Raw genomic sequence first — 113,201 nt, forward strand, 5'->3', positions numbered from 1 at the left:
CAATCTAAACCGGGTGTTCGCCAGGTGCCGAGCACCGAAGGCCAGTGGAAGTTATTAAACCTGCTTAAAGAGCAGCTTGACGCCATGGGGCTGGTCAACGTCACGTTAAGCGAGAAAGGCACTGTGATGGGAACGCTGCCGGCGAATGTCCCGGGTGACATTCCGGCGATTGGCTTTATCTCCCATGTCGACACCTCTCCGGATTTTAGCGGTAAACATGTGAACCCGCAGATTGTTGAAAACTACCGCGGCGGCGACATTGCGCTGGGCATAGGCGATGAAGTGCTCTCGCCCGTCATGTTCCCGGTGCTGCACCAGCTGCTGGGCCAGACGCTGATCACCACCGACGGAAAAACGCTGCTGGGGGCGGATGATAAAGCGGGGATCGCAGAAATCATGACGGCGCTGGCGGTGCTGAAGGGCAAAGATATCCCGCACGGCGATATCCGCGTGGCCTTTACGCCGGATGAAGAGGTCGGCAAGGGCGCGAAGCACTTCGACGTTGACGCCTTTAACGCGCAGTGGGCCTACACCGTTGACGGTGGCGGCGTCGGTGAGCTGGAGTATGAAAACTTCAACGCTGCCTCAGTGACGATCAAAATTGTCGGCAACAACGTTCACCCCGGTTCGGCGAAAGGCGTCATGGTGAATGCGCTGTCGCTGGCGTCGCGAATTCATGCGGAAGTCCCGGCGGAAGAGAGCCCCGAACAGACCGAGGGGTATGAAGGGTTCTATCACCTGACCAGCATCAAAGGCACCGTGGACAGCGCGCAGATGCACTACATCATCCGCGATTTCGACCGTAAAGCCTTTGAGGCGCGCAAGCGTAAGATGATGGAGATCGCCAGGAAGGTGGGCAAGGGCCTGCATCCTGACTGCTATATTGAGCTCATCATCGAAGACAGCTATTACAATATGCGCGAGAAGGTGATGGCGCATCCGCATATTCTCGATATCGCCCAGCAGGCGATGCGCGACTGCGATATTGAACCGCAGCTGAAGCCGATTCGCGGCGGCACCGACGGTTCTCAGCTGTCATTCATGGGGCTACCGTGCCCGAACCTGTTTACCGGTGGCTATAACTACCATGGCAAACATGAGTTTGTGACGCTGGAAGGGATGGAAAAGGCGGTGCAGGTGATTGTGCGGATCGCGGAGTTGACCGCGAAACGCTAAAAAAACGCCCGGTGGCGCTACGCTTACCGGGCCTACGATCCGAATGTAGGCCGGGTAAGGCGAAGCCGCCACCCGGCATTGAGGCAAGGAGTGCCCATGTCAAACTACCGTCGCCATTACGTCCCCGGTGGAACCGGGTTCTTCACCGTCAACCTGCAAAATCGTCAGAGCGATTTGCTTACCCGTCATATCGATAGCCTGCGTTCCGCCGTCTCAACGGTTAAGCGTGCGAAGCCCTTCACCATCAACGCGTGGGTTATTCTGCCTGAACACATGCACTGTATCTGGACCCTACCGGAAGGAGACAGTGATTTTTCTGCTCGCTGGCGGGATATCAAAAAGACGTTCAGCCGCAACGTCGACATGCGCCATATCTGGCAGCCACGATTCTGGGAACACACTATCCGAAACGAAGAGGACTACCGACGGCATGTGGATTACATTTACGTCAATCCGCTGAAGCACGGCTTTGTGGGTAAAGTCAGCGACTGGCCGTTTTCAACGTTTCATCGGGACGTGGCTGAAGGGTTGTATCCGGTGGATTGGGCAGGAGAGATCGAGGATTTTGCGGCGGGTGAGCGTCGATAAAAACGCCCGGTGGCGCTACGCTTACCGGGCCTACGATCCGAATGTAGGCCGGGTAAGGCGAAGCCGCCACCCGGCAAATATCACGACTCAGTCCTCAAAGAACCAGTACCCGCTGTTGACCAGTGCGGCCAGCATCGCGAGGAAGGATGGGTCTTCCAGCGCATCGCCAAAGGTATCGGCAGTCAGCACCAGATGGCTGGCAATCGCTTCCAGCGCCGGACGGTGTGGAGAGTCCAGCTTCTCGCCGTTGACGAACACGTCCTCACCAATACGCAGCACGCGTAGTCCGCCCAGGCGCGTCAGCTTGTCGCCCTGCTGAAGCGCATCATAAATCTCGTCAGCCTGATAAGGCGGCTCCGGTGGTGCAACGTCCAGCTCGTGGCGGGACTGGCTGATAAACTCGCCAAACCACTGTTTGAAGTGCTCCGGCTCGTTAATCAGATCCAGCATCATGCCGCGCAGCTTATCCAGCTCTGCGGGCAGGATATCGGCCGGATGCTCGCGTGCAGGCACATTAGGGTCGCTGTAACGATAGCTGCCCAGCTCGCGCTGCAGAACATAGTCGGCAAATCCGCTGATCATCTCGCGGCCGCTTGGCGCGCGGAACCCGACGGAGTAGTTGAGGGAGTTCTCCAGGGAGTAGCCTTCGTGAGGGAATCCCGGTGGAATGTAGAGAATGTCACCCGGCTCCAGCTCTTCGTCGATAATCCCGTCAAACGGGTCAACCTGAAGCAGGTCCGGATGCGGGCAGTGCTGCTTCATGGGGACTTTTTCGCCCACGCGCCAGCGGCGGCGACCCGTACCCTGAATAATAAACACGTCGTACTGGTCCAGATGCGGACCGACGCCACCGCCAGGAACGGAGAAGGAGATCATCAGATCGTCCATGCGCCAGTCGGGCAGGGCGCGGAACGGACGCATTAAGGCGGCCGTTGGCTCGTGCCAGTGGTTGACCGCCTGCACCAGCAGCGACCAGTTGTTTTCACCGAGGTGATCGTAGCTTTCGAAAGGACCGTGGCTAACCTGCCATTTCCCGTCCTGGTGGCTGACCAGACGGCTGTCGACTTCGTTTTCCATGGCCAGACCGGCCAGCTCGTCAGGCGAGATGGGGTCGACAAAATTGCTGAACCCGCGCTTCAGAACGACCGGGCGTTTTTGCCAGTAACGTTCAATAAACTCGGGCCAGTTAAGCGTTAAGTGATAATCCATATTTTTTTATTCCGCAGGCTCTTACTGACTCGGATTATAACGGAAGCTCAGCCCCCCGGCTGCGAGATCCTCGCATTTTTCACATAACGGGTTAACTATCGTTCGATGTGGGCTGCTGGCGACCAAAAATGACCTCCATTCGCGCGCCGCCCAGCAAACTTTCACTGGTTTCGATTTTCCCGTCGTACTGATCGACAATCTCACGCGCGACGGCTAATCCAACGCCCTGGCCAGGACGTAGCGTATCGGCGCGTTGGCCGCGATCGAACACCACATCACGTTTATTGCGCGGGATCCCCGGGCCATCATCCTCAACGATGATATGCAGTTCGTTATCCGTCTGCCGCGCCGACACTTCCACGAACTCCAGACAGTATTTGCAGGCGTTATCCAGCAGGTTACCCATCACTTCCATGAAGTCATTTTTTTCACCCACAAAGCTTATCTCTGGCGAGATATCGAGGCTAATGTTCACCCCTTTACGCTGATACACCTTGTTGAGGGCAGACGTGAGGTTATCCAGAAGCGGGGCGACCGGATGCAGCTCGCGGCTCAGCAGCGCGCTGCCGGAACGCATGCTGGCGCGGTGGAGGTAATAGCCAATTTGCTGGGAAATACGGCTGATCTGCTCCAGCATCACCGGCTCGGCATCGTCAACGCTCAGCTTCGAACTGCGCATGGAACGCAGGGTGCTTTGCATGACCGCGAGCGGGGTTTTCAGGCTGTGGGTCAGGTCGGTAAGCGTCGTACGGTATTTATCATAGCGTTCGCGTTCACTTTTCAGCAGGCGGTTGAGGTTTCGCACCAGGCTGGTGAGCTCGCGGGTGGTTTCCGGATTAAGCTTTTCGCGATGATGTTCTTCCAGCTCGCGAACCTCTTTCGCCAGTGATTCAATAGGGCGCAAGCTCCACCACGCCGCCACCCACAGCAGCGGGATCACCAGCAGCAGATTTGCCGCCAGAACGTAGATGAACCAGCTCCAGACCATATAAGAACGCTTCAGCTCGACCGGAATGGTGTCGATCACCACGATGGTCAACTGCGGCATGTTTAGCGTCGCCGGATAGAGGTTAATTGCGACGGAGTGCGTCATCTCCGTTTCGGCATCGTCGGCGCGGATCTCGTTCAGCTTTTGCTGCAGGGAGCGATCTTCACGGATCAGCGAGCTGGTGGTGTTGAGATCGGCTTCAATTTCATGAAACCCGTTGGTTTTAAGCCAGTCCGGACGAATGCTTTTGACCAGCCACGGAATGTCCCGCTGTGCCCACAGTAGCTTCCCCTTTTCGTCATAAATCAGGGCCAGCGTGGGGCTCTGCTGATTGAGGTTTTCCGGCATTTCGACGGTGATTTTATTGTCTTCCCACTTCGCCAGGGTATAAAACAGATTGCTTTCGCCACGCAGCAGGCGAAAGGTGGTTTTATCAAAGCTGACGCTGTAGCCCACCAGGGCGACCATGCCGTAGGAGAGCGACAGCACCAGCACGACGGCTGCCGTTGCCAGTAAAAAGCGCACCCGCAGCGAGAGGGGCAAAATATGGCGCAAGATCCGTCTCATTTAGCGTAATTCGAACAGGTAGCCCTGACCACGGACGGTGGTAATCACATCCTGTGGATATTGCGCCTGAATTTTCTTACGTAAACGTCCCATCAGCACGTCAATGGTATGGCTCTCACGCAGTTCAGCATCAGGATAGAGCTGTAGCATTAAGGAGTCTTTGCTCACGACCTTGCCGTTGTTACGGATCAGCGTCTCCATGATGGTGTATTCGAAAGCGGTGAGCTTGATCACTTCATCATTGATGGATAATTCCCGGCGGGAGAGATCGACCTGGAAAGGCGGGATGGAGATAACCTGAGACGCCAGCCCGCTGTTGCGACGAAGCAGCGCCTGCATGCGGGCCGCCACCTCTTCAATATGGAACGGCTTGGTGACGTAATCATCCGCACCCGCGCTGAGCACTTCGACCTTATCCTGCCAGCCTTCACGGGCGGTCAGCACCAGAACCGGCAGAGAAACATCGTGGCTGCGCCAGCGACGAATCAACGACAGACCGTCTTCATCAGGCAACCCTAAATCGACAATGGCGATATCCGGCAGGTGTTCATTGAGATAATAATCGGCTTCTTTTGCATCTTCAGCATCGTCCACCTGATGTCCCATCTCCTGAAGCTGAACCTTCAGGTGATGACGTAGCAATGCGTTATCCTCAACAACCAGTACGCGCATCATCTTTTCTCCCAGAATAAATAGTATGAATAGTTTAACGCTGATTATGTTGCTGTGGGGATAAACATTGAGTAAACCGGGGAAAAGCAACCCCCTTTCCGGGCGGAAAGGGGGGAGAGGAGATTACTTCAGCTCGTCAACCATGGTGATGGCGCGGCCAATGTAGTTCGCCGGAGTCATCGCCTTCAGGCGGGTTTTCTCTTCTTCCGGCAGCGCCAGGCCGTCGATGAACTGCTTCATACCTTCGGCGTCAACGCGTTTGCCGCGGGTCAGCTCTTTCAGTTTTTCGTACGGTTTTTCGATGCCATAACGACGCATCACGGTCTGAATCGGCTCCGCCAGCACTTCCCAGTTGTGATCCAGTTCGTCCAGCAGACGATCGCGGTTCACTTCCAGCTTGCTCACGCCTTTCAGGGTGGACTGGTACGCAATCAGCGCGTAGCCGATGCCCACGCCCAGGTTACGCAGCACGGTGGAGTCGGTCAGGTCGCGCTGCCAGCGGGATACCGGCAGTTTGCTTGCCATATGCTGCAGCACGGCATTCGCCAGACCCAGGTTGCCTTCGGAGTTTTCGAAGTCGATCGGGTTCACTTTGTGCGGCATGGTGGAAGAGCCGATTTCACCCGCGATGGTTTTCTGTTTGAAGTGGTTCAGGGCGATGTAGCCCCACACGTCACGATCGAAGTCGATCAGGATGGTGTTGAAGCGCGCGATGCAGTCAAACAGTTCGGCGATATAGTCGTGCGGCTCAATCTGGGTAGTGTACGGGTTCCACTGAATGCCCAGAGAGGTCACGAACTCTTCGCTGAACTGGTGCCAGTCCACTTCCGGATACGCGGCGATGTGGGCGTTATAGTTACCGACCGCGCCGTTGATTTTGCCCAGAATTTCAACCTGTTCCAGTTGACGATACTGGCGCTCCATACGGTACGCGACGTTCGCCATCTCTTTACCCATCGTGGATGGGGTGGCTGGCTGGCCGTGGGTACGGGAGAGCAGCGGAATGTCGCGGTATTCCACGGACAGCGCTTTCACCGCGTCGATGATTTTACGCCAGTAAGGCAGCACCACCTCTTTGCGCGCGGTAGAAAGCATCAGGGCGTGCGACAGGTTGTTGATGTCTTCAGACGTACAGGCGAAGTGGATGAACTCAGACACGGCGTGCAGCGCAGGAACGCTTTCCACTTTCTCCTTCAGGAAGTACTCGACCGCCTTCACGTCGTGGTTGGTGGTGCGCTCAATGGTTTTAATGCGCGCGGCATCTTCTTCATTGAAGTCGGCAACGATTTTATCAAGGTAATCGTTTGCCTTTTCATCAAAAGCAGGAACTTCCTTGATTGCTGCCTGGGCGGCCAGCTTTTGCAGCCAGCGTACTTCAACCTGAACACGGAACTTCAGCAAACCATATTCGCTGAAGATCCCGCGCAGCGCGCTGACTTTATCGCCGTAGCGTCCATCGACAGGGGATACGGCGGTCAGTGAGGATAATTCCATAATTCGCAACTCCGGGAGGTTAACAATGAGCAAGAATTTGTTTTGCCTGAGTGGTCAGGCGATTACGAGAAAACATTAGCTGCAGGCGGCCACCGCCAACCTGGTGCCACAGCACGGCAGCGCGGATCCCAGCCAGCAGGGACGCGCGCACTTTTGCCTGTACCTGCGGACTTTGCAGCACGGCAGGGGAGCCGGTGACCTGTATACGCGGTCCCAGCGGGCTGATGACGTCAACATAAATGCCGGCCATGGCGCTCAGCAGCGTGTCGGACTGCAGGTCAAAATGATCGAGCTGACGCTGTAGCCCGGCAATGCGATCGCCCAGGGTATTAAGCGCGCCTTTTGCTGCGCTCAGCTTACGCTCCAGCACCATCAGGCTCAACGTGTAGCGGGTCAGCTCTGCGTTTAACCCCTGACGGCTGCTGGCGTTGAGCACGCCAAGCAGGGTTTCAAGACCGAGACGAAGATTGGTTTCACTGCCACCGAACACGCCCAGGGTTGAACCGGGGTTGAGGTCGATAACGCTGTTGAGTGAAACGTGCAGGGCGTCAGCGTCGCAATGACCCTGATGCGCCAGCTGTTGCACCAGACGGGCTGACTGGCAAATTCCCGCCAGCGCCAGGGTGATGTCATAGTAGTTCTTCGCCACACGGTCTCCTTTATGTGTGCAATCGCTGTTAAACAGCGGGCAGCGGCAGGCGCTGTTCAATGATCCCGCCGCCCAGGCAGATTTCGCCGCTGTAGAAGACAGCAGACTGGCCTGGGGTGACGGCGGCGACCGGCTCGTCGAAGCGCACGTCAATGCGATCGTCATCGAGCGCGGTAACGGTGCAAGGAATATCGGTCTGACGGTAGCGTGTTTTCACCGTGCAGCGCAGCGTGCCTTTTAGCGGCTCACGATCGACCCAGTGCAGCTGCTGCGCGATCAGGCCAACGGACATCAGACGCGGATGGTCGTGACCCTGAGCAACAACCAAAATATTGTTTTCGACATCTTTGTCGACCACGTACCACGGATCTTCGCTACCTTCTTTCGTCCCGCCGATACCCAGGCCTTTACGCTGGCCTAAGGTGTGGTACATCAGCCCCTGATGCTGGCCAATCTCTTCCCCGTCGACGGTGACAATTTTACCCGGCTGTGCGGGCAGGTAACGTCCGAGGAAATCGCGGAATTTGCGCTCGCCGATGAAGCAGATGCCGGTAGAGTCTTTTTTCTTCGCGGTGATCAGGTCCAGCTCTTCGGCGATTTTACGCACCTGCGGCTTTTCCAGCTCGCCGACAGGGAACAGGCTCTGGGCGATTTGCTCGTGGCTCAGCGTATAGAGGAAGTAGCTTTGATCTTTGTTGCCGTCCAGACCGCGCAGCAGCTGGCTTTTGCCATTCACGTCAGCGCGACGCACGTAGTGACCGGTCGCAATGTAGTCTGCGCCCAGATCTTCCGCGGCGAATTCCAGGAAGGCTTTAAATTTGATCTCTTTGTTGCACAGAATATCCGGGTTCGGCGTGCGGCCCGCTTTGTACTCTTCGAGGAACAGTTCAAACACGTTGTCCCAGTATTCTGCGGCAAAGTTAACGGTGTGCAGTTCAATGCCGAGCTTATCGCACACGGCCTGCGCATCGGCGAGATCCGCTGCGGCAGTGCAGTATTCCTCGCCATCATCTTCCTCCCAGTTCTTCATGAACAGGCCCTCCACCTTATAGCCCTGTTGCTGTAACAGGTAGGCGGAAACGGAGGAATCGACACCGCCGGACATGCCGACGATCACTTTTTTCTGGCTATTATCTGACATGGAATACTCACGACATTGAACTTCAAGGCGGCGTATTCTATCACGCCCCCCCACCATTGGCACCCTCTGTAAACGGCCAGTTAAATGCGCCGATGACATCCAGCGGCAGGCGTGCGCCTGACTGCCAGCAGCGAATGCTTTCCGCAACCAGGGGCGAGCGCAGGTTTCGCGCGTTCAGGATCTCGTCGGCGGTGACCCACAGACAGCGGTCGATATCGTCATCCTGCGGCTCAGTGGCGCACGTTTCGCTAAGCTCAACGGCAAATAAAAAACGCAGGAAAGGGGTGCTATCGGGTGCAATCCACTGGTGCATACGGATGAAGTGCTGGGGTTCAGCGTGAATGCCGGTCTCTTCCCACAGCTCGCGTCTTGCGGCCTGAAGAAGGGTCTCATTAGCTTCAAGGTGCCCGGCTGGCTGGTTCCACAGCGCTTTGCCGTTAATGCTCTCTTCGACAACCAGGAATTTACCCCGGGCGTGGACCACGCAGGCAACCGTGACATGAGGTTTAAACATAGTGACTCCTTAAAAGGTAACGTCTCGCCATTCACCGTTTGCCAGCGTTTCCAGGGTGTAGTTACCCATAGCGTAGCGAATCAGACGCAGGGTAGGGAAGCCGACGTGCGCGGTCATCCGCCGAACCTGACGGTTGCGGCCTTCATAAAGGGTGATTTTGAGCCAGCTGGTCGGAATGGATTTGCGTTCGCGGATCGGCGGATTGCGCGGCCACAGCCACTCCGGTTCATTCACGCGTTCAATACCTGCCGGCAGGGTGGGACCGTCGTTCAGCGTGACGCCTTTGCGTAATTTATCCAGCGTTTCTTCGTCCGGCTCGCCTTCGACCTGGACGAAGTAAATTTTGCCGGTGCGTTTTCCCGGCTGCGTGAGCTTCGCCTGCAGCGCGCCGTCGTTGGTCAAGACCAGCAGGCCTTCGCTGTCCCGGTCCAGACGCCCGGCCGCGTAGACCCCCTGAACAGGGATGTAGTCCTTTAGCGTGCTGCGTCCGGCTTCGTCGGTGAACTGCGGCAAAACATCGTAAGGTTTATTGAACAGAATCACCCGCTTTGGCTGGGTTTCTTGCGGTCGTCTGGCGGCTTGTCGCGAGCTGAATCGCTCAACCCGGTGTTTTGTAAAAGAAGTTTTCTTCATGGTATTTTCAGGCGTTATCAATTGCCGCATTATAGCCTAATAACGAAGACCTTTCATGGCGTCGGACAATCAGGTACTATCGAAGGGCTCATTACAATTTATTAACATAAGATCAGTAACAACCAGAAGCGCTCGAAGGAGAGGTTAATGGAAAGCAAAGTAGTTGTTCCGGCGGAAGGTAAAAAGATCACCCTGCAAAACGGCAAGATTAACGTTCCTCACAATCCGATTATTCCGTTCATCGAAGGCGACGGTATCGGTGTAGACGTTACCCCGGCAATGCTGAAAGTGGTTGATGCCGCTGTTGAGAAAGCCTACAAAGGCGAGCGTAAAATTTCCTGGATGGAAATTTACACCGGTGAGAAATCGACGCAAGTTTATGGCCAGGACGTCTGGCTGCCAGCAGAAACGCTGGACCTGATCCGCGACTACCGCGTTGCTATTAAAGGCCCCCTGACCACCCCAGTCGGCGGCGGTATCCGTTCCCTGAACGTGGCACTGCGTCAGGAGCTGGACCTGTACGTCTGTCTGCGTCCGGTTCGTTACTATCAGGGCACCCCAAGCCCGGTTAAGCACCCGGAACTGACCGACATGGTTATCTTCCGCGAAAACTCAGAAGACATCTACGCGGGTATCGAATGGAAAGCGGACTCTGCTGACGCAGAAAAAGTGATTAAATTCCTGCGCGAAGAGATGGGCGTGAAGAAAATTCGCTTCCCTGAGCATTGCGGTATCGGCATTAAGCCGTGCTCCGAAGAAGGGACCAAACGTCTGGTGCGCGCGGCCATCGAATATGCGATCACCAACGACCGTGACTCTGTGACCCTGGTTCACAAAGGCAACATCATGAAGTTCACCGAAGGCGCGTTCAAAGACTGGGGCTACCAGTTGGCGAAAGAAGAGTTCGGCGGTGAGCTGATCGACGGCGGCCCATGGCAGAAGATCAAAAACCCGAACACCGGCAAAGAGATCATCATTAAAGATGTGATCGCCGATGCGTTCCTGCAGCAGATCCTGCTGCGTCCTGCAGAATACGACGTGATTGCCTGTATGAACCTGAACGGTGACTACATCTCTGACGCCCTGGCAGCGCAGGTTGGCGGTATCGGTATCGCCCCTGGCGCGAACATCGGTGACGAGTGCGCCCTGTTCGAAGCAACCCACGGTACGGCACCTAAATACGCAGGTCAGGACAAAGTGAACCCAGGCTCTATCATCCTGTCCGCAGAGATGATGCTGCGTCATATGGAATGGTTCGAAGCCGCAGACCTGATCGTTAAAGGTATGGAAGGCGCGATCAACGCGAAAACCGTAACTTACGATTTCGAACGTCTGATGGAAGGCGCTAAGCTGTTGAAATGTTCAGAGTTTGGCGACGCGATTATCGCGAACATGTAATCCAGATTCTGGGTTAAACAAGAGCGGGGGCCTGAGGGTTCCCGTTTTTTTTGCTTCTGCCTGCGGGAGACAACTCGATGTTAGCCACTGTCCTTATCGCTGTCGTTGCACTCATCCATCTCTACATTCTTGTGCTGGAAATGTTCCTGTGGAATACCAAAACAGGGCACAAGGCTTTTAATCTGCGTCCTGATTTTGCGCGCGACACCCGCGTGCTGGCCGCGAATCAGGGGCTGTATAACGGTTTTCTGGCAGCCGGTCTGCTCTGGAGCCTCTGGCTCGGCGAAAAGGGGATTCAGGTAGCCATCTTCTTCCTGACCTGTGTACTGATCGCCGGACTTTTTGGCGCAGCCACCGCCAGCCGTAAAATTTTGTATGTGCAGGCCATACCCGCGCTCGCAGCGCTGCTTGCGTTACTCCTCTGAAGCAATGCTTTGGTTGAGATAACGCCTCCGATATACTCGTGACGTTACCTTTATTGACCTGAGACGAGACTGTTATGCACAACGACATCCCACTGAAATATTATGACATTGCCGACGAGTACGCGACGGAAGCCGCAGAGCAAGTCGCTGAGTCAGAGCGCGACGCGCTGGCACACTATTTCCAGCTGCTGCTCACCCGCTTAGCGAATAATGAGGAGATCAGCGAGGAAGCCCAGCAGGAGATGGCCACTGAAGCCGGGATCCGTGCGGGTCGCATTGATGATGTTGCGAACTTCCTCAATCAGTGGGGAAATGAATAGCCTGCCTTAGAAACCGTTATGCTGATGCTTTGCGATACAGCTCAGCATCACGCTATCGGACCACATGCATTTTTTCCGCAGAATAGGCGAAGTGGGTTTATCAATAAACAGCGCGAAAATAACGATCAGAAAGAACAGTACCACTGGAAAAAATAAGGATAATTTCACGTTTTTAACCAAAATAAGAGTGTGCTTCAGGGTAATCTACCGTCTGAATATGACGACTATATGTTTTGGCGGAAAAAATGGAAACGCCTGCGTGTAAAAAAACGTGCATGGCAGGCTTCTGATTACGGGGCGACGCCGGTGAGTCGCTTCGCCAGTTCGCTCCGGGTCAGTGCTTTTGAAAAATACCATCCCTGGATCAGGGCATCGGGATATCTGTCCGCAATAAAGCGATACTGAATTTCATTTTCCACGCCTTCGAAAACAAGGGTTTTATTCAACTTCGCAAGGGCATCGCTGAAGATAACAAAGATGTTTTGCTTATAATGCTCGCTGACGCCATCCACCAGCGATTTATCAATTTTAATTTCATCATATTCAAGCTGCGACAGCCGGGCCAGATTTGAATTTTGCACGCCAAAATCATCGATTGATATTTTTACGCCAAGCGACTTCAGTTCCTGACAGAACTCCTCGAGGATACCCGCCGCGGAAACGGCTTTCTCAGAAAGCTCGACCTTCATCAGGGAAAGGGGGAGGCGATTGGCTAAGCACTCGCGACGCAAAATGTTAATAAACTGTCCGTCTTCAATTTCTTTTCGCCCAACGTTGATTGAAACGATCAGCTGATGCTTAATCGCCAGCGGGGCAATTTCTGAAAGGGACTTCGCGATAATATTGCTGTAATATTTTTTATACAGACCGATTTTCTTAATTAATGGGATGAACAGCTCCGGCGAGACGTCTCCGTGCTTTTGATCGCGCCATCGCGACAGAACTTCGACACCCACGATTTTTTGATCGCGAATACGAATAATGGGCTGATAATTAACGCTGAAGGTATTCGTTATTACGGCTTTGATCAGCGTGCGTTCCAGCGAATAACGGTCTTCATAGAGACGGAAGATAAATAACGTTATCGCGACCCAGATAAAAAAGAGTATGGCCGCGAGAAACGTAAAGATAAACGGGGGGAGCGAGGCCAGTCCCGCATCGTGGTGTTTTACTATCACGCAGAGATCCCACAAGGCGCTGCACTGTGTAATGGTCAGGGTGAACAATGTCGCATGCAGCCAGCTCTGCGGCTGCAGCTCAGGGGCGGCTGAAAAAAAGATCCGGCCAAAGTCCTTCGTGGTGGCGCTCAGAGAATAGCTTGCGGTTACCGGGGTAAATTTATCGTAAGCATAGCGGGAGGTGAAGATAATAATATTATTATAAATGGCCGCATTGCCGGTGAAAAAGTCTTTTCTGGAAAACTGCGCCAGGAGAAAACCTCTCGGCGTTTTATGCAGTTCCGCAGGAAGTGGAACGGGCGTCGCGAGTTTACCCCAAAAAGCGGTACAGACAATTTTTCCCTTTTCGATAAAACCGATATCGCTGAAATAGAGGTTATTAAGCTTTATTTGCCTGTAGCTATCAAGGCTGGCTTTATCACATCCCTGTGTCGTTATGCTTTTGAGGCCCAGCGCCACGCTTTGGGACAGATCTTCTGAATAATGTAAAAGGGTTTGGGATATTTCAAGCTGTTTGGTTTTTTGCTGGCCGATGATAACCACGTTGACCGCATAAAGAGACAGGATGACCAGAAGCGTTGAAACGATCGCAACGGCAATGCGCTTTTTCATTTTCCAGTTATCCTGTCCGCTCCCTGATTTCACAAAGCTTAACACAGCCAGGGCAAGGCACAAGCCTGATAGTCACGTCGGGTGAGCAAATTTGGGCGGGTGAACTCATACGAAAGCATCAGTTTTTTAAGATAATTCTCAGCTAAGCTATTTTCATTGTGATAAGCAACGCCGGGTAAACCACGGGTTCTTCTTTCCGATCCTCCATGCTTGTTTATTCTATTAAGGAAAACATCGTGCGTAACGTGATGATCCCTGTTTTCAGTGCCTTGTTTCTTTTTCTGATCGGCATACTGATTATTAACTGGCAGTTATGGCAGATGACGAAAATGAATAACGTTCATACCGCCACGGTAAGCACCCAGAAAATAGAAAGCATTCTGTCGGAAGCCGTCAGTGCGGCCAGCACGGCGAAGCGCGTTGCGGAGCAGGGGTGTAGCAGCAGCGGACAGCTGGCGCTGGGGACAGAAGCCGCGCTAAAACCGCATCTGCGCGCCATCATGATCCAGCAGCAGGGGCAAATCATCTGTACATCCCTTCCCGGGAATGGCGTTTTGATTGTGCATCCGGAGACGTTACCTGAACAAAAATTAATGCTGCTACCCGGTAATCGACTGGTGAATGGCATCCCGGTGCTTGTCTTCCAGATGCCCATTGCGGGAGGGCGCGTCATCGTCAGCGTCAGTGATGCGCATTTGCAGGACGTCATCGCAAACGCATCAAACAGCGTTAACCTGGGGTTGGTTGTCGGCGACAGGATGTTTACGCGCAACGGTGAGGTGACCGGCTGGAAAGCGGCCTCGTGGGCGGGGTCACTGACGACCTCTTCGCACTTCCCCTTCAGTCTGGCCTGGCGACCGCCTGCCTTTTTTAGCCTGACGCGGCTACTGCAACAGGGATGGAGCCTGATTCTGCTGATTCTCGCGCTATCCGTGGCGGTGGGCATTTTGATCCGCCGCTACAAGGGGAAAAGCACCAGCTTTGAAGACGATTTGCGTAAGGCCATTTTGCAGGGAGAGATCGTGCCTTATTACCAGCCGATCGTGAACGGCGATACCGGCGGGTTATACGGTGTTGAAGTCCTGGCAAGGTGGAAGCATCCTAAGTCAGGCTTTATCCCGCCGGACGTCTTTATCCCGATAGCTGAACGTAGCGGGTTGATTATTCCACTGACCAAAGGCTTGATGGCGAAAGTGGTCACACAGCTTAAGCCGCTCCTGCCTAAGCTGCCGGACGGGTTCCATATCGGGGTGAACATCAGCGCCAGACACATCAATGCCCCTTCTTTCATCGGTGACTGCCGAATCTTCGGCAAGGGGTTTCAGGGTAAAGCCGTGAAGCTGGTGCTTGAGGTGACCGAACGTGAACCGTTGATCGATAATCCTCATCTGGTGGAAAACCTCAACGCGCTGCATAACGCCGGTTTTGTCATAGCACTGGATGATTTTGGTACAGGGTATTCCGGGCTGTCATGTCTCAATGCGCTTGCCATAGATTATATTAAAATTGATAAAAGCTTTGTTAACCGTGTATCAGAGGAGAAGGACTCAACGATCCTGCTGGACTGCGTTATTGACCTGGCGAAAAAACTTTCATTGCGGATCGTGGCCGAAGGCGTAGAAACGAAAGAGCAGCTGGAGTATCTCAACCGTAATGAGATTACCCTGCTGCAGGGTTATTATTTTGGTAAACCCGTCTCCTATATCGATTTTATTAAAGTCATTTTATCTAAGCCCAGGGAGACCGTGATGGTGTAAAACGCCGGGCGTTGCTGAGCGTCAGGAATAGCGCCGGTTACCAGTCGGTGAAAAACAAAATAAAGACGAGCTTCTGTTGTATGCTTAAGTGCAATTTATTTTCCTCTTATCCTGAGCTTTGTTACAGTGACAAGAGTTGTCAGCCAGGGATATCAGGCGTGATAAGGTGGAAAAGCTCGTGCATGTGAAAAATACTTTTTACACAACAACCATTACCGTCATCATTGTCTCGTTGATCATCTCGCTGGCGCTTGCTGTCCAAATTGCCACGTCCAGACAGCAGTCAATCCAGCAAATTAATACCAGCGTCGCTAACCTGAGCCATACCCTTGATGTCTATACCGAAGGGATCATGCGCCAGAGTGAAATGTTAATTACTACCGTTTCCGACATAATCGAAATTTATGGCATGACCCCGCAGCAGGCGACCAATATTCAGCACATGATCAATAATCAGGATAACCTTCTTACCCAGATTAATAATGTGGTTGTTTACAATGCTCAGGGCGATATCTTTACCGCGCTGCATGAAAGTTTTACGGGGCCACGCAAAGGCTCGGACAGAGAGTTTTTTATCTATCACAAAGAAAATAAAAATCAGGCGATTTTTATTGGGGAGCCGGTGGTAAGCAGAACCAATGGCAAATGGGTTATCACCATCAGCCGGCGCCTTGAAACCCAGACCGGGGCATTTAACGGTGTGGTGGTGGTGACGCTGGGTATCGAAAATTTTCTGGCGCTCTACGGGCAGATTAATATCGGTCACTCGGGCGTCATCGGCTTAACGACGCAATCAGGCGTGTTGCTGGTCCGGTATCCCTTTAAAAATACCTATATCGGCACGATTGTTTCTGATTCACCGCTCTTCAGGAAATATCTCAAGGTACAAAATACGGGGATAGCCAGCTCCATCTCACGGTTTGATAAAATCGAGCGCATTTATGCCTATGAGAAAAACAGACGCTACGGACTGGTCACCACCGTGGCGGTTAGCATTGATGAAGCTCTTGCCCCCTGGCGCAAGCAGGCGATTCAGCTGGCGGTACTCATTTTCGTGTTCACGGCGATACTCATCGTCGCGTCATACTTCCTCTATTCCGACCTGTCCCGTAAAACACGGGATAACAAAGCGCTGAAGATTATTGCCTCAGAAGATGCGTTGACCGGGCTGTACAATCGCCGCGTCTTTGATGAAAAAATTCTCTCGGACATCGCTCTGTGTGCCGCGCATGACGCCCCGATTTCGATACTGATCGTGGACGTGGACTACTTCAAAAAATACAACGATAACTACGGCCATCCGGAAGGGGATCGGTGTCTGGCTATGCTTGGAAACAGCCTCAGGGAGAGCCTTACCCGTGATAATCAGCTTGTGGCGCGATACGGCGGAGAGGAGTTTGCGCTGATATTGCCGGATACGGATATTCAGGAGGCGCTTCGTCTGGCCCAGACGATTATTCGCAATGTGTTCTCGCTGCAAATCGCCCATGCCTTTAGCCCCTTCGGCCGGGTGACGGTAAGCGTCGGGATTTCTTCCGCCCGTGCCGTCGACATCGCGGGCAGCCAGCAAAATATCATTATTGCCGCAGACCAGGCCCTCTATCAGGCGAAACGTGCGGGACGTAACCGGTACGCGTTTGTTGGGGTATGAGCTAAAAAAAAGCCCACTCAGGAGTGGGCAAAAAATACTGGAAGCAATGTGAGCAATGTCGTACTGAATACCTGAGTGTTTCTCTCAACTATTCAGTGTTGAGAAAGATAATCTTTCTCAATAAAAGATGCAACCCCACAGTTTATGTGGCCCATTCTTTTTGCTGATGAAAAATGACGCACTCTCTCACTGTGATGCTTATCACAAATTTCCTTTCTGGAATCCTGTGCTATTCTTTTTTGTGTCGTTGATTTAATGACAAAAACCATACAGAGAGGAAAGTTATGGGAATTTTATCCTGGATTATCTTTGGGCTTATTGCGGGTATTCTGGCGAAGTGGATCATGCCGGGCAAAGATGGCGGTGGGTTTATCGTCACCGTAATACTGGGTATTGTCGGCGCGGTAGTCGGCGGCTGGATCAGTACGCTGTTCGGTTTTGGCAAGGTCGATGGCTTTAACTTCGGCAGTTTCGCCGTCGCGGTGATCGGTGCGCTGGTTGTTCTGTTTATCTACAGAAAGATCAAAAGCTAAGTTCTGAAAGCGTTGAAAAAGGCTGCCGGATGGCGGCCTTTTTACGTATTGGGTTTACCACCAGCCAAGCTGCGTGCCGGCAAACGCTGCAATGGCAACGATCAGCATAATGACGGTTGTCTTCCGCATTTATGCCCCCGGCGCCGCGTAGCCGCCAACAAAAAACCACGCTAAAAAAACCACCGCCGTTATAAATATAACGACCGGGAAGAGGATCCCTATTCTCATACCATCACCTGTTTCGGTTTCTGTAACGCCGTAGAGTGTACGGGGTTAATCCATAGTGAGAAAGCGTGTTTTGCTTTTTCCTTTCTTATCCTGATACATCGCCACATCCGCAGCGCGTAATGCGCTGTCAGGATCGGTTGCGGCAGGGTCCACTTCGATCACGCCGAAGCTGGCGCCCGTATAAATAATATGAACGCTGCCGAGCCAGTATTCACTGGCGATGCAGGCGCTGAGGCGCGTTTTGAGCAGCGTAAGCTGCGCGTTATCCCCGTCCAGGTGGGGCTGGCTCAGCGACGCGACCAGAAATTCATCCCCGCCCAGACGACCGATAATATCGTCCTGCTGTTTCTCTTCGGTCAAACGCTTGCCCACTTCTATCAGGAACTGGTCGCCAGCCTCGTGGCCGTAACGATCGTTGATCAGCTTGAAATCATCCAGATCGATAAACGCGATGATGGCGTTACGCTTCAGGTGCCGGGCCAGAGAAAAGAGGGTGGTCAGATCTTCAAAAATGGCGCGACGGTTGGGTAAACCGGTAAGGGCATCCGTATAGGAGTGCGCGATGAGGGCCGCATTGGCTTCGCGAAGCTGGGTCACCAGCGACTCTTTCTGAATGGACTGGGCAATCAGCCCGGCGAAGAGCTTCAGCACCTGTTCAGCGCGCTCGCTCAGCGGCTTTCTGGCCGTGCTGGTGGCGCAGAGCGTTCCGTAAAGTGAACCATCCGCAAGATGGACAGGAATACTCATGTAGGTGGTAATGCCAAGTGCTTTCGCAGCTTCACACTCGGGCCAACGCTCGGGCACGTCATTGCTGAACATCGTGTCACTATCCAGCGCGCGTTTGCACAGCGTCTCATCCCATGGGACGCTCAGCCCCTCCGGGATCGTCATCTGTTTGCTGTTGCGGGCGTAGAGGATGTGCTGCAGCCGCGCCTCGATATCCACCTTCGTCAGGTAGGTCGACTCCATGTCGGTGACAATTTCCAGCATCTCCAGCAGCTGGCGAACGAGGCTTTCAAGGGATTGCTCGGTGGCAAGGGTTTCTGAAACGCGAGCGAGGATAAGGTCCGACATGACGTAGAATGACTCCCAGGCAGAAGACGTCTGCATCTGCATGTTATGCTGAGTTTTTAGGCTTCAGGCATAGTAAAACATGAATACAGAAAATTTAATATATGCAGGAAGCGGGGAGCAGGCGCGAAAAAAAGCCCCGTTGTTGAGACCGGGGCAAAGACATCTTGATTACGGAATGATGTTCTCTGGTCATATCGAGAACATGCCACACTATAATGCTGAAAAGTGCAGTTAAAATGGAGAAATCATGGAGAACGCGGCGATGACCCGTTACCCTTAGGGTGTAATGATGTCAAAAGGATCAATGAGATGAGATTTCTGCTTCTGACGCTGGCGCTTCCCCTGGCCGCCTGCACCGCAAAAACCACGCCACCCGATGCGCCGAAACCGCCGCACGTTATCGGTATGGCGAACCCGGCCTCCGTCTACTGCCTGGAGAAAGGTGGGGAACAGATCCCGGTTCAAAGCCCGCAGGGCGTTCGCACCGAGTGCAAATTACCGGGCGGGGAAGTGATCGATGAATGGACGCTCTATCGTCGCGATCATCCGCAACCCACCAGGTGACAGACGGATACCGCCTGCGATACACTTCTCTTTAGGATTAATCTTAGCCAGTATCTGGCGTTCGTTTCCGCGAGAGAAGTATGTTTCAGTTAAAACCGGGCAGCATGGCGATGATCGTGGGTGCCCGCACGGCGTCAGGCCGTCGCAATATTGGTAAATCTGTTGAGCTGTTTGGCCTTTGCCAGCCTGGCCTGCGCTTCGTTAACCCGGTCAACGGCGTGATGACGCAATTACCCACTACCGCAGATCGCGCACTTTGGCTGGTGACGGGTGATGTCTACGCCTTCGATAATCAGCACGGCTTTGCGTTTGTCCGCGCCGAACATCTGATGCCGCTCACCCCGGATGAAGCGCCGCAAATTCTGGATGAACTGACGATCGGCTGATCACAGATGGCGCAGCCAGTCGGCTAAGACCAGGGCGTGATTTTGCTCCGTGTTTTTGGCAGCAAAGAGCAGGGTGACGGTCTGCCTGCGCGCCAGCGTCGCCAGACGCGCGCCCTCGTAAGCCTGCTGCGCCAGCTCTTCCCGATAGGCCTGGCTGAAGGCGGTGAAATCAATCGTTTCGCTATGAAAGGCCTTGCGTAGTTCCGTTGAGGGCGCGAGCGCTTTACACCATTCGTCATACACAAGGTCCGTTTTCTTAACGCCGCGCGGCCACAGCCTGTCTACCAGTACCCGATAGCCGTCATCAGAGCCTGCCTGTTCGTAGACCCGTTTGCACTGAATCATGATTTCACCCTCCCAATTTAAGGTATTGTGATAATTGCAAAAGATCGGTAGTCTGAGGTTCCTTATGTTATCTGATAATACTCTGGCATAAGGAACCTTTCATGGAACACCTCCCGGTTAAAACGACGCTGCGCATTGCGCTGGTTGGCGATTACAATCCCAATGTTATTGCGCATCAGGCGATCCCGCTGGCCATTGACGACGCCGCCGCAGTGCTTGACCTCACCGCCGATTACGACTGGCTGGCCACGACGGAGCTGACAAGCTCTGAAGATCTGGTGGGCTACGATGCCATCTGGCTGGTTCCTGCCAGCCCCTACAAAAACACCGAGGCCGCTTTTATTGCCGCGCGCTACGCCCGTGAAAACAGCATCCCGTTCCTGGGCACCTGCGGCGGGTTCCAGCATGCGCTGATTGAGTATGCCCGAAACGTGCTGGGCTGGGCTGATGCGGCACACGCTGAGACGGATACCGAAGGCACCATGGTGATTGCGCCGCTGACCTGCTCGCTGGTGGAAAAAACCGATGCGATTGAACTGCGCAGGAATACACTGATTGCCAAAGCGTACGGCAAGCCGGAAATTGAAGAGGGATATCACTGTAACTATGGCGTGTCGCCAGCGTTTGCACAGGCGCTGGAAAACGGTGATATGCATGTGACGGGCTGGGACGATCAGGGTGAAATCCGTGCCGCGGAACTGGTCACGCACCCGTTCTTCGTGATCACCTTATTCCAGCACGAGCGTGCTGCACTGGAAGGACGTCCGGTCGTGCTGGTACAGGCGATGCTGCGCGCGGCGCGCGGGTAAAAAAGGCAGACCCAAGGGTCTGCCACACTGTTTAACGGGGCGCGATCTCCCGGTCTCGCCCGGCTAAGATGCCGCAGAGGGCCATAATCACGGCGGCCAGCGCGCAGCCCAAGAGCGGGATCCGCCAGTCTCCCGCGCTATCGTGAATTTTCCCCATTAGCGGAGGGCCGCAGGCGGCGAGTAGATAGCCAATCGACTGCGCCATGCCGGACAACGCCGCCGCCTGGTGTGCAGTGCTGGCGCGCAGACCGATAAACGTCAGGCCGAGGATCATCGTTGCCCCTGTGCCAAAGCCAAACACCAGCGTCCACATCACCGCCATGCCCGGCATAAACCATAATCCCGCCGCGCTTATCGCGCACATCAGCGCCACCGCGCCTGCGATCGCCCGCTGGTCTTTCAGACGGTGGAGGATCAGCGGAACGGCGAGTCCCGGCACGGCCGTGGCCAGCTGCAACAGACCGTGCACCGAGCCAGCCTGCGCTTCGCTGTAGCCGTGGCTCAGCAGTATTGCCGGCAGCCAGCCGATGATGACGTAGTAAATCAGCGAGTTTATCCCCAAAAAGAGCGTGACCTGCCAGGCGAGGGCCGAGCGCCAGATCGCGCGGTTATGCAGCGCGCCTGCGCCCGTTACCGTTGCGACGTGTTTCTGACGCCACTGCGGCAGCCAGAGCAGCAATGCGACCAGCGGAAACGCCATCAGCATCAGCAGCGCGCCATGCCAGCCCGCACTCCCCTGTGCAAGGGGAACGATCATCGCTGAGCCAAACGCCGCCGAGACGCCCATCGTCAGGGAATAGGCGCCGGTGAGCTTCGCCACCTGGCCCGGAAAATCACGCTTAATTAATCCGGGTAACAGCACGTTCCCGAGCGCAATACCGCAGCCGACGATCGCCGTTCCGGTGAAAAGCAAAGCGGCGGAGGGCAGCGAGCGAACGGCAATCCCGGCGCAAATCAGCAGCAGGGCAATAAACAGGCTGCGCTCCATGCCGATACGCCGGGCAACGCCTGCGGCGAGCGGCGAGACGAGGGCGAAAGCCAGCAGGGGCAGGGTGGTCAGCAGACCGGTTTGCGCCGTGCTTAAGCCATAATCAAGACGAATGGTATCAAGCAGCGGCGCTGCGCCGGTAAAGGTGACGCGAAGCGTAGTGGCAATCATCAGGATGCCTGCAATCAACAGCGCGCCGTGTTTTCCTGAGGTGCGAATAGCAGTAGTCATTATGTTCTCATACGTTCAAGCGAGCGCACACAATACCGATTTTCTCAGCGGTTGAAATCAGGCTAAAATGACAGTTTATCGCTAATATCGGACAAACTGATGATTGGTCTGGGACTGGAAGGCTACGATCCAGATAGCCAGCACGATGCGGCCGTCGCATTTCGCATTCAGGTGGTGGCGGAGGAACAGTATATTCCCCGGCATCATCACCGTAAGGGGCAGCTGATTCTGGCTCTCGGCGGCGCAATCACCTGTGAAGTGGAAAATGCGATGCTGATGGTGCCGCCTCAGTATGCCGTCTGGATCCCCGGCCAGATGCCGCACAGCAACAGGGCCACGCCGGGCGCGCAGCTCTGCTTTTTGTTTATTGAGCCGGGGGCCGTCAGCCTGCCCGAGCGCTGCTGTACCCTGAAAATCTCCCCTCTGGTGCGGGAGCTGATTTTATCGCTGGCGGAAAAATCACGTGAGCAGCTCTCTCTTGCGACCACGTCGCGCCTGGTGGACGTGCTGTTTGACGAGCTGCCGCTCCAGCGTCAGGAACATCTGCAGCTGCCCGTGTCGCCCCATCCCAAAATCAGGCTGATGAGCGAGAAGATGGCGGAAGAGCCCGCCGCCTGGCAGACGCTAACGCAGTGGGCGAGCCACTTCGCCATGAGCGAGCGCAATCTGGCGCGGCTGGTGGTGAAAGAGACCGGCTTAAGCTTTCGTCGCTGGCGCCACCAGCTGCAGCTGATTGTGGCGTTACAGCATTTAATAAGCGGGAAATCGGTGCAGCAGGTGGCCCAGTCACTGGGCTATGACTCGACCACCGCGTTTATCACCATGTTCAGGAAGGGGCTGGGCCAGACGCCAGCGCGTTATATGGCCAGCCTGACTACGACTTCCCAATAAACAGCGAGACAAGGCCAGCCGCAATCAGCGGGCCGACCGGTACGCCGCGAAAGAGCGCCACGCCCAGCACGGTACCCACCAGCAGACCCGCCACCAGCGAGGGCTGGCTGCTCATCAGCGTGACGCCGCGACCGCCCAGCCACGACACAAAAATCCCCACCGCGATCGCCACCAGCGATTTCCAGTTTACAAACGAGTGCAGCAGCGTTGAGGCGGGAAGGGTACCGCTGGCAATCGGCGCCATCACCCCAATGGTTAAGATGATAATCCCGATGGTGAGGCCTTGTTTTTCTATCCAAGGGAAAAAGGTATTTAACGGGGTCACGCGCACAATAATCAGCACCAGAATCGAGATGGCGACGGTAGTGTTATGGCTGATAAAGCCGAGCGCGGCGAGTGCCAGAAGAATGAGCAGAGTAGGGTCAAACATAGGGAATCCTTGCCAGAAAAATTGTTCTGTTTACTGTACGCGCAAACGCGGCAGAGAACAGTGTTAAAAAGATTTTGTCGTTGTCATAACCTTGTCATTTACGCGGATTAAAACGAAAGCAGATATCGCAAAAGGGGTCGCCATCATGAACGATCACATGTTTGTGGAAACGCTGATTATCTCCTCATCGTTTTTCGCTATTGCCGTTATTCTCGTTGCCTCCGTGCTGTTTCTGGAACGAAAAGGCTGACAGGGCGTCAGCCATCGCAGTTACGCTTTATGGAAGGTGACGAGCTCAGGACGGGCGATGCGCAGGTAATCCTGGGTATCCATAATCACGGATTTCTCCAGCAGGCCGGCGTTAAACGCGATTTCGTCAAAGCGCTCGAACAGCAGCGGGTCGGCAACCAGTGCCAGGTCAGGATGAAAGCTAAAGGGCGGGATAGCACCGAAAACGCAGGCGGTCAGGGCATCGACTTCGGCCGGGCTGGCGAGGGAAGCCTTTAGCCCGCCAAAATGGCTGGCAAGCTGGCTCAGGTCAGCCTGCAGGTCGGCGGCCAGAATCGCCAGAACGTGTTTTTTCACGCCGTTTCCCTTCACCTTGCAGACCAGGGCTTTGGCGCCTTGCCGCAGATCGGTTCCGCGAATTTCACTTACCGCTTCACATTTCCCGACCGCCTCGTGCTCCATGACGCGAAAACGCGCGCCCTGCTCGGTAAGTAAGGTAATGAGCTGCTGGTGGGTTCCTGTTCCAATAACGTCGTCAGTCATAACGATTTTCCCGGTGATAATCCAGTATGCAGCCTTCTACATTAGCACGGGATGAACAGGGTCGAAAGAAAACAGCCAGCGGGTTCGCTGGCTGTGGGTTTATGCGTTGCTGGTAGCAGACTGCTTGTGGAACAGCTCCCTGAACACCGGATAAATGTCATCCTGGTCACGGATATGCTGCATGGCGAAATTATCGAACATCGCCTGCAGATGCTCATACTCCCGCCACAGGGTCTGGTGCGCGCGACGGGTGATTTCGATATAGCTGTAGTAACGCACGACCGGCAGAATTTTCTTCGCCAGGATCTCGTGACACAGCGGCGAGTCGTCGGCCCAGTTATCGCCATCCGACGCCTGCGCGGCATAAATATTCCACTGCGCCGGGTCGTAGCGCTCTTTGACCACTTCATCCATCAGCTTCAGCGCGCTCGAGACGATGGTGCCCCCGGTCTCCTGCGAGTAGAAGAACTCATGTTCATCCACCTCCTTCGCCTGGGTGTGGTGGCGGATATAGACTACCTCCACGTTCTTATAGGTTCTGCTCAGGAACAAATAGAGCAGGATATAAAAACGCTTCGCCATATCTTTGGTGGCCTGATCCATCGAGCCGGACACGTCCATCAGACAGAACATCACCGCCTGGCTGGAGGGCTCAGGGCGTTTTTCGTAGTTCTTGTAGCGCAGGTCGAAGGTGTCGATAAACGGTACCCGTTCGATCTTCGCCCTCAGCTCTGCAATCTCTTTACGCAGGCGCTCCTCTTCCAGCAGTTGCGCCGGTTCCGTGTTTTCTACTACCTTGAGGCTGCTCTCCAGCTCGCGCAGTTCGCGACGTTTGCCTGCCGTCATGGCCGTGCGTCGCGCCAGCGAATTCTGCAACGAACGCACTACGCTGATGTTGGCGGGCACGCCGTTGGCGGTATAACCCGCGCGGTGGGTTTTATATTCATTAAGCTGACGATGCTGATTCTTTTTCAGATTCGGCAGCGCCAGGTCTTCGAACAGCAGGTCGAGATATTCATCTTTCGAAATCTGGAAGACAAATTCGTCCTGACCTTCACCGTCCTGGCTGGCCTGTCCCTGACCGCTTCCTGAACCACCACCGCCGCCCTGAGGGCGCTCAATTCTGTCGTTCTGAACGAAGTGGTCATTACCTGGGTGTACGCGATGGCGCAGGCCGCCTCGCCCCTGATGAAACATCGGTTCGCTGATGTCATCGGTGGGGATGGAGACAGACTCGCCGCTGTCGACGTCGGTCACCGAGCGTTTGTTGATGGCCTCGGAGATAGACTGTTTAATTTGCGCTTTATAACGACGCAAGAAGCGCTGGCGGTTCACCGTGCTCTTGTTTTTGCCGTTAAGACGCCGGTCAATAAACCAGGTCATATACCCCCCGTACTGCATTTGCCAACTTGCATTTTGTAGGCCCGGCAGGCGCTAACCGCCGCCGGGCACTTGTTTTAAGACGATTTACGCACGCGCAGGTACCATTCGCAGAGCAGGCGGACCTGTTTGCGGGTGTAGCCTTTTTCCATCATACGGTCGACAAAATCGTCGTGTTTTTTCTGTTCATCGGTTGAGGTTTTGGCGTTAAACGAGATCACCGGCAGCAGCTCTTCGGTATTGGAGAACATTTTCTTCTCAATGACCGTGCGCAGTTTCTCGTAGCTGGTCCAGTTCGGATTGCGCCCGTTGTTATGCGCTCTGGCGCGCAGGACGAAGTTCACAATCTCATTACGGAAGTCTTTCGGGTTACTGATCCCGGCAGGCTTCTCGATTTTTTCCAGCTCCGCGTTCAGGGATTCACGGTCAAACAACTGGCCGGTATCCGGGTCGCGGTACTCCTGATCCTGGATCCAGAAGTCAGCGTAGGTGACATAACGGTCGAAAATGTTCTGCCCGTATTCTGAATAGGATTCCAGGTAGGCCGTCTGGATCTCTTTGCCAATGAACTCGGCGTATTTCGGGATCAGGTAACCTTTCAGGAACTCAAGGTAGCGTTCAGCCTGCTCCTGCGGGAACTGTTCGCGTTCAATTTGCTGCTCCAGCACATAGAACAGATGAACCGGGTTGGCCGCCACTTCCGCATGGTCGAAGTTAAAGACGCGGGAGAGGATCTTAAACGCGAAGCGCGTGGACAGACCGTTCATCCCTTCATCAACCCCGGCGTAGTCGCGGTATTCCTGATACGATTTCGCTTTCGGATCGGTATCCTTCAGGCTCTCACCGTCATACACGCGCATTTTCGAGTAGATGCTGGAGTTTTCCGGCTCTTTCAGGCGCGAAAGGATGGAGAAGCGTGACAGCGTTTCCAGGGTGCCTGGTGCGCACGGCGCATGCACCAGCTCACTGTGGTTAAGCAGTTTCTCGTAAATTTTGATCTCTTCGGAGATCCGCAGGCAGTAAGGCACCTTGACGATGTACACGCGGTCAAGGAAGGCCTCATTGTTTTTGTTATTACGGAAAGTCACCCATTCAGATTCGTTCGAGTGGGCAAGAATGATCCCGTTAAACGGCAGGGCAGAGATACCTTCCGTCCCGTTGTAGTTTCCTTCCTGAGTCGCCGTCAGCAGCGGATGCAGCACCTTGATGGGCGCTTTAAACATCTCGACGAATTCCATAATCCCCTGGTTAGCCCGGCACAGTGCACCCGAGTAACCGTAGGCATCCGGGTCGTTTTGCGCGAAGTTTTCCAGCTTGCGGATGTCGACCTTACCGACCAGCGCCGAAATATCCTGGTTGTTCTCATCACCGGGTTCCGTTTTGGCGATGGCGATCTGTTCCAGGATCGACGGCCAGACTTTCACCACGCGGAATTTGGTGATGTCGCCACCAAATTCGTGCAGGCGTTTGGCCGCCCACGGCGACATGATGGTGCCGAGGTAGCGACGCGGGATGCCGTACTCTTTATCCAGAATCTGCGCATCTTCCTGCGGATTGAACAAGCACAGCGGATGGTCATTCACCGGGCTGCGCTCGCCGTTGGCGCTCAGCACATAGATAGGCACGCGCTGCATCAGCGACTTCAGGCGTTCCGCCAGCGAGGATTTACCGCCGCCCACGGGGCCGAGTAAATAGAGGATCTGTTTCTTCTCTTCCAGACCCTGAGCGGCATGCTTCAGGTAGGAGACAATCTGTTCGATGGCATCTTCCATACCATAGAACTCTTCAAACGCCGGGTATCGGGCGACCACCCGATTCGAAAAGAGACGGGAAAGCCGGGGTTCCAGGGCAGTGTCAACCATGTTTGGCTCACCAATAGCCATTAATAGCCGTTCTGCCGCATTGGCATAGGCACTGCGATCTTGCCGACAGATGGTAAGAAACTCCTGCAGTGTGAACTCTTCGTCCTTGGCAGCTTCATAGCGCTGGCGATAGTGATCGAATATATTCATGGCATGCCGTCCTTTCGTTTTTTAGCACAGGATAAGAGCCGTTCGTATGAGTAGTGGAGGCTCCCGGAAGAGAATCTCTCGCACCTCACTGCCAGAGCAGCAACCTGTGTGCCAGGTCAGACGCTAAGAACCGCAGGTGTTCAGGAAAACTCTTCTTAAATTAAAGCGTAGATGGCATTTGCAAAACTTGCATGCCCATAAAATCTACTTTCAATGACATATCAATAACTCATCCAAAAATTTCCACTCTGGTAATAAGGCAAAAGCACGTTTTTCATTCAGCGTTCATGTAAATGAAAGCAGGTTGTCATCTGATAAGTTAAAAATAATGGGTTAATCGGACTGATTAGCAGGCAAAAAATTTTGGGATGTACGGGAATGGCGGTTACACTTCACCCGCTGATTATTTGACTACAGGAAAGAATGGATTGTGACCAAACTCAAACTTCTGGCATTAGGCATCCTTGCCGCGACCGCAGTAAGCACCGCACAGGCGGAAAGTCAGTGGACGGTTGGCGCGGGTGTTGGCGTCATTAACAGCCCGTACAAACAGTATGACCGTGATGTTTACCCTGTTCCCGTTATCACCTATGAAGGGGATAACGTCTGGTTCCGTGGGCTCGGTGGCGGCTACTATCTGTGGAACGATACGGCCGATAAGCTCTCCATCATGGCTTACTATGATCCGACGCACTTCAAGCCGGGTGATAGCGACAGCCACGCGCTTCGCCAGCTCGACAAGCGTAAAAGCTCAATGATGGCTGGCCTCTCTTATGTGCATAACACCCAGTATGGCTTCCTGCGTACGGCCCTGGCAGGCGATACGCTGGATAACAGCAACGGTTTTATCTGGGACCTGGCGTGGTTGTACCGCTATACCAACGGTGCTTTGACTCTGACCCCGGGGATTGGTGTGCAGTACAACAGCGAGAACTACAACGACTACTATTATGGCGTCTCTAAAAACGAGTCCCGTCGTAGCGGTCTGAAGAGTTACAGCGCAGATGACGGCTGGGATCCGTACCTGGAGCTGACCGCGAGCTATAACTTCCTCGGCGACTGGAGCGTGTACGGTACTGGCCGTTATGAGCGTCTGAGCGATGAAGTGAAGGATAGCCCGATGGTCGACAAGTCCTGGGCAGGCATCTTCTCTGTCGGTGTGACCTACAAGTTCTGATTGTGCACTCATAGTGTGCAATTGATGCATTAAAACGGGGCGCATGCGCCCCGTTTGCTTTAGTGTGGTGCAGCGAGATTATCGCTTAACAATGCGGATCGTCTGCCCTAAACGAGATGGCTTTTCTTCACTCGCTTTCTGAGGGGTGGTTACGCAGGCGGTTTCCACGCAGACGAACGTTTTATAACCGTTGTCAGGCACGTCGGCCATGCTGACAGACAGCGCCGGACCCGGGTTCCAGCCCACCACGTTGCTATGGTGGTGATGTACCACCTCGATGCCGCGGTTCAGGGCACCGTCGTGGATCATGCTGCATGCTTCCGGATGCAGATAGACGCGGTCGGTACGGTCAGGAAACGCCTGAACGCCGTCACTCAGCTTCCCTTCTTTGGCGTTATCGACTTTGTCGATAAAGGTATCGCCAAGGCCGCTCACCTTCACTGCGCTGATGTCACCCACGTTGAAATAGGTGTGCAGGGCGGAGGTGGTTTCGAACTCGCCGTGGGCTTCCAGTTCGATTTCACAAGTTTTACCCAGCTTAAAGCGGGCGTACAGGGTGAAATCGTGCGGCCAGAGGGCACGAGTTTCATCGTTAGCCTGCAGCTCAAAGGTCAGCACGGCGCCGTTGTCGTCTTCGTTATGCGCTTTCAGGGTCCACTGCTGGTTACGGGCAAAACCGTGAGAAGGCAAACCCGGCTGTGCGGACGGGCCGAACCACGGCCAGCAGATCGGTACGCCGCCGCGAATCGCCGCCCCTTTTTTGAAAGAGGTCACATCGCTCAGCCACAATCCCTCTGCTTCACCTTCGGGTTTCCAGGAGAGCAGGTGGGCGCCGTTCAGCGCCACGGAGGCCTTAACGCGTGGATGGTCAACGACGATAACGTCAGCACCGTCAATCTGGCGGCGGGAGAGCACAGGGGTAAGTTGTTCGACTACCGGAAGTGCAAAAATTTTATTAATCATTAAGCAATCCTCTGTCTTATAAATAAAAAAGGCGACCGAAGTCGCCTTTTTGGATCAAACACTCATCTCAACTTATTTGGAGATGTGAGCGATCAGGTCCAGTACTTTGTTAGAGTAGCCGGTTTCGTTGTCGTACCAGGATACCAGTTTAACGAAGTTGTCGTTCAGTGCGATACCTGCTTTAGCATCAAACACGGAAGTGCACACTTCGCCGTTGAAATCGGTAGAAACAACGTCGTCTTCGGTGTAACCCAGAACGCCTTTCATTGGGCCTTCGGAAGCAGCTTTGATTGCTTTCTTAATTTCTTCATAAGAAGCAGCTTTTTCCAGACGAACGGTCAGGTCAACAACGGATACGTTAGGAGTTGGAACGCGGAACGCCATACCAGTCAGTTTGCCATTCAGTTCTGGCAGTACTTTACCTACAGCTTTAGCCGCACCGGTAGAGGATGGGATGATGTTCTGAGCCGCGCCACGGCCGCCGCGCCAGTCTTTGTGAGACGGGCCATCAACGGTTTTCTGAGTAGCGGTGGTTGCGTGAACGGTAGTCATCAGACCTTCGATGATGCCGAAGTTGTCGTTGATAACTTTAGCCAGCGGTGCCAGGCAGTTGGTGGTGCAGGATGCGTTAGACACGATATCCTGGCCAGCGTAAGTTTCGAAGTTTGCACCACGAACGAACATTGGGGTGTTGTCTTTGGAAGGACCAGTCAGAACAACTTTCTTCGCACCCGCAGTGATGTGTTTACGTGCAGTTTCGTCGGTCAGGAAGATACCGGTTGCTTCAGCAACAACGTCAACACCAATTTCGTTCCATTTCAGGTTAGCTGGGTCTTTCTCAGCAGTAACGCGGATGGTTTTGCCATTTACAACCAGGTGGCCGTCTTTCACTTCAACGGTGCCGTCGAAACGACCGTGAGTTGAGTCGTACTTCAGCATGTACGCCATGTATTCAGCGTCCAGGAGATCGTTGATACCAACGATTTCGATGTCAGAACGTTTCTGAGCAGCACGGAAAACAATACGGCCGATACGGCCAAAACCGTTGATACCTACTTTGATAGTCATATATTCCACCAGCTATTTGTTAGTGAATAAAAGGTTGCCTGTAAAATTACAAAAACCTTACGCAGCGTCAAGCGGAATCGTGTCAATCATTGCGACAAATCAATCCTGTGACTAACGTTTGTGCGACTGACTCGCCTCACTTTCCCTTTGAGCTTGCAACCACATGGGGGCTGCGCCCGGAATTTTAAAGTCCTCGCAGGATAAAAATGTGAATGTGATCACAATTGCCTGACCGCCTTTTCGCGACACATAAGTTTAGATCAAAAGTGCACGCAAGGGTGTTAATGTTTTGTTAGAATGCGGGGTAAAAGATGTCTGTTTCTACAGCGAGATGTAAGCATATGTCGAACCAACGTAACCCTGACGATTTGAAAAAAAACCTCACAGAAATGCAGTTTTACGTGACGCAGAACCACGGAACGGAACCCCCGTTCACCGGGCGTTTACTGCACAACAAGCGGGACGGTGTCTACCACTGCCTGGTCTGTGATGCCCCGCTGTTTAATTCACAAACGAAATTTGATTCGGGCTGCGGCTGGCCGAGCTTTTACGAGCCGGTGAGCGATGAGGCTATCCGCTATCTGACCGACTCGTCGCACGGTATGGTGCGCACCGAAATTCGCTGCGGCAACTGCGATGCGCACCTTGGCCACGTCTTCCCGGATGGCCCTCAGCCAACGGGCGAGCGTTTCTGCGTGAATTCAGCCTCAATGAGCTTCACTGACGACGAAAACGGCGACCAGATCAAGGGTTGAAAAAACGATTCAGCAAATTATTCCTTCGAAAGGGCGGGATTGTGAATATTGAAGACATGATTAGCGGGATGACGCCGGAAATTTATCAGCGTCTGGTCACCGCCGTAGAGCTGGGAAAATGGCCCGATGGCGTCGCGCTGACCCCGGAGCAGAAAGAGAACAGCCTGCAGCTGGTGATGCTGTGGCAGGCGCGCAACAACACCGACGCGCAGCACATGACGATCGACACCCGTGGCCAGATGGTGATGAAGAGCAAGCGTGAGCTGAAAGAGGACTTCGGTATCACGCCGAAGCCGATTGCGACTTTCAAATAAGGCTCTCCCTGTAGGCCGGGTAAGCGCTAGCGCCACCCGGCACACTACACCTTAGTGTGGGATCCCGAGCGACGCCGCCAGCTGCTTCGCTAACTGGTTTTCGTCATCCGCGCCATACTCCCAGAACATCGCTCCGGCGAGCCCTTTCTCTTTGATGTAGTCCGCTTTGATCGCCACGGATCGCGGGTTCTCATACGAAATCGCAAACAGCGCGCTGCCATCGGCACCTTTCACCGAGAGCCACGGCACCTTTGCCTGGTCGTCCCAGTGTTCAGTAAAGCGTTTCTGCGGATCGTTCAGCAGCTTTTTGACGATATCGTTGTACTTCACGTAGGTATCTTTGGTCAGGTCATAGCCGAGTGACTTGAACAACCCAATCTCCTGCGGCCCGAAGTAGGGCTGAGTGGCCGGATTTTTTTGCGCATCGGGTTTCGTCCAGTCAATGCCCGGCTCCACGGCGCGTTTCGGTACGCGGCCATAGAAACCAATCCCGAGATTCATCTGCTGCGGCTTCAGCCCGGCGGCCAGATAGTTGTTCACCACAAAATCGACGCTGTATTTGTCTGCGGCGGCCACCGTCGGCCAGGTGCTGGAGTCATACAGGTTGGCATTGAAGTACTGCGTGCCGTACGCCATGTCGTAGGTCATCAGGTTGATGTAGTCGAGCAGGGGCGCAATGGCTTTCACATCCACCCAGCTTTTCGGACTTTCCGCATTCGCGCCTACCGCAATGGTCACCAGCTTTTTATGCCCGAACGCGTCGCGCATCTCCTTCAGCAGGGCGGTAAAGTTATCCCGGTCGGCGGGCTGGCTTGCCACCAGCCCCCAGGCACCGTTGACCGGATACTCCCAGTCGAGATCGATCCCGTCCAGACCATATTTTTCGACAATCTCCTGTGCGGAGCGGATGAACACCGCGCGGCTCTCTTGGGTTGCCGCTGCGCCAGAGAAGCCACGCGCGCCCCAGCCGCCGACGGAGAGCAGGACCTTAAGATTTGGGTTTTGCTTACGCAGAGTGGGGATTAAGGCCAGATCGGACGCCACTTTTGGCGATAGCCAGATTTGATGCAGCTTCGCCGGATCTTTCAGCGCGGCGTTGGTTTCGTCTTTTTCGTCGTTATAGACCAGACCAAACGAGTAGTTCAGGTGGGTGATCTGGCGAACGTCCAGTTTATTGATATCGCCACCCGGTCCGGCGGTGACATCGCCACCCCCGTTAAAGTAGCCCACGGACATCAGGGAACTGGCGGAGGCAACTGACGCGCAAAGCAAGGGTAATGCTGCCAGCAAGGGCAAACGTTTCATACAAGTTCCTCTTTGACTTAATAAAATTAACCACGCCACGGAAAAGGCGTGGCGAAAAAACAGCCTAAAGAGAATAGCATTGCCGCTTCGCTGAGGTTGCGAGGGAGTTCACTTTATGGGAGATCGGAGGGGGTTTGCCGGGTGGCGCTGACGCTTACCCGGCCTACAAAACCAAAGAAGTAGGCCGGGTAAGGCGCAGCCGCCACCCGGCTTAAAAGGCCTAAGCCTGCGTTTCCAGCCAGTCTTCGAGCGTATACAGCGTCGCGCCTTCCGCTGCCATATCCATAAACGCCTGGGCGCTGTCCTGCGGGTGAATGTTCACCCCGCGGCAGCCGTCGGTGATGACGCTGACGGTGTAGCCTAACTGAAGCGCGTCCAGCACGGTGAACTTCACGCAGTAGTCCGTTGCCAGCCCCAGCACAATCAGCTCCGTGATTTCGTGGTGACGTAACCACGCATCGAGAGCGGTTTTCTGACGATGCCCGTTATCAAAAAACGCGCTATAGCTGTCAATAGCCGGGTTTTCGCCTTTGTGGAACACCGCATCGATGGCCTTTTGATTCAGGAGCGGATGCAGCGCCGCGCCTTCCGTCTGCTGTACGCAGTGATCCGGCCAGAAGGTTTGCGCCAGCCCGTCGAGTTCACCCTGGGTGAACGGCTCGACGTTGTGCTGGCTGGCAAAGCTGCCGTGATTCGCCGGGTGCCAGTCCTGGCTTGCGACAACCGCTTCACCGCGGGCTTTGCACCAGTCAATCAGCGTGTTGGCCACGTCAACGGTGCTGTCACCTTCGGCGACGGCCAGCGCACCGCCCGCGCAGAAATCATTTTGCAAATCGACCAGGAGCAGGGCGCGTTGCTTCATGAGACCTCCTTATTCGTCAGGCGTCAGTTCGCCGCGCAGGTTTTGCATCATCGCGCTGCGAATGGACTGAATGTCCAGATCCTGACTCAGTAAATAGTGAAGTTTAGTCAGCGTTGCCTCAACGGTCATATCGAAACCGCTGATCACCCCCGCATGCGCCAGCGCGTTGCCAGTGGCATAGCCGCCCATATTCACTTTACCGGACATACACTGGGTCAGGTTCACCACCACAATTCCACGCTCGCTGGCTTCCTGAAGCTCTTTCAGGAATTCACCGTTCTGCGGCGCATTGCCCACGCCGTAGGAGCGCAGGATCAGCGCCTTCACCGGCTGGCGCAGGAAGTTACGCACCACGTCCGCAGAGATACCCGGATAGATGGTGACCACGCCAATCGGTTGCGGAGTAATCGGATGAACAATCAGCTCGCCCGCGGTGTTCGGCGCAGGAGGGGTTCCCAGACGACGGATATGAATACCGGCCTCCAGCAGCGGCTGCAGGTTAGGTGAGGCAAAGGCGTCAAAGCCGTCGGCGTGGGCTTTGGTGGTGCGGTTACCGCGATACAGACGGTTGTTAAAGAACAACGACACTTCGTTAATCGGGTAATTCGCCGCCACGTACAGGGAGTTCAGCAGGTTGATCTGTCCGTCGGAGCGTAGCTCCGCCAGCGGAATTTGCGACCCGGTGACGATAACCGGCTTGCTCAGGTTCTCCAGCATGAAGGAGAGCGCCGAGGCGGTAAACGCCATGGTGTCGGTACCGTGCAGGATCACGAAGCCGTCGTACTGGTCGTAATGGGCTTTAATGTCATCCGCGATGTGCTGCCAGTCTTCCGGCGTCATGTCGGAGGAGTCCATCAGCGGCTCGTATTCGTGGATAGTAAAGTCAGGCATTTCCGGACGGTGGAATTCGGGCATCAGCGCAAGCTGACGCTGAAGGTGGCCGGAGACAGGGATATAGCCGTTTTCGGAGCGCTGCATACCGATGGTACCGCCAGTGTAGGCTACATAAATCGATTTCTTCTGCATGGTAGTGAGTTCTTGTTCTTCAAAAGAAAAAAATCCCCTCTTCGCGGGAAGAGGGGACGGTTTTTAACGGACGTTCGCGCAGGTCAGGCAAAACGCGTAACGACTCTGTGGATCGTTAAAGGCCGCAAGCTTATCGCTTTCCGCCTTCATCGCTTTTGCCGCCGTGGCGACCGGCGCAGGCAGGTAAGCCTGCAGCGCCTCCGGCAGCATGGCGCGTACCGAGCCGGACATGCTGTCCATGACCATATCGAAGAACGACGGTTCGTCCTGGTAATACTCGATATGCCACTGCTTCAGCTTCGCCAGTTCGGCGGCTTTCTTCACCGCGTCATCGAAGTCACCCAGGCTGTCCACCAGTCCGTTGCTCTTCGCATCCTGACCGGTCCAGACGTGGCCCTGTGCAATCTGGTCGATCTGCTCAGGCGTCTTTTTACGCGAGTCTGCGACCAGGGTGATAAAGCGTTTATAACCGTTCTCAATGCTGAGCTGCATCATCTCAGAGACTTCCGGCGGCAGGGATTTGGTCACCGAGACATCCGCCAGCGGAGAAGTCGCTACGCCGTCGGTATGCACGCCCAGAGAATCCAGGCTGTTCTCTACGGTGTTGATCACCCCGAAGATACCAATCGAGCCGGTCAGCGTGCTTGGGTTCGCCACGATGTAGTTGGCTGGCGTGGAGATCCAGTAACCTCCGGAGGCGGCCATTCCGCCCATTGAGACGACGACCGGCTTACCGGCGGCGCGCGCCGCGGCCAGTTCAGCGCGGATCACTTCGGAGGCGCTGACGCTACCGCCAGGGCTGTTGACCCGCAGGACAATCGCCTTCACTTTCGGATCCAGGCGCGCATCGCGGATTTGTGACGCGGTGGTATCGCCACCCACGTTCCCCGGGGTCTCCTGACCGTCCATGATCGCACCGTTAGCAAAGACCACCGCGACGCTGTCCCCGTTCTCATCCGGTTTCTTCGTCGAGTAATCATACATGCTGATGGCGCTGTAATTTTTGTCCTCTTTGCTCCAGCCAAACTGTTTGCTCAGGGATTTTTCAATCTCTGCGCTGGTGCCCAGGGCATCAACCAGTTTGTTATCGAGCGCATATTTCGCGGTATCGCCGTCAACCTTACGCAGGCCTGCCAGCACGCCCTGCGCGCCAGGGAACACCTGCTCAGGCGTAATCTGACGGTTCGCGGCAACGGTGCCCAGATAGTTCTGCCACAGCTCACCAATCCAGCGGCTGTCCGCTTCGCGGGCGGCAGGGGACATATCGTCACGGATAAACGGCTCCACGGCAGATTTGTACGTACCGACGCGGAAGACGTGGGTGGTGACCTTCAGCTTATCGAGCAGCGATTTGTAGTACAGGCCGTTGGTGGCAAAGCCGTGCAGATCGACCGTACCCTGTGGGGAGAGCCAGATCTTGTTGGCGAAGCTCGCCAGATAATATTGTCCCTGGCTGTAGCTGTCGCCCACGGCAATGACCGGCTTGCCGCTGTCGCGGAATTCGCGCAGCGCTTTACCGATGTACTGCATAGACGGCTGATCGCCGCCGGCAAAATCTTTCAGATCCAGCACGATGCCGGTGATGTTGCGGTCATCTTTGGCCTGACGGATGGCATCGACGATATCGAACAGGGAATTTTCCTGCAGACGGTCTGACGTGGCGCCAAACAGCTGACGGCTGATTACGCCCAGACGATTGCTGGCTGACGGTTTATCAACGATTACGCCGGTGATATCAAGTAGCAGGGCCCCGCGAGTCGAATGCTGCGCCTGATTCGCGTTGCTGATGTGCATCCAGATACCCGCGCAAACCAGAACCAGCAGGATGAAGAAGATGTTCATCACCAGGTTGCGGACGAAGTTGAGCAGTCGCCACGTCCATTTAAAGAAACCGGCAATAATTCGCCAAAGGGTTCGCATGTATTCTCCCTAACCAGAAAATGACTGTTTCCGTCGCCACTGGACGGTAATGTTGGGTTATCGTAATGACCCAACCGCCACTTGTCAGCAGGAATCGCCTGCCAGGCTGTAACAAAATCTGCCGTCGTGTTAATTTTGTGAGTAAATTTCAAGAAAGGAGTTAACCAATGGACGCACTCGAACTGCTTGTTAACCGCCGTAGCGCTTCCCGTCTGGCCGAACCTGCCCCGGCAGGCGAGCAGCTGGAGAACATTCTGCGTGCCGGCATGCGTGCCCCCGATCATGGCACACTGCAGCCGTGGCACTTCTTTGTAATTGAAGGCGAAGGCCGCGATCGTTTCAGTAAACTGCTGGAGCAGGGGGCGGTGGCCGCAGGGCAGGATGAGAAAGGAATCGATAAGGCGCGTAATGCCCCGTTCCGCGCCCCGATGATCATCGCTGTCGTGGCAAAATGCCAGGCGGATCATAAAGTCCCGGTCTGGGAACAGGAAATGTCCGCGGGCTGTGCGGTGATGGCGATGCAAATGGCCGCCGTCGCGCAAGGCTTCAACGGTATCTGGCGCACCGGTGCGCTGACCGAAAGCCCGGCGGTCCGTGACGGTTTTGGCTGCGGTGAGCATGACAAAATTGTCGGTTTCCTCTACCTCGGCACCCCGCAGCTTAAAGCCTCCAGCACCATCAGCGTGCCGGACACCACGCCTTTCGTCAGCCGCTTCTGATAACGCACGCTAAACTGTCTGGATTCTGAGCATCTGCCGCAGAATTCAGACAGTCATACTTACCTCTTTATGGAATGAGCGCTACCATAGCGCGATTGAGATGACAGGAGACGTCCATGAGCGAGCAAACCATTCGTTTAACGCAGTACAGCCACGGAGCCGGTTGCGGTTGTAAAATTTCCCCGAAAGTGCTGGAGACCATCCTGCACAGTGAACAGGCGAAGTTTGTCGACCCGAACCTGCTTGTCGGCAATGAAACGCGCGACGATGCTGCAGTTTATGACTTAGGTAACGGCACCAGCATTATTAGTACCACCGACTTCTTTATGCCGATTGTCGACAATCCGTTCGATTTCGGGCGCATTGCGGCCACCAACGCCATCAGCGATATCTTTGCCATGGGCGGTAAGCCGATTATGGCGATCGCCATTCTGGGCTGGCCGATCAACACCATCCCGCCGGAAGTGGCCCGTGAAGTGATTGATGGCGGCCGTTTCGCCTGCCAGCAGGCAGGAATTGCGCTGGCCGGTGGTCACTCTATCGATGCGCCGGAGCCTATCTTCGGCCTGGCCGTCACCGGCGTGGTGCCGACCGAACGCGTGAAGCGCAACAGCACCGCACAGGCGGGCTGCAAGCTGTTCCTCACCAAGCCGCTGGGTATTGGCGTGCTGACCACCGCCGAGAAAAAGTCCCTGCTGAAACCGGAGCACAAAGGGCTGGCAACCGAAGTCATGTGCCAGATGAACCTCGCCGGTGCGGCGTTCGCCAATATCGACGGCGTGAAGGCGATGACCGACGTGACCGGTTTTGGTCTGCTGGGGCACCTCTCAGAAGTGTGTCAGGGCGCGGGCGTGCAGGCGCAGGTCTGGTATCAGGACGTGCCGAAGCTGCCGGGCGTGGAGGAGTACATTGCTCAGGGCGCGGTCCCGGGCGGTACCCAGCGTAACTTCGCCAGCTACGGTCACCTGATGGGCGAAATGCCAGAAGAATGGCGCAATCTGCTGTGCGATCCGCAAACCTCCGGCGGCCTGCTGCTGGCGGTGACGCCGGAATCCGAAGCCGAGGTCCAGGCCACGGCCGCCGAGTTCGGCATTACCCTGACGGCGATCGGCGAGCTGGTAACCGCGCGCGGTGGCCGACCGATGATTGAGATCCGTTAATTCGATGCGGTTGTTTATTGCCGAAAAGCCGAGCCTGGCCCGTGCCATTGCCGATGTGCTGCCCAAGCCGCATCGCAAAGGCGACGGCTTTATCGAATGCGGTAACGGGCAGGTGGTCACCTGGTGTATCGGTCACCTGCTTGAGCAGGCGCAGCCGGATGTCTATGACAGCCGCTACGCCCGCTGGAATTTGAACGATCTGCCCATTGTGCCTGAAAAATGGCGCCTGCAGCCCCGGCCTTCAGTCACCAAACAGCTCAACGTGATCAAGCGCTTCCTGCATGAAGCCGAAGAAATCGTGCACGCGGGTGACCCGGACAGGGAAGGGCAGCTGTTGGTGGATGAGGTGCTGGACTATCTGGAGCTGGCGCCGGAAAAGCGCCAGCAGGTGCAGCGCTGTCTGATCAACGACCTCAACCCACAGGCGGTCGAGCGAGCCATTTCGCGCCTGCGCGCCAACAGCGAGTTTATTCCGCTGTGCGTCTCGGCGCTCGCGCGTGCCCGCGCCGACTGGCTGTACGGTATCAACATGACCCGCGCCTACACCATCCTCGGGCGCAACGCGGGCTATCAGGGCGTGCTCTCCGTGGGGCGCGTGCAGACGCCGGTGCTGGGGCTGGTCGTGCGTCGTGACGAAGAGATTGAGAACTTCGTCGCTAAAGATTTCTTTGAGGTGAAAGCGCATATCGTCACGCCTAAAGACGAGCGCTTCACTGCCGTCTGGCAGCCGAGCGATGCCTGCGAGTCGTATCAGGATGAAGAGGGGCGTTTGCTGCACCGCCCGCTGGCGGATCATGTGGTTAACCGCATTACCGGACAGCCGGCTATCGTTACCAGCTATAACGATAAACGGGAATCAGAACCCGCGCCGCTGCCGTTCTCGCTGTCGGCCCTGCAGATTGAGGCCGCGAAGCGCTTCGGCCTGAGCGCGCAGAATGTGCTGGATATCTGCCAGAAGCTCTACGAAACCCACAAGCTGATCACCTATCCGCGTTCGGATAGCCGCTATCTGCCGGAAGAGCATTTTGCCGGTCGTCATTCGGTGATGAACGCCATTAGCGTGCATGCGCCGGATCTGCTGCCGCAGCCGGTGGTGAACCCGGACACCCATAACCGCTGCTGGGACGACAAAAAGGTGGACGCCCACCACGCGATTATCCCGACGGCGCGCGCCAGCAACGTCAATCTGACCGACAACGAAGCAAAGGTCTATAACCTGATCGCCCGCCAGTACCTGATGCAGTTCTGCCCGGACGCGGTGTTCCGCAAATGCGTGATCGAACTGGAAATCGCGAAAGGGAAATTCATTGCGAAAGCCCGTTTCCTTGCTGAAGCAGGCTGGCGCACGCTGCTGGGGAATAAAGAGCGTGACGAGGAGAACGACGGCACGCCGCTGCCCGTCGTTGCCAAAGACGATGAGCTGCTGTGTGAAAAAGGGGAAGTGGTGGAACGTCAGACCCAGCCGCCGCGCCATTTCACCGATGCGACGCTGCTGTCCGCGATGACCGGCATCGCCCGGTTCGTGCAGGATAAAGATCTGAAGAAGATCCTGCGCGCCACCGACGGTCTGGGCACGGAGGCGACCCGCGCGGGGATCATCGAGCTGCTCTTTAAGCGCGGTTTTCTTGAGAAAAAGGGGCGCTATATCCATTCGACCGAGCCGGGCCGCGCGCTGATTCACTCCCTGCCTGAGCTGGCCGCCAGGCCGGACATGACCGCGCACTGGGAGTTGGTGCTGACGCAGATCAGCGAGAAGCAGTGCCGCTATCAGGACTTTATGCAGCCGCTGGTGGGGACGCTTTACCAGCTGATCGATCAGGCGCGCAGCACGCCGGTGAAGCGCTTCAGAGGGATGGTTGCACCAGGCGCGGGTGCGAAGAAACCGTTTAAAAAGAAGAAGAGCGCGGCCGCCCCTTAACCCGTAGGCCGGGTAAGGCAAAGCCGCCACCCGGCGAAAGACAGCTCTGCGGCTTGAAAAAAGCCCGGTGGCGGCTACGCCTTACCGGGCCTACAGGGCGAGAACGCAGCGAAAACTTAAATCACACCCTGCCCAATCATCGCATCCGCTACCTTCACGAACCCGGCGATATTCGCCCCGCGCACGTAATTGGTTTGCGATGCTTCACCGCCGTACTCCACGCACGCATGGTGAATATCCAACATGATATGGTGCAGGCGCGCGTCCACTTTTTCCGCCTTCCAGCCGAGACGCGCGGCGTTTTGCGCCATCTCGAGGCCGGAGGTCGCCACGCCGCCCGCGTTAGCGGCCTTGCCCGGTGCAAACAGCACGCCCGCCTCCAGGAACAGGTCCGTCGCGTCGATCGTGGTCGGCATGTTCGCCCCTTCGGCCACCGCTTTTACGCCATTGCTAATCAACGTGCGCGCGGCTTCAGCATCCAGCTCGTTCTGCGTGGCGCACGGCAGGGCGATATCCACCGGCACGCCCCACGGCTGTTTCCCTTCCAGGTAGGTCAGGCCAAACTCCCGGGCGTAATCCGCCACGCGTCCATCGCGGCTGGCTTTGATTTCACACAGGCGCGCCAGCTTCTCTGCTGTGAAGCCCGCTTCATCCACCACCGTTCCGCTGGAATCAGAGGCGGTCACTACGCGAGCGCCAAACTGCATCGCTTTCTCAATCGCGTACTGCGCCACGTTACCGGAGCCGGACACCGCGACGCGCATACCTTCGAAGCCTAAGCCGTGACGCTTGAGCATAGCTTCGGTGAAGTAAACCAGACCGTACCCGGTCGCTTCCGGGCGGATCAGGCTCCCGCCAAACGACAACCCTTTGCCGGTAAAGACGCAGGCGCTGTTGTTGGAGAGCTTTTTCATCATCCCGGCCATAAAGCCTACTTCACGCCCGCCCACGCCGATATCACCGGCAGGCACGTCGGTGTCAGGACCAAGATGGCGATAGAGTTCGGTCATCAGCGCCTGGCAGAAACGCATCACTTCGCCTTCGCTTTTGCCTTTCGGGTCGAAATCGCTGCCGCCTTTCCCGCCGCCCATGGGCAGCGTGGTCAGCGCGTTTTTAAAGGTCTGCTCGAAGCCGAGGAATTTCAGAATCGACAGGTTCACGGACGGATGGAAACGCATGCCGCCCTTAAACGGACCGATGGCCGAGTTAAACTGTACGCGCCACGCGCGGTTAACCTGCACCTGGTTGCGATCGTCCACCCACGTCACGCGGAACTGGATCACGCGCTCTGGCTCGACAAGGCGTTCAAGCAAAGACATCTGGCGATAGCGCGGGTTTTGTTCAAGGAAGGGCCACAGGGTGGTCATCACTTCACGCACGGCCTGGGCGAACTCGCTTTGGTGCGGGTCGCGCTGCTGAACATGGGCAAGGAAACTTTCCAGAGAGCGTGTCTGATCCATAGATATAAGAGCCTCTTATAATAATGTTTGTATATGACTTATGCGTTTTGTGTTGTTTTTTTGACTATACCACCCGTACTGCTTTGTCTGGCAAGCAGAAATTCAGGGCGAAAGGGAAATTAATGAAATGAGCTGCGTCATAACCAAAAGCGATGATGAGATATATTAAAGGTTCCGCGCTGGTTTACCGTTATAGTCATTATCAAGGGAACAACAGGAAGATGTGTCTATGAACCGTTATCTACTGACCGCATTATGTGTGATCTTTACCGCAGGTGCGCAGGCTGACCGCATTCGCCCGGACGTGGAAGTGAATGTGCCGCCGGAAGTGTTTAGCTCCAGCGGCCAGAATCAAACGGTGCAGCCCTGTAATCAGTGCTGCATCTATCAGAATCAGAACTACTCGGAAGGGGCCGTGGTGAAAGCGGAGGGCGTGCTGTTGCAGTGCCAGCGCGACGAGCGCGTTATTGGCACGAACCCGCTGGTCTGGCGTCGCGTAAAACAATAAACGCTTCCAGAAGGGGAATATCCGCGGGGGCTAAGGCGTAGCCGAACGCCTCTTCCGGCGTACACCACGCCAGCGTGCTGTGGTAGTGCGCCGTGAGCTCGCCGCTAAACGCAGGAACGTGCCAGGCGTGCAGGTTGATTAAGCGCTGCGAGACTTCGCGCTGGTGGCTGGCCACGTATTGCGCAGGGCGTGCTTCAATACCTAACTCTTCACGCAGCTCGCGGATAAGCGCCTCGGGCTGGGTTTCTCCCGCCTCGACTTTGCCGCCTGCAAATTCCCACATGCCCGGCTGGTCGGCGTGGGCAGGGCGCTGTGCCAGTAAAATTTTGTCGTCTTTTTCGATGATGGCGGCAACGACATCGAGTGTTTTCAGCATGGTCGTCAATAATTGATAGCAAAAAAAGACATATTATCGTGCCCTTTCTCAGAGTCCAGCTATCAGGAGAATCAGGTGAAAGAGACTACCGCCTGGGTTGCCCCTATCGAATCCCTTCCCGCCAGCCTTAAACCCATTGCCGTGATGCAGAAAAAGCATTTTGGCGCCGTGCTGAATCCCACGCGCTGGTGGGGGCGCATGCCGCGTCTGTTCTGGCTGGTGGCGCTGTTCGTCGGTTTTCTGGAGCGTCGTCGCGCGCGCCTGACGCCCGTGCTTCGTTCCCTGCTCATGACGCGGGTGTCCCAGCTCTGCCACTGCGCTTTCTGTATTGATGCCAACAGCCTGCGGCTGGCCGAGCGCTGCGGGGCGCTGGATAAGGTGCAGGCCGTGAGCGACTGGCAGGGTTCCGCCTTGTTCACGGAGCAGGAGCGCGCGGCGCTGGCCTACGCCGAGGCGGTAACCGCCACGCCGCCCCGGGCGGATGAGGCCATCAGAGCGGCGCTGAAGCGTCACTTTACGGATGACACTATCACCGAGATGACGGCGCTCATTGCCTTTCAGAATCTCTCTGCCCGCTTTAACGCCGCGCTGGATATTCCGGCGCAGGGGCTGTGCGCCACCTTTAACGAGACGCCTCATGCTTGATCGCCACCTTCATCCGCAGATAAAACCGGCGCTGAATCGTCTGGTCTCCGTGCTGGACCGACCGGGAATAACGCCCGACGGATTAACCCTGACCGGGTTTGCCATCGGCGTGCTGGCGCTGCCGTTTCTGGCCCTTGGCTGGTATCCGGCGGCGCTGGTCGTCATCGTGCTGAACCGCCTGCTGGACGGTCTGGATGGGGCGCTGGCGCGCCGCAGAGGGCTGACCGATGCGGGGGGATTTCTCGATATTGCGCTCGATTTTCTGTTCTACGCCCTGGTGCCGTTTGGCTTTGCGCTGGCAGCAACCGTTGAGAATGCGCTGGCCGCGGCCTGGCTGCTGTTTGCGTTTATCGGGACCGGCAGCAGTTTTCTGGCGTTTGCGGCGCTGGCCGCGAAGCACGACATCGACAACCCCGGCTATGCGCACAAGTCGTTTTATTACATCGGCGGGTTAACGGAAGGAACGGAGACCCTCGCGCTGTTTGTGCTGTGCTGCCTCTTTCCGGCGCACTTTACGCTCTTCGCGTGGGTATTTGGCGCGCTGTGCTGGCTGACCACCACAACGCGCATCTGGAGCGGCTACGTGACGCTGAAGTCACTCAACCCTTAGAGCGCACTTTCAGGCCCGCGTTCACCGGTCGTCACCGGGTTCTGCGGGTGACTGCTCCATTCGTACCAGCCGCCGTCATAGACGGCGATATTCTTCCAGCCCATCGCCCGGGCGTACATAAAGGTTTCAGACGCCCGCCAGCCGGTGCCGCAGTAAAACGCAACGTGCTGTTCCGGCAGAATATTCCAGCGCTTCCACTGAGCGTCGATGTCGTCAGCGCTGCGCATGGTGCCATCCGGGTTATGGAAATCCTCCATATGGGTAGCATCGCTGCCCGCGTGACCCCAGCGGGCACCGGCAATTTCACCTTTTGGCTTGATGTAGCTGTAGCCGCTGGTTTCGCCGATGAACTCCGGCCACGAGCGAATGCTGACCAGGGAGGCATCCTGACGGTGCAGCATGCCGCGCGCCTGTTCCATATCCACCATCAGCTGCGGCTGACCGGGGATCGGCGCGCCAAAATCGGGGGCTGGCATTACTTTACCGGGCGTGCCGCGCTCAACCGGCAGGCCTGCATCTGACCACGCCTTCCAGCCGCCGTCGAGAATACGCACATCCTTCACGCCCGCATACAGCATAATCTGCGCCACGCGCGCGGCGGCGTAGACGTCGCGGCCATACAAGATGACGGTGGTGTCGTGACGGATCCCGTGCTTCGCCAGCATCGCTTTCAGCTTGTCGTCGGAGACTTTATTCCACAACGGTTCGCTTTCCACCTCGTTGGTGTCGATATAGCCCGCGCCGGGAATGTGGTTCAGCAGGTAAAACTTCGGCGCGCCCCAGGCGGCTTCGATCACTTTCCAGTCGCCCGCCGGTGCGGCAGTCACGGGTTTACCCTGCTGGAGCCGGTGGATCCACTGCGGGTAAACCAGCTGTTCAAAGTGGGGCAGACGCTGAAGGCGGTCTGGGGTCTGCAGTGCATCGCTGAGCAGCGAAACGTGGCGGTAACCGGCTTTCTCCAGGCGGGCTTTCACCGCCTGGTTATCGTTTTCGTCGCCGTACAGCGCGATGGCCGTCGCAGGGGTAAGCTGATGCTGTTTGGCCCACAGCGCAATCTGCTCGTCGCTCATGGCGCTAAGCCAGGCGGCAGCAAGGTTGAGTGCGGTGGGTTCATGCCCGGAGGGGCCGCTGAGCGTCTGCGGCCAGCCGTTATAGAAGGCGCTGGCGCGTGTGTCGACAGGCGTGCCGTGCTGTGCCTGAAGCTGAGACAGCGTGATGGCGTTGGGCATATCAGCCGCCAGCGAGGAAAAAGAAGCGAGGCCGCAGAGCAGGGCCTGCGCGGTCAGTTGAGAAACACGTTTCATCGAATAACCTGACGTCAGTAAAAGAGGGGGGCATTGTCGTCTCTCCCGAATCGGAAAACATTGCGTTAGCACATTATTGCCAGCGAGAAATCTCAATCAGCTCGCCGCCGGGTGGAATATCGTCCTCATCGTGCGTGACCAGCACCACCGGAATATTGCGCGCGCGGACGGCGTCAAACACCCATGCCCGAAATGAGGCCCGCAACGCTTTATCGAGGCGGCTGAACGGTTCATCCAGCAGCAGCGCCTGCGGCTCCGCGAGCAGGGCCCGCAGCAGGCTGACCCGGGCGCGCTCCCCGCCGGAAAGGGTAGCCGGGTCGCTGGCGTAATGGTCGCTCAGCCCGGCGGAATCCAGCGCCTGCGCGACCGCTTCCCGCCGCGCGCTGCCGGCGATCCGCTCAGGCAGCGCCAGCAGCAAATTTTGCCCGACGCTGAACTGATCGAACAGCAGCGCGTCCTGAAAGAGAATACCCAGCCCGCGGGACTCCACGGGAAGCGCGTCGCAGCGACGCGCGTCGAGCCACAGTTCACCCCGCGCCTGGAAATCGTCTGACAGCGCGCCGACCATCCAGGCAAAAAGGGTCGATTTGCCGCTGCCGGACGGCCCCATCAGGGTGACGATCTCCCCCCGGGGCACGCAAAAACTGACCTCGCGGAAAAGCGGTTCGATGGTGAGATTTTTTACCTTCAGCATTAACGTAACCCTTGTCGGTAGCGGCCCACGAGCCGGGATAACAGGGCGGCAAGACCAAACACCGTGCCCGTGACCAGCAGTAATCCCAGCGCCCGGTTAGCAAGAATCGGGATGCTGCCCCCGCTGCTCAGCGCGACGGTTTCGGTGGTCAGCGTGGCGAAACGCCCCGCGCCCAGCCACAGCGTCGGTATGTATTGCGCCATGCTGACGGAAAAGCCGGTGGCAAAGGCCAGTAGCGCAGGGCGCACCAGCAGGGGGCATTTCACCAGGCAGAAGACTTTGGCCCGTCGCCAGCCGAGGGTTCTGGCGGTGAGGAGCAGACGGGGATCGATCCGGCGCCAGGCGGGTTGCAGCACCAGCAGCGTCCACGGCAATACCCACAGCAGGTGGCTCCAGAGCACGGCGGCGTAGTGCCCGTCGACGCCCAGGTGCAACGCAATCGCATACTGGCCGGTGACGAGCGGGAGGGCCGGAAGGGCGAGCGGTAACCATACCCACAGCGTGCCGCGCTGCGGACCCCATTCCAGCCAGAGTAAGCCGACGACCAGGGCAATCAGGGCTGAAAGCAGACCGAATGACAGGCTGGTTCCCACCGGGCCAACGTCTTCCCGTTGCGCCAGCATCAGCAGCACCGCGGCGCACAGCACGCCGCACGCGGGCAGGAACCCGCTCAGTGCCCGCTCAGGCAGGGCGAGCTGAGACCGGGGACGCGTTCCGGAGAAGTCCGCAAGCGTGCGAACCCATGCCTTCCAGAGGCCGTATCCCAGAGCGGCAAGCGCGGCCAGCAGCAGAAGGAGAAGCAGGCACAGCAGCGTCCCTTTTGTCTGCTGCTGTGCGTCGCCCTGGCTCAGCCACTGCCAGGCCAGCACGGCCAGGGTAGGCGGGTTGCCCGGCCCGAGAACGATCGCCACATCGACGACCGACAGCGACCACGCCAGCACCGCCAGCATCACCGCGCCGAGAACGGGCGCGATAGCCGGCAGGATGAGCCAGCTGAGCGTCTGAAAACGCCCGTAGCCGAACGTCTGCAGGACGATTTTCTGCTGCGCGAGCCGTTTTTCCGGCAGCACGGCGTAAATCGCCCACAGGACAAAGGCGCTCTCTTTGACCGCGAGCGTCAGCCCCAGCCCGGCGCCGTAGCGGTCAAACGGTGGGGAACAGACGGTGCAGACCTGATAAAACAGACCGCCCTCGGCAAACAGCAGTAGCGCGCCGGTGGCGAACGCCACATGGGGGATCGCCAGCAGCCACGGCAGGCGGGTTGTGAGACGTCGCCAGCGTTTCCCGGGCCAGACAAGGCTGACGAGGAGAAGGGCAATCAGCAACGCCCCCAGCGTGGCGATGAGCGTTGAGACCAGCGTGGCAATGGTTGCCTGAGGCAGCTGCGGATCGTTCAGCAGCCGCTGCCAGTTTGTCACCGAAAACGCCGGGGCAAACAGCATGGCGCCGGCGGGCAGGAGCGGCAGATAAATTACCGCCATCGCCAGCCAGACAAGCCCGCTCAGCGGGTGCCGTAACGACGCAGCCATTCCTGCTCCAGCGCATTTACCCAGGCGGACTGGGGCTCTGCAAGCACCTTCGGCAGCCCCTGCGGCGTGTGGGCCAGCAGCTGTCTGGCTTCACCTTCAGGCAGCGTTTTGGCATCCAGCACGCTCGGATCGCCCCAGATGGCCGGGTCAGCTTTGCGGATCTGCGCCTGCGGTGAAAGCAGGAAATTGGCGACCACTTTCGCCCCTGCGCTGGCGCTGGCATTGGCCGGAATCGCCACAAAATGGATGTTGCCAATCGTTCCGCCGTGGAAACCAAAGCTGTAGCTGTCGGCGGGCAGTTCGCCGCTCGCCACTTTTTGCTGCGCATGTGCGGGGTTAAAGGTCAGGGACAGGTTCAGGCTGCCGCTGGCAAGCAGGGCATCCATCCGTGCAGGAGAAGGGGGGAAATCTTTCCCTTCGCGCCACAGCAGCGGGTGGAGCGTGTCCAGATAATCCCAGAGCGGTGCCGTCACCTCGGCAAAGGTGCTATCGGGGGCCTTTTGCAGCGCGTCCGGGTGAGCGGTCAGCGTCAGCAGCAGCTGCTCAAGAAATGCCGTGCCGGTAAAATCGGGCGGGCGAGGATAGCTGATCTTGCCGGGGTGCTGCTGCGCGTAAGCCAGCAGCGCCTGAGGATCCACTGGCGGCGTCGGCATGCTGGCCTTGCGGGCGATAAAGGTCAGCTGCGCGCCGCCCCACGGCGATTCCGCGCCGTCTGTGGGGATAGCAAAATCCTCCGTGACGGGCTTGCGGGTATCAACATAGCGCCAGTTGGGCAACGTCTGCGCCCATCCGGTCTGCAGCAGGTTTGCCTCTTTCAGCGTGCGGAAGTTCTCGCCGTTAACCCACAGCAGGTCGACGGAGCCGTTGGTCTTACGCCCCGCGGCGGCTTCGGTCTGAATGCGTTTTACCGCGTCGGCGGCATCCGCCAGCGGGACAATTTTAAGGGTAATGGCATAGTGCGTTTGCATCTCACCGCTGACCCACTCCAGATAGCGGTTGACCGCCGGATCGCCGCCCCAGGCGTTAAACCAGACGGTCTGGCCTTTAGCCTGTTGCTGAATGGCCTGCCAGCCGTCGGCGGCAAATAGGGGGGCTGCCAGCAGCAGACCGGTCAGAAACGTGCAAAAACGCACACGGCGCATAATGCCTCACTTTTTAGCAGACGGGAGAAAACGGGAAAACAGCTGGCGGGTGACCAGCGGTAATAACCCCAGTAGTGTAAAGGCGAATACCATGCCCGGCGACAAAATATCGCGCAGCGAGGTCACTTTTCCCAGCTCGCGCCCGGCGTTCAGAAAGATAATCGTGGCGGGCAGCATGGCGACCTGGCTCACCCACCAGTAGCGAAATACCCCAATCCGGGTTAGCCCCATCAGCAAATTCACCAGAAAAAACGGGAACAGCGGCATCAGGCGCAGGGCAAAAAGAAAGTTCGCGCCGTCGCGTGCCATGCCGGTATTCACCGTACTCATCTGCCGGGCAAACCGCCGTTGCACCCAGTCGCGCAAAAAATAGCGGCTGGCGAGCATCGCCAGCGTGGCCCCGAGCGTGGAGGCAAAGGAGACCAGCACGGTGCCTTCCCACAGGCTAAACAATGCCCCGCCCAGCAGGGTCAGGACCGCCGCGCCGGGTATCGAGAGGGCGGAGACCGCCACATAGACCGCAAAAAAGATCAGCGCGCTGCGCAGCGGCGCGTGGTCGACATAGGCGAGTAACGCCTGATGGTGCGTTTTAATCCCTTCCAGGGAGAGGGTTCCCGGGGGAAGCATGACAAACGTCAACATAAATGCGCCCAGAAGGGCGCACAGGAAGAGTGTTTTTGGAATATTCACGCGTCATTACAGCTTGAATTTAGCCCACACTGGCGCGTGGTCAGACGGTTTTTCCATGCTGCGGATGTCGTAGTCGATCCCGGTTTCGATGCAGCGCTCGGCCAGCGGTGTACTGGCGAGCAGAAGATCGATACGCAGGCCGCGGTTGTCGTCAAAGCCTTTAGAGCGATAGTCAAACCAGGAGAAGCGATCCTGCGTTTCCGGGTTGGCATTGCGGAAGGTATCCACCAGGCCCCAGCCCAGCAGGCGCTCCATCCACTCACGCTCTTCCGGCAGGAAGGAGCATTTGCCGGTGCGCAGCCAGCGTTTGCGGTTCTCTTCGCCAATACCGATATCGAGATCCGTCGGGCTGATATTCATGTCGCCCATGATCAGCACCGGATTCTCTTTTTTGAGTTCGGTGGTCAGGTAGTCCTGCAGATCCTGATAAAACTTCGCTTTCGCCGGGAATTTGGTTTCATGGTCACGGCTTTCACCCTGCGGGAAATAGCCGTTGATGACCGTGATATTCCCGATCGCAGAAGGGACTTCCGCCATGATAATACGACGCTGCGCTTCTTCACCGTCGCCCGGGAAGCCGCGACGCACGGAAACCGGCGGCGCTTTGGTGAGCAGCGCGACGCCATAGTGACCTTTCTGGCCGTGATAAAAGACGTTGTAGCCGAGTTTCGCCACCTCTTCGAGGGGGAACATGTCGTCGTGAACCTTTGTCTCCTGCAGGCCGATCACATCTGGCTGATGTTGCTCAACGATAGCTTCAAGCTGATGAGGGCGGGCACGCAGGCCGTTGATATTAAAAGAGACAAATTTCATAGTCGCTGCCAGTGCAAGGTGAATAGTGCAAGGATGGTAGCAGAATTTGCGTCAACTGTTATCGGCTTCGACCAATAACTGCAACAGATAATGCCGGTGGTGCAATATTTGCACCATTCTGACGCGCTTCGCCCTCAAACAGGGCGTAAATGGCCGATAAATTTCGCGAGCGATCACAATTCCAGAATTATATTTGGCCTGTGCATACTCTTTCTGATTTTCATGCGGCAAAGCGCCGCTTGTCGTAAAATATTCACTTTTTATGCACTAACAGTGAATGACTCCATATTGTAACTCATTGATATTCTGTTACCTCAATCCGTTTATGCATTTTTATCGCTGGCTGGCACGAAGGCTGCAATCTACATTCACAGTGCAAACACTCAATTATTTAACATTCAAATAACCTTTTATTTACCGGATGAGGTCGCTATGTCTCTGTCAATTACGCGTGAAAATTTCGATGAATGGATGATGCCGGTTTACGCTCCGGCGGCTTTTATTCCGGTTCGTGGGGAAGGCTCGCGCCTGTGGGATCAGCAGGGTAAAGAGTATATCGACTTTGCAGGTGGGATTGCGGTGAACGCGCTGGGTCATGCGCACCCGGCGCTGCGTCAGGCGCTGAACGATCAGGCGGCGAAGTTCTGGCATACCGGCAACGGCTTCACCAACGAGCCCGCGCTGCGCCTGGCCAAAAAACTGATCGACGCGACGTTTGCGGAGAAGGTCTTTTTCTGTAACTCGGGGGCGGAAGCCAACGAGGCGGCGCTGAAGCTGGCGCGCAAATATGCGCACGATAAATTTGGAACCCACAAGAGCGGTATCGTGGCGTTCAAAAATGCCTTCCACGGACGCACGCTCTTTACCGTCAGCGCAGGCGGGCAGCCCTCCTACTCGCAGGATTTCGCACCGCTGCCGCCAGATATTCGTCACGGTATTTATAACGATCTGCAGTCCGCCAGCGAGCTGATTAACGACACCACCTGCGCGGTGATCGTCGAGCCGATGCAGGGCGAGGGCGGCGTGCTTCCTGCGCAAAAAGCGTTCCTGCAGGGGCTGCGCGAGCTGTGCGACCGTCACAACGCAGTGCTGATTTTCGACGAAGTGCAGACCGGCGTGGGCCGCACCGGCGAGCTGTATGCCTATATGCACTACGGCGTGACGCCGGACGTGCTGTCGACCGCCAAAGCGCTGGGCGGCGGCTTCCCGATTGGCGCGACGCTGACCACTGATAAATTCGCCAGCGTGATGACCGTCGGCACCCACGGCACCACCTACGGCGGCAACCCGCTGGCCACCGCCGTCGCCGGACAGGTGCTCGACATCATTAACACCCCTGAGGTGCTGAAGGGCGTTAAGCAGCGCCACGACTGGTTTGTTGAGCGTCTGAATGCCATCAACAGCAAGGTTGGCCTGTTTAAAGAAATTCGCGGCCTGGGGCTGTTAATCGGCTGTGAGCTCACCGCTGAGTTTGCCGGAAAAGCTAAACTTATTTCACAGGAAGCGGCAAAAGTGGGCGTGATGGTGCTGATTGCCGGTGCCAACGTCGTGCGTTTTGCTCCCGCGCTGATTGTCAGCGAGGAAGAGGTGCAAACCGGTCTGGACCGCTTTGCGCTGGCGTGTGAAAAAGTGAAATCCGGGGTGTCATCATGATGGTCATCCGTCCCGTTGAGCGCGGCGATCTCGCCGGGCTCATGCAGCTTGCCGGTAAGACGGGAGGCGGGCTGACCTCGCTTCCTGCTGATGAAAAAACGCTGTCGGCGCGCATTGAGCGCGCCCTGCAAACCTGGCAGGGGACGTTGCCAAAAAGCGAACAGGGGTATGTGTTCGTGCTGGAAGACACCGACACGGGAACTGTGGCCGGGATCTGCGCCATTGAAGTGGCCGTCGGGCTGAACGACCCGTGGTACAACTACCGCGTGGGTACCATGGTTCACGCCTCGAAAGAGCTGAACGTCTATAACGCGCTGCCCACGCTGTTTCTCTGCAATGACCACACGGGCGCCAGCGAGCTTTGCACGCTGTTCCTCGATCCGGCGTGGCGCAAAGAGGGCAACGGCTATCTGCTCTCCAAATCGCGCTTTATGTTTATGGCCGCCTTCCGCGATCGCTTTAGCGAAAAAGTGGTCGCGGAGATGCGCGGCGTGATCGACGACACCGGCTACTCACCGTTCTGGGAGAGCCTGGGCGAGCGCTTCTTCTCGATGGAGTTCAGCCGGGCAGACTATCTTTGCGGCACCGGTCAGAAGGCCTTTATTGCCGAACTGATGCCGAAGCATCCTATCTATACCCATTTCCTCAGCCCGGAAGCGCAGGCGGTGATCGGCGAAGTGCATCCGCAAACCGCACCCGCCCGCGCGGTGCTGGAGAAAGAGGGGTTCCGCTACCGCAACTATGTCGACATCTTTGACGGTGGGCCTACGCTTGAGTGCGATATCGACCGCGTGCGCGCGATCCGTAAGAGCCGGCTGGTTGAGGTCTCTGAAGGCCAGCCCGCGCCGGGCGACTGGCCGGCGTGCCTGGTGGCGAACGAAAATTATGCCAACTTCCGCGCCATGCTGGTGCGGACCAGCCCGAAATGTGAACGTCTGGTGCTGACGGCTGCAGAACTGGATGCCCTGAAATGTAACGCCGGCGATAAGGTTCGCCTGGTGCGTCTCTGCCCTGAGGAGAAAACAGCATGACATTATGGATTAACGGTGACTGGGTCACGGGCGAAGGCGAACAGCGCGTAAAGACCAATCCGGTAGGAAAAGAGGCGCTCTGGAAGGGGAATGACGCCAGCGCTGCGCAGGTGGAAAAAGCCTGCCATGCCGCTCGCCGCGCGTTTCCGGCGTGGGCAAAACAGCCTTTCGCGGTGCGCCAGGAAATTGTTGAAAAGTTTGCCGGACTGCTGGAGGCAAACAAGGCCGAGCTGACGCGCATCATCGCGTCAGAAACCAGTAAACCGCGCTGGGAAGCGGCAACCGAAGTGACGGCGATGATCAACAAAATCGCCATTTCGGTGAAGGCATACCACACCCGTACCGGCGAACAGCACACCGAGATGCCGGACGGCGCGGCCACGCTGCGCCACCGTCCGCACGGCGTGCTGGCGGTGTTTGGGCCGTACAACTTCCCGGGGCATCTGCCGAATGGCCACATTGTGCCCGCACTGCTGGCGGGCAATACCGTGATCTTTAAACCGAGCGAGCTCACGCCCTTCACTGGCGAGGCGGTGGTTAAGCTGTGGGAACAGGCTGGCCTGCCGCCGGGCGTGCTGAACCTGGTGCAGGGCGGACGTGAAACCGGCCAGGCGCTGAGCGCGCTGAGCGATATCGACGGCCTGCTGTTTACCGGCAGTGCCGGGACGGGCTATCAACTGCATCGCCAGCTGGCGGGGCAGCCGGAAAAAATTCTGGCGCTGGAGATGGGGGGCAACAACCCGCTGATTGTGGAAGACCCGGATGATATTGACGCCGCGGTGCACCTGACGATTCAGTCCGCCTTTATTACCGCCGGACAGCGCTGCACCTGCGCCCGTCGCCTGCTGGTGAAAACAGGCGCGCAGGGTGATGCTTTCCTGAAGCGTCTGGTAGAGGTAAGCGCGCGCCTGGTGCCAGCCGCGTGGGATGCCGATCCGCAGCCGTTTATCGGCGGGCTGATTTCCGAGCAGGCCGCGCTGAACGTGCTGAAGGCCTGGCAGGACCACGTCGCGCGCGGCGCGAAAACCCTGCTCGAGCCGAAGCAGGTTCAGCCGGGTACCTCGCTGCTGACGCCGGGCATCGTTGAGATGAGCGGCGCGAGCAACGTGCCGGATGAAGAGGTCTTTGGCCCGCTGCTGTGCGTCTGGCGCTATGACGATTTCGATGCGGCCATTGCGATGGCGAATAACACCCGCTATGGCCTGTCGAGCGGTCTGATTTCGCCGCATCGCGAGAAGTTTGATCGGCTGCTGCTGGAAGCGCGCGCCGGGATTGTGAACTGGAATAAACCGCTGACCGGGGCCGCGAGCACCGCGCCGTTCGGCGGCGTGGGCGCGTCGGGCAACCATCGCGCCAGCGCGTGGTATGCCGCTGATTACTGTGCCTGGCCGATGGCGAGCCTGGAAACCCCGGCGCTGACGCTGCCGGAGACGCTTAATCCGGGGCTGGACTTTACCGGAGGGGATCGTCATGAAAGCGCGTGAAGTCAACTTTGACGGGCTGGTGGGGCTGACCCACCACTATGCCGGTCTCTCTTTTGGTAATGAAGCCTCGACGAAGCACCGTTTTCAGGTCTCCAACCCGAAGCTGGCGGCGAAGCAGGGGCTGCTGAAGATGAAAGCGCTGGCGGATGCCGGTTTCCCGCAGGCGGTGATCCCGCCGCAGGAGCGTCCGAACGTGGCGGTGCTGCGTCAGCTCGGCTTTAGCGGCACCGATGAGCAGGTGGTTGAAAAAGCGGGTACGCAGACGCCGCATCTGCTCTCGGCGGCAAGCTCGGCCTCTTCGATGTGGGTCGCCAACGCGGCAACCGTCGCGCCGTCCGCCGATACGCTGGATGGCAAAGTCCATCTGACGGTGGCGAACCTGAATAACAAGTTCCACCGCGCCACCGAAGCGGAAACCACCGAGCGCGTGCTGCGCGCCATTTTCAACCAGGACGCCCATTTCGCGGTGCATCAGGCCCTGCCGCAGGTGGCGATGTTTGGCGATGAAGGCGCGGCCAACCATAACCGCCTGGGGGGCGATTATGGCGACCCGGGCCTGCAGCTGTTTATTTACGGGCGCGAAGAGGGGGGCCACGCCGCGCCAACCCGTTATCCTGCGCGTCAGACGCTGGCGGCGAGCCAGGCCGTTGCCCGCCTGAACCAGGTCAATCCTTCCCAGGTGATTTTCGCCCAGCAGAACCCGCATGTGATCGACCAGGGCGTGTTCCACAACGACGTGATTGCCGTTTCCAACCGCCAGGTGCTGTTCTGCCACGAGCAGGCGTTTGCCCATCAGGAAAAGCTGCTCGCCACGCTGCATGAGCGCGTACGCGGCTTTACGCCCATTCAGGTGCCAACGGAGGCGGTAAGCGTGCAGGACGCGGTCGAAACGTATCTGTTCAATAGCCAGCTGCTGAGCCGCGATGACGGCAGCATGATGCTGGTTCTGCCGCAAGAGTCCCGGGATCATCAGGGCGTGTGGCGCTACCTGACCGAACTGGTGAAGGCCGATAACCCGATTGACGAACTGCGCGTATTTGACCTGCGCGAAAGTATGGCCAACGGCGGTGGTCCAGCCTGTTTACGTCTGCGCGTGGTCTTGACTCAGGACGAAATGCAGGCGGTTAATCCGGCGGTCATGATGAACGATACGCTCTTTACGCGCCTGAATGACTGGGTCGATCGCTACTATCGCGACCGGCTAACGCAGGCCGATCTGGTTGACCCGCAGCTTCTGCGTGAAGGACGCGAGGCGCTGGACGCGTTGTCGACAATCCTGCAACTGGGATCGGTTTATCCGTTCCAGCGCTAAAGGAGTGGATATGGAAAATTTACTGGCGTTGACCCTGGCCGATGAAACGCCGGAACAGAAAGAGGGGGACGGTCCCTCATTTCGCTGGCGGTGGCTGGGGCGCGGGGTGCTTGAGCTGACGCCGACCGCAAAAAGCGATCTGTCGCTGCTGCTTTCAACGGGCATTCACGGGAATGAAACGGCACCGGTTGAGATTGTCGATCTGCTGCTGCGCGCGCTGTATCGCAATGAGATTGCCCTGACGTGCCGCGTGCTGGTGGTGCTCGGCAATCCGCCTGCGCTGGCGGAAAACAAACGGTATCTGGTGAGCGACATTAACCGCATGTTCGGCGGGCGCTGGTCGCAGTTTCCACAGAGTGACGAAACGGCGCGGGCAGCGTGGCTGGAGAACGTCGTGACCGCGTTTTTTGCCGCTGCGGGACCGGCGCGCTGGCATCTGGATCTGCATACGGCCATCCGCGCGTCCTACCATGTTCGCTTCGGCGTGCTGCCGCAGCGCAATCAGCCGTGGGAGGAAGATTTTTTGAGCTGGCTGGGAGACGCCGGGCTGGAGGCGCTGGTGTTTCACCAGTCGCCGGGCGGAACCTTTACGCACTTCACCTGTGAGCACTTTGGTGCGTTGTCCTGTACGCTGGAGCTGGGGAAAGCGCTGCCGTTTGGGCAAAACGATCTCTCTCGCTTTGCGCCCACGCATCTCGCCCTGCGGGCGCTGCTGGGAGGAAAGGCTCCCGAGCCTACGCATCAGCCCGTCGAGCGGTACCGGGTCGTCCAGCAGATCACGCGCCGCAGCGATGCCTTCCTGCTCCATATGGCCGCGCATACCCTGAACTTCACGCCGTTCCGCAAAGGGGCGCTGCTGGCCGAGGATGGCGAGGAGCGTTATGAGGTGCAGAAAACCACCGAGTATGTTTTATTTCCTAATCCCACCGTGGCGTTTGGCCTGCGTGCCGGACTGATGCTGGAAAAAATATCCTGAACCTTTCCCCTCTCTTCATCCGGGAGGGGAAGTAAAATACCCTTTCTGAGCAATTAAAGCGCCTGTACGTGTTTTGCAGAATATTCCTGGTGAATTGCTTTATTATTCACCTTCACTCCGTTATACTTTTTCCAAATCGCTTTAAAATCATCGCATTGAATATTTTTTTGTTGCAACTCTCCACGCTTTATCCTTATTTCCTCCACATTTGGCGAAAATTTGTTTTTTACACTTTCATTGTTTTACCGTTGCTCTGACTAATTGACGATAAACCCCGTAAAGTTAATCTCGTCAACACGGCATAGCGCCGAAGAATAACTGAAAGAAAGGAAATAAATTATGCGTAAGTTTACTGCACTGTTTGTTGCTTCTACCCTGGCTCTGGGCGCTACCAGCATGGCGTTCGCCGCAGATACTGCGACCACAACCGCTGCCGCGCCTGCTGAAGGCAAAATGATGATGCATCATAAAGGCCCGGGTATGCACAACGAGATGATGATGTTTAAGGATCTCAACCTGACGGATGCGCAGAAACAGCAGATCCGCGATATCCGGAAAAGCGAACGCGACCAGATGAAACGTCCGCCGCTGGAAGAGCGTCGTGCCATGCATGACATCATCGCCAGCGACAGCTTCGACAAGGCGAAAGCCGAAGCGCAGATCGACAAAATGGCCGAGCAGCACAAAGCCCGCATGCTGGCTCACCTGGAAACCCAGAATAAGATCTACAACATTCTGACCCCGGAACAGAAAAAACAATTTAATGCGAATTTTGAGAAGCGTCTGACAGAACGTCCGGCGATGGAAGGTAAAATGCCAGCACCAACCGAATAATCGGTTCACTCTCTTAAGACCGCCGGGATCCTGTCCACAAAAGCGAAAACGCTGTGGACAGGACCGGCGGTTTTTCTTTCCTGCCCTCTTGTCTGCCGCCGCCAGCGCGGTATGCTCCTGTAGTCGCATCAGAGAATGTTTGTAGAGTCATGGCGTTAGCATTTTTATTAACGTTCCGCTAAGGCCTGCCCGCTCTGCTGCCGATACTGTGTCTGTGAATACCTAACGATAACAAACAAGACAGCAACGATAGCAATATCCTTGCCCTGGCACGGGTTGTGCCATTCAGGAGTGGTGATGGAGTTCTTTGATATCCGTAAAATGCCGGTCAGCCTGTGGCGCAATGGTGCGGGTGAAACGCGTGAGATTTGTTGTTTCCCTCCCGCGACGCGTGATTTTCACTGGCGTGCCAGTATCGCGACTATCGCCAGCAACGGCGAATTCTCCTCTTTCCCCGGCGTCGATCGGGTGATTACCTTGCTGGAAGGCGGGGAGGTGACGCTGGATGCCGGTCAGGCGTTCTTCCATACCCTGAAGCACCATCAGCCCTATAGTTTTGCCGGCGACCTGCCGGTGAAAGCGCTGCTGTCCGATGGGCGGATGGCGATGGACTTCAACATCATGACCCGTCGCGACTGTTGCCGGGCGAAGGTGCGCGTGGCTGACCGTACCTTTACCACCTTTGGCACACGCGGGGGGGTGGTGTTTGTGTTAAGCGGGGCGTGGCAGCTGGGTGATAAATTGCTGACGGCCGATCAGGGCGCCAGCTGGGAGGAGGGTACCCATACGCTGCGTCTGCTGGAGGCGCAGGGTACCTTATTGTTCAGCGAAATCACGTGGCTGCCAGGCCATTGAGTTCAATGATCTCAAACTTACCGGCCAGCACAGGTTTACAGAGAATTTTGTAGCCATCGTGGTCAAATCCGGCGGGCGTGCGCAGCAGGGTTGCCGCGTCGTTGATATCGTCGACAGCGCCCAGCCAGAGCCAGTTATTGACGATGTGATACTGGGTCATCGCGTCACCCACTTCTTTGAGCGCAACGGCGCTTTCCCAGGGCCAGCACTTCACGCTGATGGCCCCCAGACCGGAGAGGAGCCGTGCATGGTGCGCCTCAACGCTCTCTTTCCCACAGCAGGCACCAGCACAGCGCTTCAGCGCGGATCGAAAACAGGCGCGTCCGCGCGTGGTTGCCTCAAGGCCCAAAAGGCTGTAGCAAAGCTGGAGCTCGTCCGCAAGCGTCTGCAGCGCCTGGAGTGCGGCTCGTTTATTGGCGAACAGCCCGTAGAGATTCGGGGCATGAGAAAAATCGACGTCGCGCGCATAGACGACCTGCGGCTTGCCTTCGTTGATCTGCAGGGAGCAGAGCTGACGGTTGCGGCGCAGGCGCTTGTTGAACAGCGGCTGTTGTTCTTTTATCAACCGCGCCTCCAGCAACAGCGCGCCCATTTCTCCCGCCGTCTGGAACCAAGTAATGCGTCGCGACTGGCGCAGCATGGCGGCCTCGTCCGGCGTACGCAGATGGGATAACACCCGACTGCGAATGTTAACGCTCTTACCGATGTAGAGCGGCAGGGTGTCGCTTTCGCCGTGAAAGATGTACACGCCCGGCTGTTTAGGCAATGCTTCAAGCCAGGGGCGAAGGTGCTCGGGATATTCGTAGATAGCCGCCGCTTCAAACTCAAGACGCGGGGCGGATTGACGCCTGCTCACATACTGCTCCATATACTGTTCAGGTATACAGTGTAGCAGGAGTGTGGTGGTTAAAAAAGAGCCGGGTGGCGGCGATGCCTTACCCGGCCTACAAAACGGGGTTACCGTTTTGCATTTATTTCCAGAAGTCGTCAAACACCGTAATCGGTGGGCGACGCTTGTGCTCGGTTTTCAGATACCAGCCTTCGATGATCTTCGCAGTACCTTCATCCAGCTTTTTGCCTTCCAGATAATCATCAATGTTGTCGTAGGTGACGCCAAGGGCCGCTTCATCCGGCAGGGAAGGGCGATCATCCTCCAGATCGGCTGTCGGCGCTTTCTTATACAGATGCTCAGGACAGCCCAGCGCGGCAAGCAGCCGCTTGCCCTGACGCTTGTTCAGGCGGAAGATCGGGTTAATGTCGGTGCCGCCGTCGCCATATTTGGTGAAGAAGCCGGTGATCGCTTCGGCCGCATGGTCGGTGCCGACCACGACGCCTTTGGTCATCCCGGCGATGCTGTACTGCGCTTTCATGCGCTCGCGTGCCTTTTCATTGCCGCGAACGAAATCGCTTAACTCAATGCCCGCCTCGCGTAACGCCTGCTCGCTTGCCAGCACCGAGCCTTTAATATTCACGGTCAGCACGCGGTCAGGCTGAATGAAGGCAATGGCATCCTGGCAATCCTGCTCGTCTGCCTGTACGCCGTAAGGAAGGCGCACAGCGATAAACTGCAGCGTCTCATCGCCCGTCTCTTCGCGGAGCTCTGAAATGGCCATCTGGCAGAGCTTGCCAGTCAGCGTTGAATCCTGGCCGCCGCTGATGCCCAGCACCAGAGATTTCAGGAAAGAGTTCTTCTTTAAATACGCTTTTAAAAAATCCACGCTGCGGCGGATCTCTTCATGTGCATCTACCGCAGGCTTCGCGCCCAGCGCCTGGATAATCTCTTGTTGCAGAGTCATCACGCTCTCCATAAACAGAATGTGTTAACTGTTAAAACTAACCCTTTGGGCGAGAAACGACAAGGATCACAGTTTCGAGCGCGCTATTTTGCGCCGATTTAGCAGCTTATCGTTGTTTTATTAGAATTTTCCGAAATTCGTCTGGCGTAACGCACAAAGTTGAACAATAGTACTTTTTATCCCATGCTTAGATAACACGCTGATAAACAAGAGGACGGAATATGAACAAGAACGTAGCAGGAATTCTTAGCGCAGCGGCGGTACTGACTATGCTGGCAGGGTGTACGGCTTACGATCGCACCAAGGATCAGTTTACGCAGCCCGTAGTAAAAGACGTTAAAAAGGGGATGACCCGTTCGCAGGTGGCTGCGATTGCCGGTAAACCTTCTTCTGAAGTCACCATGATTCATGCGAAAGGGACCTGCCAGACCTATATCCTGGGTCAACGTGATGGTAAGGCAGAAACCTACTTTGTCGCCCTGGATGATACCGGTCATGTGATCAACTCCGGCTATCAGACCTGTGCTGAATACGACACCGATCCGCAGGCACCTAAGGCGTAGTCAACCTGCTTGCCTGAGGATGTTAACAAACCGGCCCCGGGGCCGGTTTTTTTATGCATCAGAAAATCTTATTTCTTTTCGCGAATTATTTGCCCGAAATGTGAGGGTAGTCAACAAGCCAGGTCAATGAGAGACAATTCTAGTCTATCCAGAATTATCCCCTGTCTGTACCATTGCGTATACTCACTCCAACGATAAACAACAGTACGCAAACTACCTGTCTGCCGGGACAGCGAGTCGAGTGATAGCGCGATGGCAGGTAGTCATACAAGAGGGAAATCACGATGGAAAAGAAACATATCTACCTGTTCTGCTCAGCGGGCATGTCAACCTCGCTTCTGGTCTCAAAGATGCGTGCGCAGGCTGAAAAGTATGAAGTCCCTGTGGTGATCGAAGCGTTCCCAGAGACGCTGGCGGGCGAAAAAGGTCAGACAGCCGATGTTGTTTTACTGGGACCGCAAATTGCTTATATGTTGCCCGAAATTCAACGACTGTTACCTAATAAACCGGTCGAAGTGATCGACTCGGGGCTGTACGGCAAGATTGATGGTTTAGGTGTTCTTAAAGCTGCTGTGGCAGCCATTAAAAAAGCTGCTAATTAATTTTTATTTTTCCCGTCAAAGAGTTATTTCACACACAATACGCCGTAACATGCGTTACGGCATTTAAGGGTATTTTCCTATGAGTAAAGTCATCGCTTCACTTGAAAAGGTACTCCTTCCTTTTGCTGTTAAAATAGGAAAGCAGCCTCACGTTAATGCCATCAAAAACGGCTTTATTAAATTAATGCCGTTGACGCTGGCCGGGGCCATGTTCGTTTTAATTAACAACGTTTTTCTGAGCTTTGGTGAAGGTTCCTTCTTTTATTCATTAGGAATTCGGTTAGACGCTTCCACTATTGAAACCCTTAATGGTTTTAAAGCCATCGGCGGCAACGTCTATAACGGTACGTTGGGAATTATGTCGCTGATGGCGCCTTTCTTTATTGGGATGGCGCTGGCAGAAGAGCGTAAGGTCGATCCGCTGGCCGCCGGGTTATTATCCGTCGCCGCCTTTATGACCGTCACGCCTTACAGCGTGGGTGAAGCCTATGCCGTTGGCGCCAACTGGCTGGGTGGGGCTAACATCATCTCCGGTATTGTTATCGGCCTGGTGGTGGCAGAGATGTTCACCTTTATCATCCGTCGAAACTGGGTGATTCGCCTGCCGGATAGCGTACCGGCTTCTGTATCCCGTTCATTTTCCGCGTTGATTCCAGGCTTCATTATTCTCTCCATCATGGGGATTATTGCCTGGGCGCTCTCTCACTGGGGCACAAACTTCCACCAGATCATCATGGACTCTATCTCTACGCCGCTGGCGTCGATGGGTGGCGTGGTCGGTTGGGCGTATGTGATTTTCACCTCTCTGCTGTGGTTCTTTGGCGTGCATGGTTCACTGGCACTGGCTGCGCTGGACAGCGGAATTATGACCCCATGGGCACTGGAAAACGTTGCACTTTATCAGCAGTACGGCTCCGTTGACGCGGCGCTGGCAGCGGGTAAAACCTTCCATGTGTGGGCGAAGCCGATGCTTGACTCCTATATCTTCCTGGGCGGTACCGGGGCGACCTTGGGTCTGATCATCGCGGTCTTTATTGTCTCTCGTCGTGCTGATTACCGTCAGGTCGCGAAGCTGGCGCTGCCATCAGGCATCTTCCAGATTAACGAACCGATCCTGTTCGGTCTGCCAATCATCATGAACCCGGTCATGTTCATTCCGTTCATCCTGATTCAGCCGCTGCTGGCCGCTATCACCCTGACGGCGTACTACATGGGCATCATTCCACCGGTTACCAACATTGCACCGTGGACCATGCCGGCGGGCCTGGGTGCCTTCTTCAACACCAACGGCAGCGTCGCGGCCTTCCTGCTGGCGATATTCAACCTCGGGATTGCCACCCTGCTGTACATGCCATTCGTGGCGATTGCGAACAAAGCCGCCACCATCATTGATGAAGAAGAGAGCGAAGAGGATATTGCCCTCTCACTGAAATTCTAAGATTGACGGCGCGGGGAAACCCGCGCCAGCCACAAGGAGCTTAAAGATGTTAGATTTAGATAGTATTGTCGCAGACGACGCCGCCGAGAACGATCTGGAAGAAGTGGTGATGGGGCTTATCATCAACTCCGGGCAGGCCCGCAGCCTGGCCTATGCCGCACTGAAGCAGGCCAAGCAGGGGGATTTCGCCGCGGCAAAAACCATGATGGAACAGTCCCGCACGGCGCTGAACGAAGCGCACCTGGTGCAGACAAAGCTGATTGAAAGCGATCAGGGCGAAGGGAAGATGAAAGTCAGCCTGGTGCTGGTTCACGCGCAGGATCACCTGATGACCTCGATGCTGGCACGTGAGCTGGTGGCGGAGCTCATTGAGCTTCACGAGAAGATGCAGTAAGTCAGACTGAGTAGCAGGAGGTCAGCACGATGGAAATTAAAACCGCACTTGAACAGCAGCTGTTTAATGGCAAAAATTTTCACGTGGTTATCTACAACAAAACGGAGAGCGCCAGTGGTCTGCATCAGCATGACTACTACGAGTTCACGATTGTTCTGACCGGTCGCTACTATCAGGAGATCAACGGTAAGCGCGTCCTGCTTGAACGAGGGGATTTCGTCTTCCTGCCGATGGGGTCTTATCACCAGAGCTTTTACGAATTTGGTGCCACCCGCATTCTGAATGTGGGCGTCAGCAGACGTTTCTTCGAGAAGCACTATCTGCCGCTGGTGCCGTTCTGCTTTGTGGCCTCTCAGGTCTATCGGGTCAAAAACGAGTTCATGACCTGGATTGAAACGGTGATCGCCTCGCTTAACTTCCGCGACAATGAATTTGATGAGTTTATTGAAACGGTGACTTTCTACGTGATGAACCGGCTGCGTCATCATCGTGAAGAGCAGCAGGTGACGGATGATATTCCGCAATGGCTACGCAGCACCGTTGAGCTGATGCACGACAAAGGCCAGTTCAGCGAAAATGCGCTGGAAAATATGGTCTCCCTGTCGGGCAAATCCCAGGAATATCTGACCCGTGCGACGCAGCGTTATTATCGTAAAACGCCCGTGCAAATTATTAATGAAATTCGCATTAATTTTGCTAAAAAACAGCTGGAAATTACCAACTATTCTGTCACCGATATTGCTTACGAGTCAGGATACAGCAGTCCCAGCCTGTTTATTAAAACCTTTAAGAAATTGACGTCATTCACACCGAACAGTTACCGGAAAAATTTGACGGTAATTAATTAACTTTCGGCGGATTACCCGCTACGAATATTGCTTTAATGGCTTGCCCAAATAGCGGGAAGAGCACGCTATACCTTGCAGGCGATTAACCTGATACGCTAAGGGAGATATTATGCAGAAGAAATTAAAAGTCGTAACCATTGGTGGCGGCAGCAGCTATACCCCGGAATTACTTGAAGGTTTCCTGAAACGTTATCATGAATTACCGGTCAGCGAATTATGGCTGGTGGACGTTGAGGAAGGTCAGGAGAAGCTGAATATTATTTTCGATCTGTGCAAGCGCATGGTGGAAAAAGCGGGCGTGCCTCTGACCGTGCATAAAACCCTCGATCGTCGTCTGGCGCTGAAAGATGCGGATTTCGTCACCACCCAGCTGCGCGTCGGCCAGCTGAAAGCGCGTGAGCTGGACGAGCGTATTCCGCTGAGCCACGGGTATCTGGGGCAGGAGACTAACGGCGCGGGCGGCCTGTTTAAAGGCTTGCGTACTATCCCGGTCATTTTCGACATCGTCAAAGACGTACAGGAGATCTGCCCGAACGCGTGGGTCATTAACTTCACCAACCCGGCCGGCATGGTCACTGAAGCGGTCTATCGTCATACCGGTTTCAAACGTTTTATCGGCGTCTGCAACATTCCGATCGGCATGAAGATGTTTATCCGCGACGTGCTGGCGCTGACCGACAGCGACGATCTCTCCATCGATCTATTCGGCCTGAACCACATGGTGTTTATTAAAGATGTCATCGTGAACGGAAAATCGCGCTTTGCCGAGCTCCTCGACGGCGTAGCCTCCGGTCGTCTGACGGCGGCATCGGTGAAAAACATCTTTGACCTGCCGTTCAGCGAAGGGCTGATCCGCTCGCTGAATCTGCTGCCTTGCTCGTACCTGCTTTACTACTTCAAGCAGAAAGAGATGCTGGCCATCGAAATGGGCGAGTATTATAAGGGCGGCGCGCGTGCGCAGATCGTTCAGAAGGTTGAGAAGCAGTTGTTCGATTTGTATAAAGACCCGAACCTGAACGTCAAACCGAAAGAGCTGGAGCAGCGCGGCGGGGCCTACTACTCCGATGCGGCGTGTGAAGTGATCAACGCCATCTACAACGACAAGCAGGCGGAGCACTATGTCAACGTGCCGCACCACGGCCATGTCGACAATATTCCGGCTGACTGGGCCGTCGAAATGACCTGCATCCTGGGACGCGAGGGCGCTAAACCGCATCCACGCATCACCCACTTCGATGACAAGGTCATGGGGCTGATCCACACCATCAAAGGCTTTGAAGTGGCGGCAAGCAACGCGGCGCTGAGCGGTGAGCTCAATGACGTGCTGCTGGCCCTGAATCTCAGCCCGCTGGTGCATTCTGACCGCGACGCGGAGCAGCTGGCCAGCGAGATGATCCTGGCGCATGAAAAATGGTTGCCGAACTTTGCCGCCACGATCGAAAAGCTGAAGTTCAAACAGCAATAAGAGGACGCACAATGGAAAACCTGCTGATCGTTAATGCTGATGATTTTGGCCTCTCGAAAGGCCAGAACTACGGCATTATTGAAGCCTGTCGCCAGGGGGTTGTGACCTCTACAACGGCGCTGGTTAATGGTGAGGCGGTTGAACACGCGGCGCAGCTGAGCCGCGAAGTGCCGGAGCTGGGCGTCGGCATGCATTTTGTGCTGACGCTCGGGATGCCGCTTTCGCCAATGCCGGGCCTGACGCGCGATGGCCAACTGGGTAAATGGATTTGGGAGCTGGCGGAGCAGGGGGCTCTGCCGCTCGAAGAGATTGCCCGCGAGCTGGACTGTCAGTTCAACCGCTTCGTTGATGTGTTTGGTCAGACGCCGACGCATATCGACAGCCATCACCACGTGCATATGATCCCGGCGATTTTCCCGCTTGTCGCCGGGTTTGCACAGCGCAAAGGCGTGGCGATGCGCGTGGATCGCGAGGTGCACGGATTGCCGGACTGCACCGTTACATCCACTGAGGGGTTCAGCAGCGCGTTTTACGGCGACGAGATTGACGACGCGCTGTTCCTTAAGGTGCTGGATGATTCCGCCGCACGGGGTGAACGGTCGCTGGAGGTCATGGCACATCCTGCCTTCGTCGATAACACCGTGCGTAAAAGCGCCTACTGCTGGCCGCGTCTGGCGGAGCTGGATGTGCTGACGTCGCCGTCGCTGAAATACGCGATTGCCGAGCGCGGGTATCGGTTGGGGACGTTCGGGGATCTTTGAAATAACGCCCGGTGGCGGCTTCGCCTTACCGGGCCTACAAAACCAATCGAATGTAGGCCGGGTAAGCGCGAGCGCCACCCGGCTTTTTTTACGCCGGAATCTGATCGATCTTGCTGCTTCGCGACCAGACGCGGTGCGCGGCGAGCAAATCAAACAGCTTCGTCATAAAGGCATCGTCAACGTTATCGCCTTCGACAATCCCGTCTTCACCCTGATCGGCCACCTTCAGCTGCGCTTTGAACTGTCGCGCGTCGCCGGACAGCGCGATCGGCTTCAGGTGCTTATAGGCTTCCAGCAGATAATAGACGGCGTCCCCGTTGGTCAGCAGGCTGGCAATATCCCCGCACGGCACGATCACCGCATCGACGGTGAGCGATGGCGCACCGGCAAAGGTCGCCGCGACCGGCAGCACAGAACCATCGTCGGCCGTCACTTCACCCATGCGGGGATAGAGCAGTTTGGCATGTACGCCCTGAGTTTTCAGCGCCTGCATCATCCCCAGCACGTCGCTGGCGCGGGTTTTGTCGTTCAGCAGAATGGCGACCACGCGGCCTTTAATCGAGCCGCCTGGCACCGCATACAGGCTCAGCGACGGATCTTTCTTCACGCCGTTAACCTCTTTCGGCGGAGCAAGGTTACGCTGCTCGTCGGTCAGCGTAATGCCCAGGTTGTCCGCGACGCTCTGGGCAAGCTGAACATCAATATGCGCCAGCTGATCGACCACGCGCTCGCGGATGTAGGTGCGCACCACTTTACTCAGCTCGAAGCTGAAGCCGCCGATGATGTGCTGTTGCTCAATCGGCGTCTGGCTGTTCCAGAACAGGCGAGGGTGGGCGTAATACTCACCGAACGAGGGGCTGCGCTCGCGAATTTTATTGCCATCGATACGCTCCTGATACGATTCGAATCCACCGCGTTTCGGTCCGGGAGGCGTTTCACGCGGCCAGTTATCGTTGATGGAGTTCGGCTCATAGTTTGCCGGGTTGGTATCAATATCCTGACGGTGCATCCCGTCGCGCTGGAAGTTGTGATACGGGCAGGTTGGGCGGTTAATCGGAATTTCGTGGAAGTTCGGCCCGCCGAGTCGGCTAATCTGCGTATCGGTATAGGAGAACAGGCGTCCCTGCAGGAGCGGATCGTTGGTGAAGTCCAGCCCCGGCACGATATGCCCCGGGTGGAACGCGGCCTGCTCGTTTTCGGCAAAGAAGTTATCCGGGTTACGGTTAAGCACCATTTTACCCACCAGCTGCACCGGTACCAGCTCTTCCGGGATCAGCTTCGTCGGGTCCAGAAGGTCGAAATCGAACTTAAATTCGTCCTCTTCCGGGATGAGCTGCAGGCCAAGTTCGTATTCCGGGAAGTCGCCCGCTTCAATGGATTCCCACAGCTCGCGGCGATGGAAGTCCGGATCGCGCCCGGTCAGCTTCTGCGCCTCGTCCCACACCAGCGAGGCTTTACCCGCGACAGGCTTCCAGTGGAAGCGGACAAAAGTGGCTTTCCCTTCGGCATTGATCAGACGGAAGGTATGGATACCAAACCCTTCCATGGTGCGGTAGCTGCGCGGAATGCCGCGGTCTGACATCGCCCACATCACGTTGTGTAAGGTTTCAGGCTGCAGGGAAACATAGTCCCAGAAGGTGTCGTGCGCACTTTGTCCCTGCGGTATGGCCCAGTGGGGCTCCGGTTTTACCGCATGGACAAAGTCAGGAAATTTATGCGCGTCCTGAATGAAAAACACCGGCGTGTTATTGCCGACCAGATCGAAAATACCCTCTTCGGTATAAAACTTGGTGGCAAAGCCGCGGATATCCCGGACGGTATCTGCTGACCCCGCGCCGCCCTGCACGGTGGAGAAACGCACAAACACCGGGGTGATTTTATCCGGGTCGGAGAGGAAATCCGCTTTGGTGATCGCTTTCAGGCTCTTGTAGGGCTGAAAGTAGCCGTGCGCCGCGGAACCGCGCGCGTGGACGATGCGTTCCGGTATCCGCTCGTGGTCAAAATGGGTGATTTTTTCCCGCAGGATAAAGTCTTCCAGCAGGGTCGGCCCGCGCGTGCCTGCGCGAAGGGAGTTTTGATCGTCAGCAATGCGTACGCCCTGATTGGTCGTGAGCGCGAAACCTTCACCGCCTTTTCGGTGTGGTTCAAGAGATTTCAGCTTCTCGTTTCCCGTGTCCGGCGATTTCATGCTTCCCGGTGCGGTAGGCTGTTCGCCCGGTGCGGAGGGACCAGGGGAGGGGCGGTGAGAGCCGTCAGCAGGGGCGAGAGAGTCCATACCCGGTTGAGATTCTTCAGTGCCATGAATGGGTGATTGATGTGTTTTATCTTTGTTCGACATTGCACGCTTCTCCTTTATCCATTGCTAAAAACCCTATTAAGGATAGAACAATGTCGCGACATGGTTCGCGAACTAAGAGTTTTCATATGCCGTGATTAGCGAAAGGAGCCATCTCACCCACTCGGAGCGCGACGGAAGGCAGCAGGATCGGCTATCATAGAATTTTCCTGCTTCAAGAATTTGCTTTAGTGAATCCGTTGCTTATGAAACCTCTTCGTCAACAAAACCGCCAGGTTATTAGCTATGTGCCACGCGTTGAGCCCGCGCCGCCAGACCATGCCCTGAAAGTGGAGGGCTTTCGCGATGTGTGGCAGTTACGGGGGAAATACGTGGCCTTTGTGCTGGTCGGCGAGCATTTCCGTCGCTCTCCCACTTTTACGGTGCCGGAGTCCGCACAGCGGTGGGCGATGCAAATCCGCCAGGATGAAGAGGTTGAAGAATAACAGTCATAAAAAAACCGCCATCAGGCGGTTTTTTTATTTCTAACGTGTTTAGCGGTGCGCCAGCTCGGCGTCGTCTTCACTTTCCAGAATCGCTTTGTCGGTCTGCTTCAGCCACTGGCTGGTCAGCGTACCGGCGGTCATGGAGCCGCTCACGTTCAGCGCGGTACGACCCATGTCGATCAGCGGCTCAACGGAGATCAGCAGGGCGACCAGCGTCACGGGCAGACCCAGCGCAGGCAGCACAATCAGTGCGGCGAAGGTTGCACCGCCGCCAACACCCGCAACGCCTGCGGAGCTTACGGTGACAATCCCGACCAGCGTGGCGATCCAGACCGGATCCAGCGGGTTGATGCCGACTGTAGGAGCAACCATTACCGCCAGCATCGCCGGGTACAGACCCGCACAGCCGTTCTGACCGATGGTGGCACCAAAGGAGGCAGAGAAGCTGGCGATAGATTCAGGCACGCCCAGACGACGGGTTTGCGCTTCCACGTTCAGCGGAATAGATGCGGCGCTGGAACGGCTGGTGAAGGCAAAGGTCAGCACCGGCCAGACCTTACGGAAGTACTTCAGCGGGCTGACGCCGTTCACGCCCAGCAGGATGCCGTGCACCACGAACATAATGCCCAGGCCCAGATAAGAGGCGACAACGAAGCTGCCCAGCTTAATGATGTCCTGCAGGTTAGAGCCGGCAACCACTTTGGTCATCAGCGCCAGCACGCCGTAAGGAGTGAGCTGCATGACCAGACGAACCAGCTTCATCACCCAGCTTTGCAGGGTGTCAATTGCGGTCAGCACGCGTTCGCCTTTTGGCGCATCGTCTTTCAGCAACTTCAGCGCCGCTACGCCCAGGAACGCGGCGAAAATAACCACGCTGATGATCGAGGTTGGGCTCGCACCGGTCAGGTCAGCAAACGGGTTCTTCGGAATGAAGGAGAGCACCATCTGCGGCACGGTCAGGTCAGCCACTTTCCCAACGTAGTTGGTCTGAATCGCGGTCAGACGCGCCGTTTCAGCGGTACCCTGAACCAGACCTTCTGCGGTCAGGCCAAACAGGTTAGTGACCAGCACACCCACCAGCGCGGCAATCAGCGTGGTGAACAGCAGCGTGCCGATGGTCAGGAAACTGATTTTTCCCAACTGAGTCGCGTTATGCAGGCGGGCAACGGCGCTCAGAATAGAGGCGAACACCAGTGGCATAACGATCATCTGCAGCAGCTGGACATAGCCGTTACCGACAATGTTGAACCACTGAATGGAATCTTTCAGAACTGGATTATCGGAGCCATAAATTGCCTGTAATGCCAGACCAAATACGACACCCATGGCCAGACCAACCAGCACCTTTTTCGCCAGGCTCCACTGTTTGTGGCGCGCCTGCGCGAGAAGCAATAGCAATACAGCGAACACAACGACGTTCGCGATGAGTGGAAAATTCATCCCCGTTCTCCTGATTTATTATCGGGTCGGTTTTTACCGATCCTGTTGGCGGAAGGTTAGCAGAAGTGTGATGTAGCGCTTATATCCAAATGGAATGGGTTATGACAAATGGGATAATTTTGTTGGTTTACTGTTCAATCTGGTGATGAATAAAGCGATTGAACTGAAATTGCAGCGAATTAATCATCTGGGAAGACCAGCGGACTGCACTGTTTTCGGGCAACGTTTGCGGCATCCAGACGGCGTAAGCAAACAGCGCCATGCACAAGACGCGCTCCAGCTGGTTCCCTTTCTGCGGTGCGAGGATGGGAAAACGGAAGCGCCAGCGGCAGGGCCACAGCAGCGGTACGCCTGCGGGCGTCAGCATATCGGCCAGAATATGGCTTAAATATCCCAGCACCATCCCCTGAATGGCATCGGCGGGGACGATCCAGCTTTCGGGCACTTTTAAATAGAAAAGCGTCAGCAGGCCAAACACGGCCAGCAGGCTGTGCGTAAACCCCCGGTGGCCGAACGCGCGGGCGATGGGTTTCGATACCCACTTCAGACGCTGTCCGAGGAAGGACTTGGGGTGGTCGATGTCGGGCAGCAGACAGGTCAATACGGCGGAAGGGACGATATGCCACCAGTCCCCCTGTGCCAGCACGGGGGTGAGTTCAGCGTTTTTGGCAAATACTGCGCACGCGATAGAAAAAAGCAGGTGGCCTTCCGCCGTCATGATAAAACCCACAAAACTGTCAATTCATACAGTATAGGGTTTTTATACAGTAGGCGGAAGAGGTGACGGTGTAACTGTTTGTCACAAACCGGAGGAGGGCGTTAACCGCCCTGCAGATGGCGCGCCGTCAGTTCTGCCAGTGAATATAGCTTCACATCGGCAAGCGCGAACCGGGGATCGTGGCGGCATTCTTCCGCAGGCACCACAATGGAGCGCATCCGCGCGGCTTTAGAGGCCACCATGCCGTTAACGGAATCTTCCAGCGCAACGCAGTTGAGGGGATCCAGGCCGAGCTTAGCGGCACAGTCCAGATAGACCTGCGGGTGCGGCTTGCTATAAGGCAATTTCTCAGCGGAGGCAAGCGCGTCGAAACTGTCGCGCAGTTCAAACATGATGAGCACTTTTTCCAGCATATGCAGCGGTGACGCCGAGGCCAGGCCGACCTTCAGTCCCTGGGCTTTACACAGCGCGACCGCCTCACGTACGCCGGGCAGCAGCGGCTTGCTCTCTTCTACCAGCGAAATGGCGCGGCTGATAATGCGCGCGGTCACTTCATCACGACCTGGTCCAGCCCACGGCTGTTGGGCATACCACAGGTCAACCACCATATCGATGCGCAGGCCCAGCGTATCGGGAAGTTCATTACGACGGCTGATATCCACGCCCAGGCTGGCCATGACGTCCAGTTCAGCGCGATCCCACAACGGTTCGGAATCGATCAGTAATCCATCCATGTCAAAAATTGCGGCAAGAATTTGGCGCGGTGTCGACATCACAACGTCTCCTTATCCAGGGTGTTCGACAGACGATAAGTGCTAAGCACACTCTGCAATTTAGCATATTGCTTTTAAAGAGCGGGCGAAATTGATGACCAGCAGGTAGACTTAGGCACAAATAACGCGTCTTTATGAAGAGGAACTGATGACGTATCAACAAGCTGGACGCATTGCGGTCTTAAAACGTATTGCTGGCTGGGTGATTTTTATTCCTGCCGTCATTTCTACGCTGATTTCTGTACTCAAATTTATGTACGATCACAGCGAAAAACAGCCGGGTATCAATGCGGTTATGCTTGATTTTGCGCATGTGATGATTGAGATGATGCGTTTTAATACGCCATTCTTGAATGTCTTCTGGTTTAACTCACCCACCCCGGGTTTTCACCATCAGCTGAATATCGGCTTTTGGGTGATATACGCCCTGATCTTTGTTGCGCTGGCGCTGCAGGCCTCTGGCGCGCGAATGAGCCGTCAGACGCGCTTTTTACGCGAGGGCGTTGAGGACCAGCTCATTCTGGAGCAGGCCAAAGGCCCGGAAGGCATGAGCCGGGAGCAGATTGAATCCCGCATTGTTGTGCCGCGTCACACCATTTTCCTGCAGATCTTCCCGCTCTATATCCTTCCCGTGATGATCATCGTGGCAGGATACTTCTTCTTCTCACTGCTCGGTTTTCTGTAACCGATACGGGTGGCGGCAAGGCCACCCGTTCGCGTCTCAGGCGGCAAGCATGCGCTCAAGCGCACGCTGTGCGTTAACCAGGTGTTCCCCACCAAAAAGTATGGCGCGGTTCATCAGCGTATAAAGCTGGTACACCGGTTGACGGTCGAGGAAGCCGGGCGGCAGGGGAGAAACCGACTGATAACCGTCATATATCTGCGGCGGTTGTTCAGGGTGCAGCGGCAGCATGGCAAGGTCGCACTCTCGGTCACCCCAGTAGCAGGCCGGGTCGAAGATATAGGGGCCGTTGGGCCCCAGCGCGCAGTTATCGGACCACAAATCACCGTGGAGCAGAGACGCCTGAGGCTGGTGGGAGGCCAGACGCTGCTGCACGTGCTCGACGATGGCGTCTATATTGCCAAATTCCAGCCCTTTCTCGGCGGCAAGCTCAAGCTGCCAGCCAATGCGCTGCTCGGCAAAAAAGGTCGACCAGCGACGCTGCCAGGCATTGGGCTGTGGCGTGGTGGAGAGGTCATTGTCAAAATCGAGACCAAACTGCGGCTGGTCGCTCCACTGATGGAGGCGTGCTAGCTGCTGACCAAGAATGAAAGCGTTATGGGCATCCAGCGGACGGGCGGGGAGATATTCCATGACCAGAAAACTGTAATCGCGGTCGCTACCGACGGCCAGCACCTGCGGGACCGTCACCGTTTTACTGCGCGACAACAGTTCAAGCTGATCGGCTTCGGCGGTAAATATCGGCAACAGCTCACGTTCATCGCATTTTACGAAGAGATCGCGCCCTGCGTAGCGTAAATGCCACGCGGCGTGGATCTCTCCGCCTGGCAGTTCGTTACGCAGTTCAATTTCACCTTCACCCAGCTGCTCACTTAAAAGATGACTGATAGCCTGCCACATGTTGACTCTCCCATGTTGTCTGCCAGATCATAAAGTTAGCGCATTATTGCGGTAAAAAAATACGAACTAACGCACACCTGAGCGGTTTAATTTCATACAGGGCACTTATTGTTCTTTTTTCTGCCAGTTTTCCCAGGTGTCGACGTCAATTTCGGCTGGCTTGTCGGTCACACTTTCCACCAGACTGGCGGCCAGCGCATGAACCTCTTCTTTATTCAGGGCACCGATCAGACCAAATGCCAGGGTGCCTAAATCATGAATATTGCCCTCGTCATCCGTGAGCGTGAGGAGAAAATTAGCCCGGGTGAAGGCGTTGTTGAGCTCATTCAGCTCGGTCAGCGATGCTTCATGAAGGTTGACGGTTACGACGTAGCGGGTGATGTCACCACTGCTCATAATTCACCTCATTGTTATCATGGAAGTTTTCTTAGCATAGTCGATAGTTTGCGTTTGGCGACTCGGTGATGACATTCCCCTCCATAAGGATGAAGGGGAACAGGGGTTAATTTCGGGACAGGTAATCGACAATTTTTTGCGTATCGGCCAGCGAACAGAGACGCGTGCCCTGGTTGATGGTAGCGGCGCTACCCGCCGCCACGCCGTAGCGCGTCATCTCCAGCAGTGACGCGCCCTGCGCCAGCTTAAGCGTCATCGCGCCCACCATGCTGTCACCCGCGCCAACCGTGCTCTGGCTCTTCATCGGCGGTGGAACAACCTGAACGGACGACGTTTCATCGACGGCCAGTGCCCCCTGCGGACCAAGGGAAACCACCACGCGCCGCGCTTTGCCGCTGCGCACCAGCTCCTGCGCGGCGGTGCGCACATCGTCAGGTTGCGTCAAGTCGCGGTTGACCAGCGCGCTTAACTCTTTCTGGTTGGGTTTGACCAGTTCAAGATTGCCCGGCACTAAGGCCGCCTGCAGGGCCTCGCCGCTGCTGTCAACGATGCAGCGGATACCGCGTTGCTGCGCCGCCTGAATAAGCGCGGTTAATTTTTCCGTGCTGACGCCGGGGGGCAGGCTGCCGCTGACCACCAGCAGCGCGCCGCTTTCAATGGTCAGTACTTTCTCTTCAAGCTGACGAAACTCGTCATCGGTGAGTTTCGCGCCCGGCATGACAAACCGGTACTGCTCGCCGCTGGATTCAACGTGGACATGCAGGTTTTGCCGCGTCCAGTCTTTCGCCTCGACGGTCTCTACGGCAACCTGTTCATCTGCCAGCAGAGAGACCAGGTGTTCGCCGGTGGCACCGCCTGCGGGAAAAATGGCCGTGGCCTTGCCGCCGAGGTGGGTAATGGCGCGCGCCACGTTGATACCGCCACCGCCGGGCTCAAAGACCGGGGCGCTACAGCGCAATTTACCTTCCGGGTAAATCTGCGGCGTCAGGGTGGCGGAATCAAGGGAAGGGGAGAGCGTCAGGGTGTAGATAGAAACCATCATTACCTCCTTTTAGCATGGGTTCCTTTTAGTCTGGCACCATTTGTCAGGAAGGCAACGTAAATAACAGTATGATTTTAAATATGAATACTGAATAAAAGTAAGACCGGAGATATATAAAATAAAACGCTTTTTGGGATCGTTCTTATTCAAAAAATGAAATAAGAAAACATTGCTATGTTATTTGCGGCTTTTTATAATTTGTTACCTTTCTCTGGACGCCTTGTCATTGATCCTCAAGAAAGATTCCGGGACCGTGTGGTCTCTTTTTTTGTTGTACGGACTCCTTAATAAAATGAAGCTTTTAAAGACAGTTCCCGCTGCACTGATGCTGGCGGGTGGCGTGTTTGCGGCTATGAACGCGACCGCCGATGATTCCGTTTTTACTGTCATGGACGATCCCTCCACCGCGAAAAAACCGTTTGAAGGTAACCTGAACGCTGGGTACCTGGCACAATCCGGTAACACGAAAAGCTCTTCTCTGACGGCGGACAGTACGCTTACCTGGTACGGTAATACCACCGCTTGGTCTCTGTGGGGTAATGCCAGCAATACGTCCGCTAATGACGAACGTTCTTCCGAGAAATATGCGGTAGGCGGACGTAGCCGTTACAACATGACCGACTATGATTACCTGTTTGGTCAGGCAAGCTGGTTAACCGACCGTTACAATGGTTATCGCCAGCGTGACGTGTTCACCGCGGGTTATGGTCGTCAGTTCCTGAACGGTCCGGTACACAGCCTCCGTTTTGAATTCGGTCCGGGTGTGCGTTATGACGAGTACACCAATGGCGATACCAAAACCCAACCGCTCGGTTACGCTTCCGGCACCTATGCCTGGCAGATGACTGACAACACCAAATTTACCCAGGGTGTTTCTGTATTTGGTGCCGACGATACGACGCTGAACTCTGAGACGGCGCTGAACGTGGCCATTAACGAACACTTTGGTCTGAAAGTCGCCTACAACGTGACCTGGAACTCTTCACCACCCGAATCTGCACCGGATCACACCGACCGCAGAACCACGGTTTCACTGGGTTATAGAATGTAATGAAGACGGGCCGATGATCATGTCGGCCCGTTTATTCTGTCTGGTCTTGTGACGTCCCTTCTGATGAGCTGTATTCGCCCCTAACCCCAAATCATTGCCGCCCAACGGAGTAACAGCATTGCGCCGCAGATGGCGATCAGCACCAGCACCATTTTCCAGTGTTTTACGGCAAATCGTTTTGTTGGCATAACCTAATCCTTGTTCGTTGATACCCACAGTCTACCAAACAGGGCCGAAATATGCCCCTACTCAGGAACGATTGGGTTATGCCAGCGCAGGGTTCGGCTCAGAACCAGTGGAATCGTTCGGCGAGAATCAACAATAAACCTGTGGCGGAAAGGATGTTTAAAATCACAACCGTTCTACTGGATACGTTCATAGTATGCACCTTTGGGTTTAAAGACCTGTTCAAGATTAGCCCAGCATCTTTGAAATGCGAGCACCGGGATCATGCGACCTGCAAATTCATGCGAAAGTGCCAGCACATCAATCTGCCAGCAGAGGGTGCAATCTCCCTTTTGTTAGTGTTAACATTGCAAGGCTTGCCGTATATCCGGCGTTGTCTGATTTTCCGGCAGGTGAATGATGACGAACCAATTTGACGATTGTTGGTCAGATGGTGTCGTAATCTATTGTCAAATCACGATTATTTTCTTTGTATATGCTCTTATGTGTGGGGCATCACTGCAAATAAGGATATAAAATGCCTGTAATTACTCTTCCTGATGGCAGCCAACGCCATTTCGACCGTGCTGTTAGCCCAATGGATGTTGCCCTGGACATCGGTCCTGGTCTCGCGAAAGCGACTATCGCCGGCCGCGTTAACGGTGAGCTGGTAGATGCCTCCGATCTGATCGAAAACGATGCGACGCTTGCGATCATTACCGCAAAAGATGAAGAAGGTCTGGAGATCATTCGTCACTCCTGCGCGCACCTGTTAGGCCATGCCATCAAACAGCTGTGGCCAAACACCAAAATGGCGATCGGTCCGGTTATCGATAATGGTTTCTACTACGACGTTGACCTTGACCACACCCTGACTCAGGAAGATATCGACGCGCTCGAAAAACGTATGCACGAGCTCGCCGAAACAAACTATGACGTCATCAAGAAGAAAGTCAGCTGGCACGAAGCGCGTGAAACCTTCGTGAAGCGTGGCGAGAGCTATAAGGTCTCGATTCTTGACGAAAACATTTCGCATGATGACAAGCCTGGCTTGTACCATCACGAAGAATACGTCGACATGTGCCGTGGACCGCACGTGCCGAACATGCGCTTCTGTCATCACTTTAAGCTGATGAAGATCGCCGGCGCCTACTGGCGTGGCGACAGCAACAACAAGATGTTGCAGCGTATCTATGGTACCGCGTGGGCCGATAAAAAAGCCCTGAACGCCTACCTGCTGCGCCTGGAAGAGGCGGCGAAGCGTGACCACCGTAAAATCGGTAAGCAGCTTGACCTGTACCACATGCAGGAAGAAGCGCCGGGTATGGTGTTCTGGCATAACGACGGCTGGACCATCTTCCGTGAACTGGAAACTTTCGTACGCTCCAAGCTGAAAGAGTACCAGTATCAGGAAGTGAAAGGCCCGTTCATGATGGACCGTGTGCTGTGGGAAAAAACCGGCCACTGGGACAACTACAAAGATGCGATGTTCACCACCTCGTCTGAGAACCGTGAATACTGCATCAAGCCAATGAACTGCCCGGGACACGTTCAGATCTTCAACCAGGGTCTGAAATCCTACCGTGACCTGCCGCTGCGTATGGCGGAGTTCGGTAGCTGCCACCGTAACGAGCCATCAGGTGCGCTGCACGGTCTGATGCGCGTGCGTGGCTTTACGCAGGATGATGCGCATATCTTCTGTACCGAAGATCAGGTTCGTGACGAAGTTAACGCCTGTATTCGTATGGTCTACGATATGTACAGCACCTTTGGCTTCGAGAAGATCGTGGTCAAACTCTCAACGCGTCCGGAAAAACGTATCGGTAGCGATGAGACCTGGGATCGCGCAGAAGCGGATCTCGCCGTGGCGCTGGAAGAGAACGGCATTCCGTTCGAATACCAGCTGGGCGAGGGCGCATTCTACGGTCCGAAAATTGAATTTACCCTGTATGACTGCCTCGATCGCGCATGGCAGTGCGGTACTGTACAGCTGGACTTCTCCCTGCCGCAGCGTTTAAGCGCCTCTTATGTTGGCGAAGACAACGAGCGTCAGGTGCCGGTAATGATTCACCGTGCCATTCTCGGTTCTCTGGAGCGCTTCATCGGCATCCTGACCGAAGAGTTCGCCGGCTTCTTCCCAACCTGGCTTGCGCCGGTGCAGGTGGTGGTGATGAACATTACCGATTCTCAGGCAGATTACGTTAAAGAATTGACGCAGAAACTACAAAATGCGGGCATTCGCGTAAAAGCAGACTTGAGAAATGAGAAGATTGGCTTTAAAATCCGCGAGCACACTTTACGTCGTGTCCCGTATATGTTGGTCTGTGGTGATAAAGAGGTGGAAGCAGGCAAAGTTGCCGTTCGCACCCGCCGTGGTAAAGACCTGGGCAGCCTGGACGTAAGTGAAGTGATTGAGAAGCTGCAACAAGAGATTCGCAGCCGCAGTCTTCAACAACTGGAGGAATAAGGTATTAAAGGCGGAAAACGAGTTCAAACGGCACGTCCGAATCGTATCAATGGCGAGATTCGCGCCCAGGAAGTTCGCTTAACAGGTCTGGAAGGCGAGCAGCTGGGGATTGTGAGTCTGAGAGAAGCAATCGAAAAGGCTGAAGAAGCTGGAGTAGATTTAGTTGAAATCAGCCCTAACGCCGAACCGCCAGTTTGTCGTATCATGGACTACGGCAAGTTCCTTTATGAAAAGAGTAAGTCTTCTAAGGAACAGAAGAAGAAGCAAAAAGTTATCCAGGTTAAGGAAATCAAATTCCGTCCTGGTACCGACGATGGCGATTATCAGGTAAAACTCCGCAGCCTGATTCGCTTTCTGGAAGATGGCGATAAGGCCAAGATCACACTGCGTTTCCGCGGTCGTGAGATGGCCCACCAACAGATTGGTATGGAAGTGCTTAACCGCGTCCGTGACGATCTGAGTGAACTGGCAGTAGTCGAATCCTTCCCTACGAAGATCGAAGGCCGCCAGATGATCATGGTGCTCGCTCCTAAGAAGAAACAGTAAGGCCTTCAAGCAGCAAAATCTGTGGAGCCTTCGGGTTTCATAGGTTTTGTTCGCCTATGTTTCGTTTATTTAACAATGCGAAGTGGAAGTTATTAAAATGCCAAAAATTAAGACCGTACGCGGTGCTGCTAAGCGCTTCAAAAAAACCGGTAAAGGTGGTTTTAAGCACAAGCACGCTAACCTGCGTCACATTCTGACTAAGAAAGCTACCAAGCGTAAACGTCACCTGCGTCCAAAAGCCATGGTTTCTAAAGGCGATCTGGGCCTGGTCATCGCGTGCCTGCCGTACGCATAAGTCGTTTCGTTTAACTTTTTTAACTTAGAATAGATACAGGAGAGCACACATGGCTCGCGTAAAACGTGGTGTAATTGCACGTGCACGTCACAAGAAAATTTTGAAACAAGCTAAAGGCTACTACGGTGCGCGTTCACGCGTATACCGCGTTGCCTTCCAGGCTGTTATCAAAGCAGGTCAGTACGCTTACCGTGACCGTCGTCAGCGTAAGCGTCAGTTCCGTCAACTGTGGATTGCGCGTATCAACGCAGCAGCACGTCAGAACGGTATTTCTTACAGCAAATTCATCAACGGCCTGAAAAAAGCCTCTGTTGAAATCGACCGTAAGATCCTGGCTGACATCGCAGTATTCGACAAAGTAGCGTTCACCGCTCTGGTCGAAAAAGCGAAAGCAGCACTGGCATAAGCCAGTTGAGAGAGGGGGCCTGGCTCCCTCTTTTCATATAACCCTGTAAGAAGATTGACATTTACCCGTGCAGGCTTTTCAATAAGGTCTCAACGGTTTTTACCCAACAAGGTAACGCAAGCATGAATGCTGCTATTTTCCGCTTCTTCTTTTACTTTAGCACCTGACTTCAGGAGGCTAGCGCGTGAAAGATGAAACGAAAAACAGCGCCAGATAAGCCTCCCGATGGAGGCTTTTTTTGTGCCTGAATTTGAGAGAATAACTCCACCAAATCGGTGTCTGCACCGACATAATGAGGAAAATCATGTCACATCTCGCAGAGCTGGTTGCCAGTGCAACAGCCGCCATTAATCAGGCCTCAGATGTTGCCGCGTTAGACAATGTCCGCGTCGAATATCTTGGGAAGAAAGGGCACTTGACCCTTCAAATGACAACCCTGCGTGAGCTGCCGCCAGAAGAGCGCCCGGCAGCGGGGGCGGTGATTAACGAAGCCAAAGAGCAGGTACAGCAGGCGCTGAACGCACGTAAAGCCGAGCTGGAAAGCGCGGTGCTGAATGCGCGTCTGGCCGCAGAGACGATCGACGTCTCTCTGCCGGGTCGCCGCATCGAGAACGGCGGTCTGCACCCGGTTACCCGCACCATCGATCGCATTGAAAGTTTCTTCGGTGAGCTCGGCTTTACCGTGGCGACTGGCCCGGAAATCGAAGATGATTACCACAACTTCGATGCCCTGAACATTCCTGGCCATCATCCGGCACGCGCTGACCACGACACTTTCTGGTTCGACGCGACGCGTCTGCTGCGTACCCAGACCTCCGGCGTTCAGATCCGTACCATGAAGGATCAGGCACCGCCAATCCGTATTATCGCGCCGGGCCGCGTCTATCGTAACGACTACGATCAGACCCACACCCCAATGTTCCACCAGATGGAAGGCCTGATTGTTGATAAAAACATCAGCTTTACCAACCTGAAGGGTACGCTGCACGATTTCCTGAACAACTTCTTTGAGGAAGATCTGCAGGTTCGTTTCCGTCCGTCCTACTTCCCGTTCACCGAACCGTCTGCGGAAGTTGACGTGATGGGCAAAAACGGCAAATGGCTGGAAGTGCTGGGCTGCGGCATGGTGCATCCAAACGTACTGCGCAACGTGGGTATCGATCCGGAAGTTTACTCCGGCTTTGCCTTTGGTATGGGCATGGAGCGTCTGACCATGCTGCGCTACGGCGTGACCGACTTACGTGCATTCTTCGAAAACGATCTGCGTTTCCTCAAACAGTTTAAATAAGGGCAGGACAGAACAATGAAATTCAGTGAACTGTGGTTACGCGAGTGGGTGAACACCACGCTTGACAGCGACGCGCTTTCTAACCAGATCACCATGGCAGGTCTGGAAGTGGACGGCGTTGAGCCGGTTTCTGGCGCATTCAACGGCGTGGTCGTCGGCGAAGTGGTGGAGTGCGGCCAGCATCCTAACGCGGACAAACTGCGCGTAACAAAAGTAAACGTAGGCGGTGACCGTCTGCTGGATATCGTCTGCGGTGCGCCAAACTGCCGTCAGGGGCTGAAAGTGGCCGTGGCGACCGTCGGTGCGGTACTGCCGGGCGATTTCAAAATCAAAGCGGCTAAGCTGCGCGGCGAGCCGTCTGAAGGCATGCTGTGTTCCTTCTCCGAGCTGGGTATTTCCGACGATCACAACGGCATCATTGAGCTGCCGCTGGATGCGCCAATCGGCACCGATATCCGTGAGTACCTGAAGCTTGATGACAACACCATCGAAATCAGCGTCACGCCAAACCGTGCCGACTGCTTAGGGATCATCGGCGTGGCGCGCGACGTTGCCGTGCTGAACCAGACCGAACTGAACGCGCCGGACATTGCGCCGGTTGAAGCGACCATCAGTGACGTGCTGCCTATTCAGGTTGACGCTGCGGATGCTTGCCCGCGCTACCTCGGTCGCGTGGTGAAAGGCATCAACGTTAAGGCGCCAACTCCGCTGTGGATGAAAGAGAAGCTGCGCCGCTGCGGTATCCGCTCTATCGACGCCGTGGTTGACGTGACCAACTACGTTCTGCTGGAGCTGGGCCAGCCAATGCACGCGTTCGATAAAGATCGTATCGAAGGCGGTATTGTTGTGCGCATGGCGAAAGAGGGTGAAACCCTGGTTCTGCTGGACGGCAGCGAAGCGAAACTGAACGCCGACACCCTGGTGATTGCTGACCACAGCAAAGCGCTGGCAATGGGCGGTATCTTCGGTGGCGAACATTCGGGCGTCAACGACGAAACCCAAAACGTGCTGCTGGAGTGCGCGTTCTTCAGCCCGCTCTCTATCACCGGTCGCGCACGCCGTCACGGTCTGCACACCGATGCGTCTCATCGCTACGAGCGTGGCGTTGACCCGGCGCTGCAGTACAAAGCAATGGAGCGTGCCACCCGCCTGCTGATCGACATCTGCGGCGGCGAAGCGGGCCCGGTGATCGACGTCACCAACGAAGCCACGCTGCCGAAGCGTGCGACCATCACCCTGCGCCGCAGCAAGCTGGATCGTCTCATTGGGCACCATGTTGCCGATGCGCAGGTGACCGATATCCTGAAGCGTCTGGGCTGCGACGTGACCGAAGGTCAGGGCGAGTGGAAAGCCGTTGCGCCATCATGGCGTTTCGACATGGAAATTGAAGAAGATCTGGTGGAAGAAGTGGCCCGTGTTTATGGCTACAACAACATCCCTGACGAGCCTGTACAGGCCGGTCTGGTGATGGGCACCCACCGTGAAGCCGACCTGTCCCTGAAGCGTGTGAAAACCATGCTGAACGACAAAGGCTACCAGGAAGTGATCACCTACAGCTTTGTTGATCCAAAACTGCAGCAGCTGATCCACCCGGGTCAGGAAGCGCTGATCCTGCCAAGCCCAATCTCCAGCGAAATGTCCGCGATGCGTCTGTCCCTGTGGACGGGCTTGCTGGGCACTGTCGTTTATAACCAGAATCGCCAGCAAAACCGCGTGCGAATTTTCGAAAGCGGTTTGCGCTTTGTACCGGATAATCAGGCAAATTTAGGCATCCGTCAGGATCTCATGCTGGCTGGCGCCATCAGCGGTAACCGCTATGAAGAACACTGGGACCTGGCAAAAGGCACTGTTGATTTCTACGATATGAAGGGCGATCTGGAAGCGATTCTGGATCTGACCGGTAAATTATCTGAAATTGAATTCCGCGCAGAAGCCATCCCGGCCCTGCATCCAGGCCAGAGCGCTGCCCTCTATTTAGACGGCAAACGCATTGGTTTTATTGGGGTTGTTCACCCTGAGCTGGAGCGTAAACTGGACCTGAACGGCCGTACCATCGTGTTCGAGCTGGAATGGAACCTGGTGGCAGACCGCGTGATTCCTCAGGCTCAGGACGTCTCCCGCTTCCCGGCAAACCGCCGTGATATCGCGGTTGTGGTCGCGGAAAATGTGCCCGCAGCAGATATTTTGGCCGAATGTAAGAAAGTTGGCGTAAATCAGGTAGTTGGCGTAAACTTATTTGACGTGTACCGCGGCAAGGGCGTAGCAGAGGGCTTTAAGAGCCTGGCTATCAGCCTGATCCTTCAGGATACCAGCCGTACACTCGAAGAAGAGGAGATTGCCGCTACCGTCGCCAAATGTGTAGAGGCATTAAAAGAGCGATTCCAGGCATCATTGAGGGATTGAACCTATGGCGCTTACAAAAGCTGAAATGTCAGAATATCTGTTTGATAAGCTTGGGCTTAGCAAACGGGATGCCAAAGAGCTGGTAGAGCTGTTTTTCGAAGAGATCCGTCGTGCTCTGGAAAATGGTGAGCAGGTAAAACTCTCCGGTTTTGGCAATTTTGATTTGCGCGACAAAAACCAACGTCCGGGCCGTAACCCGAAGACGGGGGAAGATATTCCCATTACAGCCCGCCGCGTGGTGACCTTCAGACCCGGCCAGAAGTTAAAAAGCCGTGTCGAAAACGCAACGCCCAAAGCAGAGTAATATGAACTAACTAAAAAGGCCGCCCACGCGGCCTTTTTTCTTTGCGCTCTTTGGTAAACCCGCCGTAAAATCAATTACATCTCACGCTACTAAAACCGTACACATGCTTGATTATGCCCATCACCAGCACCGTTCCGATCGGCGTCGCCTGCTTTTGCTGGCGCTGCTGCTCATTATTGCCGCAGGCGTTAGCCTCTGCGCCGGTGACCGATGGATAGGGCCCGAAAGCTGGTGGGGGCCTGACGGACAGCTCTTCGTCTGGCAAATTCGTCTGCCGCGTACCGTCGCGGTGATGCTGGTGGGCGCCGCGCTGGCGCTGTGCGGCACCATAATGCAGGCATTGTTTGAGAATCCCCTGGCGGAGCCCGGGCTGCTCGGCGTGTCCAACGGTGCGGGCGTGGGGCTGATTGCGGCGGTAATGCTGGGCGGAGGCGAACTCTCCGGATGGCGTATTAGCCTGAGCGCGATTCTCGGCGCATTACTGATAACGCTCATCCTGCTTCGTTTTGCCAGACGGCATTTATCGACCAGCCGTCTGCTGCTTGCTGGCGTGGCGCTGGGGATCATCTGTAGCGCGCTGATGACCTGGGCGGTCTACTTCTCGACCTCCTTTGACCTGCGGCAGCTCATGTACTGGATGATGGGCGGCTTTGGCGGCGTCGACTGGCAGCAGGGCTGGCTGATGGCGCTGCTGGTGCCGGTCATCGTGTGGGCTGCCCTGCAGGCGCAGCCGTTGAATATGCTCGCGCTGGGTGAAACCTCAGCCCGCCAGCTGGGCATGCCGATTGGGTTCTGGCGTAATGTGCTGGTGATCGCCATTGGCTGGCTGGTCGGCGTCAGCGTGGCCCTGGCGGGTGCGATTGGCTTTATTGGCCTGGTGATCCCGCACATGCTCCGTCTGTGCGGCCTCACGGACCATCGAACCCTGCTTCCGGCCTCGGCGGTTGCCGGGGCCGTCACGCTGCTGGTAGCTGACATCATCGCCCGGCTTGCCCTGACGGCTGCAGAGCTGCCCATCGGCGTGGTGACCGCCACGCTGGGCGCGCCGGTCTTTATCTGGCTACTATTAAAAGCTGGACGTTAAATCGACAACCTGAGGAAATGCTATGCAGTCAGATATCCTGAATACTGAAGTGACCACCATTGATGGCGATAAAACCACGCTGGAAGGCTACAAAGGCAACGTGTTGCTGATCGTCAACGTGGCATCCAAATGCGGCCTGACGCCGCAGTACGAGCAGCTGGAAAACATTCAGAAGGCCTGGGAAAAAGACGGTTTCACCGTGCTGGGCTTCCCCTGCAACCAGTTCCTGGGCCAGGAGCCGGGCAGCGAAGAGGAGATTAAAACCTTCTGCAGCACCACTTACGGCGTGACGTTCCCGCTGTTCAGCAAAATCGATGTCAACGGGGAAGGCCGCCATCCGCTGTATGCGAAGCTGATCGCTGCCGCACCGAAAGCCGTTGCGCCGGAGGGCAGCGGTTTTTATGAACGCATGGCCAGCAAAGGCCGCGCGCCGCTTTACCCGGACGATATACTCTGGAACTTCGAAAAATTCCTGATTGGTCGCGACGGCCAGGTCGTTCAGCGTTTTTCACCGGATATGACCCCTGAAGATCCGATCGTCATGGAATCTATCAAGCTGGCGCTGGCGAAATAATGTCACTGCTGATGCAGCTCACGGACGTTGCCGAGAAGGGACGTCTGGAGCCGATAACCGGCACCGTCAATGCGGGAGAAATCCTGCATCTTGTCGGGCCAAACGGCGCCGGAAAGAGCACGCTGCTGGCACGGATGGCGGGCATGACTGCCGGAGAAGGGCAGATAACGTTGCTGGAGCATACGCTGGCCGACTGGTCTCCGGTCTCACTGGCGCATCGGCGCAGCTATCTCGTGCAGCAGCAGGTGCCGCCTTTTGCGATGCCGGTCTGGCAGTATCTGATGCTGCATTTGCACGACAAACAACGTTCGGCGCTGCTGGCGGACGTGGCCGCGGCGCTGGGGCTGGAAGATAAACTCTCCCGGCATGTCAGCCAGCTATCCGGCGGTGAATGGCAGCGGGTGCGTCTGGCGGCTGTCATCGTCCAGATCCACCCGGCTGGTAACCCGCATGGTCGGATGCTGCTTCTCGATGAACCGATGAGCGGTCTGGATGTGGCGCAGCAGGCGGCCCTGGATACGCTGCTAAGCGCGCTGAGCCGAAAAGGCATCGCCGTGGTGATGAGCAGTCATGACCTCAACCACACCTTGCGACATGCCCACCGGGTGTGGCTGCTGGCGAAGGGGAAGATGATCGCCAGCGGTACGCGGGATCAGGTTCTGACGCCGCCCAATCTTGCCCGCGCGTACAACATGTCGTTCCGCAGGCTGGATATCGAGGGCCATAAGATGCTGATTTCGACCGGGCAGGAGTAAGCGTTTCTTGCCTGTGAGTACAGTTGCACGCTAAATTACGAAAAGAACAAAAAAAGCAGAGGATTCGTCTGAAAATGCGATTCTGGTTTCTCCTGATGGCCGCACTTTTTCTTGCGGGATGCAGTAGCCATCGTGCACCGCCGCCTAACCCACGGCTTTCAGATTCGATCACCGTCATCGCCAGCCTCAACGATCAGCTGAGCAACTGGCGCGGCACGCCTTATCGCTACGGCGGTATGAGCCGTGGCGGTGTGGACTGCTCCGGCTTCGTTCTGATGACCTTCCGCGACAAGTTTGACTTACAGCTGCCGCGCGAAACGCGCAAACAGGCAGAAATCGGCACGGAAATTGATAAAGACGATCTTCTGCCCGGGGACCTGGTTTTCTTCAAAACCGGATCGGGGGAAAGCGGTCTTCATGTGGGCATTTATGACACTGACAACCAGTTCATTCACGCGTCAACCAGCCGCGGCGTGATGCGCTCTTCCCTGGATAATGTCTACTGGCGTAAAAATTTCTGGCAGGCACGACGTATATAGTCTTCGTCGTATACCTCTCTTATGACGGCATGGAAACGAATAAAACATGCCGTTTTTTCTCAAATAAGATGATTAAAGTTAAATTTATCTAAAATTAGCGAATCCCGCATGTGTCTGTTTTATCTAAAACTGGCTATTATTCTGCAACCAGGATAAGATTATTTTAGATTCAGGGATAAATCTGAAAATTAATACGGAACTAATGAAATTAATCTTATTAAAATCAAGACAGTGGAATTGTGTCGGCAATTGCTCCAGGATGTCCTCTCTCATCTTTAATGCGGGGCGAGTGCAATGATAATTACGCTAGATAATGCTTACCAGTCTGAACTGCTGCTTCTGCCTGCCCGTAATAGCGCAGGGGAGCTTAAAGGTTTAGAAATTCTGGTTAACTTTACTGGCGTCGGCAGCGATGTGCGGATCCCCACTGAGCTTGTTATCCCACGACTTTCAGCGGCTGAAGAGTTAACGCTGTTTAACGAAAAATTGCAATTGCTTGATACCTGTAAACTGTTTTTTATTCAGCATCAGTTAATTGCATGGATCAATATTACACCTGCAATAGTTGAATTTTTATTAAGTAATGGAAACGCTGTTTCAATTCTTGAGCGTTATCCGTTTCTTGAGTTTACTGTTAATGAGAATTATCCAGGTTTAAATAACGGAAAGGACGATCTTCAGCTGGCAAGAATGGCGATCCATTTTCCGTTGGTGCTGGCAAACTTTGGCGCAGGCGCGGCATCGCTCAAGGCGGTCTACGATGGATTATTTAAACGGGTCATTCTCGATAAAGGCTTCATTCAGCAGCGTGCGGCGGAACTCTCTTTTGAGCCCTTTATGCGCGCCATCCTCTGGCAAATCACGCCACACTGCCAGTCTGTGATTGTCTCAGGCATTGATGACCACGGCCTCTTACAGCGCGTGCTGTCCTTTAATTTTGGCGCCATGCAGGGGACACTCTGGCCTGCCGTCTCGGCGGAACACGTCACTACGCTGGTTCAGCAGCGATAACCCTTGCTTTCGCCCGTGTTTAAGTCCGGGTAAACCCTCTACACTAAAAGCAGGAGGACTTATGACCCTGTCTTTTACTGCTCGCTGGCATGACGAGTTGCCGGGATTTTATACCGCACTCAAACCCACACCATTACAAAATTCACGTCTTATCTGGCATAACGATCGGCTGGCAGAAGAGTTGGCCATTCCGCCTGAGCTGTTTCAGCGTTCAGAGAGCGCTGGCGTCTGGGGAGGCGAAACGCTTCTCGCCGGTATGCAACCCCTGGCTCAGGTCTATAGCGGACATCAGTTTGGCGTCTGGGCAGGACAGCTGGGCGACGGCAGGGGGATCCTGCTCGGTGAACAACAGCTTCCCAACGGGGAGACGGTTGACTGGCACCTCAAAGGCGCGGGCCTGACGCCGTATTCGCGGATGGGCGACGGGCGTGCAGTTCTGCGTTCAACGATCCGCGAGTGCCTGGGCTCCGAAGCGATGCATGCCCTGGGTATCCCCACCACCCGAGCGCTGTCGATCGTGACCAGCGACACGCCGGTTGTGCGCGAAACCGTGGAAAAGGGCGCCATGCTGATGCGTATCGCGCAAAGCCATCTGCGCTTCGGCCATTTTGAGCACTTTTACTATCGTCGCGAGCCGGAAAAGGTGCGCCAGCTTGCAGACTTTGCCATTCGTCACCACTGGGCGCACTGGCAGGACGAGGCGGATAAATACGTTCTCTGGTTCCGGGACGTGGTGGCCCGTACCGCAGCCCTGATTGCCCGCTGGCAAACCGTAGGCTTTGCCCATGGCGTCATGAATACCGACAACATGTCGCTTCTCGGGTTGACCTTTGACTACGGCCCGTTTGGTTTCCTGGATGATTATCAGCCAGGCTATATCTGCAACCACTCCGACTATCAGGGGCGCTACAGTTTTGACAATCAGCCCGCGGTGGGCCTGTGGAACCTGCAGCGGCTTGCGCAAACCCTGTCGCCGTTTATCGACGTTGATGCACTGAATGATGCCCTCGACAGCTATCAGGAGATCTTACTGCGGGAATATGGCACGCTGATGCGCAATAAGCTGGGGCTGGTGACGCAGGAGAAGGGCGATAACGACATCCTCAATGGCCTGTTTGCCCTGATGGCGCGCGAGGGCAGCGATTACACGCGCACCTTCCGGATGCTGGGGCAGACGGAGCAGCACAGCGCCGCCTCGCCGCTGCGCGATGAGTTTATTGACAGACAGGCGTTTGACGACTGGTTTGCATCCTACCGCGCGCGGCTGCAGCAGGAGCAGGTGGATGACGCGACCCGCCAGACGCAGATGAACGCCACGAACCCGGCGATGGTGTTGCGCAACTGGCTGGCGCAGCGGGCGATTGAGCAGGCAGAACAGGGCGAGTACGACGAATTACACCGTCTGCACGTGGCGTTGCGCACGCCGTTTGCCGACCGGGATGATGATTACGTCAGCCGCCCGCCTGACTGGGGCAAGCGGCTGGAGGTCAGCTGCTCAAGCTAGTCTTTTGGCCGGGGGGCGGATTCGCTTTACCCGGCCTGAACATCACTGCGCGACCCAGCCGCCGTCCATATTCCACGCGGCGCCGCGAACGTTAACGGCGCTGTCGCTGCACAAAAACAGCGCCAGTTCACCCAGCTGCTCCGGAGTAACAAACTCGCCCGAAGGCTGTTTTTCCGCCAGAAGCTGTTCGCGCGCGTGCTCCGGCGGTACGCCGTCAGCGATCCGTTTGTCGATTTGCTGCTGCACCAGCGGGGTCAGCACCCAGCCGGGACAGATCGTATTGGCGGTAATGCCGGTGCGCGCGGTTTCCAGCGCCAGCGATTTCGTAAAGCCCACCACGCCGTGCTTGGCTGCCACGTAGGCCGACTTCTCTTTTGACGCGACCAGCCCGTGAACGGAGGCGATATTAATGATGCGCCCCCAGTTTTTCTCGCGCATGGCTGGCAGCGCCAGCCGGCTGGTGTGAAACACCGACGAGAGGTTAATGGCGATAATGTCGTTCCATTTCTCCACCGGAAACGCGTCAACCGGCGCCACGTGCTGTATGCCAGCGTTGTTGACGAGAATGTCCACGCCGCCAAACTGCGATTCGGCGTAGCGCATCAGGGCTTCTATTTGCAGGACGTCACGCAGGTCCGCATCGTGATAGCCCGGCTTTTTGCCCAGTTGCGCAATCTCAACTATTGCTGATTCACTGTCGCCGAAACCGTTGAGGATCAGCTGCGCCCCGGCCTTCGCCAGCACGCGGGCGATCCCCAGGCCAATGCCGCTGGTCGAGCCGGTGACCAGGGCGGTTTTACCGTTCAGATTCATCTTTCTCTCCTTACACAATGCCGGTCAGATAGAACACGGCAATGACAAAAAGCACTGCCAGACTTTTAATAATCGTGATAGCAAAAATGCCGCCGTAGGCCTGGCGATGGCTCAGGCCAGTGATAGCCAGCAGGGTAATCACCGCCCCGTTATGGGGTAGGGTATCCATTCCCCCGCTCGCCATTGACGCCACGCGGTGCAGCACCTCAAGCGGGATATTGGCGGCGTGCGCGGCGGCGACAAACGTGTCGGACATGGCGGCGAGCGCAATACTCATCCCGCCGGACGCCGAGCCGGTGATCCCCGCGAGAACGGTCACGCTGATGGCTTCATTCAGCAGCGGATTCGGAATGGCCGCCAGCGCGTGGGATAACACCAGAAAACCGGGCAGGGCGGCGATAACCGCCCCGAAACCGTACTCCGAGGCGGTATTCATCGCCGCCAGAATGGCACCGCTCACCGCCGTCCGGCTGCCTTCTGCCAGGCGTCCGCGGATGTTGCGGAAGCCAAAAATCAGCACCAGCACGATACCGGCGATCAACGCCGCCTCCACGGCCCAGATGGCGGTGATCTTGCTCACCTCGGTCACGATCGGTTTCGCCAGACCGGGCAGGGTCAGCTCGTGGCTCGTGCCGTACCAGCCGGGGATCCAGCGGGTAAACAGCAGGTTGAGTATGCCCACCACCAGCAGCGGGGCGATGGCAATCAGCGGATGCGGAAGGTTAATGTTGTCCGGCGTCTCCGGTTCATTTTTCAGATCCGTACCGTAACCTTCGTTGTTGCTGAGCGCCTTACGCCGCTGGCGTTCCAGCCAGAGCAGGCCAAAGACGATAATGAACAGAGAGCCGATAAGCCCCAGCCACGGCGCGGCCCAGGCGTTGGTACCAAAGAAGCTGGTGGGAATGATGTTCTGGATCTGCGGCGTGCCGGGCAGGGCATCCATGGTAAACGAGAATGCCCCCAGCGCTACCGTGGCCGGGATCAGACGTTTAGGGATGCCGCTCTGGCGGAACAGTTCCGCGGCGAACGGGTAAACTGCAAACGCCACCACGAACAGCGACACGCCGCCGTAGGTTAACAGCGCACACACCAGGACAATCACCGGGATGGCGTGGCGACGACCGAGGATCTGAATCGCGGCGGCAACGATGGAGCGCGAGAAGCCGGAAAGCTCAATCAGTTTGCCAAACACCGCCCCCAGCAGGAACACCGGGAAGTAGAGCTTGACGAAGCCCACCATTTTTTCCATGAACAGACCGGTAAACGTCGGGCCAACGGCGCCCGGATCGGTCAGCAGTACCGCACCGAGCGCCGCAATCGGCGCAAACAAAATCACGCTATATCCGCGATAGGCCGCCAGCATCAGCAGCGCCAGCGCCGCCAGGGCAATTAATACACTCATCACGACTCCTCACTGTCATTATTATTCGGGTACCAACGAGATGTTTAACGCTCGACGGTGAGGGCAATGCCTTGCCCGCCGCCTACGCACAGGGTGACGAGCCCCTTTTTGACGTCACGGCGTTGCATTTCGTACAGCAGCGTCACGAGGATGCGGCAGCCGGAAGCGCCAATCGGATGACCGAGGGCGATCGCGCCGCCGTTAACGTTCACCCTGCGTTCATCCCAGCCGAGCTGCTGGCCCACCGCCAGCGCCTGCGCGGCAAAGGCTTCATTGGCTTCAATGAGGTCCACGTCATCGAGCGTCCAGCCCGCCCGCGCCAGCGCGCTCTGACAGGCGCTGACCGGCCCGATGCCCATCACCGACGGGTCAACGCCCGTCACGGCATAGCTCACGATGCGCCCCAGAATCGGCAAACCGCTCTCCCGCGCCTTTTCGCCGCTCATCAGCAGCACCGCCGCGGCGCCGTCGTTGAGCGTGGAGGCATTTCCCGCCGTGACCGTGCCTTCCTCCTGCAAAAAGGCGGGGCGCAACTGCGCAAGCTGCTCGGCGGTGGTGCCTGGCCGGGGCTGCTCGTCACGGCTGACAATAAGCGGCGGCTTTTTACCCTGCCTCACCGTCACCGGGGCTATCTCGGCATCAAACCGGCCCGCTTCGGCGGCGGAGGCCGCTTTTTGCTGCGACCGGGCAGCGAAGGCGTCCTGCTGCTCGCGGGAAATGCCGTACTGCCGGGCGACGTTTTCAGCGGTGATCCCCATGTGGTAATCGTTGAACGCGTCCCACAGACCGTCCGTGATCATGCTGTCCTGCAGGCCCGTATGGCCAAAACGCAGCCCTGAACGCGCGCCGTCCAGCAGATAGGGGGCGTTGCTCATGCTCTCTTGTCCGCCGGCAATCACTACCCCGGCATCGCCGCAGCGGATCGCCTGCGCGGCGAGCTGCACCGCTTTTAATCCCGCGCCGCACACCAGGTTGACCGTTGTCGCTGGCGTGCTGACGGGTAACCCGGCGGCGATGGCCGTCTGACGCGCAGGGTTTTGTCCGCATCCCGCCGTCAGCACCTGGCCGAAAATCACCTCATCTATCGTCTCAGCAGGAAGACCGCTGTTTTCAAGCAGACGATGAACCGCGACGGCCCCCAGCTCAGCCGCAGAGAGGGGCGCGAGCGATCCGCGAAAACTGCCAATGGGGGTCCGCGTTGCCCCGACAATCATGACCTCTTTCATCCTGAGTCCTCAGCTAAAGCGCATCTCGCGAACGTCGTCCGTCACAATCATTTTTCCGGCCGTCTTAGCTGCTATTTCGTCGATACTGACGCCGGGGGCGTATTCCCGCAGGATGAACGCGCCGTCCGCGATCTCGAGCAGCGCGAGGTCGGTTAAGACCCGGCGGATGCAGCCCGCGCCCGTAAGCGGCAGCGTGCAGCGCGACAGCAGCTTTGACTCACCGCTTTTTGACGCATGGGTCATCACCACGATAATGTTCTGCGCCCCGGCGACGAGATCCATCGCGCCGCCCATTCCCTTGACCATCTTTCCGGGGATCATCCATGAGGCGATATTGCCTTCGACATCCACCTCAAACGCGCCCAGCACCGTCAGGTCAACATGGCCGCCGCGGATCATGGCAAACGACTGGGCCGAGTCGAAAATGGCCGCGCCCGTGCGTGCGGTCACGGTCTGTTTACCGGCGTTGATCATGTCGGCGTCGAGGCTCTGTTCGTCAGGGAACGCGCCCATCCCCAGCAGCCCGTTTTCCGACTGAAGCATCACGTCCATTCCTTCCGGAATGTAGTTCGCCACCAGGGTAGGAATGCCGATCCCCAGGTTGACGTAATATCCGTCGCGCAGTTCGCGGGCGACGCGCATGGCCATCTGTTCACGGGTTAACATCGTCACACTCCTTCCGCGCGCAGCGTGCGCTGTTCAATGCGTTTTTCAAACTGGCCAACAATCAGCCTGTCGACGTAAATGCCCGGGGTATGAATGGCCGACGGGGGAAGCTCACCCGGCGCAACAATCTCCTCCACCTCGACGACCGTTATCCGGCCCGCCGTTGCCATCAGCGGATTAAAGTTTTGCGCGGTATGCCGGTAGACGACGTTGCCGTACCAGTCCGCTTTCCAGCCCTTGATCAGCGCGAAATCCCCCGTAATGGCCTCTTCGAGGATGTAATGCTTACCGGCAAACTGGCGCACGTCTTTGCCTGCAGCCACGGGCGTGCCGTAGCCGGTGGCCGTGTAAAATGCCGGAATACCCGCGCCGCCCGCGCGCACCTTTTCCGCCAGCGTGCCCTGAGGCGTGAGTTCAATCTCCAGTTCACCGCTCAGTACCTGCTGCTCGAACAGCGCGTTTTCGCCGACATAAGAAGCCACTACCTTACGAACCTGCCGCGTCTCAAGCAGGAGCCCGAGACCGAAGCCGTCCACGCCGCAGTTGTTTGATACCACCGTCAGATCTTTCACCTGACGGCGTCTGACCTCTGCAATCAGGTTCTCCGGAATACCGCACAGGCCGAAGCCGCCCGCCAGCAAAGTCATCCCGTCCGTCAGCCCATCCAGCGCCTGCGCATAGCTGTCGACGCGCTTATCCAGTCCCGCCATCGTCATTCCTCCTCTTAACCGTGGCGGTATCATTAGGGGCGGCAACTCATTTGTTAATTTTGAATTTGTGACCCACTCATTTGGTTTTTTTATTAATTTCCTGTTAACTAAATTTTTTCAATTAGTTAACAGGATGAAAAATGAGAATGAGTGTCAAACAGTTACGCGCGTTTTTAGCGGTAGCTCACACTCTGAATTTCGCCCACGCCAGCGAACGGCTGAATCTCTCCCAGCCAGCTCTGAGCCTGACGATTAAAGCCCTGGAGGACGCGCTCGGCGGACCGCTGCTGCAGCGGAGCACGCGCAAGGTCGCGCTGACGCAGGAGGGCGAGACGTTTTTGCCGATGGCGCGGCAGCTGCTTGCCGACTGGGATAATGTCGAAGAGGCGATGCACCAGTGCTTTACCCTGCAGCGCGGTAAAATCTCGGTCGCGGCGATGCCGTCGTTTGCCGCGAATGTCCTGCCCGAGGTGCTGAAAGCGTTTCGCGATCGCCATGCCGGGATCAACGTCACCGTGCATGACGTGATTAACGAGCAGGTGATTGAGATGGTGCGGGAAGGGCGGGTCGAGATGGGCATCGCCTTTGAGCCCGCGCCCACACACAACCTGCTGTTTACCCCGCTGGGTCTCGACCGCTTTGTTGCCATTGTGCCGAAAGATTCCCCGCTGGCGGGCAAAAAGCGCCTGACATGGGAAGCGCTGCTGACGCTGGATTTCATCACCCTGCAGCGCCCGTCGGCGGTGCGTCTGATGATGGAAGAGGAGCTGGCGCGAAGCGGCAGAAAGCTGGACGTCGCGCTTGAAAGTCATCAGCTGGTGACGGTCGGGCGGATGGTCGCAAGCGGGCTGGGCGGCAGCGCCGTACCAGCGCTCTGCAAGACGCAAATGGCGTCGCTGGGCGCGGTCTGTATTCCGCTGGACAGCCCGCCCATTGAAAAGTGTATTGGGGTGATCCATCCCGGGCATACGCAGCTTTCAAAAGCGGCGCATGCCCTGCTGGAAACGCTGAAGGATTTTTATCAGCCCGATTAAGGGGCGAGAAACACCTGCGGCGCGGCGTGAGCCGGGTGCCTGCCGACATGAACCTGTGCGCCGTACCAGTGCGCCAGCGCATCGGCCTGCAAAACGGTTTCCGGCGCTCCCTGAGACACGATCCTGCCGCTGTGCAGGAGCATGAGGCGATCCGCCCACAGCGCTGCCAGGTTGAGGTCGTGCAGCACCGCGCAAACGTGCAGATGTCCCCGGCTGGTCAGGGATTTCAGCAGGCGCAGGAGATGCTGCTGGTGATAGAGATCCAGCGCAGACGTGGGTTCATCAAGAAACAGCCAGCCGCGCGGCGCACCGTCGCACCAGAGCTGAGCCAGCGCGCGGGCGAGCTGAACGCGCTGCTGCTCGCCGCCGGAGAGCGCGGCAAACTGCCTGCCCGCCAGCGGTAAACAGCCGGTGATGGCCATGACCTCCTCGATCACCGACGCTTCTGGCGTGCGGGTCCAGGGCGCTCGGCCCATACCGACGACCGCCTCAACCGGCCAGTCAAATCCGAGCTGCGTGTTCTGGCGCATCACCGCCCGGTAGCGGGAGAGCTTGTCCGGCAACCAGGCCGCAAGCGGTGTGCCCGCCAGGCTGCACCGTCCGCCCGCAGGTTTAAGGTAGCCGGTAAGCAGCCGCAACAGCGTCGATTTCCCGGCGCCGTTGGGGCCAATCAACGCCACCAGCTCGTTCTGAGATAAGGTCAGCGACACGTCTTTAATCAGCGTGCGTTGCCCGGCGCGAAAAACAAGGTTTTCTGCACAATAGCGTTCAGCCATGCGCACCTCCGCGACGAAAGATTAGCCACAGGAACCACGGCGCGCCGAGAAGGCTGGTCAATAAGCCGACCGGCATTTCCGCCGGGGCGACCAGGCTACGCGCCAGCGTATCGGCCACCAGCAGGAGCAGCGCACCGGCCAGCACCGAGCCGGGGAGCGCGGCCCGGTGGTCGGCTCCCAGCCACATGCGCACCAGGTGCGGCACCACCAGGCCGACAAAACCGATCACGCCGCTGACCGCAACGGCGGCAGCCACCAGCAGGGCACTGCACAACAGCAGGATGCGCTGCACAGCGGCAACCTCCACGCCGAGATAGTGCGCCTCTTCATCGCCCAACTGCAGCAGGTTGAGGGGCCCTGCCAGACGCCAGATCGCCAGCAGGGTGGGGATCATCAGCGACGCGACGGCCAGCAGCGTCGACCACTGCGCCTGGCCGAGGCTGCCCATTCCCCAGAGGGAAAGCTGGCGAAGCTGGGCATCATTGCTGAGCCATGACAGCACGCCGACGGCGGCGCCGCACAGGGCGTTGATGGCAATCCCTACCAGCAGCAGGCGCGACAGGGAAGCGTCACGCTGTCGGCTGAGCAGGAAAATCACGACGGTGGCGGCCAGCGCGCCGAGAAACGCCGCCAGCATCGGGGCATACAGCATCACCAGCGCTGGCAGCGAGAGCGGAAGCACCACCCACAGGGCGACGGCAAGCGCCGCGCCGCTGCTGATGCCGAGCAGGCCCGGGTCCGCCAGCGGGTTGCGAAACAGCCCCTGCATCACGCAGCCCGCCAGCGCCAGCGAACCGCCGATCGTCAGCGCCAGCAGCACGCGAGGCAGGCGGATCGTCAGCCATATTTGGCGCAGGGCCTCGTCGGTGCCGTTCCACAGCAGGCTGACCGGCAGGCGCAGCGCGCCAATGCCGCTGGCCGTCAGCGTCGTGACGACCAGCAGCGCGGCCAGCATCCATAATGACAGGGCGGCTCGCCGGGACATCAGGGCAGTTGCTCCGCTTTGGCACGCAACTCCCGGATGGCTTCCGGCGTTCGCACGCTGAAGCCCAGCAGCGCCATGTCATCAATCGCCAGCACCTGCCTGTTCCGTCCTGCCGGGGTTTGCGCCAGGCCGGGCAGCGTCCACAGATTCGCCTCCCCACCCAGGGCGTTGATGCCGTCCTGCGAAATCACCACCAGATCGGGCCGGCTGGCAATCGTGCCTTCCTGAGACAGCGGCTGATAGCGGGTGAATCCCTGCATCGCGTTCTGCAGCCCCGCCGCACGAATGGCCGCGTCCGCGCCGGTCTGTTGTCCGGCAGCCATGGCGGTCATTCCGCCGTGGTTGAGAATAAACAGCACCCGCTTATTGAGCGGTGACGCAGGAAGCGCCGACAGCGCCTGACGCAGCGTCTTGCGCAAGGCTTCCCCCTCGGCCTCGCGGTGCGTCGCTTCAGCGACGATCCGTACCTTTTCGTCAATGACGCTCAGATCGTTACCGGCAGGAATTGCGATGACCCTGACGTGGCTTTGCTCAACCTGCTTGAGCGCCAGAGACGGCTGCGCCTGGGCGCTGGCCAGCACCAGCGTAGGGCGCATGGATAAGATCCCTTCCGCGTTGAGCTGGCGCAGATAGCCCACGTCCGGCAGCGCGGTTGCCGCCTGCGGCCACTGGCTGGTGCTGTCGCGGGCCACCAGGGAAGAGGCCGCGCCGAGGGCGTAGACGATCTCGGTGACGTCGCCGCCGAGCGTGATAATTTTCTCCTGCGGCGCAGCAAACGCCAGCAGGGGCAGGGCGCCGATCAGGGCAAGCCACCGTTTCATGCGGCCAGCCCTTTCGCCGTTAAGGCGTCAATCTGGCTGCGCCACTGGCTCTGCTCCGGTTCGCCTTCGGTGCGCTGGCCGTACAGCTGGGCGATTTGCGTCCCGTCGACGGCAAACAGCTCCAGGCTGGTGACATGCCCGTCCGCGGTCGGTTTGCGCGTGACCCACGTCTCGGCAATCGCGTCTTCAAGCAGGTGCAGGGTAAAGGTTGGGTTGAAGATATTCAGCCAGCCTTTCATCGGCGCCAGCTTTTCCACCACGCCGGTGAAAATCTGCACGCAGCCGCGGTTGCCGACGAAGACCATGATTTCATTGCCGTCCCGACGCGCCGTCTCCAGCAGCTGCGCCAGCGCGCTGTTCTCTACCCGACAGGCCAGATCGTCCCCTACCAGGCGAAACGCCTGCTGGCGGCTGAGGTTATGACGTTTGAGCAGGCTAAAGAACTGATGCACGTCGGTCATGGCGCGCCACTCTTTGTCCACGAGGGCGGCTTGCGGACTTTCCGCGTGAGCAGGCGCGTCGGGCGCCTTTAACGCCAGCGGTGGATTATCGGCAAAGATAAAACGGGTCAGCACGTCGCCCCAGGCGGAAAGGTCGGTGTTGTCCGTGGCGTAAACCTTCAGCAGGGCATCGCCCTGATGGTCGAAGAACTGGATGCTTTGCCGCTCGCCGCGGGTGGTGGCTTCACTGATGTGAAACGCGCTTGCCCACTGATTGAGGAACAGGCGCAGATCCAGCGCGCGCGGGTTCAGTACCAGCCCGGCATGGCCGTTCAGGTGCTGGTTGGTGAAGTTCCCGACCTGCTCGTGAACGGCGTAGTCGTTGCGGCAGATACATTTGGTTTCGCCCACCGCCTCCAGCGCGCCCAGGATCTCGCGGACTTCACCGTGCAGTCGCCAGGCGTCGTGGCCCACGCGGGCAAAGGTCAGCTCCGCTTCGCTGATGTTCATTAGCCCTGCAATGTCGCGCGCGTACTTACCCGGATTTTCTTCTTTTAGCTCAAGCCAGCGTGTGTAGTGATTCATTGTCTCTTCCTTTCAAAGCAATGCCCCGGTCAGCCGGGGCGAAGGGATTACCATTGATAACTGACGAAAATCTTCCCGTTACGGCCGTCCTGCGGAATGCCCTGAGGTGACCAGTACGCTTTGTCGAAGGCGTTGCCGAGTACCAGTGTCGTGGTCACGCCTTTGAGCCGTTCCTGGCCCTTATAGCTGACATAGAAGTCATTGACCGCATAGCCCGGCTGCTCGCTGTAGCTGCTGCTGATATACGTTGAGCGATCGACAAAGGTCCCAATCCAGCCGACGGAAAAACCGCTCTGCGCCACCGGAATGTCCAGCTTGCTGGTAACGGTATCCGGGTTGATGCTGGAGATGTACTCGCCCGTATCGGTATCTTTCCCGCGCGTGCGGTTGTAGGCCAGGTCGAGGTTGAAGAGGTCGGCAGAGTATTTTGCCATCATGTCCCAGCCCCAGATTTTGGCGTTCGGGACGTTATACGACATGGTGGTTGCCGCCGCGAAATTGACGGTGGTGGAGATGTAGTCTTTGGCTTTGGTATCGAAATAGCTGGCTTTAAACTCCAGCGCATCGTTGGCAAGCAGCAGATCGTCAAAGCGCAGACCGAAACCAAACTCCTGCGTTTCGTTGGTTTCCGGGCGCAGGTTCGGGTTCGGCACCCAGTAGTTGGTATAGAAGCGGCCAATAGAGAAGTGTTTGGCGTCGTTGTACATCTCACCCATGGTGGGCGCGCGGAACGCCTGTGCGTAAGAGCCAAACAGCATCAGCCAGTCGGTCGGGCTGACGGTTAACCCGGCGCGGGATGACCACTTGTCGGCATCGACATCGTCGTAGCCATTGCTGCTGCCGCGGTAGTTGTCATACCGCGTGCCGCCCAGCAGGGTGACCGGCAGATCGCGCAGGGTAATTTCGTCCTGCAGCCAGCCGGAGCTGAAGTCGATTTTCGCCTCCGGGAAGCCGGTGGTTGCCCCGCCCGGATGCTGCTCCTGACGATAATATTCCCCGCCGTAGGTCAGAAGGTGTGATGCTAAGGTGTCGCTGAACAGGCGGGTGCGGTTTTCCACCTTGCCGCCTTTGGTGGTCTGCTTGCGGAACTCACCGCTGTTGTCGATATTCTGGGCATTAATGCGCGCTTCGGACCAGTAGACCTTCGCGTCGGCGTTCAGCCAGTCGTTACCTTCCGGGGCGATGTGATAGCCCACCTGCGCGTCACGCTGAATGGTGGAGCGATCGGTCATCGGGTTGCTGCTGTCCGCCCCGGGGGTTTGCGGGTTTTTCGGTTCCTGAGCGTCGTTATTGTAGTAGCGCAGGGAGCCGCTCAGGGTCTGGGCCGGGTCGATTTTCCAGCTGCCTTTCGCCAGCATGTTATTGATGGATTCGTCGTTAGGGGCGGTTGCTCCGTCGCTCTGGCGAATATCACCGCGATCCCGGCTGGACCAGGCCACCAGACCGTCCAGGCTGTCGGTGCGGCCGTAGGCGCTGGCCCCCATGCCGAGACTGTGATCGCCCGTCGCGCCCGTCCCAAACACGCGGTAGCCGCTGTTCTTACCCGGCTCCAGCAGATCTTTCGCATCGGCGGTATCATAGGAAATCACGCCGCCCAGCGCGCCGCTGCCGTACAGCAGGGCCGACGGGCCGCGAACCACTTCGATACGTTTAATCAGCGCCGGATCGAGGAACGTGCTGTTCAGGTGACCAGTGTCGGTGCCCTGACGCACGCCGTCAACCAGCACCAGCACGCCGCGACGGTCATAGCCGCGCAGGTTCACGTCCTGCCCGTTGGTGCGCCCGGTGCCGTCCAGCGTCAGTCCGGGGACGTTACGCAGCAGGTCGGCCGCCGAGCTGGCGGTTTGCTTCTCCGGTGCGCTGGCGTCAATCACGCTCACCATCATGGGAGCTTCAAAGGCGCTGCGGGCGTTGCCCGTGGCGGTGACGGTAATGTCATCTGTGGCAGCAAACGCCGCGGTCGGCAGGGCGCTGACAATCGCCAGCGTCAGAAGTGACGGGCGTAAAGACGCGGAAGGCAGGTGTGGCATAGCAACTCTCCATTAGAATTGAAAAGCGCTGGCTGCCTGGGGTTTACCTGGGTGGCTGGCGTAGTTTTTTGTGTTGTTTATTTTGTGAGGATCAGTTTTCCGGCATGGGTCTGGCGCAGCAGATAGCGCTGGCCGTCATGCTCGATAATGACCCGGCCCTCATCGCCGAGCAGGGTTTTGCTGTCAATCCGACGCTCGGTTGGGGCTGGTGCTGTGTCTGTTTTTGCTGGCGTTGCCGCGCTGTTATCCGTACGTGACATAATGTTTATAAATAACAATCAATGTAACAATGATAATCATTATCAATAAACTGCAAATTCACGGCAAGCGTTTTTGTGAAAAAAGGGTGAGAGGATCAATATTGTGCAATGAAAAGCCCGGTGGCGGCTTCGCCTTACCGGGCCTACAACGGCAAGAATCGTAGGCCGGGTAAGCGCAGCGCCACCCGGCAGGATATTAAAAGCGTGTGTCCACGGCTGCTGCAAGTTTCTCCAGCAGCAGCTCGCTGTCTTCCCAGCTCAGGCACGGGTCGGTGATCGACTGGCCGTATACCATCTGCTGGCCAGCAACGATTTTCTGCGTGCCTTCTTTGATAAAGCTCTCCGCCATAATCCCTGCTACGGCGGTTGAACCGCTGCGGATCTGCTGGCAGATCTCATCGCAGACGTCCAGCTGGCGGCGATGCTGCTTCTGGCAGTTGCCGTGGCTGAAGTCCACCACCAGATGTTCCGGCAGGTCGAACTCGGCCAGGGTTTCACAGGCTGCCGCAATATCTTGTGCATGGTAATTGGGTTTCTTGCCGCCGCGCATAATGATATGCCCGTACGGGTTACCGCTGGTCTGGTAGATGGTCATATGACCGCTCTTGTCCGGTGACAGGAACATGTGGCTGGCACGGGCAGCGCGGATGGCATCAACCGCAATACGGGTATTGCCATCGGTCCCGTTTTTAAAGCCGACCGGACAGGAGAGGGCGGAGGCCATCTCGCGGTGGATTTGGCTTTCGGTGGTGCGTGCGCCAATCGCGCCCCAACTGATCAGATCGGCGATAAACTGCCCGGTCACCATATCAAGAAACTCGGTGGCGGTCGGCACGCCCAGCTCGTTGACCTGCAAAAGCAGCTTACGTGCCAGCTCGATGCCGTGGTTCACGCGATAGCTGCCGTTCAGGTCAGGGTCGGAAATCAGCCCTTTCCAGCCCACCACGGTCCGCGGTTTTTCAAAGTAGGTTCGCATCACAATCTCAAGGCGGTGCTGATACTTATCCCGCAGGCCCTGAAGCCGTTTTGCATAATCCATCGCGGCATCCAGATCGTGGATGGAGCAGGGACCAATCACCACCAGAAGACGCTTGTCTTCACCATTCAGTATTTTTTCAATGCGGCGGCGGGAGGCCGTTACGTGTTCCGCAACGGCAGCGGAAACAGGATGCCGCTGGGCCAGTTCAGCCGGCGTGACCAGGCTGTCAATGCGCGCAGTGCGGAGTTCATCGGTTTTATTCATGGAATGTCTCAGAAAATTTTTGCTTCATCGGCAGACTACCGGGAAGTGATGGGCATCACCTTAAACCAATCCCTGCTGATTTCAAGTTCGGGGCAACACCGCCCCGTGGTTGCCGATGATGATACCTGAATCTGAGCTAATGTACTAGCATATTAGTACATGCGACGGTTAAGCCCCATGATATCGAGAATTTTGGTGGCAATTTCTTCCACAGAGTAGTTGGTGCTGTTCAGCCACGGGATCTGATTTTTGCGGTACAGGGCTTCCACTTCGGAGACCTCCATCCGGCACTGGCGCATGGAGGCGTAACGGCTGTTCTCGCGGCGCTCTTCGCGGATGGCGGCAAGGCGTTCCGGATTAATGGTCAGGCCGAACAGTTTGTGCTGCAGCGGCTTAAGGGCGGCGGGCAGCACCAGGTTATCCATATCGTCAGCAATAAACGGGTAGTTGGCGGCGCGAATGCCGAACTGCATCGCCAGGTAGAGGCTGGTCGGCGTTTTGCCGCAGCGCGACACGCCAAGCAGGATCACCTGCGCCTGGTCGAGATTACGCAGAGAGATACCGTCGTCGTGCGCGAGGGTGTAATCGATGGCGGCGATACGCGCGTCGTACTTGGTCAGGTTGCCGGGGTTCAGCCCGTGGGTACGGTGGGCGATAGGCGTCGGGTCGAGCTTCAGCTCGCTTTGCAGCGGAGCCACCAGCGCCTGCACGATATCCTGGCAGAAGCCTTCGCTCTGCAGAATGATGGCGCGAATCTCGGGGATCACGATGGAGTAGAACACCAGCGGGCGGACGCCGGTCTGTTGGTAAATGGCGTCGATCTGGTCCTTCACCGCTTTGGCGCGGCTCTCATTTTCGACAAACGGCAGCGTAATGCTGTTGATCGATACGGGAAACTGCGACATCACCGCGTGGCCCAGCACCTCGGCGGTGATCGCCGTACCATCAGAAATATAAAAAACGTGACGATCGACAGCACTATCCATTTTACCCACCCTGAATATCAGACGTAATTGTCTGAAAGCATAAATTAAAAAAGTAATTTACACAGCAAAGAACTTATCCTAATTATGAATGAAACGCTGTTTTTGATTTTCCTGAAAAGTGGATTTCATTTTTCAAATAGCGACTTTATTTTTGGGGTTTCTGGCTGAATATAGAGGAATCATCGGGTTAATCGTTGATGGGAAAGTATCCGAAAAGTTGAAATTTTAAATTGCTTACACGATTCACCGTTTTTTTAGCGGAAATAAATATGCCAGTATAAATACGTAGTCAGGTGTTACTTACTCCGATCAAATATCACAAAAGGATTGTTTCGATGTCCAACAATGGCTCGTCACCGCTGGTGCTTTGGTATAACCAACTCGGCATGAATGATGTAGACAGAGTTGGGGGCAAAAATGCCTCCCTGGGTGAAATGATTACAAACCTGTCGGGTATGGGTGTCTCCGTACCGAACGGGTTTGCCACCACCGCCGATGCCTTTAACCTGTTTTTAGACCAGAGCGGTGTTAACCAGCGCATTTACGACCTGCTGGATAAAACGGATATTGATGACGTCACCGAGCTTGCCAAAGCCGGGGCGCAGATCCGCCAGTGGATCATCGACACACCTTTCCAGCCGGAACTGGAAAAAGCCATTCACGACGCATACAACCAGCTTTCTGCTGACGATGCTCAGGCCTCCTTTGCCGTGCGTTCCTCTGCGACCGCGGAAGACATGCCGGACGCCTCGTTTGCCGGGCAGCAGGAAACCTTCCTGAACGTCCAGGGTTACGATGCGGTGCTGGTGGCCGTGAAGCACGTGTTTGCTTCCCTGTTTAACGACCGTGCCATCTCCTATCGCGTGCACCAGGGCTACGACCATCGCGGCGTGGCACTTTCCGCTGGCGTGCAGCGCATGGTGCGCTCGGACGTGGGCTCATCCGGCGTGATGTTCTCCATTGATACCGAATCCGGCTTCGACCAGGTGGTGTTTATCACCTCCGCGTGGGGCCTGGGTGAGATGGTTGTGCAGGGTGCGGTAAACCCTGACGAATTCTACGTTCACAAGCCTACGCTGGCCGCTGGCCGTCCGGCGGTGGTGCGCCGCACCATGGGCTCGAAAAAAATCCGCATGATCTATGCCCCGACCCAGGAGCATGGCAAGCAGGTTAAAATTGAAGACGTACCGCAGGAGCAGCGCGACCGCTTCTCCCTGACCGACGCCGAAGTGCAGGAGCTGGCGAAGCAAGCGGTGCAGATTGAAAAACACTACGGCCGTCCGATGGATATCGAATGGGCGAAAGACGGGAACACCGGCAAGCTGTTTATCGTGCAGGCGCGTCCGGAAACCGTCCGCTCTCGCGGCCAGGTGATGGAGCGTTATACGCTGCACGCCCAGGGCAAAATCGTGGCGGAAGGCCGTGCTATCGGTCACCGCATCGGTGCTGGTCCGGTGAAAGTGATCCACGACATCAGCGAGATGAACCGTATTGAGCCCGGCGACGTGCTGGTGACCGACATGACCGACCCGGACTGGGAACCGATCATGAAGAAAGCGGCGGCTATCGTCACCAACCGCGGCGGCCGTACCTGTCACGCGGCGATCATTGCCCGCGAACTGGGTATTCCTGCGGTTGTCGGCTGCGGTGATGCTACCGAGCGCATGAAGGACGGACAGAACGTGACCGTCTCCTGTGCAGAAGGCGATACCGGCTACGTGTATGCCGATATCCTCGACTTCAGCGTGAAGAGCTCCAGCGTGGATACCATGCCGGACCTGCCGCTGAAGATCATGATGAACGTCGGTAACCCGGACCGCGCGTTCGACTTCGCCTGCCTGCCGAACGAAGGCGTAGGCCTGGCGCGCCTGGAATTTATCATCAACCGTATGATCGGCGTTCACCCGCGTGCGCTGCTGGAGTTTGACGACCAGGATCCGAAGCTGCAGAACGAAATCCGCGAGATGATGAAAGGTTACGACTCGCCGAAAGAGTTCTACGTCGGCCGTCTGACCGAAGGGATCGCGACGCTGGGTGCCGCTTTCTATCCGAAACGCGTGATTGTGCGTCTGTCTGACTTTAAGTCTAACGAATACGCCAACCTGGTCGGCGGCGAACGCTACGAGCCGGAAGAAGAGAACCCGATGCTGGGCTTCCGCGGGGCCGGACGTTACGTGTCCGACAGCTTCCGCGACTGCTTCGCGCTGGAGTGTGAGGCGGTGAAGCGCGTGCGCAACGACATGGGGCTGACCAACGTGGAGATCATGATCCCGTTCGTACGTACCGTGGATCAGGCGAAAGCGGTTGTGGACGAGCTGGCGCGTCAGGGGCTGAAGCGCGGCGAGAACGGGCTGAAGATCATCATGATGTGTGAAATTCCGTCCAACGCCCTGCTGGCCGAGCAGTTCCTGGAGCACTTCGACGGTTTCTCTATCGGTTCGAACGACATGACGCAGCTGACGCTGGGTCTGGACCGCGACTCCGGCGTGGTCTCCGAGCTGTTCGATGAGCGTAACGAGGCGGTGAAGGCGCTGCTCTCCCTGTCCATCCGCGCGGCGAAGAAGCAGGGCAAATACGTCGGGATTTGTGGTCAGGGTCCATCCGACCATGAAGACTTCGCTGCCTGGCTGATGGAAGAGGGGATTGATAGCCTGTCCCTGAACCCGGATACGGTGGTGCAAACCTGGCTGAGCCTGGCGGAACTGAACAAGTAACGCCACGCTGACCCGAAAAGGCGAGGATATTATTCCTCGCCTTTTTTATTTCATTTCATATTTGCTCCCCATCACAAATAAAGTAAAAAACCAAATATCATAATTTGTCTGTCAATTTAGACAATTGTTAGCGCGCAACACGTTGCTAATACTTGAGCCTTACTGCGCATTTCCCTTTCAGTGATGCGCAACTGGTTGAAATACGTTTTAACCTGATAAAAAGGCAAATAACAATGACACTCTCCTCTGTATTGCGTACCAAAGATAAAATAGGTTATGGCTTAGGTGATATGGCCAGCGCGCTGGTCTGGCAAACGGCAACCTTATTTCTCGCTTATTTCTATACGGACGTTTTTGGGCTCCCCGCCGCCATCATGGGCACCATGTTTTTAGTGGTGCGTGTGGTTGATGCGTTTGTCGACCCGTGCATTGGCGCCCTGGTGGATCGCACCCAGACGCGTCACGGTCGTTTCCGTCCCTGGCTGCTGTGGTTCGCCATTCCGTTTGGCGTAAGCTGCCTCATCACCTTCTATGTACCGGACGTGGGGCCGACGGCGAAAATCGTTTATGCCTGTGTGACCTACGCGATCTTAAGCCTGATTTACTCCGCCATTAACGTCCCTTTCTGCGCCATGCCCGGCGCGCTGACGCTGGATCCGCGCGAGCGTCACTCACTGCAGTCGTGGCGCTTTGGCCTGTCGTTTATCGGCGGGTTGATTGTAACGGTGATTGCCCTGCCGCTGGTCTCACTGTTAGGCCAGGGCAACGTGCAGAAAGGCTATTTCTATGCCATGAGCCTGATGGGGCTGCTGGGCATTGTGCTCTTTTTCTGCTGTTTCCTCATGACCCGCGAGCGCTATTCGCCGCGCAATGATACCTCCGGCTCGATGCTCACCGATTTAAAACTGCTGGCCGGAAACAGCCAGTGGCGCATTGTTTTCCTGTTTAATATTTTGCTGTTAACGGCGGTGGTAACGCGCGGTTCCGCCACGATGTATTACGTGAACTACGTGCTGTTGCGCCCGGAGCTGGTTTTTGCCTTTATTGTTTCCGGAATGGTCGCCTCCTTAAGCGGCGCATTATTATCTGAACGGCTGCTGGGGAAATTTGACCGCGTGCGCGCCTATCAGTGGACCATTATTTCCTTCGTTATTTTCGGCGCGCTGATTTTCTTCCTGCCGCCTTCGCAGGTGTGGCTGATTTTTTGCCTCAACATCGTCTTTAGCTTTGTGCAAAACCTGACCACGCCGCTGCAGTGGACCATGTTCTCCGATGTGGTCGACTACGAAGAGCATCGCAGCGGCCGCCGCCTGGACGGCTTGGTCTTCTCCACCGCACTGTTTGCCATCAAATTCGGCCTGGCGCTGGGTGGCGCGGTGGTCGGCTGGGTGCTGGGCATGGTGGATTACGCCCCGGGACAGGCAACTCAGGCACCCCACGTACTCTCTACGATTAACGCGCTGTTCACCCTTATCCCTTGCGCACTGTTCCTTTGCATGGTCGCGCTGCTTGCTATCTACAAGCTCAACAGTCGGCTGGTGGATTCCATCGCCCGGGAGTTGGCCAGCAAGCGTGAGGTGAGACCCGACGCGGGGCAGCTCAGCCCAACAATCCCTTCCGCACTACAGGAGTAAAACATGACAGCTATCTATAAGGACGCGGGACGTCCCGTGCACGAGCGCGTCGCCGATTTACTGGCGCGTATGACCCCGGAAGAGAAGTTCGCCCAGATGCATGCGTACTGGCTGATCCTCGATGAAAACGGCAACCATCGCGAACGCAGCGACCTCAGCGATGAATTCGCCGGCGTGAGCGAGCAGGCAGCGCTGAGTGAACGGCTAAAGCTGGGCGTCGGGCAGATCACCCGTCCGCTGGGTACCCATATCGTTGACGCGAAAACCGGGGTGCGCGCCGCTAACCGCCTGCAGCGCATGATGATGGAAGAGACGCGCCTCGGCATTCCGGCATTGTTCCATGAAGAGTGCCTGGTGGGGTTGCTGTGCAAAGACGCCACCCTGTTCCCGTCGTCGCTGAACTACGGCTCTACCTGGGACCCTGAACTGGTACAGCGCGCGGCAGAGCAGATCGGTGTAGAGGCGCGGTCCGTCGGCTGTCAGCAGGGGCTGGCGCCGGTGCTGGACGTTTCCCGCGACGTGCGCTGGGGGCGAACCGAAGAGACCTTCGGGGAAGATCCCTGGCTGGTGGGGGTGATGGCAACCGCCTACGTGAAAGGGTTGCAGGGCGAGAGGCGCGATCTGCTGGCGACGCTCAAGCACTACGTGGGCCACTCGTTCAGCGAAGGGGCGCGCAACCATGCGCCGGTACATCTGGGCTTTAGCGAACTGAACGACACCTTCCTGCTGCCGTTTGAAATGGCGGTGAAGCTGGCCAATGCCGGGTCGGTGATGCCGGCCTACCACGATATCGACAATCAGCCGGGGCACAGCGACAGCTTCCTGCTGACCACCGTCCTGCGCGAACAGTGGGGCTTCGACGGGATTATTGTCGCGGATTACGGCGGCGTCAGCCTGCTGCACCAGCATCACGGGGTGTCCCACGATGCGGCCGAATCCGCCGCGCTGGCCTTTAACGCCGGGCTGGACGTCGAGCTGCCGAAAGATGACTGCGCGCGCCATCTGGCGGACGCCGTTGAGCGCGGGCTGATTTCTATGACCAGGGTGGATGAGATCGTGGCGCGCGTGCTGACCGAAAAATTCCGCCTGGGCCTGTTTGAAAACCCGTACGCGGATGAAAATGGTATCGATCTGCAAAATGACACCACCCGACAGGTTGCGCGGGAGGTGGCGACGAAATCGGTCACGCTGCTGGAAAACAACGGTATTTTACCGCTCGGCGGTAAGCCTCGCGTGGCGGTGGTGGGGCCGACGGCAGACGATCCGCTGGCGTTGCTCAGCGGCTACAGCTTCCCGGTGCATCTGATCATCAGCGATATGGTTGAAGAGACCTCGCAGGTAACGACCCCGCGCGCGGCGCTGGAACATTACCTCGGCGCGTCGCAGGTCCGTTACGCCAAAGGGTGTCACATCATCGAGAAACGGATGGCGGGTGCGCCGGTCTTCCCGGGCGACAGCGGCGGTAAGCCGATGCAGCAGTCGCCGGTCTCGCAAAGCACCGCGCTGATCCCCGAGGCCGTGAACGCGGCGCAGGAGAGTGACGTGGTGGTGGCCTGCGTGGGCGATCTCGCCGGGCTGTTCCAGAGCGGAACCGTGGGGGAAGGTTCCGACACCGACTCCCTGAATCTGCCGGGCGTGCAGCAACAGCTGCTGGAGGCGCTGGTGGCGACGGGCAAACCGGTGATTGTCGTGATGACTGGCGGGCGCCCGTACAATCTGCAGGGGCTGGAGGATAAGATCGCAGCGCTGCTGGTGGCGTGGGCGCCCGGGCAGGAAGGGGGCTGGGCGATCGCGGACGTGCTAACGGGACGCGCTGAGCCGCAGGGGCGTCTGGTGGTGAGCGTGCCGAAAAGCGCCGGGGCAATGCCGTATTACTACAATCACAAGCTCAAAAGCGGCGGCACGCCGTTTGCGTTCCACTTCGGTTCACGTTATCCGTTTGGCTTCGGCCTTGGCTGGACGACGTTTAGCTGGGGGGCTGCCCGCGTAGGTGAAAGCAGCGTGCCGGTCGACGGCGAGGTGACGCTGAGCGTGGATATCACCAATGCCGGGGAACACAGCGGCAGCGAGGTGGTGCAGGTTTACGTCAGGGATAAGGTCGCCACCCAGGTGCGACCGCTTCAGGAGCTGAAGGCCTTCCAGCGCGTCACGCTCTCGCCGGGCGAAACCGCCACGGTCAGCTTTACGCTACCGGTTGAGATGTTCAACTTTACCCGCCGGGACGGGAAACGCATCGTTGAGCCGGGCGAGTTTGAACTGCAGGTTGGCGCATCGTCGGCGGATATCCGCGCGGCGGTAACGGTTAATGTGACAGGGGAAACGCGGGTGCTGCCTGCTGAGTGGCGGATGCTCAGTACCTGTGAGGTTAAGCGCGCGTAGTCAGGATAAAAAAAAGCCCATCGTGGGAGATGGGCAAAGACTACACACAGCAATTCGTTGTTTCACTCAGGGGATTTCCATGCTTATAAATCAAGGTGTTGATCTATAACCGTGTCCTAATAGTAGGCATGTCATCTTTTAGCGTCGATCGGATTCGTCTCAATAGTTAAAGAGACGTAAAGATTTTTTAAGGTGAATAGCGGACTTAGAGCAAAAAAGGCGGGTCTGACCAGTGAGCAACGAATAAATACTTTAGCGGCGTTAAAGTATTGTGAGGGGGAATGTAGGCCGGGTAAGCGTTAGCGCCACCCGGCAAAAAAACTTAATGCGTGTTCTTCTCTTCCAGCTCTTCCAGTTCGCTCAAAATCACGTCCGGGTCTGTTCCCGGAGGCGGAATTTCATGTACCCAGGCGGAGAACAGACGCCAGGTGACGGCGAGCAGCACCGGGCCAATAAACAGGCCTATCATGCCAAAGGCAATCAGTCCGCCAATGACCCCGGAGAGGATCAGGATCAGCGGCAGGTCAGCACCCATGCGGATGAGTATCGGACGAATGACGTTATCCATGGTGCCGACCACGCAACTCCAGACCAGCAGCACCGTTCCCCACGTGGTATCACCCGTCCAATACAGCCAGATAATACTAGGGACCAGCACCAGCAGCGGTCCCAGTTGCGCAAGACAGGTCATCAGCATGACCAGGGTGAACACGGTAGCGTACGGTACGCCGGAAATCGCCAGACCGATACCGCCCAGCACCGCCTGCACCAGCGCGGTCACCACCACGCCCAGCGCCACCGCGCGCACGGCCTGCGCAGCCAGTAAAACCGCCGCGTCACCCCGTTTGCCCGCCAGGCGGGTGGCGAAGTGACGAACGCCTAAAGCCACCTGCTCGCCGCGCCAGTAGAGCAGGGCGCTGAAGAGCAGCATCAGGGTACAGTGCATCATAAACCGGCCGATATGCGCCGCCTGACCCACAAACCAGGTCGTGGTCGTGCCAATGTACGGGCGGACTTTTGCCATCAGCGCGCTGCCGCCCATCTCCAGCAGGCTATGCCAGCCGCTGTAGAGCTTGGCGCCCACCACCGGAATGCTGTTCAGCCAGGCGAGATCCGGCAGCGTCAGGTCACCGCTGCTAATAGCGCGAATAACGGGGCCACTGGAATCCACCAGGCTATTCACCAGCAGGGCAATCGGAATAATAAACAGCAGGAACAGCAGGAGCGTCATGACCAGCACCGCTAACCCGCGGCGGCCGAACAGCAGCTTCTGCAAACGCAGCAGCAGAGGCCACGTGGCAACGACAACGGTCGCGGCCCAGGCGAAGCCGAGAATAAAGGGTTGAACAATCCACAGACACGCAATAATCATGAGGGCCAGGAACAGCACCGACAGCAAAATTTGCGCAACATCCCTGGGCTGGCGAAGATTGACCATAAATGAAACTTTCCTTAAAAGAACGCCAGCATGGCTGGCGGGAACGGAAAACCGCGTCTCTCTAATCATTGATGATCTCAGCGGTTTTTGACAGGCGGATTTTGCCTGTAATTCGGCAGAGATTATAAGAAAAAAATGTGATAAAACTTTCCAGACACAACGCAAACGATTTTATACACAAAATCATTCGAGTTGCATCAAGGCGGCAAGTCTGAGAATCCCCAGGAGCTTACTGAAGTAAGTGACTGGGGTGAGCAGACGCAGCCAACGCAGAGGCAGCTCGAAGGATGACGTGTATATACAACTCTAATTAGGGTCGACAGTTATGATCCCACAGATTTCTCAGGCACCTGGCGTCGTTCAGCTGGTGCTTAATTTTTTGCAAGCACTGGAGCAACAGGGTTTTACAGGTGATACCGCCACGAACTATGCCGACAGGCTGACGATGGCGACCGATAACAGTATTTACCAGCTTCTTCCCGATGCCGTGGTTTTCCCTCGTTCAACGGCCGACGTGGCGCTTATCGCCCGGCTGGCCACGCAGGAGCGCTTCGCCTCGCTGGTCTTTACGCCGCGCGGCGGCGGCACCGGGACCAATGGTCAGGCGCTGAACCAGGGCATCATTGTTGATATGTCGCGCTATATGAACCGCATCATTGAGATCAACCCGGAAGAGGGGTGGGTGCGGGTCGAAGCGGGCGTTATCAAAGATCAGCTTAACCAGTACCTCAAGCCTTACGGTTACTTTTTTGCCCCGGAGCTTTCCACCAGTAACCGCGCGACCCTTGGCGGGATGATCAACACGGATGCTTCCGGTCAGGGCTCGCTGGTCTACGGGAAAACCTCCGATCACGTGCTGGGCGTGCGTGCCGTTCTGCTGGGCGGCGATATTCTCGATACGCAGCCGATGCCGGTCGAACTGGCGGAAACGCTGGGCAAAGATAACACGGCCAGCGGACGCATCTATCGTACCGTGCTGGAGCGCTGCCGCGACAACCGCCAGCTTATTCTCGATAAGTTCCCCAAACTGAACCGCTTCCTGACCGGGTACGACCTGCGTCACGTCTTTAACGACGACCTGACCCAGTTTGATTTAACCCGCGTGCTCACCGGCTCCGAAGGGACGCTGGCGTTTATCACCGAGGCGCGGCTGGATATCACCCGCCTGCCGAAGGTGCGTCGGCTGGTGAACGTCAAATATGACTCCTTCGATTCCGCGCTGCGCAATGCGCCGTTTATGGTGGAAGCGAAAGCGCTGTCGGTGGAAACGGTTGACTCCAAAGTGCTTAACCTGGCGCGGGAAGATATTGTCTGGCACTCCGTCAGCGATCTCATTACCGACGTGCCGGAT

Annotated in this window: 114 protein-coding genes, 1 other RNA gene and 1 other annotated feature (2 of these 116 only partly in view); of the genes, 58 read left to right on the top strand and 57 right to left on the bottom strand. The window is 56.6% G+C overall.

Going from position 1 to position 113,201, the window contains the following annotated elements:
* Together pepT and ABFV38_RS08645 are read left to right on the top strand one after the other, a co-directional pair.
* Positions 1–1,176 carry the 3' portion of a peptidase T gene (pepT, locus tag ABFV38_RS08640; protein WP_348959138.1) on the top strand. It extends 48 nt beyond the left edge of the window, so 1,176 of the gene's 1,224 nt are visible here — the last part of the coding sequence; the start codon falls outside the window, past its left edge; its stop codon occupies positions 1,174–1,176.
* A 96-nt stretch (positions 1,177–1,272) separates the two neighbouring features.
* Positions 1,273–1,764: a transposase gene (locus ABFV38_RS08645; protein ID WP_348959139.1), complete on the top strand. Its 492-nt coding sequence runs from the start codon at positions 1,273–1,275 to the stop codon at positions 1,762–1,764.
* A gap of 87 nt (positions 1,765–1,851) precedes the next feature.
* Here the strand turns inward: ABFV38_RS08645 and ABFV38_RS08650 are convergent, their stop codons facing one another.
* The 8 genes from ABFV38_RS08650 to rluE all read right to left on the bottom strand — a co-directional run bounded on the left by ABFV38_RS08650 (position 1,852) and on the right by rluE (position 9,661).
* A complete protein-coding gene (locus ABFV38_RS08650) occupies positions 1,852–2,973 on the bottom strand; it encodes a cupin domain-containing protein (protein ID WP_348959140.1) in 1,122 nt (373 codons plus the stop codon).
* Positions 2,974–3,064: 91 nt separating this feature from the next.
* Positions 3,065–4,528: a two-component system sensor histidine kinase PhoQ gene (gene phoQ, locus ABFV38_RS08655; RefSeq protein WP_045417076.1), complete on the bottom strand. Its 1,464-nt coding sequence runs from the start codon at positions 4,526–4,528 to the stop codon at positions 3,065–3,067.
* Positions 4,529–5,200, bottom strand: a complete 672-nt coding sequence (phoP, locus tag ABFV38_RS08660) for a two-component system response regulator PhoP (protein WP_024908594.1) — start codon at positions 5,198–5,200, stop codon at positions 4,529–4,531.
* Between the two features lie 123 nt (positions 5,201–5,323).
* Complete coding sequence (purB, locus tag ABFV38_RS08665) at positions 5,324–6,694, bottom strand: adenylosuccinate lyase (protein ID WP_045910223.1); 1,371 nt, start codon at positions 6,692–6,694, stop codon at positions 5,324–5,326.
* A 19-nt stretch (positions 6,695–6,713) separates the two neighbouring features.
* Entirely contained in the window at positions 6,714–7,343 is a 630-nt protein-coding gene (gene hflD, locus ABFV38_RS08670; RefSeq protein ID WP_008500756.1) for a high frequency lysogenization protein HflD, read from the bottom strand.
* Positions 7,344–7,371: 28 nt separating this feature from the next.
* On the bottom strand, positions 7,372–8,484 hold the full coding sequence (gene mnmA, locus ABFV38_RS08675) for a tRNA 2-thiouridine(34) synthase MnmA (RefSeq protein ID WP_021241033.1): 1,113 nt from the start codon (positions 8,482–8,484) through the stop codon (positions 7,372–7,374).
* A 40-nt stretch (positions 8,485–8,524) separates the two neighbouring features.
* Positions 8,525–8,998: an NUDIX hydrolase gene (locus ABFV38_RS08680; RefSeq protein WP_235404146.1), complete on the bottom strand. Its 474-nt coding sequence runs from the start codon at positions 8,996–8,998 to the stop codon at positions 8,525–8,527.
* Positions 8,999–9,007: 9 nt separating this feature from the next.
* Positions 9,008–9,661: a 23S rRNA pseudouridine(2457) synthase RluE gene (gene rluE, locus ABFV38_RS08685; protein ID WP_045910226.1), complete on the bottom strand. Its 654-nt coding sequence runs from the start codon at positions 9,659–9,661 to the stop codon at positions 9,008–9,010.
* A 117-nt stretch (positions 9,662–9,778) separates the two neighbouring features.
* Here rluE and icd point away from each other — a divergent pair, with 117 nt between their 5' ends.
* From icd to ABFV38_RS08700, 3 genes are all read left to right on the top strand, one after another.
* On the top strand, positions 9,779–11,029 hold the full coding sequence (gene icd, locus ABFV38_RS08690) for an NADP-dependent isocitrate dehydrogenase (protein WP_008500752.1): 1,251 nt from the start codon (positions 9,779–9,781) through the stop codon (positions 11,027–11,029).
* Positions 11,030–11,106: 77 nt separating this feature from the next.
* The gene (locus tag ABFV38_RS08695; RefSeq protein ID WP_126534335.1) at positions 11,107–11,454 is read left to right on the top strand and encodes a DUF1304 domain-containing protein; all 348 of its coding nucleotides are present in this window, start codon (positions 11,107–11,109) and stop codon (positions 11,452–11,454) included.
* 74 nt (positions 11,455–11,528) lie between these two features.
* Positions 11,529–11,774, top strand: coding sequence for a DUF2543 family protein (locus ABFV38_RS08700; RefSeq protein WP_025911748.1), 246 nt, complete (start codon positions 11,529–11,531; stop codon positions 11,772–11,774).
* 290 nt (positions 11,775–12,064) lie between these two features.
* On the opposite strand, the gene ABFV38_RS08705 is transcribed toward ABFV38_RS08700, so the two are convergent.
* On the bottom strand, positions 12,065–13,564 hold the full coding sequence (locus ABFV38_RS08705; RefSeq protein ID WP_348959142.1) for an EAL domain-containing protein: 1,500 nt from the start codon (positions 13,562–13,564) through the stop codon (positions 12,065–12,067).
* Between the two features lie 248 nt (positions 13,565–13,812).
* On the opposite strand from ABFV38_RS08705, the gene ABFV38_RS08710 reads away from it, so the two are divergent.
* The 3 genes from ABFV38_RS08710 to ABFV38_RS08720 all read left to right on the top strand — a co-directional run bounded on the left by ABFV38_RS08710 (position 13,813) and on the right by ABFV38_RS08720 (position 17,505).
* Positions 13,813–15,321: an EAL domain-containing protein gene (locus ABFV38_RS08710; protein ID WP_348959409.1), complete on the top strand. Its 1,509-nt coding sequence runs from the start codon at positions 13,813–13,815 to the stop codon at positions 15,319–15,321.
* 178 nt (positions 15,322–15,499) lie between these two features.
* The gene (locus ABFV38_RS08715) at positions 15,500–16,972 is read left to right on the top strand and encodes a sensor domain-containing diguanylate cyclase (protein ID WP_348959410.1); all 1,473 of its coding nucleotides are present in this window, start codon (positions 15,500–15,502) and stop codon (positions 16,970–16,972) included.
* Positions 16,973–17,256: 284 nt separating this feature from the next.
* Entirely contained in the window at positions 17,257–17,505 is a 249-nt protein-coding gene (locus ABFV38_RS08720) for a GlsB/YeaQ/YmgE family stress response membrane protein (protein WP_008500746.1), read from the top strand.
* A 129-nt stretch (positions 17,506–17,634) separates the two neighbouring features.
* Here ABFV38_RS08720 and ABFV38_RS08725 read toward each other — a convergent pair whose 3' ends face one another.
* Both ABFV38_RS08725 and ABFV38_RS08730 read right to left on the bottom strand, forming a co-directional pair.
* On the bottom strand, positions 17,635–17,733 hold the full coding sequence (locus ABFV38_RS08725) for a YoaK family small membrane protein (protein WP_014883431.1): 99 nt from the start codon (positions 17,731–17,733) through the stop codon (positions 17,635–17,637).
* 45 nt (positions 17,734–17,778) lie between these two features.
* Positions 17,779–18,807, bottom strand: coding sequence for a sensor domain-containing diguanylate cyclase (locus ABFV38_RS08730; RefSeq protein WP_348959411.1), 1,029 nt, complete (start codon positions 18,805–18,807; stop codon positions 17,779–17,781).
* Positions 18,808–19,116: 309 nt separating this feature from the next.
* Between ABFV38_RS08730 and ABFV38_RS08735 the strand changes: the two genes are divergently transcribed.
* Entirely contained in the window at positions 19,117–19,371 is a 255-nt protein-coding gene (locus ABFV38_RS08735) for a DUF333 domain-containing protein (RefSeq protein ID WP_045910230.1), read from the top strand.
* A gap of 80 nt (positions 19,372–19,451) precedes the next feature.
* Complete coding sequence (locus ABFV38_RS08740; protein WP_045910231.1) at positions 19,452–19,757, top strand: periplasmic protein; 306 nt, start codon at positions 19,452–19,454, stop codon at positions 19,755–19,757.
* Here the strand turns inward: ABFV38_RS08740 and ABFV38_RS08745 are convergent, their stop codons facing one another.
* Positions 19,758–20,102, bottom strand: a complete 345-nt coding sequence (locus ABFV38_RS08745) for a DUF488 domain-containing protein (protein ID WP_348959144.1) — start codon at positions 20,100–20,102, stop codon at positions 19,758–19,760.
* Positions 20,103–20,203: 101 nt separating this feature from the next.
* Here ABFV38_RS08745 and ABFV38_RS08750 point away from each other — a divergent pair, with 101 nt between their 5' ends.
* The gene (locus tag ABFV38_RS08750) at positions 20,204–20,911 is read left to right on the top strand and encodes a CTP synthase (protein WP_048222585.1); all 708 of its coding nucleotides are present in this window, start codon (positions 20,204–20,206) and stop codon (positions 20,909–20,911) included.
* Positions 20,912–20,942: 31 nt separating this feature from the next.
* Here ABFV38_RS08750 and ABFV38_RS08755 read toward each other — a convergent pair whose 3' ends face one another.
* Positions 20,943–22,130, bottom strand: a complete 1,188-nt coding sequence (locus ABFV38_RS08755) for a CynX/NimT family MFS transporter (RefSeq protein WP_048027504.1) — start codon at positions 22,128–22,130, stop codon at positions 20,943–20,945.
* Positions 22,131–22,229: 99 nt separating this feature from the next.
* On the opposite strand from ABFV38_RS08755, the gene ABFV38_RS08760 reads away from it, so the two are divergent.
* Complete coding sequence (locus ABFV38_RS08760) at positions 22,230–23,021, top strand: helix-turn-helix transcriptional regulator (protein WP_032674565.1); 792 nt, start codon at positions 22,230–22,232, stop codon at positions 23,019–23,021.
* On the opposite strand, the gene ABFV38_RS08765 is transcribed toward ABFV38_RS08760, so the two are convergent.
* On the bottom strand, positions 23,005–23,451 hold the full coding sequence (locus ABFV38_RS08765; RefSeq protein WP_008500737.1) for a DUF441 domain-containing protein: 447 nt from the start codon (positions 23,449–23,451) through the stop codon (positions 23,005–23,007). The genes ABFV38_RS08760 and ABFV38_RS08765 overlap by 17 nt on opposite strands.
* Positions 23,452–23,596: 145 nt before the next feature.
* Between ABFV38_RS08765 and yoaI the strand changes: the two genes are divergently transcribed.
* Entirely contained in the window at positions 23,597–23,701 is a 105-nt protein-coding gene (gene yoaI, locus ABFV38_RS08770) for a small membrane protein YoaI (RefSeq protein ID WP_010430055.1), read from the top strand.
* Positions 23,702–23,721: 20 nt separating this feature from the next.
* Here yoaI and ABFV38_RS08775 read toward each other — a convergent pair whose 3' ends face one another.
* From ABFV38_RS08775 to yeaG, 3 genes are all read right to left on the bottom strand, one after another.
* The gene (locus tag ABFV38_RS08775; RefSeq protein WP_008500735.1) at positions 23,722–24,222 is read right to left on the bottom strand and encodes a YbaK/prolyl-tRNA synthetase associated domain-containing protein; all 501 of its coding nucleotides are present in this window, start codon (positions 24,220–24,222) and stop codon (positions 23,722–23,724) included.
* Positions 24,223–24,321: 99 nt separating this feature from the next.
* On the bottom strand, positions 24,322–25,605 hold the full coding sequence (locus ABFV38_RS08780; RefSeq protein WP_032651499.1) for a YeaH/YhbH family protein: 1,284 nt from the start codon (positions 25,603–25,605) through the stop codon (positions 24,322–24,324).
* A 74-nt stretch (positions 25,606–25,679) separates the two neighbouring features.
* Positions 25,680–27,614: a protein kinase YeaG gene (gene yeaG, locus ABFV38_RS08785; RefSeq protein WP_008500713.1), complete on the bottom strand. Its 1,935-nt coding sequence runs from the start codon at positions 27,612–27,614 to the stop codon at positions 25,680–25,682.
* A 430-nt stretch (positions 27,615–28,044) separates the two neighbouring features.
* Between yeaG and ABFV38_RS08790 the strand changes: the two genes are divergently transcribed.
* On the top strand, positions 28,045–28,791 hold the full coding sequence (locus ABFV38_RS08790; RefSeq protein WP_045910236.1) for a MipA/OmpV family protein: 747 nt from the start codon (positions 28,045–28,047) through the stop codon (positions 28,789–28,791).
* A gap of 78 nt (positions 28,792–28,869) precedes the next feature.
* Here ABFV38_RS08790 and ABFV38_RS08795 read toward each other — a convergent pair whose 3' ends face one another.
* Both ABFV38_RS08795 and gapA read right to left on the bottom strand, forming a co-directional pair.
* Positions 28,870–29,754 (bottom strand): D-hexose-6-phosphate mutarotase, encoded by an 885-nt coding sequence (locus ABFV38_RS08795; protein WP_235404140.1) that lies wholly within the window; start codon positions 29,752–29,754, stop codon positions 28,870–28,872.
* 72 nt (positions 29,755–29,826) lie between these two features.
* The gene (gene gapA / locus ABFV38_RS08800) at positions 29,827–30,822 is read right to left on the bottom strand and encodes a glyceraldehyde-3-phosphate dehydrogenase (protein ID WP_006809136.1); all 996 of its coding nucleotides are present in this window, start codon (positions 30,820–30,822) and stop codon (positions 29,827–29,829) included.
* Positions 30,823–31,163: 341 nt separating this feature from the next.
* Between gapA and msrB the strand changes: the two genes are divergently transcribed.
* Positions 31,164–31,577, top strand: coding sequence for a peptide-methionine (R)-S-oxide reductase MsrB (msrB, locus tag ABFV38_RS08805; protein WP_008500710.1), 414 nt, complete (start codon positions 31,164–31,166; stop codon positions 31,575–31,577).
* 41 nt (positions 31,578–31,618) lie between these two features.
* Entirely contained in the window at positions 31,619–31,891 is a 273-nt protein-coding gene (locus tag ABFV38_RS08810) for a YeaC family protein (protein ID WP_023327144.1), read from the top strand.
* Between the two features lie 51 nt (positions 31,892–31,942).
* On the opposite strand, the gene ABFV38_RS08815 is transcribed toward ABFV38_RS08810, so the two are convergent.
* The 4 genes from ABFV38_RS08815 to sppA form a co-directional block, all read right to left on the bottom strand.
* Positions 31,943–33,196, bottom strand: a complete 1,254-nt coding sequence (locus ABFV38_RS08815) for a glycoside hydrolase family 18 protein (RefSeq protein ID WP_048027506.1) — start codon at positions 33,194–33,196, stop codon at positions 31,943–31,945.
* Between the two features lie 220 nt (positions 33,197–33,416).
* Entirely contained in the window at positions 33,417–34,058 is a 642-nt protein-coding gene (pncA, locus tag ABFV38_RS08820; RefSeq protein ID WP_023327146.1) for a bifunctional nicotinamidase/pyrazinamidase, read from the bottom strand.
* A gap of 9 nt (positions 34,059–34,067) precedes the next feature.
* Complete coding sequence (ansA, locus tag ABFV38_RS08825; protein ID WP_008500705.1) at positions 34,068–35,084, bottom strand: asparaginase; 1,017 nt, start codon at positions 35,082–35,084, stop codon at positions 34,068–34,070.
* Positions 35,085–35,147: 63 nt separating this feature from the next.
* Positions 35,148–37,004, bottom strand: coding sequence for a signal peptide peptidase SppA (gene sppA / locus ABFV38_RS08830; protein ID WP_045910239.1), 1,857 nt, complete (start codon positions 37,002–37,004; stop codon positions 35,148–35,150).
* A gap of 167 nt (positions 37,005–37,171) precedes the next feature.
* Here sppA and ABFV38_RS08835 point away from each other — a divergent pair, with 167 nt between their 5' ends.
* The 3 genes from ABFV38_RS08835 (at position 37,172) to ABFV38_RS08845 (ending at position 40,801) form a co-directional block, all read left to right on the top strand.
* Positions 37,172–37,723 (top strand): NAD(P)H nitroreductase, encoded by a 552-nt coding sequence (locus tag ABFV38_RS08835; RefSeq protein ID WP_045353688.1) that lies wholly within the window; start codon positions 37,172–37,174, stop codon positions 37,721–37,723.
* Positions 37,724–37,839: 116 nt separating this feature from the next.
* Positions 37,840–38,883: a selenide, water dikinase SelD gene (selD, locus tag ABFV38_RS08840; RefSeq protein WP_008500702.1), complete on the top strand. Its 1,044-nt coding sequence runs from the start codon at positions 37,840–37,842 to the stop codon at positions 38,881–38,883.
* A gap of 4 nt (positions 38,884–38,887) precedes the next feature.
* Positions 38,888–40,801 (top strand): DNA topoisomerase III, encoded by a 1,914-nt coding sequence (locus tag ABFV38_RS08845; RefSeq protein WP_348959145.1) that lies wholly within the window; start codon positions 38,888–38,890, stop codon positions 40,799–40,801.
* A 116-nt stretch (positions 40,802–40,917) separates the two neighbouring features.
* Here the strand turns inward: ABFV38_RS08845 and gdhA are convergent, their stop codons facing one another.
* Entirely contained in the window at positions 40,918–42,261 is a 1,344-nt protein-coding gene (gdhA, locus tag ABFV38_RS08850) for an NADP-specific glutamate dehydrogenase (protein ID WP_008500700.1), read from the bottom strand.
* Between the two features lie 229 nt (positions 42,262–42,490).
* On the opposite strand from gdhA, the gene ABFV38_RS08855 reads away from it, so the two are divergent.
* Positions 42,491–42,769, top strand: a complete 279-nt coding sequence (locus ABFV38_RS08855; RefSeq protein WP_045910243.1) for a DUF1496 domain-containing protein — start codon at positions 42,491–42,493, stop codon at positions 42,767–42,769.
* Here ABFV38_RS08855 and ABFV38_RS08860 read toward each other — a convergent pair.
* Positions 42,726–43,145 (bottom strand): pyrimidine (deoxy)nucleoside triphosphate diphosphatase, encoded by a 420-nt coding sequence (locus tag ABFV38_RS08860; protein ID WP_348959147.1) that lies wholly within the window; start codon positions 43,143–43,145, stop codon positions 42,726–42,728. The two genes, ABFV38_RS08855 and ABFV38_RS08860, sit on opposite strands and share 44 nt — an antisense overlap.
* Before the next feature lie 75 nt (positions 43,146–43,220).
* Between ABFV38_RS08860 and ABFV38_RS08865 the strand changes: the two genes are divergently transcribed.
* A complete protein-coding gene (locus ABFV38_RS08865) occupies positions 43,221–43,790 on the top strand; it encodes a carboxymuconolactone decarboxylase family protein (RefSeq protein WP_348959149.1) in 570 nt (189 codons plus the stop codon).
* A complete protein-coding gene (locus ABFV38_RS08870) occupies positions 43,783–44,400 on the top strand; it encodes a CDP-alcohol phosphatidyltransferase family protein (protein WP_348959151.1) in 618 nt (205 codons plus the stop codon). The genes ABFV38_RS08865 and ABFV38_RS08870 overlap by 8 nt, the downstream gene beginning before the upstream one ends.
* Here the strand turns inward: ABFV38_RS08870 and ABFV38_RS08875 are convergent.
* From ABFV38_RS08875 to xthA, 6 genes are all read right to left on the bottom strand, one after another.
* Positions 44,397–45,704 (bottom strand): rhodanese-like domain-containing protein, encoded by a 1,308-nt coding sequence (locus tag ABFV38_RS08875; RefSeq protein ID WP_348959153.1) that lies wholly within the window; start codon positions 45,702–45,704, stop codon positions 44,397–44,399. The two genes, ABFV38_RS08870 and ABFV38_RS08875, sit on opposite strands and share 4 nt — an antisense overlap.
* Positions 45,705–45,777: 73 nt before the next feature.
* Positions 45,778–46,398 carry an ATP-binding cassette domain-containing protein gene (locus ABFV38_RS08880; protein WP_167212779.1) on the bottom strand — a complete coding sequence of 207 codons (621 nt, stop codon included), beginning with the start codon at positions 46,396–46,398 and terminating at the stop codon, positions 45,778–45,780.
* On the bottom strand, positions 46,398–47,927 hold the full coding sequence (locus tag ABFV38_RS08885) for a thiamine ABC transporter permease (protein ID WP_348959155.1): 1,530 nt from the start codon (positions 47,925–47,927) through the stop codon (positions 46,398–46,400). Before ABFV38_RS08885 ends, ABFV38_RS08880 begins: the two co-directional genes overlap by 1 nt.
* Positions 47,900–49,069, bottom strand: coding sequence for an ABC transporter substrate-binding protein (locus ABFV38_RS08890; protein ID WP_348959157.1), 1,170 nt, complete (start codon positions 49,067–49,069; stop codon positions 47,900–47,902). The genes ABFV38_RS08885 and ABFV38_RS08890 overlap by 28 nt, the downstream gene beginning before the upstream one ends.
* A gap of 6 nt (positions 49,070–49,075) precedes the next feature.
* A complete protein-coding gene (locus tag ABFV38_RS08895) occupies positions 49,076–49,759 on the bottom strand; it encodes a TVP38/TMEM64 family protein (protein ID WP_348959159.1) in 684 nt (227 codons plus the stop codon).
* Between the two features lie 6 nt (positions 49,760–49,765).
* Entirely contained in the window at positions 49,766–50,572 is an 807-nt protein-coding gene (gene xthA, locus ABFV38_RS08900; protein ID WP_032667291.1) for an exodeoxyribonuclease III, read from the bottom strand.
* 432 nt (positions 50,573–51,004) lie between these two features.
* Here xthA and ABFV38_RS08905 point away from each other — a divergent pair, with 432 nt between their 5' ends.
* The 7 genes from ABFV38_RS08905 to ves all read left to right on the top strand — a co-directional run bounded on the left by ABFV38_RS08905 (position 51,005) and on the right by ves (position 58,717).
* Positions 51,005–52,225 (top strand): aspartate aminotransferase family protein, encoded by a 1,221-nt coding sequence (locus tag ABFV38_RS08905; protein ID WP_045910251.1) that lies wholly within the window; start codon positions 51,005–51,007, stop codon positions 52,223–52,225.
* Positions 52,222–53,256: an arginine N-succinyltransferase gene (astA, locus tag ABFV38_RS08910; RefSeq protein WP_348959161.1), complete on the top strand. Its 1,035-nt coding sequence runs from the start codon at positions 52,222–52,224 to the stop codon at positions 53,254–53,256. Before ABFV38_RS08905 ends, astA begins: the two co-directional genes overlap by 4 nt.
* Positions 53,253–54,740: a succinylglutamate-semialdehyde dehydrogenase gene (gene astD / locus ABFV38_RS08915; protein WP_348959163.1), complete on the top strand. Its 1,488-nt coding sequence runs from the start codon at positions 53,253–53,255 to the stop codon at positions 54,738–54,740. Before astA ends, astD begins: the two co-directional genes overlap by 4 nt.
* Positions 54,727–56,052 (top strand): N-succinylarginine dihydrolase, encoded by a 1,326-nt coding sequence (astB, locus tag ABFV38_RS08920; protein WP_290094774.1) that lies wholly within the window; start codon positions 54,727–54,729, stop codon positions 56,050–56,052. Before astD ends, astB begins: the two co-directional genes overlap by 14 nt.
* 10 nt (positions 56,053–56,062) lie before the next feature.
* Positions 56,063–57,028, top strand: a complete 966-nt coding sequence (astE, locus tag ABFV38_RS08925) for a succinylglutamate desuccinylase (protein ID WP_045910254.1) — start codon at positions 56,063–56,065, stop codon at positions 57,026–57,028.
* A gap of 339 nt (positions 57,029–57,367) precedes the next feature.
* Positions 57,368–57,862 carry an ATP-independent periplasmic protein-refolding chaperone Spy gene (gene spy, locus ABFV38_RS08930; RefSeq protein ID WP_008500682.1) on the top strand — a complete coding sequence of 165 codons (495 nt, stop codon included), beginning with the start codon at positions 57,368–57,370 and terminating at the stop codon, positions 57,860–57,862.
* Positions 57,863–58,159: 297 nt separating this feature from the next.
* Positions 58,160–58,717: an environmental stress-induced protein Ves gene (ves, locus tag ABFV38_RS08935; protein WP_021241069.1), complete on the top strand. Its 558-nt coding sequence runs from the start codon at positions 58,160–58,162 to the stop codon at positions 58,715–58,717.
* Here the strand turns inward: ves and cho are convergent.
* On the bottom strand, positions 58,695–59,573 hold the full coding sequence (gene cho / locus ABFV38_RS08940; protein ID WP_045910612.1) for an excinuclease Cho: 879 nt from the start codon (positions 59,571–59,573) through the stop codon (positions 58,695–58,697). The two genes, ves and cho, sit on opposite strands and share 23 nt — an antisense overlap.
* A 115-nt stretch (positions 59,574–59,688) precedes the next feature.
* Entirely contained in the window at positions 59,689–60,513 is an 825-nt protein-coding gene (gene nadE / locus ABFV38_RS08945) for an ammonia-dependent NAD(+) synthetase (protein ID WP_348959166.1), read from the bottom strand.
* 221 nt (positions 60,514–60,734) lie between these two features.
* Here nadE and osmE point away from each other — a divergent pair, with 221 nt between their 5' ends.
* From osmE to chbG, 7 genes are all read left to right on the top strand, one after another.
* Complete coding sequence (gene osmE / locus ABFV38_RS08950; RefSeq protein WP_008500677.1) at positions 60,735–61,076, top strand: osmotically-inducible lipoprotein OsmE; 342 nt, start codon at positions 60,735–60,737, stop codon at positions 61,074–61,076.
* Positions 61,077–61,360: 284 nt separating this feature from the next.
* Positions 61,361–61,678, top strand: coding sequence for a PTS N,N'-diacetylchitobiose transporter subunit IIB (gene chbB / locus ABFV38_RS08955; protein WP_008500676.1), 318 nt, complete (start codon positions 61,361–61,363; stop codon positions 61,676–61,678).
* Positions 61,679–61,757: 79 nt separating this feature from the next.
* Positions 61,758–63,116: a PTS N,N'-diacetylchitobiose transporter subunit IIC gene (chbC, locus tag ABFV38_RS08960; protein WP_023311283.1), complete on the top strand. Its 1,359-nt coding sequence runs from the start codon at positions 61,758–61,760 to the stop codon at positions 63,114–63,116.
* A gap of 46 nt (positions 63,117–63,162) precedes the next feature.
* Positions 63,163–63,510, top strand: coding sequence for a PTS N,N'-diacetylchitobiose transporter subunit IIA (gene chbA / locus ABFV38_RS08965; protein ID WP_032639846.1), 348 nt, complete (start codon positions 63,163–63,165; stop codon positions 63,508–63,510).
* Between the two features lie 29 nt (positions 63,511–63,539).
* A complete protein-coding gene (gene chbR / locus ABFV38_RS08970) occupies positions 63,540–64,358 on the top strand; it encodes a transcriptional regulator ChbR (RefSeq protein ID WP_029740446.1) in 819 nt (272 codons plus the stop codon).
* A 109-nt stretch (positions 64,359–64,467) separates the two neighbouring features.
* On the top strand, positions 64,468–65,823 hold the full coding sequence (locus ABFV38_RS08975) for a 6-phospho-beta-glucosidase (protein WP_045910256.1): 1,356 nt from the start codon (positions 64,468–64,470) through the stop codon (positions 65,821–65,823).
* 11 nt (positions 65,824–65,834) lie between these two features.
* Positions 65,835–66,584, top strand: a complete 750-nt coding sequence (gene chbG / locus ABFV38_RS08980; protein ID WP_348959167.1) for a chitin disaccharide deacetylase — start codon at positions 65,835–65,837, stop codon at positions 66,582–66,584.
* Positions 66,585–66,672: 88 nt separating this feature from the next.
* Here the strand turns inward: chbG and katE are convergent, their stop codons facing one another.
* Complete coding sequence (katE, locus tag ABFV38_RS08985; RefSeq protein ID WP_348959169.1) at positions 66,673–68,922, bottom strand: catalase HPII; 2,250 nt, start codon at positions 68,920–68,922, stop codon at positions 66,673–66,675.
* Between the two features lie 203 nt (positions 68,923–69,125).
* On the opposite strand from katE, the gene cedA reads away from it, so the two are divergent.
* The gene (gene cedA / locus ABFV38_RS08990) at positions 69,126–69,365 is read left to right on the top strand and encodes a cell division activator CedA (protein ID WP_045336128.1); all 240 of its coding nucleotides are present in this window, start codon (positions 69,126–69,128) and stop codon (positions 69,363–69,365) included.
* Between the two features lie 48 nt (positions 69,366–69,413).
* Here the strand turns inward: cedA and ABFV38_RS08995 are convergent, their stop codons facing one another.
* The 3 genes from ABFV38_RS08995 to hxpB form a co-directional block, all read right to left on the bottom strand.
* On the bottom strand, positions 69,414–70,805 hold the full coding sequence (locus ABFV38_RS08995; RefSeq protein WP_045336125.1) for an L-cystine transporter: 1,392 nt from the start codon (positions 70,803–70,805) through the stop codon (positions 69,414–69,416).
* Positions 70,806–70,932: 127 nt separating this feature from the next.
* A complete protein-coding gene (locus tag ABFV38_RS09000; RefSeq protein WP_014883483.1) occupies positions 70,933–71,523 on the bottom strand; it encodes a metal-dependent hydrolase in 591 nt (196 codons plus the stop codon).
* A gap of 101 nt (positions 71,524–71,624) precedes the next feature.
* Positions 71,625–72,296, bottom strand: coding sequence for a hexitol phosphatase HxpB (gene hxpB, locus ABFV38_RS09005; RefSeq protein WP_348959172.1), 672 nt, complete (start codon positions 72,294–72,296; stop codon positions 71,625–71,627).
* A 148-nt stretch (positions 72,297–72,444) separates the two neighbouring features.
* Between hxpB and ABFV38_RS09010 the strand changes: the two genes are divergently transcribed.
* Positions 72,445–72,981 carry a YniB family protein gene (locus ABFV38_RS09010; RefSeq protein WP_348959174.1) on the top strand — a complete coding sequence of 179 codons (537 nt, stop codon included), beginning with the start codon at positions 72,445–72,447 and terminating at the stop codon, positions 72,979–72,981.
* 36 nt (positions 72,982–73,017) lie between these two features.
* Here ABFV38_RS09010 and ABFV38_RS09015 read toward each other — a convergent pair whose 3' ends face one another.
* The 3 genes from ABFV38_RS09015 to pfkB all read right to left on the bottom strand — a co-directional run bounded on the left by ABFV38_RS09015 (position 73,018) and on the right by pfkB (position 75,313).
* On the bottom strand, positions 73,018–73,878 hold the full coding sequence (locus tag ABFV38_RS09015) for a fructosamine kinase family protein (RefSeq protein WP_008500662.1): 861 nt from the start codon (positions 73,876–73,878) through the stop codon (positions 73,018–73,020).
* Positions 73,879–73,983: 105 nt separating this feature from the next.
* Complete coding sequence (gene ghoS / locus ABFV38_RS09020; RefSeq protein WP_048027535.1) at positions 73,984–74,274, bottom strand: type V toxin-antitoxin system endoribonuclease antitoxin GhoS; 291 nt, start codon at positions 74,272–74,274, stop codon at positions 73,984–73,986.
* A 106-nt stretch (positions 74,275–74,380) separates the two neighbouring features.
* Positions 74,381–75,313 (bottom strand): 6-phosphofructokinase II, encoded by a 933-nt coding sequence (gene pfkB / locus ABFV38_RS09025; RefSeq protein ID WP_045336121.1) that lies wholly within the window; start codon positions 75,311–75,313, stop codon positions 74,381–74,383.
* Between the two features lie 295 nt (positions 75,314–75,608).
* Here pfkB and ABFV38_RS09030 point away from each other — a divergent pair, with 295 nt between their 5' ends.
* A complete protein-coding gene (locus tag ABFV38_RS09030; RefSeq protein WP_021241081.1) occupies positions 75,609–76,367 on the top strand; it encodes a YdiY family protein in 759 nt (252 codons plus the stop codon).
* An 80-nt stretch (positions 76,368–76,447) separates the two neighbouring features.
* Here ABFV38_RS09030 and yniD read toward each other — a convergent pair whose 3' ends face one another.
* Together yniD and yncL are read right to left on the bottom strand one after the other, a co-directional pair.
* Positions 76,448–76,555: a small membrane protein YniD gene (yniD, locus tag ABFV38_RS09035; protein ID WP_008500658.1), complete on the bottom strand. Its 108-nt coding sequence runs from the start codon at positions 76,553–76,555 to the stop codon at positions 76,448–76,450.
* A gap of 98 nt (positions 76,556–76,653) precedes the next feature.
* Positions 76,654–76,746, bottom strand: coding sequence for a stress response membrane protein YncL (gene yncL, locus ABFV38_RS09040; RefSeq protein WP_021241082.1), 93 nt, complete (start codon positions 76,744–76,746; stop codon positions 76,654–76,656).
* A gap of 324 nt (positions 76,747–77,070) precedes the next feature.
* Between yncL and thrS the strand changes: the two genes are divergently transcribed.
* The 14 genes from thrS (at position 77,071) to selO (ending at position 89,708) form a co-directional block, all read left to right on the top strand.
* Positions 77,071–78,999 (top strand): threonine--tRNA ligase, encoded by a 1,929-nt coding sequence (gene thrS / locus ABFV38_RS09045; protein WP_008500657.1) that lies wholly within the window; start codon positions 77,071–77,073, stop codon positions 78,997–78,999.
* 3 nt (positions 79,000–79,002) lie between these two features.
* Entirely contained in the window at positions 79,003–79,545 is a 543-nt protein-coding gene (gene infC / locus ABFV38_RS09050) for a translation initiation factor IF-3 (RefSeq protein WP_023616141.1), read from the top strand.
* A 97-nt stretch (positions 79,546–79,642) separates the two neighbouring features.
* Positions 79,643–79,840: a 50S ribosomal protein L35 gene (gene rpmI, locus ABFV38_RS09055; protein WP_001124225.1), complete on the top strand. Its 198-nt coding sequence runs from the start codon at positions 79,643–79,645 to the stop codon at positions 79,838–79,840.
* A 49-nt stretch (positions 79,841–79,889) separates the two neighbouring features.
* Entirely contained in the window at positions 79,890–80,246 is a 357-nt protein-coding gene (gene rplT / locus ABFV38_RS09060) for a 50S ribosomal protein L20 (RefSeq protein ID WP_000124850.1), read from the top strand.
* Positions 80,247–80,363: 117 nt separating this feature from the next.
* Positions 80,364–80,488, top strand: a sequence feature (Phe leader region).
* Positions 80,369–80,413: a pheST operon leader peptide PheM gene (gene pheM, locus ABFV38_RS09065; protein ID WP_001386830.1), complete on the top strand. Its 45-nt coding sequence runs from the start codon at positions 80,369–80,371 to the stop codon at positions 80,411–80,413. Its footprint overlaps the feature before it by 45 nt.
* Positions 80,489–80,550: 62 nt before the next feature.
* Entirely contained in the window at positions 80,551–81,534 is a 984-nt protein-coding gene (pheS, locus tag ABFV38_RS09070) for a phenylalanine--tRNA ligase subunit alpha (protein WP_021241084.1), read from the top strand.
* Positions 81,535–81,549: 15 nt separating this feature from the next.
* Positions 81,550–83,937: a phenylalanine--tRNA ligase subunit beta gene (gene pheT, locus ABFV38_RS09075; protein ID WP_348959178.1), complete on the top strand. Its 2,388-nt coding sequence runs from the start codon at positions 81,550–81,552 to the stop codon at positions 83,935–83,937.
* 4 nt (positions 83,938–83,941) lie between these two features.
* Positions 83,942–84,241, top strand: a complete 300-nt coding sequence (ihfA, locus tag ABFV38_RS09080) for an integration host factor subunit alpha (RefSeq protein WP_003857805.1) — start codon at positions 83,942–83,944, stop codon at positions 84,239–84,241.
* A gap of 103 nt (positions 84,242–84,344) precedes the next feature.
* Positions 84,345–85,325 carry a vitamin B12 ABC transporter permease BtuC gene (gene btuC, locus ABFV38_RS09085; RefSeq protein WP_069719414.1) on the top strand — a complete coding sequence of 327 codons (981 nt, stop codon included), beginning with the start codon at positions 84,345–84,347 and terminating at the stop codon, positions 85,323–85,325.
* Positions 85,326–85,347: 22 nt separating this feature from the next.
* The gene (locus ABFV38_RS09090; protein WP_048027541.1) at positions 85,348–85,899 is read left to right on the top strand and encodes a glutathione peroxidase; all 552 of its coding nucleotides are present in this window, start codon (positions 85,348–85,350) and stop codon (positions 85,897–85,899) included.
* Positions 85,899–86,654, top strand: a complete 756-nt coding sequence (btuD, locus tag ABFV38_RS09095) for a vitamin B12 ABC transporter ATP-binding protein BtuD (protein ID WP_196346169.1) — start codon at positions 85,899–85,901, stop codon at positions 86,652–86,654. Before ABFV38_RS09090 ends, btuD begins: the two co-directional genes overlap by 1 nt.
* Before the next feature lie 74 nt (positions 86,655–86,728).
* Positions 86,729–87,193, top strand: coding sequence for an NlpC/P60 family protein (locus tag ABFV38_RS09100; protein WP_008500650.1), 465 nt, complete (start codon positions 86,729–86,731; stop codon positions 87,191–87,193).
* A 294-nt stretch (positions 87,194–87,487) separates the two neighbouring features.
* Positions 87,488–88,204, top strand: a complete 717-nt coding sequence (locus ABFV38_RS09105) for an EAL domain-containing protein (RefSeq protein WP_048027544.1) — start codon at positions 87,488–87,490, stop codon at positions 88,202–88,204.
* A 61-nt stretch (positions 88,205–88,265) separates the two neighbouring features.
* Entirely contained in the window at positions 88,266–89,708 is a 1,443-nt protein-coding gene (gene selO / locus ABFV38_RS09110; protein ID WP_348959181.1) for a protein adenylyltransferase SelO, read from the top strand.
* 42 nt (positions 89,709–89,750) lie between these two features.
* On the opposite strand, the gene ABFV38_RS09115 is transcribed toward selO, so the two are convergent.
* Genes ABFV38_RS09115 through ABFV38_RS09135 form a run of 5 tightly spaced genes read right to left on the bottom strand, consistent with a single transcriptional unit; the run spans position 89,751 to position 94,525 of the window.
* A complete protein-coding gene (locus ABFV38_RS09115; protein WP_045910269.1) occupies positions 89,751–90,521 on the bottom strand; it encodes a 3-hydroxybutyrate dehydrogenase in 771 nt (256 codons plus the stop codon).
* Positions 90,522–90,531: 10 nt separating this feature from the next.
* The gene (locus ABFV38_RS09120; protein ID WP_176252831.1) at positions 90,532–91,926 is read right to left on the bottom strand and encodes a GntP family permease; all 1,395 of its coding nucleotides are present in this window, start codon (positions 91,924–91,926) and stop codon (positions 90,532–90,534) included.
* 41 nt (positions 91,927–91,967) lie between these two features.
* Positions 91,968–93,149, bottom strand: coding sequence for an acetyl-CoA C-acetyltransferase (locus ABFV38_RS09125; RefSeq protein ID WP_348959184.1), 1,182 nt, complete (start codon positions 93,147–93,149; stop codon positions 91,968–91,970).
* A 9-nt stretch (positions 93,150–93,158) separates the two neighbouring features.
* Positions 93,159–93,815, bottom strand: coding sequence for a CoA transferase subunit B (locus ABFV38_RS09130; protein ID WP_348959186.1), 657 nt, complete (start codon positions 93,813–93,815; stop codon positions 93,159–93,161).
* Between the two features lie 2 nt (positions 93,816–93,817).
* Entirely contained in the window at positions 93,818–94,525 is a 708-nt protein-coding gene (locus tag ABFV38_RS09135) for a CoA transferase subunit A (protein WP_045910273.1), read from the bottom strand.
* Between the two features lie 140 nt (positions 94,526–94,665).
* Between ABFV38_RS09135 and ABFV38_RS09140 the strand changes: the two genes are divergently transcribed.
* The gene (locus ABFV38_RS09140; protein WP_032645461.1) at positions 94,666–95,559 is read left to right on the top strand and encodes a LysR family transcriptional regulator; all 894 of its coding nucleotides are present in this window, start codon (positions 94,666–94,668) and stop codon (positions 95,557–95,559) included.
* On the opposite strand, the gene ABFV38_RS09145 is transcribed toward ABFV38_RS09140, so the two are convergent.
* The 8 genes from ABFV38_RS09145 to ppsR all read right to left on the bottom strand — a co-directional run bounded on the left by ABFV38_RS09145 (position 95,556) and on the right by ppsR (position 103,685).
* Positions 95,556–96,335, bottom strand: coding sequence for a heme ABC transporter ATP-binding protein (locus ABFV38_RS09145; RefSeq protein ID WP_348959188.1), 780 nt, complete (start codon positions 96,333–96,335; stop codon positions 95,556–95,558). The genes ABFV38_RS09140 and ABFV38_RS09145 overlap by 4 nt on opposite strands.
* Complete coding sequence (locus ABFV38_RS09150) at positions 96,328–97,320, bottom strand: iron ABC transporter permease (RefSeq protein ID WP_348959189.1); 993 nt, start codon at positions 97,318–97,320, stop codon at positions 96,328–96,330. Before ABFV38_RS09150 ends, ABFV38_RS09145 begins: the two co-directional genes overlap by 8 nt.
* Positions 97,320–98,141, bottom strand: a complete 822-nt coding sequence (locus ABFV38_RS09155; protein WP_048027550.1) for a hemin ABC transporter substrate-binding protein — start codon at positions 98,139–98,141, stop codon at positions 97,320–97,322. The genes ABFV38_RS09150 and ABFV38_RS09155 overlap by 1 nt, the downstream gene beginning before the upstream one ends.
* Positions 98,138–99,166, bottom strand: a complete 1,029-nt coding sequence (chuS, locus tag ABFV38_RS09160; protein WP_348959191.1) for a hematinate-forming heme oxygenase ChuS — start codon at positions 99,164–99,166, stop codon at positions 98,138–98,140. The genes ABFV38_RS09155 and chuS overlap by 4 nt, the downstream gene beginning before the upstream one ends.
* Positions 99,167–99,213: 47 nt before the next feature.
* Positions 99,214–101,196, bottom strand: a complete 1,983-nt coding sequence (locus ABFV38_RS09165; RefSeq protein WP_348959192.1) for a TonB-dependent hemoglobin/transferrin/lactoferrin family receptor — start codon at positions 101,194–101,196, stop codon at positions 99,214–99,216.
* Between the two features lie 77 nt (positions 101,197–101,273).
* A complete protein-coding gene (hemP, locus tag ABFV38_RS09170; RefSeq protein WP_024909414.1) occupies positions 101,274–101,456 on the bottom strand; it encodes a hemin uptake protein HemP in 183 nt (60 codons plus the stop codon).
* 196 nt (positions 101,457–101,652) lie between these two features.
* Positions 101,653–102,699 (bottom strand): 3-deoxy-7-phosphoheptulonate synthase AroH, encoded by a 1,047-nt coding sequence (aroH, locus tag ABFV38_RS09175; RefSeq protein ID WP_008500645.1) that lies wholly within the window; start codon positions 102,697–102,699, stop codon positions 101,653–101,655.
* A gap of 152 nt (positions 102,700–102,851) precedes the next feature.
* Positions 102,852–103,685: a posphoenolpyruvate synthetase regulatory kinase/phosphorylase PpsR gene (gene ppsR, locus ABFV38_RS09180; protein ID WP_008500644.1), complete on the bottom strand. Its 834-nt coding sequence runs from the start codon at positions 103,683–103,685 to the stop codon at positions 102,852–102,854.
* A gap of 335 nt (positions 103,686–104,020) precedes the next feature.
* Between ppsR and ppsA the strand changes: the two genes are divergently transcribed.
* The 3 genes from ppsA (at position 104,021) to ABFV38_RS09195 (ending at position 110,412) form a co-directional block, all read left to right on the top strand.
* The gene (gene ppsA, locus ABFV38_RS09185; protein WP_045910280.1) at positions 104,021–106,399 is read left to right on the top strand and encodes a phosphoenolpyruvate synthase; all 2,379 of its coding nucleotides are present in this window, start codon (positions 104,021–104,023) and stop codon (positions 106,397–106,399) included.
* A 233-nt stretch (positions 106,400–106,632) separates the two neighbouring features.
* Positions 106,633–108,033 carry an MFS transporter gene (locus ABFV38_RS09190; RefSeq protein ID WP_348959194.1) on the top strand — a complete coding sequence of 467 codons (1,401 nt, stop codon included), beginning with the start codon at positions 106,633–106,635 and terminating at the stop codon, positions 108,031–108,033.
* A 3-nt stretch (positions 108,034–108,036) separates the two neighbouring features.
* A complete protein-coding gene (locus tag ABFV38_RS09195; RefSeq protein WP_348959196.1) occupies positions 108,037–110,412 on the top strand; it encodes a glycoside hydrolase family 3 N-terminal domain-containing protein in 2,376 nt (791 codons plus the stop codon).
* Positions 110,413–110,417: 5 nt separating this feature from the next.
* Here ABFV38_RS09195 and rprA read toward each other — a convergent pair.
* An RNA gene (gene rprA / locus ABFV38_RS09200) (antisense sRNA RprA) lies at positions 110,418–110,525 on the bottom strand.
* Positions 110,526–110,734: 209 nt separating this feature from the next.
* On the bottom strand, positions 110,735–111,850 hold the full coding sequence (gene ydiK / locus ABFV38_RS09205; protein ID WP_348959198.1) for an AI-2E family transporter YdiK: 1,116 nt from the start codon (positions 111,848–111,850) through the stop codon (positions 110,735–110,737).
* A 325-nt stretch (positions 111,851–112,175) separates the two neighbouring features.
* Between ydiK and ABFV38_RS09210 the strand changes: the two genes are divergently transcribed.
* A protein-coding gene (locus ABFV38_RS09210; RefSeq protein WP_048027558.1) for an FAD-binding and (Fe-S)-binding domain-containing protein crosses the window boundary here: on the top strand, positions 112,176–113,201 show its 5' portion. The gene runs 2,031 nt beyond the window's last position; 1,026 of the gene's 3,057 nt are visible here — the first part of the coding sequence; the start codon lies at positions 112,176–112,178; the stop codon falls past the right edge of the window.

It is taken from the genome of Enterobacter cloacae complex sp. Mu1197 (assembly GCF_040059225.1).
GTDB classification, from domain to species: Bacteria; Pseudomonadota; Gammaproteobacteria; order Enterobacterales; family Enterobacteriaceae; genus Enterobacter; species Enterobacter quasiroggenkampii.

Bases quoted from the DNA above. Each gene is read 5' to 3' on its own strand.
- ABFV38_RS08740 (WP_045910231.1), top strand. From the start codon at position 19,452: ATGTTTCAGTTAAAACCGGGCAGCATGGCGATGATCGTGGGTGCCCGC.
- ABFV38_RS09010 (WP_348959174.1), top strand. From the start codon at position 72,445: ATGACGTATCAACAAGCTGGACGCATTGCGGTCTTAAAACGTATTGCT.
- chbR (WP_029740446.1), top strand. From the start codon at position 63,540: ATGGAAATTAAAACCGCACTTGAACAGCAGCTGTTTAATGGCAAAAAT.
- ABFV38_RS08885 (WP_348959155.1), bottom strand. From the start codon at position 47,927: ATGGCTGCGTCGTTACGGCACCCGCTGAGCGGGCTTGTCTGGCTGGCG.
- ABFV38_RS08870 (WP_348959151.1), top strand. From the start codon at position 43,783: ATGCTTGATCGCCACCTTCATCCGCAGATAAAACCGGCGCTGAATCGT.
- msrB (WP_008500710.1), top strand. From the start codon at position 31,164: ATGTCGAACCAACGTAACCCTGACGATTTGAAAAAAAACCTCACAGAA.
- rpmI (WP_001124225.1), top strand. From the start codon at position 79,643: ATGCCAAAAATTAAGACCGTACGCGGTGCTGCTAAGCGCTTCAAAAAA.
- cedA (WP_045336128.1), top strand. From the start codon at position 69,126: ATGAAACCTCTTCGTCAACAAAACCGCCAGGTTATTAGCTATGTGCCA.
- ABFV38_RS08975 (WP_045910256.1), top strand. From the start codon at position 64,468: ATGCAGAAGAAATTAAAAGTCGTAACCATTGGTGGCGGCAGCAGCTAT.
- mnmA (WP_021241033.1), bottom strand. From the start codon at position 8,484: ATGTCAGATAATAGCCAGAAAAAAGTGATCGTCGGCATGTCCGGCGGT.
- gapA (WP_006809136.1), bottom strand. From the start codon at position 30,822: ATGACTATCAAAGTAGGTATCAACGGTTTTGGCCGTATCGGCCGTATT.
- hemP (WP_024909414.1), bottom strand. From the start codon at position 101,456: ATGTCACGTACGGATAACAGCGCGGCAACGCCAGCAAAAACAGACACA.
- pheS (WP_021241084.1), top strand. From the start codon at position 80,551: ATGTCACATCTCGCAGAGCTGGTTGCCAGTGCAACAGCCGCCATTAAT.
- ABFV38_RS08695 (WP_126534335.1), top strand. From the start codon at position 11,107: ATGTTAGCCACTGTCCTTATCGCTGTCGTTGCACTCATCCATCTCTAC.
- ABFV38_RS08700 (WP_025911748.1), top strand. From the start codon at position 11,529: ATGCACAACGACATCCCACTGAAATATTATGACATTGCCGACGAGTAC.
- ABFV38_RS08890 (WP_348959157.1), bottom strand. From the start codon at position 49,069: ATGCGCCGTGTGCGTTTTTGCACGTTTCTGACCGGTCTGCTGCTGGCA.
- ABFV38_RS08845 (WP_348959145.1), top strand. From the start codon at position 38,888: ATGCGGTTGTTTATTGCCGAAAAGCCGAGCCTGGCCCGTGCCATTGCC.
- ABFV38_RS08735 (WP_045910230.1), top strand. From the start codon at position 19,117: ATGAGATTTCTGCTTCTGACGCTGGCGCTTCCCCTGGCCGCCTGCACC.
- ABFV38_RS09030 (WP_021241081.1), top strand. From the start codon at position 75,609: ATGAAGCTTTTAAAGACAGTTCCCGCTGCACTGATGCTGGCGGGTGGC.
- ABFV38_RS08835 (WP_045353688.1), top strand. From the start codon at position 37,172: ATGGACGCACTCGAACTGCTTGTTAACCGCCGTAGCGCTTCCCGTCTG.
- ABFV38_RS09130 (WP_348959186.1), bottom strand. From the start codon at position 93,815: ATGTTAACCCGTGAACAGATGGCCATGCGCGTCGCCCGCGAACTGCGC.
- thrS (WP_008500657.1), top strand. From the start codon at position 77,071: ATGCCTGTAATTACTCTTCCTGATGGCAGCCAACGCCATTTCGACCGT.
- ves (WP_021241069.1), top strand. From the start codon at position 58,160: ATGGAGTTCTTTGATATCCGTAAAATGCCGGTCAGCCTGTGGCGCAAT.
- gdhA (WP_008500700.1), bottom strand. From the start codon at position 42,261: ATGGATCAGACACGCTCTCTGGAAAGTTTCCTTGCCCATGTTCAGCAG.
- yeaG (WP_008500713.1), bottom strand. From the start codon at position 27,614: ATGAATATATTCGATCACTATCGCCAGCGCTATGAAGCTGCCAAGGAC.
- icd (WP_008500752.1), top strand. From the start codon at position 9,779: ATGGAAAGCAAAGTAGTTGTTCCGGCGGAAGGTAAAAAGATCACCCTG.
- ABFV38_RS08710 (WP_348959409.1), top strand. From the start codon at position 13,813: ATGATCCCTGTTTTCAGTGCCTTGTTTCTTTTTCTGATCGGCATACTG.
- btuD (WP_196346169.1), top strand. From the start codon at position 85,899: ATGTCACTGCTGATGCAGCTCACGGACGTTGCCGAGAAGGGACGTCTG.
- xthA (WP_032667291.1), bottom strand. From the start codon at position 50,572: ATGAAATTTGTCTCTTTTAATATCAACGGCCTGCGTGCCCGCCCTCAT.
- astD (WP_348959163.1), top strand. From the start codon at position 53,253: ATGACATTATGGATTAACGGTGACTGGGTCACGGGCGAAGGCGAACAG.
- ABFV38_RS09155 (WP_048027550.1), bottom strand. From the start codon at position 98,141: ATGAAACGGTGGCTTGCCCTGATCGGCGCCCTGCCCCTGCTGGCGTTT.
- ABFV38_RS09165 (WP_348959192.1), bottom strand. From the start codon at position 101,196: ATGCCACACCTGCCTTCCGCGTCTTTACGCCCGTCACTTCTGACGCTG.
- nadE (WP_348959166.1), bottom strand. From the start codon at position 60,513: ATGACTCTGCAACAAGAGATTATCCAGGCGCTGGGCGCGAAGCCTGCG.
- ABFV38_RS09140 (WP_032645461.1), top strand. From the start codon at position 94,666: ATGAGAATGAGTGTCAAACAGTTACGCGCGTTTTTAGCGGTAGCTCAC.
- ABFV38_RS08760 (WP_032674565.1), top strand. From the start codon at position 22,230: ATGATTGGTCTGGGACTGGAAGGCTACGATCCAGATAGCCAGCACGAT.
- spy (WP_008500682.1), top strand. From the start codon at position 57,368: ATGCGTAAGTTTACTGCACTGTTTGTTGCTTCTACCCTGGCTCTGGGC.
- ABFV38_RS08795 (WP_235404140.1), bottom strand. From the start codon at position 29,754: ATGATTAATAAAATTTTTGCACTTCCGGTAGTCGAACAACTTACCCCT.
- ABFV38_RS08720 (WP_008500746.1), top strand. From the start codon at position 17,257: ATGGGAATTTTATCCTGGATTATCTTTGGGCTTATTGCGGGTATTCTG.
- pncA (WP_023327146.1), bottom strand. From the start codon at position 34,058: ATGAAGCAACGCGCCCTGCTCCTGGTCGATTTGCAAAATGATTTCTGC.
- rplT (WP_000124850.1), top strand. From the start codon at position 79,890: ATGGCTCGCGTAAAACGTGGTGTAATTGCACGTGCACGTCACAAGAAA.
- chuS (WP_348959191.1), bottom strand. From the start codon at position 99,166: ATGAATCACTACACACGCTGGCTTGAGCTAAAAGAAGAAAATCCGGGT.
- chbB (WP_008500676.1), top strand. From the start codon at position 61,361: ATGGAAAAGAAACATATCTACCTGTTCTGCTCAGCGGGCATGTCAACC.
- ABFV38_RS08855 (WP_045910243.1), top strand. From the start codon at position 42,491: ATGAACCGTTATCTACTGACCGCATTATGTGTGATCTTTACCGCAGGT.
- ABFV38_RS08905 (WP_045910251.1), top strand. From the start codon at position 51,005: ATGTCTCTGTCAATTACGCGTGAAAATTTCGATGAATGGATGATGCCG.
- ABFV38_RS08725 (WP_014883431.1), bottom strand. From the start codon at position 17,733: ATGAGAATAGGGATCCTCTTCCCGGTCGTTATATTTATAACGGCGGTG.
- ABFV38_RS08995 (WP_045336125.1), bottom strand. From the start codon at position 70,805: ATGAATTTTCCACTCATCGCGAACGTCGTTGTGTTCGCTGTATTGCTA.
- pfkB (WP_045336121.1), bottom strand. From the start codon at position 75,313: ATGGTTTCTATCTACACCCTGACGCTCTCCCCTTCCCTTGATTCCGCC.
- pheT (WP_348959178.1), top strand. From the start codon at position 81,550: ATGAAATTCAGTGAACTGTGGTTACGCGAGTGGGTGAACACCACGCTT.
- ihfA (WP_003857805.1), top strand. From the start codon at position 83,942: ATGGCGCTTACAAAAGCTGAAATGTCAGAATATCTGTTTGATAAGCTT.
- phoP (WP_024908594.1), bottom strand. From the start codon at position 5,200: ATGCGCGTACTGGTTGTTGAGGATAACGCATTGCTACGTCATCACCTG.
- chbA (WP_032639846.1), top strand. From the start codon at position 63,163: ATGTTAGATTTAGATAGTATTGTCGCAGACGACGCCGCCGAGAACGAT.
- astB (WP_290094774.1), top strand. From the start codon at position 54,727: ATGAAAGCGCGTGAAGTCAACTTTGACGGGCTGGTGGGGCTGACCCAC.
- ABFV38_RS09115 (WP_045910269.1), bottom strand. From the start codon at position 90,521: ATGAATCTGAACGGTAAAACCGCCCTGGTCACCGGCTCGACCAGCGGC.
- ABFV38_RS08765 (WP_008500737.1), bottom strand. From the start codon at position 23,451: ATGTTTGACCCTACTCTGCTCATTCTTCTGGCACTCGCCGCGCTCGGC.
- phoQ (WP_045417076.1), bottom strand. From the start codon at position 4,528: ATGAGACGGATCTTGCGCCATATTTTGCCCCTCTCGCTGCGGGTGCGC.
- ABFV38_RS09125 (WP_348959184.1), bottom strand. From the start codon at position 93,149: ATGAAAGAGGTCATGATTGTCGGGGCAACGCGGACCCCCATTGGCAGT.
- ghoS (WP_048027535.1), bottom strand. From the start codon at position 74,274: ATGAGCAGTGGTGACATCACCCGCTACGTCGTAACCGTCAACCTTCAT.
- chbG (WP_348959167.1), top strand. From the start codon at position 65,835: ATGGAAAACCTGCTGATCGTTAATGCTGATGATTTTGGCCTCTCGAAA.
- ydiK (WP_348959198.1), bottom strand. From the start codon at position 111,850: ATGGTCAATCTTCGCCAGCCCAGGGATGTTGCGCAAATTTTGCTGTCG.
- osmE (WP_008500677.1), top strand. From the start codon at position 60,735: ATGAACAAGAACGTAGCAGGAATTCTTAGCGCAGCGGCGGTACTGACT.
- astA (WP_348959161.1), top strand. From the start codon at position 52,222: ATGATGGTCATCCGTCCCGTTGAGCGCGGCGATCTCGCCGGGCTCATG.
- yncL (WP_021241082.1), bottom strand. From the start codon at position 76,746: ATGAACGTATCCAGTAGAACGGTTGTGATTTTAAACATCCTTTCCGCC.
- ansA (WP_008500705.1), bottom strand. From the start codon at position 35,084: ATGCAGAAGAAATCGATTTATGTAGCCTACACTGGCGGTACCATCGGT.
- purB (WP_045910223.1), bottom strand. From the start codon at position 6,694: ATGGAATTATCCTCACTGACCGCCGTATCCCCTGTCGATGGACGCTAC.
- ABFV38_RS09090 (WP_048027541.1), top strand. From the start codon at position 85,348: ATGCAGTCAGATATCCTGAATACTGAAGTGACCACCATTGATGGCGAT.
- ABFV38_RS08680 (WP_235404146.1), bottom strand. From the start codon at position 8,998: ATGTTTAAACCTCATGTCACGGTTGCCTGCGTGGTCCACGCCCGGGGT.
- ABFV38_RS09150 (WP_348959189.1), bottom strand. From the start codon at position 97,320: ATGTCCCGGCGAGCCGCCCTGTCATTATGGATGCTGGCCGCGCTGCTG.
- ABFV38_RS08880 (WP_167212779.1), bottom strand. From the start codon at position 46,398: ATGCTGAAGGTAAAAAATCTCACCATCGAACCGCTTTTCCGCGAGGTC.
- katE (WP_348959169.1), bottom strand. From the start codon at position 68,922: ATGTCGAACAAAGATAAAACACATCAATCACCCATTCATGGCACTGAA.
- ABFV38_RS09105 (WP_048027544.1), top strand. From the start codon at position 87,488: ATGATAATTACGCTAGATAATGCTTACCAGTCTGAACTGCTGCTTCTG.
- ABFV38_RS08775 (WP_008500735.1), bottom strand. From the start codon at position 24,222: ATGACTGACGACGTTATTGGAACAGGAACCCACCAGCAGCTCATTACC.
- ABFV38_RS09145 (WP_348959188.1), bottom strand. From the start codon at position 96,335: ATGGCTGAACGCTATTGTGCAGAAAACCTTGTTTTTCGCGCCGGGCAA.
- sppA (WP_045910239.1), bottom strand. From the start codon at position 37,004: ATGCGAACCCTTTGGCGAATTATTGCCGGTTTCTTTAAATGGACGTGG.
- ABFV38_RS08815 (WP_048027506.1), bottom strand. From the start codon at position 33,196: ATGAAACGTTTGCCCTTGCTGGCAGCATTACCCTTGCTTTGCGCGTCA.
- ABFV38_RS08745 (WP_348959144.1), bottom strand. From the start codon at position 20,102: ATGATTCAGTGCAAACGGGTCTACGAACAGGCAGGCTCTGATGACGGC.
- aroH (WP_008500645.1), bottom strand. From the start codon at position 102,699: ATGAATAAAACCGATGAACTCCGCACTGCGCGCATTGACAGCCTGGTC.
- ABFV38_RS08755 (WP_048027504.1), bottom strand. From the start codon at position 22,130: ATGACTACTGCTATTCGCACCTCAGGAAAACACGGCGCGCTGTTGATT.
- ABFV38_RS08645 (WP_348959139.1), top strand. From the start codon at position 1,273: ATGTCAAACTACCGTCGCCATTACGTCCCCGGTGGAACCGGGTTCTTC.
- ABFV38_RS08875 (WP_348959153.1), bottom strand. From the start codon at position 45,704: ATGAAACGTGTTTCTCAACTGACCGCGCAGGCCCTGCTCTGCGGCCTC.
- ppsA (WP_045910280.1), top strand. From the start codon at position 104,021: ATGTCCAACAATGGCTCGTCACCGCTGGTGCTTTGGTATAACCAACTC.
- ABFV38_RS09000 (WP_014883483.1), bottom strand. From the start codon at position 71,523: ATGACGGCGGAAGGCCACCTGCTTTTTTCTATCGCGTGCGCAGTATTT.
- yoaI (WP_010430055.1), top strand. From the start codon at position 23,597: ATGAACGATCACATGTTTGTGGAAACGCTGATTATCTCCTCATCGTTT.
- rluE (WP_045910226.1), bottom strand. From the start codon at position 9,661: ATGCGGCAATTGATAACGCCTGAAAATACCATGAAGAAAACTTCTTTT.
- selO (WP_348959181.1), top strand. From the start codon at position 88,266: ATGACCCTGTCTTTTACTGCTCGCTGGCATGACGAGTTGCCGGGATTT.
- ABFV38_RS08780 (WP_032651499.1), bottom strand. From the start codon at position 25,605: ATGACCTGGTTTATTGACCGGCGTCTTAACGGCAAAAACAAGAGCACG.
- ABFV38_RS08650 (WP_348959140.1), bottom strand. From the start codon at position 2,973: ATGGATTATCACTTAACGCTTAACTGGCCCGAGTTTATTGAACGTTAC.
- ABFV38_RS09190 (WP_348959194.1), top strand. From the start codon at position 106,633: ATGACACTCTCCTCTGTATTGCGTACCAAAGATAAAATAGGTTATGGC.
- yniD (WP_008500658.1), bottom strand. From the start codon at position 76,555: ATGCCAACAAAACGATTTGCCGTAAAACACTGGAAAATGGTGCTGGTG.
- ABFV38_RS08730 (WP_348959411.1), bottom strand. From the start codon at position 18,807: ATGTCGGACCTTATCCTCGCTCGCGTTTCAGAAACCCTTGCCACCGAG.
- hxpB (WP_348959172.1), bottom strand. From the start codon at position 72,296: ATGTCGACACCGCGCCAAATTCTTGCCGCAATTTTTGACATGGATGGA.
- ABFV38_RS09135 (WP_045910273.1), bottom strand. From the start codon at position 94,525: ATGGCGGGACTGGATAAGCGCGTCGACAGCTATGCGCAGGCGCTGGAT.
- btuC (WP_069719414.1), top strand. From the start codon at position 84,345: ATGCTTGATTATGCCCATCACCAGCACCGTTCCGATCGGCGTCGCCTG.
- ABFV38_RS09015 (WP_008500662.1), bottom strand. From the start codon at position 73,878: ATGTGGCAGGCTATCAGTCATCTTTTAAGTGAGCAGCTGGGTGAAGGT.
- ABFV38_RS09100 (WP_008500650.1), top strand. From the start codon at position 86,729: ATGCGATTCTGGTTTCTCCTGATGGCCGCACTTTTTCTTGCGGGATGC.
- chbC (WP_023311283.1), top strand. From the start codon at position 61,758: ATGAGTAAAGTCATCGCTTCACTTGAAAAGGTACTCCTTCCTTTTGCT.
- ABFV38_RS08705 (WP_348959142.1), bottom strand. From the start codon at position 13,564: ATGAAAAAGCGCATTGCCGTTGCGATCGTTTCAACGCTTCTGGTCATC.
- ppsR (WP_008500644.1), bottom strand. From the start codon at position 103,685: ATGGATAGTGCTGTCGATCGTCACGTTTTTTATATTTCTGATGGTACG.
- astE (WP_045910254.1), top strand. From the start codon at position 56,063: ATGGAAAATTTACTGGCGTTGACCCTGGCCGATGAAACGCCGGAACAG.
- ABFV38_RS08860 (WP_348959147.1), bottom strand. From the start codon at position 43,145: ATGCTGAAAACACTCGATGTCGTTGCCGCCATCATCGAAAAAGACGAC.
- selD (WP_008500702.1), top strand. From the start codon at position 37,840: ATGAGCGAGCAAACCATTCGTTTAACGCAGTACAGCCACGGAGCCGGT.
- ABFV38_RS08750 (WP_048222585.1), top strand. From the start codon at position 20,204: ATGGAACACCTCCCGGTTAAAACGACGCTGCGCATTGCGCTGGTTGGC.
- ABFV38_RS09195 (WP_348959196.1), top strand. From the start codon at position 108,037: ATGACAGCTATCTATAAGGACGCGGGACGTCCCGTGCACGAGCGCGTC.